The organism is Micromonospora sp. NPDC005305, assembly GCF_040607315.1.
Lineage (GTDB): Bacteria > Actinomycetota > Actinomycetes > Mycobacteriales > Micromonosporaceae > Micromonospora.
Window position 1 is genome coordinate 1 of sequence record NZ_JBEXGL010000013.1, and the last position, 114,123, is coordinate 114,123.

General features: G+C 74.1%; 97 protein-coding genes, 1 tRNA gene and 4 pseudogenes (1 of these 102 only partly in view). 38 read left to right on the top strand and 64 right to left on the bottom strand.

The window, feature by feature from the left end:
* Window positions 1-1,027: 1,027 nt before the first annotated feature.
* The 4 genes from uvrC to rsgA all read right to left on the bottom strand — a co-directional run bounded on the left by uvrC (window position 1,028) and on the right by rsgA (window position 7,956).
* A complete protein-coding gene (gene uvrC, locus ABZS80_RS21630) occupies window positions 1,028-2,968 on the bottom strand; it encodes an excinuclease ABC subunit UvrC (RefSeq protein WP_355058382.1) in 1,941 nt (646 codons plus the stop codon).
* Between the two features lie 88 nt (window positions 2,969-3,056).
* Window positions 3,057-3,569, bottom strand: a complete 513-nt coding sequence (locus ABZS80_RS21635; protein WP_355058384.1) for a Rieske (2Fe-2S) protein — start codon at window positions 3,567-3,569, stop codon at window positions 3,057-3,059.
* A gap of 152 nt (window positions 3,570-3,721) precedes the next feature.
* On the bottom strand, window positions 3,722-6,667 hold the full coding sequence (gene uvrA / locus ABZS80_RS21640; RefSeq protein ID WP_355058386.1) for an excinuclease ABC subunit UvrA: 2,946 nt from the start codon (window positions 6,665-6,667) through the stop codon (window positions 3,722-3,724).
* Window positions 6,668-6,876: 209 nt separating this feature from the next.
* Complete coding sequence (gene rsgA, locus ABZS80_RS21645; protein ID WP_355058388.1) at window positions 6,877-7,956, bottom strand: ribosome small subunit-dependent GTPase A; 1,080 nt, start codon at window positions 7,954-7,956, stop codon at window positions 6,877-6,879.
* A 257-nt stretch (window positions 7,957-8,213) separates the two neighbouring features.
* On the opposite strand from rsgA, the gene ABZS80_RS21650 reads away from it, so the two are divergent.
* Entirely contained in the window at window positions 8,214-8,930 is a 717-nt protein-coding gene (locus ABZS80_RS21650) for a maleylpyruvate isomerase family mycothiol-dependent enzyme (RefSeq protein WP_355058390.1), read from the top strand.
* Window positions 8,931-8,938: 8 nt separating this feature from the next.
* Entirely contained in the window at window positions 8,939-9,592 is a 654-nt protein-coding gene (locus ABZS80_RS21655; protein WP_355058392.1) for an MBL fold metallo-hydrolase, read from the top strand.
* A 57-nt stretch (window positions 9,593-9,649) separates the two neighbouring features.
* On the opposite strand, the pseudogene ABZS80_RS21660 reads toward ABZS80_RS21655, so the two are convergent.
* Window positions 9,650-10,240, bottom strand: a pseudogene (locus tag ABZS80_RS21660) (VTT domain-containing protein); the annotation flags it as partial.
* A gap of 91 nt (window positions 10,241-10,331) precedes the next feature.
* Window positions 10,332-11,018, bottom strand: a complete 687-nt coding sequence (locus tag ABZS80_RS21665) for a 50S ribosomal protein L11 methyltransferase (RefSeq protein ID WP_355058394.1) — start codon at window positions 11,016-11,018, stop codon at window positions 10,332-10,334.
* Between the two features lie 166 nt (window positions 11,019-11,184).
* Here ABZS80_RS21665 and ABZS80_RS21670 point away from each other — a divergent pair, with 166 nt between their 5' ends.
* A complete protein-coding gene (locus ABZS80_RS21670; protein ID WP_091059998.1) occupies window positions 11,185-11,388 on the top strand; it encodes a cold-shock protein in 204 nt (67 codons plus the stop codon).
* Between the two features lie 51 nt (window positions 11,389-11,439).
* On the opposite strand, the gene ABZS80_RS21675 is transcribed toward ABZS80_RS21670, so the two are convergent.
* From ABZS80_RS21675 to ABZS80_RS21695, 5 genes are all read right to left on the bottom strand, one after another.
* Window positions 11,440-12,720, bottom strand: coding sequence for an MFS transporter (locus ABZS80_RS21675; protein WP_355058397.1), 1,281 nt, complete (start codon window positions 12,718-12,720; stop codon window positions 11,440-11,442).
* Entirely contained in the window at window positions 12,717-13,292 is a 576-nt protein-coding gene (locus ABZS80_RS21680; protein WP_355058399.1) for a metalloregulator ArsR/SmtB family transcription factor, read from the bottom strand. The genes ABZS80_RS21675 and ABZS80_RS21680 overlap by 4 nt, the downstream gene beginning before the upstream one ends.
* Before the next feature lie 109 nt (window positions 13,293-13,401).
* A complete protein-coding gene (locus tag ABZS80_RS21685) occupies window positions 13,402-14,310 on the bottom strand; it encodes a hypothetical protein (RefSeq protein ID WP_355058401.1) in 909 nt (302 codons plus the stop codon).
* Between the two features lie 166 nt (window positions 14,311-14,476).
* Window positions 14,477-16,132 carry a CocE/NonD family hydrolase gene (locus tag ABZS80_RS21690; RefSeq protein ID WP_355058403.1) on the bottom strand — a complete coding sequence of 552 codons (1,656 nt, stop codon included), beginning with the start codon at window positions 16,130-16,132 and terminating at the stop codon, window positions 14,477-14,479.
* 2 nt (window positions 16,133-16,134) lie between these two features.
* Window positions 16,135-16,662, bottom strand: a complete 528-nt coding sequence (locus tag ABZS80_RS21695; protein WP_355058593.1) for a MarR family transcriptional regulator — start codon at window positions 16,660-16,662, stop codon at window positions 16,135-16,137.
* 139 nt (window positions 16,663-16,801) lie between these two features.
* On the opposite strand from ABZS80_RS21695, the gene ABZS80_RS21700 reads away from it, so the two are divergent.
* Window positions 16,802-18,928, top strand: a complete 2,127-nt coding sequence (locus tag ABZS80_RS21700) for an MMPL family transporter (protein ID WP_355058405.1) — start codon at window positions 16,802-16,804, stop codon at window positions 18,926-18,928.
* A 50-nt stretch (window positions 18,929-18,978) separates the two neighbouring features.
* Here the strand turns inward: ABZS80_RS21700 and ABZS80_RS21705 are convergent, their stop codons facing one another.
* Both ABZS80_RS21705 and ABZS80_RS21710 read right to left on the bottom strand, forming a co-directional pair.
* On the bottom strand, window positions 18,979-19,854 hold the full coding sequence (locus ABZS80_RS21705) for a lytic transglycosylase domain-containing protein (protein ID WP_355058407.1): 876 nt from the start codon (window positions 19,852-19,854) through the stop codon (window positions 18,979-18,981).
* A gap of 30 nt (window positions 19,855-19,884) precedes the next feature.
* Window positions 19,885-21,339: a DedA family protein gene (locus tag ABZS80_RS21710; protein WP_355058409.1), complete on the bottom strand. Its 1,455-nt coding sequence runs from the start codon at window positions 21,337-21,339 to the stop codon at window positions 19,885-19,887.
* Between the two features lie 129 nt (window positions 21,340-21,468).
* Here ABZS80_RS21710 and typA point away from each other — a divergent pair, with 129 nt between their 5' ends.
* The gene (gene typA / locus ABZS80_RS21715) at window positions 21,469-23,337 is read left to right on the top strand and encodes a translational GTPase TypA (RefSeq protein ID WP_355058411.1); all 1,869 of its coding nucleotides are present in this window, start codon (window positions 21,469-21,471) and stop codon (window positions 23,335-23,337) included.
* 62 nt (window positions 23,338-23,399) lie between these two features.
* Here the strand turns inward: typA and ABZS80_RS21720 are convergent, their stop codons facing one another.
* Entirely contained in the window at window positions 23,400-24,065 is a 666-nt protein-coding gene (locus tag ABZS80_RS21720; protein WP_355058413.1) for a methyltransferase domain-containing protein, read from the bottom strand.
* Window positions 24,066-24,131: 66 nt separating this feature from the next.
* Here ABZS80_RS21720 and ABZS80_RS21725 point away from each other — a divergent pair, with 66 nt between their 5' ends.
* Window positions 24,132-24,998, top strand: a complete 867-nt coding sequence (locus tag ABZS80_RS21725) for a serine hydrolase (protein ID WP_355058415.1) — start codon at window positions 24,132-24,134, stop codon at window positions 24,996-24,998.
* 3 nt (window positions 24,999-25,001) lie between these two features.
* On the opposite strand, the gene ABZS80_RS21730 is transcribed toward ABZS80_RS21725, so the two are convergent.
* On the bottom strand, window positions 25,002-25,799 hold the full coding sequence (locus ABZS80_RS21730; protein ID WP_355058417.1) for a tyrosine-protein phosphatase: 798 nt from the start codon (window positions 25,797-25,799) through the stop codon (window positions 25,002-25,004).
* Window positions 25,800-25,843: 44 nt separating this feature from the next.
* Here ABZS80_RS21730 and ABZS80_RS21735 point away from each other — a divergent pair, with 44 nt between their 5' ends.
* Entirely contained in the window at window positions 25,844-26,941 is a 1,098-nt protein-coding gene (locus ABZS80_RS21735) for a dipeptide epimerase (protein WP_355058419.1), read from the top strand.
* Between the two features lie 43 nt (window positions 26,942-26,984).
* Complete coding sequence (locus ABZS80_RS21740) at window positions 26,985-27,902, top strand: NlpC/P60 family protein (RefSeq protein WP_355058421.1); 918 nt, start codon at window positions 26,985-26,987, stop codon at window positions 27,900-27,902.
* A 57-nt stretch (window positions 27,903-27,959) separates the two neighbouring features.
* Here the strand turns inward: ABZS80_RS21740 and ABZS80_RS21745 are convergent, their stop codons facing one another.
* From ABZS80_RS21745 to pnuC, 3 genes are all read right to left on the bottom strand, one after another.
* Window positions 27,960-28,958 (bottom strand): TerC family protein, encoded by a 999-nt coding sequence (locus tag ABZS80_RS21745; RefSeq protein ID WP_355058423.1) that lies wholly within the window; start codon window positions 28,956-28,958, stop codon window positions 27,960-27,962.
* Window positions 28,959-29,322: 364 nt separating this feature from the next.
* Window positions 29,323-30,405, bottom strand: coding sequence for an AAA family ATPase (locus tag ABZS80_RS21750; RefSeq protein WP_355058425.1), 1,083 nt, complete (start codon window positions 30,403-30,405; stop codon window positions 29,323-29,325).
* Window positions 30,402-31,055: a nicotinamide riboside transporter PnuC gene (pnuC, locus tag ABZS80_RS21755; RefSeq protein ID WP_355058427.1), complete on the bottom strand. Its 654-nt coding sequence runs from the start codon at window positions 31,053-31,055 to the stop codon at window positions 30,402-30,404. Before pnuC ends, ABZS80_RS21750 begins: the two co-directional genes overlap by 4 nt.
* A gap of 106 nt (window positions 31,056-31,161) precedes the next feature.
* Between pnuC and ABZS80_RS21760 the strand changes: the two genes are divergently transcribed.
* Window positions 31,162-31,455, top strand: a complete 294-nt coding sequence (locus ABZS80_RS21760) for an antibiotic biosynthesis monooxygenase family protein (protein WP_151464525.1) — start codon at window positions 31,162-31,164, stop codon at window positions 31,453-31,455.
* A 119-nt stretch (window positions 31,456-31,574) separates the two neighbouring features.
* Here ABZS80_RS21760 and ABZS80_RS21765 read toward each other — a convergent pair whose 3' ends face one another.
* From ABZS80_RS21765 to uvrB, 4 genes are all read right to left on the bottom strand, one after another.
* The gene (locus ABZS80_RS21765; protein ID WP_355058429.1) at window positions 31,575-32,474 is read right to left on the bottom strand and encodes a DUF5753 domain-containing protein; all 900 of its coding nucleotides are present in this window, start codon (window positions 32,472-32,474) and stop codon (window positions 31,575-31,577) included.
* Window positions 32,475-32,554: 80 nt separating this feature from the next.
* Window positions 32,555-32,923, bottom strand: coding sequence for a VOC family protein (locus ABZS80_RS21770; RefSeq protein ID WP_355058431.1), 369 nt, complete (start codon window positions 32,921-32,923; stop codon window positions 32,555-32,557).
* 24 nt (window positions 32,924-32,947) lie between these two features.
* A complete protein-coding gene (locus tag ABZS80_RS21775) occupies window positions 32,948-33,811 on the bottom strand; it encodes a helix-turn-helix domain-containing protein (protein WP_355058433.1) in 864 nt (287 codons plus the stop codon).
* A 25-nt stretch (window positions 33,812-33,836) separates the two neighbouring features.
* Window positions 33,837-35,945: an excinuclease ABC subunit UvrB gene (uvrB, locus tag ABZS80_RS21780; protein WP_355058435.1), complete on the bottom strand. Its 2,109-nt coding sequence runs from the start codon at window positions 35,943-35,945 to the stop codon at window positions 33,837-33,839.
* Between the two features lie 425 nt (window positions 35,946-36,370).
* On the opposite strand from uvrB, the gene ABZS80_RS21785 reads away from it, so the two are divergent.
* The gene (locus tag ABZS80_RS21785; protein WP_355058437.1) at window positions 36,371-38,050 is read left to right on the top strand and encodes a hypothetical protein; all 1,680 of its coding nucleotides are present in this window, start codon (window positions 36,371-36,373) and stop codon (window positions 38,048-38,050) included.
* Between the two features lie 6 nt (window positions 38,051-38,056).
* Here the strand turns inward: ABZS80_RS21785 and coaE are convergent, their stop codons facing one another.
* Both coaE and rpsA read right to left on the bottom strand, forming a co-directional pair.
* A complete protein-coding gene (gene coaE / locus ABZS80_RS21790; RefSeq protein ID WP_355058439.1) occupies window positions 38,057-39,235 on the bottom strand; it encodes a dephospho-CoA kinase in 1,179 nt (392 codons plus the stop codon).
* Between the two features lie 155 nt (window positions 39,236-39,390).
* Window positions 39,391-40,875, bottom strand: coding sequence for a 30S ribosomal protein S1 (gene rpsA / locus ABZS80_RS21795; protein WP_151464714.1), 1,485 nt, complete (start codon window positions 40,873-40,875; stop codon window positions 39,391-39,393).
* A 371-nt stretch (window positions 40,876-41,246) separates the two neighbouring features.
* Here rpsA and ABZS80_RS21800 point away from each other — a divergent pair, with 371 nt between their 5' ends.
* The 5 genes from ABZS80_RS21800 (at window position 41,247) to ABZS80_RS21820 (ending at window position 44,082) form a co-directional block, all read left to right on the top strand.
* Complete coding sequence (locus tag ABZS80_RS21800) at window positions 41,247-42,053, top strand: class I SAM-dependent methyltransferase (RefSeq protein ID WP_355058442.1); 807 nt, start codon at window positions 41,247-41,249, stop codon at window positions 42,051-42,053.
* A 41-nt stretch (window positions 42,054-42,094) separates the two neighbouring features.
* The gene (locus ABZS80_RS21805) at window positions 42,095-42,313 is read left to right on the top strand and encodes a DUF2945 domain-containing protein (RefSeq protein ID WP_151464712.1); all 219 of its coding nucleotides are present in this window, start codon (window positions 42,095-42,097) and stop codon (window positions 42,311-42,313) included.
* Window positions 42,300-42,728, top strand: a complete 429-nt coding sequence (locus tag ABZS80_RS21810; protein ID WP_355058444.1) for a DUF3140 domain-containing protein — start codon at window positions 42,300-42,302, stop codon at window positions 42,726-42,728. Before ABZS80_RS21805 ends, ABZS80_RS21810 begins: the two co-directional genes overlap by 14 nt.
* Before the next feature lie 50 nt (window positions 42,729-42,778).
* Window positions 42,779-43,528 carry an SDR family oxidoreductase gene (locus ABZS80_RS21815; protein WP_355058446.1) on the top strand — a complete coding sequence of 250 codons (750 nt, stop codon included), beginning with the start codon at window positions 42,779-42,781 and terminating at the stop codon, window positions 43,526-43,528.
* Window positions 43,529-43,626: 98 nt separating this feature from the next.
* Window positions 43,627-44,082 carry a MerR family transcriptional regulator gene (locus ABZS80_RS21820; protein ID WP_355058448.1) on the top strand — a complete coding sequence of 152 codons (456 nt, stop codon included), beginning with the start codon at window positions 43,627-43,629 and terminating at the stop codon, window positions 44,080-44,082.
* A gap of 69 nt (window positions 44,083-44,151) precedes the next feature.
* Here the strand turns inward: ABZS80_RS21820 and polA are convergent, their stop codons facing one another.
* The 8 genes from polA to ABZS80_RS21860 form a co-directional block, all read right to left on the bottom strand.
* Window positions 44,152-46,851, bottom strand: coding sequence for a DNA polymerase I (gene polA / locus ABZS80_RS21825; RefSeq protein ID WP_355058449.1), 2,700 nt, complete (start codon window positions 46,849-46,851; stop codon window positions 44,152-44,154).
* Window positions 46,852-46,964: 113 nt separating this feature from the next.
* Complete coding sequence (locus ABZS80_RS21830; RefSeq protein WP_355058451.1) at window positions 46,965-47,675, bottom strand: ABC transporter ATP-binding protein; 711 nt, start codon at window positions 47,673-47,675, stop codon at window positions 46,965-46,967.
* Window positions 47,665-48,585 (bottom strand): ABC transporter ATP-binding protein, encoded by a 921-nt coding sequence (locus tag ABZS80_RS21835; protein WP_192579965.1) that lies wholly within the window; start codon window positions 48,583-48,585, stop codon window positions 47,665-47,667. The genes ABZS80_RS21830 and ABZS80_RS21835 overlap by 11 nt, the downstream gene beginning before the upstream one ends.
* Complete coding sequence (locus ABZS80_RS21840; protein ID WP_355058453.1) at window positions 48,578-49,732, bottom strand: branched-chain amino acid ABC transporter permease; 1,155 nt, start codon at window positions 49,730-49,732, stop codon at window positions 48,578-48,580. The genes ABZS80_RS21835 and ABZS80_RS21840 overlap by 8 nt, the downstream gene beginning before the upstream one ends.
* Window positions 49,729-50,679 carry a branched-chain amino acid ABC transporter permease gene (locus tag ABZS80_RS21845; RefSeq protein WP_355058455.1) on the bottom strand — a complete coding sequence of 317 codons (951 nt, stop codon included), beginning with the start codon at window positions 50,677-50,679 and terminating at the stop codon, window positions 49,729-49,731. Before ABZS80_RS21845 ends, ABZS80_RS21840 begins: the two co-directional genes overlap by 4 nt.
* A gap of 95 nt (window positions 50,680-50,774) precedes the next feature.
* On the bottom strand, window positions 50,775-51,938 hold the full coding sequence (locus ABZS80_RS21850) for a branched-chain amino acid ABC transporter substrate-binding protein (RefSeq protein ID WP_355058457.1): 1,164 nt from the start codon (window positions 51,936-51,938) through the stop codon (window positions 50,775-50,777).
* Window positions 51,939-52,197: 259 nt separating this feature from the next.
* Window positions 52,198-53,361, bottom strand: coding sequence for a hypothetical protein (locus tag ABZS80_RS21855; RefSeq protein ID WP_355058459.1), 1,164 nt, complete (start codon window positions 53,359-53,361; stop codon window positions 52,198-52,200).
* A 91-nt stretch (window positions 53,362-53,452) separates the two neighbouring features.
* A complete protein-coding gene (locus ABZS80_RS21860; RefSeq protein ID WP_151465483.1) occupies window positions 53,453-54,073 on the bottom strand; it encodes a response regulator in 621 nt (206 codons plus the stop codon).
* A gap of 94 nt (window positions 54,074-54,167) precedes the next feature.
* Here ABZS80_RS21860 and ABZS80_RS21865 point away from each other — a divergent pair.
* A tRNA-Leu gene (locus ABZS80_RS21865) sits at window positions 54,168-54,243 on the top strand.
* Window positions 54,244-54,611: 368 nt separating this feature from the next.
* Entirely contained in the window at window positions 54,612-55,025 is a 414-nt protein-coding gene (locus ABZS80_RS21870) for a hypothetical protein (protein ID WP_355058461.1), read from the top strand.
* A 5-nt stretch (window positions 55,026-55,030) separates the two neighbouring features.
* On the opposite strand, the gene ABZS80_RS21875 is transcribed toward ABZS80_RS21870, so the two are convergent.
* Window positions 55,031-56,206 (bottom strand): PLP-dependent aspartate aminotransferase family protein, encoded by a 1,176-nt coding sequence (locus ABZS80_RS21875; RefSeq protein ID WP_355058463.1) that lies wholly within the window; start codon window positions 56,204-56,206, stop codon window positions 55,031-55,033.
* An 83-nt stretch (window positions 56,207-56,289) separates the two neighbouring features.
* On the opposite strand from ABZS80_RS21875, the gene ABZS80_RS21880 reads away from it, so the two are divergent.
* A complete protein-coding gene (locus ABZS80_RS21880) occupies window positions 56,290-56,769 on the top strand; it encodes an Lrp/AsnC family transcriptional regulator (protein WP_355058465.1) in 480 nt (159 codons plus the stop codon).
* A 31-nt stretch (window positions 56,770-56,800) separates the two neighbouring features.
* Window positions 56,801-57,823 (top strand): LLM class flavin-dependent oxidoreductase, encoded by a 1,023-nt coding sequence (locus ABZS80_RS21885; protein WP_355058595.1) that lies wholly within the window; start codon window positions 56,801-56,803, stop codon window positions 57,821-57,823.
* A gap of 45 nt (window positions 57,824-57,868) precedes the next feature.
* Here the strand turns inward: ABZS80_RS21885 and ABZS80_RS21890 are convergent.
* The 6 genes and pseudogenes from ABZS80_RS21890 to ABZS80_RS21915 all read right to left on the bottom strand — a co-directional run bounded on the left by ABZS80_RS21890 (window position 57,869) and on the right by ABZS80_RS21915 (window position 63,659).
* Window positions 57,869-58,780 (bottom strand): annotated as a pseudogene (locus ABZS80_RS21890) (hypothetical protein).
* A 158-nt stretch (window positions 58,781-58,938) separates the two neighbouring features.
* Window positions 58,939-59,925, bottom strand: coding sequence for a sulfite exporter TauE/SafE family protein (locus ABZS80_RS21895; protein ID WP_355058467.1), 987 nt, complete (start codon window positions 59,923-59,925; stop codon window positions 58,939-58,941).
* 192 nt (window positions 59,926-60,117) lie between these two features.
* Window positions 60,118-60,588, bottom strand: coding sequence for an Rrf2 family transcriptional regulator (locus tag ABZS80_RS21900; RefSeq protein ID WP_151465487.1), 471 nt, complete (start codon window positions 60,586-60,588; stop codon window positions 60,118-60,120).
* Between the two features lie 72 nt (window positions 60,589-60,660).
* Window positions 60,661-61,545, bottom strand: coding sequence for an acyl-CoA thioesterase II (locus ABZS80_RS21905; RefSeq protein ID WP_355058469.1), 885 nt, complete (start codon window positions 61,543-61,545; stop codon window positions 60,661-60,663).
* Window positions 61,542-62,990 carry a pyruvate kinase gene (pyk, locus tag ABZS80_RS21910; protein WP_355058471.1) on the bottom strand — a complete coding sequence of 483 codons (1,449 nt, stop codon included), beginning with the start codon at window positions 62,988-62,990 and terminating at the stop codon, window positions 61,542-61,544. The genes ABZS80_RS21905 and pyk overlap by 4 nt, the downstream gene beginning before the upstream one ends.
* A gap of 303 nt (window positions 62,991-63,293) precedes the next feature.
* A complete protein-coding gene (locus ABZS80_RS21915) occupies window positions 63,294-63,659 on the bottom strand; it encodes a YciI family protein (protein ID WP_355058473.1) in 366 nt (121 codons plus the stop codon).
* A 182-nt stretch (window positions 63,660-63,841) separates the two neighbouring features.
* Between ABZS80_RS21915 and ABZS80_RS21920 the strand changes: the two genes are divergently transcribed.
* The gene (locus ABZS80_RS21920) at window positions 63,842-64,708 is read left to right on the top strand and encodes an aldo/keto reductase (protein WP_355058474.1); all 867 of its coding nucleotides are present in this window, start codon (window positions 63,842-63,844) and stop codon (window positions 64,706-64,708) included.
* A gap of 76 nt (window positions 64,709-64,784) precedes the next feature.
* A complete protein-coding gene (locus ABZS80_RS21925; RefSeq protein WP_355058476.1) occupies window positions 64,785-66,350 on the top strand; it encodes a GMC family oxidoreductase N-terminal domain-containing protein in 1,566 nt (521 codons plus the stop codon).
* 50 nt (window positions 66,351-66,400) lie between these two features.
* Here ABZS80_RS21925 and ABZS80_RS21930 read toward each other — a convergent pair whose 3' ends face one another.
* Window positions 66,401-67,228: an alpha/beta fold hydrolase gene (locus ABZS80_RS21930; RefSeq protein WP_355058478.1), complete on the bottom strand. Its 828-nt coding sequence runs from the start codon at window positions 67,226-67,228 to the stop codon at window positions 66,401-66,403.
* 211 nt (window positions 67,229-67,439) lie between these two features.
* Here ABZS80_RS21930 and ABZS80_RS21935 point away from each other — a divergent pair, with 211 nt between their 5' ends.
* A complete protein-coding gene (locus ABZS80_RS21935; protein WP_355058480.1) occupies window positions 67,440-68,789 on the top strand; it encodes a pentapeptide repeat-containing protein in 1,350 nt (449 codons plus the stop codon).
* A gap of 20 nt (window positions 68,790-68,809) precedes the next feature.
* Here ABZS80_RS21935 and ABZS80_RS21940 read toward each other — a convergent pair whose 3' ends face one another.
* Together ABZS80_RS21940 and ABZS80_RS21945 are read right to left on the bottom strand one after the other, a co-directional pair.
* Window positions 68,810-69,073, bottom strand: coding sequence for a DUF6244 family protein (locus tag ABZS80_RS21940; RefSeq protein WP_091267883.1), 264 nt, complete (start codon window positions 69,071-69,073; stop codon window positions 68,810-68,812).
* Between the two features lie 34 nt (window positions 69,074-69,107).
* Entirely contained in the window at window positions 69,108-69,353 is a 246-nt protein-coding gene (locus ABZS80_RS21945; RefSeq protein ID WP_189195191.1) for a winged helix-turn-helix domain-containing protein, read from the bottom strand.
* 230 nt (window positions 69,354-69,583) lie between these two features.
* Between ABZS80_RS21945 and ABZS80_RS21950 the strand changes: the two genes are divergently transcribed.
* Window positions 69,584-69,871, top strand: a complete 288-nt coding sequence (locus ABZS80_RS21950) for a hypothetical protein (protein WP_355058483.1) — start codon at window positions 69,584-69,586, stop codon at window positions 69,869-69,871.
* On the opposite strand, the gene ABZS80_RS21955 is transcribed toward ABZS80_RS21950, so the two are convergent.
* Window positions 69,872-70,816, bottom strand: coding sequence for a hypothetical protein (locus tag ABZS80_RS21955; protein ID WP_355058597.1), 945 nt, complete (start codon window positions 70,814-70,816; stop codon window positions 69,872-69,874).
* Window positions 70,793-73,458: pseudogene (locus tag ABZS80_RS21960) on the bottom strand (FtsK/SpoIIIE domain-containing protein); the annotation flags it as partial. The pseudogene ABZS80_RS21960 and the gene ABZS80_RS21955, both read right to left, overlap by 24 nt.
* A gap of 342 nt (window positions 73,459-73,800) precedes the next feature.
* Here ABZS80_RS21960 and ABZS80_RS21965 point away from each other — a divergent pair.
* The 4 genes from ABZS80_RS21965 to ABZS80_RS21980 all read left to right on the top strand — a co-directional run bounded on the left by ABZS80_RS21965 (window position 73,801) and on the right by ABZS80_RS21980 (window position 77,464).
* Window positions 73,801-75,072 (top strand): alkaline phosphatase PhoX, encoded by a 1,272-nt coding sequence (locus tag ABZS80_RS21965; protein ID WP_355058599.1) that lies wholly within the window; start codon window positions 73,801-73,803, stop codon window positions 75,070-75,072.
* 1,018 nt (window positions 75,073-76,090) lie between these two features.
* Window positions 76,091-76,387: a hypothetical protein gene (locus ABZS80_RS21970; protein ID WP_355058485.1), complete on the top strand. Its 297-nt coding sequence runs from the start codon at window positions 76,091-76,093 to the stop codon at window positions 76,385-76,387.
* A gap of 225 nt (window positions 76,388-76,612) precedes the next feature.
* The gene (locus ABZS80_RS21975) at window positions 76,613-77,008 is read left to right on the top strand and encodes a hypothetical protein (protein ID WP_355058487.1); all 396 of its coding nucleotides are present in this window, start codon (window positions 76,613-76,615) and stop codon (window positions 77,006-77,008) included.
* 189 nt (window positions 77,009-77,197) lie between these two features.
* Window positions 77,198-77,464 carry a hypothetical protein gene (locus ABZS80_RS21980; protein WP_355058489.1) on the top strand — a complete coding sequence of 89 codons (267 nt, stop codon included), beginning with the start codon at window positions 77,198-77,200 and terminating at the stop codon, window positions 77,462-77,464.
* A 422-nt stretch (window positions 77,465-77,886) separates the two neighbouring features.
* Here ABZS80_RS21980 and ABZS80_RS21985 read toward each other — a convergent pair whose 3' ends face one another.
* Window positions 77,887-78,468, bottom strand: coding sequence for a TetR/AcrR family transcriptional regulator (locus tag ABZS80_RS21985; protein ID WP_355058491.1), 582 nt, complete (start codon window positions 78,466-78,468; stop codon window positions 77,887-77,889).
* A gap of 280 nt (window positions 78,469-78,748) precedes the next feature.
* On the opposite strand from ABZS80_RS21985, the gene ABZS80_RS21990 reads away from it, so the two are divergent.
* Window positions 78,749-80,209 carry an MFS transporter gene (locus tag ABZS80_RS21990; RefSeq protein ID WP_355058493.1) on the top strand — a complete coding sequence of 487 codons (1,461 nt, stop codon included), beginning with the start codon at window positions 78,749-78,751 and terminating at the stop codon, window positions 80,207-80,209.
* Window positions 80,210-80,296: 87 nt separating this feature from the next.
* Here the strand turns inward: ABZS80_RS21990 and ABZS80_RS21995 are convergent, their stop codons facing one another.
* Window positions 80,297-81,082, bottom strand: a complete 786-nt coding sequence (locus tag ABZS80_RS21995; RefSeq protein WP_355058495.1) for an SGNH/GDSL hydrolase family protein — start codon at window positions 81,080-81,082, stop codon at window positions 80,297-80,299.
* A gap of 202 nt (window positions 81,083-81,284) precedes the next feature.
* On the opposite strand from ABZS80_RS21995, the gene ABZS80_RS22000 reads away from it, so the two are divergent.
* The gene (locus ABZS80_RS22000) at window positions 81,285-82,820 is read left to right on the top strand and encodes a M1 family metallopeptidase (RefSeq protein WP_355058497.1); all 1,536 of its coding nucleotides are present in this window, start codon (window positions 81,285-81,287) and stop codon (window positions 82,818-82,820) included.
* Window positions 82,821-82,870: 50 nt separating this feature from the next.
* Here ABZS80_RS22000 and ABZS80_RS22005 read toward each other — a convergent pair whose 3' ends face one another.
* From ABZS80_RS22005 to gltB, 4 genes are all read right to left on the bottom strand, one after another.
* Entirely contained in the window at window positions 82,871-83,011 is a 141-nt protein-coding gene (locus ABZS80_RS22005; protein WP_355058499.1) for a hypothetical protein, read from the bottom strand.
* 89 nt (window positions 83,012-83,100) lie between these two features.
* A complete protein-coding gene (locus ABZS80_RS22010) occupies window positions 83,101-84,660 on the bottom strand; it encodes an MFS transporter (RefSeq protein ID WP_355058501.1) in 1,560 nt (519 codons plus the stop codon).
* A 213-nt stretch (window positions 84,661-84,873) separates the two neighbouring features.
* The gene (locus ABZS80_RS22015) at window positions 84,874-86,382 is read right to left on the bottom strand and encodes a glutamate synthase subunit beta (protein ID WP_355058503.1); all 1,509 of its coding nucleotides are present in this window, start codon (window positions 86,380-86,382) and stop codon (window positions 84,874-84,876) included.
* The gene (gltB, locus tag ABZS80_RS22020; protein WP_355058505.1) at window positions 86,375-91,069 is read right to left on the bottom strand and encodes a glutamate synthase large subunit; all 4,695 of its coding nucleotides are present in this window, start codon (window positions 91,067-91,069) and stop codon (window positions 86,375-86,377) included. The genes ABZS80_RS22015 and gltB overlap by 8 nt, the downstream gene beginning before the upstream one ends.
* Window positions 91,070-91,215: 146 nt before the next feature.
* On the opposite strand from gltB, the gene ABZS80_RS22025 reads away from it, so the two are divergent.
* Complete coding sequence (locus ABZS80_RS22025; protein WP_355058507.1) at window positions 91,216-92,061, top strand: GNAT family N-acetyltransferase; 846 nt, start codon at window positions 91,216-91,218, stop codon at window positions 92,059-92,061.
* Between the two features lie 58 nt (window positions 92,062-92,119).
* Here ABZS80_RS22025 and ABZS80_RS22030 read toward each other — a convergent pair whose 3' ends face one another.
* A complete protein-coding gene (locus tag ABZS80_RS22030) occupies window positions 92,120-93,307 on the bottom strand; it encodes an NAD(P)/FAD-dependent oxidoreductase (RefSeq protein WP_151462406.1) in 1,188 nt (395 codons plus the stop codon).
* Window positions 93,308-93,318: 11 nt separating this feature from the next.
* Window positions 93,319-94,509 (bottom strand): prolipoprotein diacylglyceryl transferase, encoded by a 1,191-nt coding sequence (lgt, locus tag ABZS80_RS22035; protein WP_355058510.1) that lies wholly within the window; start codon window positions 94,507-94,509, stop codon window positions 93,319-93,321.
* A gap of 102 nt (window positions 94,510-94,611) precedes the next feature.
* Between lgt and ABZS80_RS22040 the strand changes: the two genes are divergently transcribed.
* Window positions 94,612-95,139: an NUDIX hydrolase gene (locus tag ABZS80_RS22040; protein ID WP_355058512.1), complete on the top strand. Its 528-nt coding sequence runs from the start codon at window positions 94,612-94,614 to the stop codon at window positions 95,137-95,139.
* A gap of 374 nt (window positions 95,140-95,513) precedes the next feature.
* Here ABZS80_RS22040 and trpA read toward each other — a convergent pair whose 3' ends face one another.
* Genes trpA through trpC form a run of 3 tightly spaced genes read right to left on the bottom strand, consistent with a single transcriptional unit; the run spans window position 95,514 to window position 98,397 of the window.
* A complete protein-coding gene (gene trpA, locus ABZS80_RS22045; protein ID WP_355058514.1) occupies window positions 95,514-96,317 on the bottom strand; it encodes a tryptophan synthase subunit alpha in 804 nt (267 codons plus the stop codon).
* A gap of 4 nt (window positions 96,318-96,321) precedes the next feature.
* Window positions 96,322-97,554: a tryptophan synthase subunit beta gene (trpB, locus tag ABZS80_RS22050; protein ID WP_355058516.1), complete on the bottom strand. Its 1,233-nt coding sequence runs from the start codon at window positions 97,552-97,554 to the stop codon at window positions 96,322-96,324.
* A gap of 39 nt (window positions 97,555-97,593) precedes the next feature.
* Window positions 97,594-98,397 carry an indole-3-glycerol phosphate synthase TrpC gene (gene trpC, locus ABZS80_RS22055; protein ID WP_192579804.1) on the bottom strand — a complete coding sequence of 268 codons (804 nt, stop codon included), beginning with the start codon at window positions 98,395-98,397 and terminating at the stop codon, window positions 97,594-97,596.
* A gap of 490 nt (window positions 98,398-98,887) precedes the next feature.
* Between trpC and ABZS80_RS22060 the strand changes: the two genes are divergently transcribed.
* Window positions 98,888-99,163, top strand: coding sequence for a hypothetical protein (locus ABZS80_RS22060; RefSeq protein ID WP_151462412.1), 276 nt, complete (start codon window positions 98,888-98,890; stop codon window positions 99,161-99,163).
* A 60-nt stretch (window positions 99,164-99,223) separates the two neighbouring features.
* On the opposite strand, the gene ABZS80_RS22065 is transcribed toward ABZS80_RS22060, so the two are convergent.
* From ABZS80_RS22065 to ABZS80_RS22090, 6 genes and pseudogenes are all read right to left on the bottom strand, one after another.
* Complete coding sequence (locus ABZS80_RS22065) at window positions 99,224-99,787, bottom strand: Trp biosynthesis-associated membrane protein (RefSeq protein WP_355058519.1); 564 nt, start codon at window positions 99,785-99,787, stop codon at window positions 99,224-99,226.
* Window positions 99,784-101,337, bottom strand: coding sequence for an anthranilate synthase component I (locus tag ABZS80_RS22070; protein ID WP_355058521.1), 1,554 nt, complete (start codon window positions 101,335-101,337; stop codon window positions 99,784-99,786). The genes ABZS80_RS22065 and ABZS80_RS22070 overlap by 4 nt, the downstream gene beginning before the upstream one ends.
* Window positions 101,334-101,768, bottom strand: a complete 435-nt coding sequence (gene hisI / locus ABZS80_RS22075) for a phosphoribosyl-AMP cyclohydrolase (RefSeq protein WP_355058601.1) — start codon at window positions 101,766-101,768, stop codon at window positions 101,334-101,336. Before hisI ends, ABZS80_RS22070 begins: the two co-directional genes overlap by 4 nt.
* A gap of 180 nt (window positions 101,769-101,948) precedes the next feature.
* Window positions 101,949-102,647, bottom strand: a pseudogene (locus ABZS80_RS22080) (phosphoribosyl-AMP cyclohydrolase); the annotation flags it as partial.
* A 160-nt stretch (window positions 102,648-102,807) separates the two neighbouring features.
* Window positions 102,808-103,812, bottom strand: a complete 1,005-nt coding sequence (locus tag ABZS80_RS22085; RefSeq protein ID WP_355058523.1) for an aldo/keto reductase — start codon at window positions 103,810-103,812, stop codon at window positions 102,808-102,810.
* Complete coding sequence (locus ABZS80_RS22090) at window positions 103,809-104,198, bottom strand: MerR family transcriptional regulator (RefSeq protein WP_355058525.1); 390 nt, start codon at window positions 104,196-104,198, stop codon at window positions 103,809-103,811. Before ABZS80_RS22090 ends, ABZS80_RS22085 begins: the two co-directional genes overlap by 4 nt.
* A gap of 104 nt (window positions 104,199-104,302) precedes the next feature.
* On the opposite strand from ABZS80_RS22090, the gene ABZS80_RS22095 reads away from it, so the two are divergent.
* Genes ABZS80_RS22095 through ABZS80_RS22105 form a run of 3 tightly spaced genes read left to right on the top strand, consistent with a single transcriptional unit; the run spans window position 104,303 to window position 106,373 of the window.
* Window positions 104,303-105,028: an ABC transporter ATP-binding protein gene (locus ABZS80_RS22095; protein ID WP_355058527.1), complete on the top strand. Its 726-nt coding sequence runs from the start codon at window positions 104,303-104,305 to the stop codon at window positions 105,026-105,028.
* A complete protein-coding gene (locus tag ABZS80_RS22100; RefSeq protein ID WP_091320462.1) occupies window positions 105,025-105,780 on the top strand; it encodes an ABC transporter permease in 756 nt (251 codons plus the stop codon). The genes ABZS80_RS22095 and ABZS80_RS22100 overlap by 4 nt, the downstream gene beginning before the upstream one ends.
* Window positions 105,780-106,373: a TetR family transcriptional regulator gene (locus ABZS80_RS22105; protein ID WP_151464411.1), complete on the top strand. Its 594-nt coding sequence runs from the start codon at window positions 105,780-105,782 to the stop codon at window positions 106,371-106,373. Before ABZS80_RS22100 ends, ABZS80_RS22105 begins: the two co-directional genes overlap by 1 nt.
* Before the next feature lie 4 nt (window positions 106,374-106,377).
* On the opposite strand, the gene ABZS80_RS22110 is transcribed toward ABZS80_RS22105, so the two are convergent.
* Together ABZS80_RS22110 and ABZS80_RS22115 are read right to left on the bottom strand one after the other, a co-directional pair.
* Window positions 106,378-108,153: an ABC transporter ATP-binding protein gene (locus ABZS80_RS22110; protein ID WP_355058530.1), complete on the bottom strand. Its 1,776-nt coding sequence runs from the start codon at window positions 108,151-108,153 to the stop codon at window positions 106,378-106,380.
* Between the two features lie 56 nt (window positions 108,154-108,209).
* The gene (locus ABZS80_RS22115; RefSeq protein WP_355058531.1) at window positions 108,210-110,084 is read right to left on the bottom strand and encodes an ABC transporter ATP-binding protein; all 1,875 of its coding nucleotides are present in this window, start codon (window positions 110,082-110,084) and stop codon (window positions 108,210-108,212) included.
* A 217-nt stretch (window positions 110,085-110,301) separates the two neighbouring features.
* Here ABZS80_RS22115 and ABZS80_RS22120 point away from each other — a divergent pair, with 217 nt between their 5' ends.
* From ABZS80_RS22120 to ABZS80_RS22130, 3 genes are all read left to right on the top strand, one after another.
* Complete coding sequence (locus ABZS80_RS22120) at window positions 110,302-110,931, top strand: TIGR03085 family metal-binding protein (RefSeq protein ID WP_355058533.1); 630 nt, start codon at window positions 110,302-110,304, stop codon at window positions 110,929-110,931.
* Window positions 110,932-111,059: 128 nt separating this feature from the next.
* Complete coding sequence (locus ABZS80_RS22125) at window positions 111,060-112,010, top strand: terpene synthase (protein ID WP_355058535.1); 951 nt, start codon at window positions 111,060-111,062, stop codon at window positions 112,008-112,010.
* 142 nt (window positions 112,011-112,152) lie between these two features.
* The gene (locus ABZS80_RS22130; protein WP_355058537.1) at window positions 112,153-113,979 is read left to right on the top strand and encodes a long-chain fatty acid--CoA ligase; all 1,827 of its coding nucleotides are present in this window, start codon (window positions 112,153-112,155) and stop codon (window positions 113,977-113,979) included.
* Between the two features lie 69 nt (window positions 113,980-114,048).
* Here the strand turns inward: ABZS80_RS22130 and ABZS80_RS22135 are convergent, their stop codons facing one another.
* A protein-coding gene (locus tag ABZS80_RS22135) for a low temperature requirement protein A (protein WP_355058539.1) crosses the window boundary here: on the bottom strand, window positions 114,049-114,123 show its 3' portion. 1,233 nt of this gene lie beyond the right edge of the window; the window shows 75 of its 1,308 coding nt (coding positions 1,234-1,308); the start codon falls outside the window, past its right edge; the stop codon is at window positions 114,049-114,051.

The window sequence follows — 114,123 nt, forward strand, 5'->3', positions numbered from 1 at the left end:
GGCGAAGCCGGCAGCGGTCAGAACGGTGTTCCGCAGCATGGTGTTGGTACGCATGATGAGTCACGCCTTTCTGTCGGGGGATCACAGCACACGCGAAATTGGGGGTGCGGTGCCGCGAAGGGAAAGTCTGGGTGCCCGGCGATCAGGGGGTGACCTGCTCGGGCGGTCCGGGGATGTAACCACCGGCGGCGGGGAGGCATTCCCTGACTGGCCGGCGCGGACCAGTGGTGCGCGGTCCGGGGTATGTAACGACCGGCGGGGGCCGGTCATTCCGACCGGGGCTGGCTCGCTCGGGCGCGGGCTGCTCCGCGGTCTGCCATGTACAACGACCCCACCCCCGCCATCATTCCGCCCCGACCGTGGCGCCGACCACCCGACACCAGGGCGAAACTGGGCATCGTGGCGGTGGCCCCAGCCACGCGACACCGGGGCCGCAACCGGACGTCCACCCCAGGCGACCCCGCCGCCCGAAACCCGACATCCACCCCAGCCCGCACAGCCGGCAACCAACCCCGGACTCCCGACATCAGCTCGACAGGCACCGACCAAGACACGCCGACCCTGCCGCTGCGGCGACCATGCCGCCGCGCTGATCCATTCACGTCATCAAGTTCGTAGCCGCCCACAACCCATCGGTCGGCCACCGCAGCCACGAACCGCGCAGCAGCCCACCCTGCTGGAGCCAACAGCACGGCGGCCGACGGCAAACAGTGCGGTGGTGAGTGGAACACCATGGGTGTCTCCACCGCCCGGAGACACCCATGACGTTCCACCGACGCGCCCGAGATGGGATGGGCAGCGGGCCGCTCCACCGACGCGCCCGGCCGGCGGCATGGGCAGTGGCAGTCCATCTCGACGAGGCGGCGCATCCCCACCGCGCACCCCACTCCCCCAGCCGGTCGCGCCCCCGCCCGCGTTGATCAAGGAGTTTGCGTCAGAGCGAGGCCCATCCCCGACGCAAACTCCTTGATCAACGCGGGTCGGCGTGGGAGGCCGCGGGTGGGAGGTGTGGAGACCCGCGAGAGGGTCAGGGGGTGGGGGTGCGTTCGGCGCCTTCGTCGAGGGCGGCCAGGATCGCCTCGGCGGTCCGCTTGCCCACCCCCGGCACCTCGGTGATCTCCTCGACCGTCGCCGCGCTGAGCCGCTTCAGTGAGCCGAAGTGCCGCAGCAGGGCCTTGCGGCGTACCTCGCCGAGACCGGGGACGTTGTCCAGCGCCGACTCGGTCATCCGCTTCGATCGCCGCTGGCGGTGGAAGGTGATGGCGAAGCGGTGCGCCTCGTCGCGGACCCGCTGGAGCAGGTAGAGCGCCTCGGAGGTGCGCGGCAGGATGACCGGGAACTCGTCGTCGGGCAGCCAGACCTCCTCCAGCCGCTTGGCCAGCCCGCAGAGCGCCACGTCGTCGATGCCCAGCTCGGCGAGGGCCTGCGCGGCGGCCGCGACCTGCGGCGGGCCGCCGTCGACGACGACCAGCTGCGGCGGGTACGCGAACCGGCGCGGTCGCCCGGTGGTCGGGTCGATGCCGGGCCGGTCCGGGTCGCCGGCGGTCTCCTCGCCGATCTCCCCGGTCTCGGCACGCGCGTCGAGGTAGCGGGCGAAGCGCCGGCGCAGCACCTCGGACATGGCGGAGAGGTCGTCGGTGGCGCCCCGCACGATGAACCGGCGGTACTCGCTCTTGCGGGGCAGCCCGTCCTCGAAGACGACCATGCTGGCCACCACGTCGGTGCCCTGGATCTGGGAGACGTCGAAGCACTCGATGCGCAGCGGGGAGGTGCGCATGCCGAGCGAATCGGCGATCTCGTCGAGGGCCTGGCTGCGGGTGGTCAGGTCACCGGCCCGCTTGAGCTTGTGCCGGGCGAGCGCGTCCTTGGCGTTGCGCTCGACGGTCTCCAGCAGCGACCGCTTGTCGCCGCGCTGCGGCACCCGCAGCGACACCCGGCTGCCGCGCCGGGTGGAGAGCCAGTCGGCGAGCGCGTCGACGTCGCCGGGCAGCTCGGGGACGAGCAGCTCGCGCGGAACGTCGGCCTCGCCCTGCTCGCCGCCGTAGACCTGGGTGCAGAAGTGGTGCACCAGGTCGCCGGTGGTCAGCTCCTCGGTCTTCTCCACCACCCAGCCGCGCTGGCCACGGACCCGGCCGTCGCGGACGTGGAACACCTGGACCGCGGCTTCGAGGGGGTCGTCGGCGAAGGCCACCACGTCGGCGTCGGTGCCGTCGCCGAGCACGACGGTCTGCTTCTCCATGGCCCGGCGCAGCGCCGCCACGTCGTCGCGGAGCCGGGCGGCCCGCTCGAACTCGAGCTGTTCGCTGGCCTCCAGCATCTCCTTCTCGAGCCGGCGCACCATGGTGTCGGTGCGGCCCGCCATGAAGTCGCAGAAGCCGTTGACGATCTCCCGGTGCCCCTCGGCGGTGACGCTGCCGACGCAGGGCGCGGAGCACTTGCCGATGTAGCCGAGCAGGCAGGGACGGCCGACCTGGCCGGCCCGCTTGAACACCCCGGAGGAGCAGGTCCGCGCCGGGAAGACGCGGAGCAGCAGGTCCAGCGTCTCGCGGATGGCCCAGGCGTGCGAGTACGGCCCGAAGTAGCGCACCCCCTTGCGCTTGGCGCCGCGCATCACCTGCAGCCGCGGGTATTCCTCGTCGAGGGTCACCGCCAGGTAGGGGTACGACTTGTCGTCGCGGTAGCGGACGTTGAACCTCGGGTCGTACTGCTTGATCCAGGTGTATTCCTGCTGGAGCGCCTCGACCTCGGTGGCGACCGTGATCCAGTCCACCGACTCGGCGGTGAAGACCATCTGCCGGGTGCGCTGGTGCAGGTTGACCGGGTCGGCGAAGTAGGAGTTGAGCCGGCTGCGCAGGTTGCGCGCCTTGCCGACATAGATCACCCGGCCGGTGCCGTCACGGAAGCGGTAGACCCCTGGCGACTCCGGGATGGTGCCAGGTGCGGGACGGTAGGTCGAGGGGTCAGCCACCCGCCAAGCGTAGTCCGCACCCCCGACAACCGGCCGTCGCCGCGCGTCCCCCGCCACCGGTCGGCGGGCGGGGGACGCGCGGCGATGGTCAGGCCAGGGTGATCTGCTCGCCGGTGACCTTGATGTTCTTCGGCGCGAGCGGCTTGGTCGCCGGGCCCTGCTTCACCGAGCCGTCCGTGATCGAGAACCGGCTGTTGTGGCAGGTGCAGTTGATGGTGCCGCCGTCGACGCTCGACACCGGGCAGCGCTGGTGGGTGCAGATCGGGTCGAAGGCCTTGAACACGCCGGCCTCGGGCTGCGTGATCACGACGCCCTGGCTCGCGAAGACCGCCCCGCCGCCGACGGGGATGTCGGTGGTCCGGGCGAGTGGACCCTTGCTGTCCCGGTCGCCGCCCTCGGGGTCGCCGGCGTTGGTGGCGCCGGGAGGGCCGCCGCTGGTGGGGGCCGGGCCGCCGCTGGTGGGGGCCGGGCCGCCGGCCGTGTCGCCCGCGTCGTCGCCGCAGGCGGTCAGCACCACGGCCGCCCCGACCGCGCCGGCGCCCGCCAGCAGGGTCCGGCGAGTCTGCCTCCCCGGCCCGGTCAGCACCTCGTCGTCACTCATGTCCGGCCTTTCTCTCGGCTGCCGCCACCCGTCGTGATCCGTGGCCTCACTTGAGGACACGAATCACTCTGGCGCACGGTTCATACTGACGCGTCACGAAATGGATATGCGAAACGGGCGGGCCATGGCGGCCCGCCCGTCGTACCCGTCGCTCAGCGCGCTCCCGCCGGCACCTTGCGTGCCCGCGGCTTCGTCGCGCCGCCGTTGGCCTTGGCCGCCCGGGTGGTGGCCGCCTTGGCGCCCTTGGCCGCGCCGTCGAGCCTGAGGATCGGCCGCAGGAACTGGCCGGTGTGGCTCTCCGGCACCTCGGCGACCTCCTCCGGCGTGCCGGTGGCGAGCACCGTGCCGCCCCGGTGCCCGCCCTCGGGGCCCATGTCGATGATCCAGTCGGCGGACTTGATCACGTCGAGGTTGTGCTCGATGGTGATCACGGTGTTGCCCTTCTCGACCAGGCCCTCGAGCACCATGAGCAGCTTGCGAATGTCCTCGAAGTGCAGGCCCGTCGTGGGCTCGTCGAGCACGTAGACGGTCCGGCCGGTGGAGCGCTTCTGCAGCTCGGAGGCGAGCTTGACGCGCTGCGCCTCGCCGCCGGACAGCGTCGGCGCGGGCTGGCCGAGACGCACGTAGCCGAGGCCGACGTCGACCAGGGTCTTGAGGTGCCGGTGGATGGCCGGGATGGCGGAGAAGAACTCGGCCGCCTCCTCGATCGGCATGTCCAGGACCTCGGCGACCGTCCGGCCCTTGTAGTGCACCTCCAGGGTCTCCCGGTTGTAGCGGGCGCCCTTGCAGACCTCGCAGGGGACGTAGACGTCCGGGAGGAAGTTCATCTCGATCTTGATGGTGCCGTCGCCGGAGCACGCCTCGCAGCGCCCGCCCTTGACGTTGAACGAGAACCGCCCCGGGCCGTAGCCCCGGACCTTGGCCTCGGTGGTCTCGGCGAACAGCTTGCGGATGTGGTCCCAGACGCCGGTGTAGGTGGCCGGGTTGGAGCGCGGGGTCCGGCCGATCGGCGACTGGTCGACGCCGACGACCTTGTCGACGTGCTCCAGCCCGGTGATGCGGGTGTGCCGGCCGGGGACCAGCCGGGCGCCGTTGATCTGGTTGGCCAGCACCGCGTGCAGGATGTCGTTGACCAGCGTCGACTTGCCGGAGCCGCTGACCCCGGTGACCGCGATGAGCTGGCCGAGCGGGAAGCCCACGGTGAGGTTGCGCAGGTTGTGCTCGCGCGCCCCGTGCACCACCAGCTCGCGGTCCGGGGTCTGCGGCCGGCGGACGGCCGGCGTCGGGATCGACCTGCGCCCCGACAGGTACGCCCCGGTGACCGACTCCTCGTTCTCCAGCAGGGCCGGCACCGACCCGCTGTGCACGATCTTGCCGCCGTGCTCGCCGGCGCCGGGGCCGATGTCGACGATCCAGTCGGCGACCCGGATGGTGTCCTCGTCGTGCTCGACCACGATGAGGGTGTTGCCCAGCCCGCGCAGCCGCAGCAGGGTCTCGATCAGCCGGTGGTTGTCCCGCTGGTGCAGGCCGATGGAGGGCTCGTCCAGCACGTAGAGCACGCCGACCAGGCCGGAGCCGATCTGGGTGGCGAGCCGGATGCGCTGCGCCTCGCCGCCGGAGAGGGTGCCGGCCGGGCGGTCCAGCGAGAGGTAGTCGAGGCCGACGTCGAGCAGGAACTTCAGCCGGGCGTTGATCTCCTTGAGCACGCGCTCGGCGATCATCTTCTGCCGGTCGGTCAGCTCGATGCCGGCGAGCAGGTCGGCGGCCTCGCCGACGGAGAGGTTGCAGACCTCGGCGATGCTCTTGCCGGCCAGGGTGACCGCGAGCACCTCGGGCTTGAGCCGGGTGCCGCCGCAGGCCGCGCACGGCACGTCGCGCATGTAGCCCTCGTACTTGTCCCGCGACCACTCCGACTCGGTGTCGGTGTGCCGGCGCTCGATCCACTGCATCACACCCTCGAAGCCGGTGTAGTAGGAGCGCTCGCGGCCGTACTTGTTGCGGTAGCGGACGTGCACCTGGTCGTCGGAGCCGTGCAGGATCGTCTTCTGCGCCCGGGACGGCAGCGCTCGCCACGGGGTGTCGACGTCGAAGTGCTGGGCCTCGCCGAGCGCCTCCAGCAGGCGCAGGAAGTATTCCAGGTTGTGCCCGGTCGCCCAGGGCTGGATGGCGCCCTCGCGCAGGGTGCGCTCCGGGTCCGGGATCACCAGCTCCGGGTCGACCTCCTTCTTGGTGCCCAGGCCGGTGCACTCCGGGCAGGCGCCGTAGGGCGCGTTGAAGGAGAAGACCCGGGGCTCCAGGTCCTCGATGGCCAGGGGGTGGTCGTTGGGGCAGGCCAGGTGCTCGGAGTAGCGGCGCTCCCGGGCCGGGTCGTCCTCGGCCAGGTCGACGAAGTCGAGCAGCACCAGGCCGCCGGAGAGGCCGAGCGCCGCCTCGACCGAGTCGGTCAGCCGCTGCTTGGCGCTGGTCTTGACGCTGAGCCGGTCGATGACCACCTCGATGGTGTGCTTCTCCTGCTTCTTGAGCTTGGGCGGCTCGGTCAGCGGGTGCACCACGCCGTCGACCCGGGCCCGGGCGTAGCCCTTGGCCTGGAGCTCGGCGAAGAGGTCGACGTATTCGCCCTTGCGGCCGCGCACGACCGGGGCGAGCACCATGAACCGGGTGCCCTCGGCCATGGCCAGCACCCGGTCGACGATCTGCTGCGGGCTCTGCTTGGAGATGCGCTCGCCACAGATCGGGCAGTGCGGCTCGCCGATGCGAGCGAAGAGCAGGCGGAGGTAGTCGTAGACCTCGGTGATGGTGCCGACGGTCGAGCGCGGGTTGCGCGAGGTGGACTTCTGGTCGATGGAGACCGCCGGGCTGAGGCCCTCGATGAAGTCGACGTCGGGCTTGTCCATCTGACCGAGGAACTGCCGGGCGTACGACGAGAGCGACTCGACGTAGCGGCGCTGGCCCTCGGCGAAGATGGTGTCGAACGCCAGGCTCGACTTGCCCGAACCGGAGAGCCCGGTGAAGACGATCAGGGCGTCCCGGGGCAGGTCGAGACTGACGTCACGCAGGTTGTGCTCGCGCGCGCCACGGATGATCAGTCGGTCGGCCACGGTGCGTGTGCTCCCGGAAGAAGATTGTGAGGCGGATCTGTCCGCCCGACGCGGGGTCTGAGCGGTTTTCGAGGGTTGTCGAGGCGCAGGGAAGACGCCTCGGCAACTCTAGCCCCGAGGTATGACAACTTCCGTCGCGCGGACATTCCCCCAGCTCAGAGCGGTCGGGCGGACACCGGCGCGGCCCGCCCGACCGACCCCGGCACGATCTAGAGTCCCCCGGGTCCGGGCGGGGTCGCCGGACGCCCGGTCCGACGCCGGCCGCCGCGCCAGCTGCCCCGCCGCTCGGCGGCCAGCCGGACCTCCCGGCGCCGGCTCTCGTACGCCACCTCGCGCTGCAGCCGCCGCCAGTTCTCCCAGCGCCGGACCGGCAGCTCGCCGGTCTCCAGCGCCGCCCGCACCGCGCAGGCCGGCTCGGCCTCGTGGGCGCAGTCGCCGTACCGGCAGTCGGCGGCCAGCTCGGCGATGTCGGCGAACGCCCGGTCCAGGCCGACCGAGCCGTCCAGCAGGCCGACGGCCCGCACGCCCGGGGTGTCCAGCACCGCACCCCCGCCGGGGATCGGCACCAGCGCCCGCCAGGTGGTGGTGTGCCGGCCCTTGCCGTCGGACCGCCGGATCGCCTGGGTGCGCATCACGTCGGCCCCGGCCAGGGCGTTGACCAGGCTCGACTTGCCCGCGCCGGAGGGCCCGAGCAGGCCGAGGGTGCGCCCCGGGGCGACGTACGGGCGCAGCGGGTCCAGCCCGGTGCCCCGCTCGGCGCTGACCGGCAGCACCGGCACCCCGGGCGCCAGGGCGGCGAGCTGCCGCGCCACGGCCGCCGGGTCGGGGGCCAGGTCGGCCTTGGTGAGCACGACGAGCGGCTCGGCGCCGGACTCGTGCGCCAGGGAGAGCAGCCGTTCGATGCGGGCGGCGTCCGGCGCGGGGTGCACCGGCTCGACCACCGCGGCGGCGTCGAGGTTGGCGGCCAGCACCTGCCCGCTGGCGTCCTTGCCGGCGGTGCGCCGGATCAGCGCGGTGCGGCGGGGCAGCACCGTCTCCACGGTGACCGGCCCGTCCGGCCACGAGGCCAGCAGGACCCAGTCGCCGGCGCAGGGCAGCGCGGTCAGGTCGCGGGCCGCGGCGGCCAGCAGGCCGCCGCCCAGGGTGGCCCGGACGGGCCCCTCCGGGCACAGCACGGTGCAGACGCCGCGGTCCACGCGGGCCACCCGGCCCGGCCGGCGGTCAGTGCGTCGATTCGGGTACGCCGCCCGGTCGGCGTCCCAGCCGAGGGCGGTCAGGTCGATGGTCATGTGTCCTCATCGGTGTCGAGGGGGTTCCTGGCGGATCACGGGTGCTACGACCGGCATGCTCACCACCACCTCCGCTCCGACTCCCGGTGCCACGCCCTACGACGGCGTCAGCTCGGCGCGGTCTGACGCCGCGCACCGACCTGAAGCCGTCGGCCCCGACCGTAGAGGGCCCGCCGACGCGCCGAAAGCGATTTCCCCGGCGACGCGACGGCGGCCTACCGCTAGGGTCGGTGCGTGAGCGCGAGTGAGGTGACGGCATGACGAGCGACCCGCTCCTGCTGACCGGCGAGCTGGACGGGGCGACCGCGCGGCTGCTGCGTACCGTGGCCGCCCTGGGCGCCCACGACGTGGCCGCGCCGTCGCTGCTGCCGGGCTGGACGCGCGGGCACGTCCTGACCCACCTGGCCCGCAACGCCGACGGTTTCGTCAACCTGCTGACCTCCGCGCGCACCGGCGAGGCGATCCCCATGTACGCCAGCCCCGAGGCCCGGTCGGCCGACATCGAGGCCGGCGCGGGCCGCGGGCCGGCCGACCTCATGGACGACCTGCGCCGCAGCTCGCAGCGGTTCACCGCGGCGGTCGCCGAGATGCCGGTGGAGGCGTGGGGCGCCACCGTGCAGACCCGGCGCGGGCCGTGGCCGGCGGCGATGCTGGTCTGGGGCCGGCTGCGTGAGGTCGAGGTGCACCACGTCGACCTGGGGGCCGGCTACCGGCCCGCCGACTGGCCGGACGCGTTCGCCCAGCGGCTGCTGCACGAGGTGGTGGCCGGCCTCGCGGGCAACCCGGAGGCGCCGGCCATGGTGCTGCGCTTCGACGGCGTCCGCCAGGAACTCGTCGTGGGTGACCCCGAGGGGGCGCCCACCGTCGCCGGCCCCGCGCCGGAACTCGCCGCCTGGCTGACCGGCCGCAGCGCGGGCCAGGTGCTCACCGTCACTCCCGACGGTCCCCTGCCGACTCCACCGGAATGGATCTGAACACCGTCATGACCTACAGCGGAGACGTCACGCCCGGCGGTGCGCCGGCCGTGCGCGAGCTCGACCGGCTCACCATCACGAAGGTGTCGGTGGGCCCCATGGACAACAACGCCTACCTGCTGCGCTGCCGGGAGACCGGCGAGCAGGTGCTGATCGACGCCGCGAACGAGGCACCCCGCCTGCTCGACCTGGTCGGTGCCGACGGGCTGGCCGCGGTGGTCACCACCCACCGGCACATGGACCACTGGGTCGCCCTGGAGGAGGTGGTCGCCAAGACCGGCGCCCGCCCGCTGGTGCACGCCGACGACGCCGAGGGGCTGCCGATCGACGCCGAGCCGCTGCGCGAGGGCGACACGGTCCCGGTCGGCGACTGCGCGCTGGAGGTGATCCACATCAAGGGGCACACCCCGGGTTCGGTCGCGCTGCTCTACCGCGACCCGTCCGGCGTGCCGCACCTGTTCACCGGGGACTCGCTCTTCCCCGGCGGGGTCGGCAACACCGACCAGGATCCGGAACGGTTCGGCCAGCTCATCGACGACGTGGAGCGGAAGCTGTTCGACCGGCTGCCGGACGAGACCTGGTTCTACCCGGGCCACGGCAAGGACAGCACGCTCGGCGCCGAGCGCCCCGCGCTGCCGCAGTGGCGGGCCCGCGGCTGGTGAGCGCGGCGGGCCGGCCCGGCCGGCCCGCTCAGCCGCGTCGGCGGCGGTCACCGCGCGGAGCCGGTGCCGGGTGCCGAGCAGCACCGGCCCGGCGAGCAGCAGGCCGACCGCCATGGTGAGCACGGTCGGGTTCGGCGCGCCGGGCAGCAGCCCGGTCAGCGTCCGCGCCGTGATGCCGAGGGCCACGTAGAGGCCGGCCCAGAGCGTCGCGCCGAGCGTGGCGCTGATCGCGAACCTCCGGTAGGACATCCGCAGGCCGCCGGCGGCCAGCGGTAGCAGCGCGTTGAACACCGGCAGGAACGGCGCCACCAGCACCATCCGCCCGCCGCCCCGGCGCAGCAGCGCCTCCGCGGCCGCCCAGCGCGGCTCGCCGATCCAGTCTCCGAGCCGGCTGCGGCGCAGCCGCTCGCCCCAGCGCCGCCCGGCCAGGAAGCTCAACGACCAGCCGGCGAGGCACCCCGCCACCACCGCCACGACGGTCGCCAGTCCGGTCGTGGGCCGGCCCGCGCCGACCGCGGCGAGGACCGCGGCGTCGCCGGGGACCAGCACCCCGAGCAGGGGTACGGCGTCGGCGAGCATCACCATGCCCAGCATCCCCATGAGCAGGGTGGTGGGCAGCTCCCCGACCTGGGCCAGCAGATCCGTCATGCTCCGTACGCTAGGGCCGCGGAGCGACCCGGCACATCGGGTTTGCTCCCCACCGGTCCCCCGAGTCCGGCTCGGGGATGATCCCTGAGGGTCAGCGGGGGCGGAGCACCTGGACCCGGCGGACCGGGGAGTCGACCGAGGGTTCGGTGACGGGCACCGGGTAGGCCGCCACCGTTTCCAGCCGGTCCGGCGGCAGGTGTCCGCGGTCGGGGTCGCCGACCAGCACCTGGACGCCGCGGTCGGCGGCCCGTTGCAGGTACGGCAGCATCCGCGCGGCCAGGGCGGCGTCGTAGAGGACGTCCCCGGCCAGCACGAGGTCGGCGCTGGCGGTGCCGTCGAGCAGGTCGTCCCCGGTGGCGGCCACGGTGACCCGGTTGGCCCGGGCGTTGACGGTCACGGCCGCCACCGCCCAGGGGTCGACGTCGTTGGCGACCACCCGGTCGGCGCCGGCCAGCGCCGCGGCGATGGCGACCAGCCCGGATCCGGCGGCCAGGTCGAGCACCCGCCGTCCGGCGGCCAGTTCGGGGTGGTCGAGCAGGTGCCGGGCGAGCGCCTGGCCGCCGGCCCAGACGGAGGCCCAGTACGGCGGCGGCAGCGAGCGGCCGGCCGCCGCCTCCATCCGGGCCCACCAGAGGATGGCGTCCTCGGCGAGGTGCAGGCGCACCTCCGGCACGAACGGCGCGTGGACCAGGCGGAGCCGGTCCAGGCCGTCGCCGGGCGCCTCGATCTCCCGTTCCAGGTCGGCCAGCGGCGTCTGTGTCCTCACCGGGGCAAGCATGCCCCCCGCCGCCCCGGGCCGGAGGGATTTCCGCGCTGGCAGCGTAATCGTGGGCCACGCCGACGCTTCCGGCAGCGGATCGCGGTTCGGGCAGTTAAGGTCGGGAAGGTACAGGGCGATCACCGGCGGCGACCGGTGCTCACCCGCATTGAACAGGGAGAGACGCATGGCAACCGGCACGGTCAAGTGGTTCAACTCGGAAAAGGGCTTCGGCTTCATCGAGCAGGACGGCGGAGGTCCGGACGTGTTCGTCCACTACTCGGCCATTCAATCCGGCGGCTACCGCGAGCTGAACGAGGGCCAGAAGGTCGAGTTCGAGGTGACCCAGGGGCAGAAGGGTCCGCAGGCGGACAACGTCCGTCCGATGTAGCGTCGTGCCGGTGGCGGCGGTCGGTTGTCCGACCGCCGCCGCAGGGCATCTTCAGGCCGGTGCCGCCGGCAGGTCACGGCGCCGCCGCAGCGGCCCGGCGAGCAGGATGAGCGGGGTCAGCGCGAGCCAGGCGGTCATCACCCGGATCGCCCCGGCCGGGCCCCACGCGGCGCCCAGCGCACCGGCCAGCAGGGCGGCGAGCGGGATGGTGCCGTAGTTCAGCAGCTGCATGCTCACGGTCACCCGCCCGAGCAGCCCGTGCGGCGTGTACGTCTGCCGGAAGCTGCCCTTCACCACGTTGCCCACCGCGACGCCCAGGCTGACCAGCGCGCCGCCGAGCACCAGCCAGCCCACCCGGCCGCCCGGGCCGGCCAGCGGGATGAGCAGCGCGGGCGGTCCGGTGAGCGCCCCCGCGACGAGCAGGGCGCGGGCCGAGCCGAGCCGCCGCGCGAGCCCGGTGGCCAGGGCGGCGCCGACGAGCCCGCCCACGCTGGCCAGTCCGATGAGGAGCCCGACCAGCCCGGCGGGCAGCCCGGCGGAGCGGACCAGAAAGACCACCAGCACCGCCTGGTAGCCGGTGAGCCCGATGTTGCTGGCCGCGCCGAAGACGGTCAGCACCCGCAGGTACGGGTCGCGGATGACGAAGCGCAGCCCTTCGGCGACCTCCCGGCGCAGCGAGGACGACCCGGCGGGGCGGCCCGGACGGGGCTCGACGGCCCGGATGCGGCTCAGGCACAGGGCGGAGACGAGGAAGCTGATCGCGTCGAGCAGGACCGCGGTCACCGCGCCGGCGAGTTGGGCGATCAGGCCGGCCAGTCCGGGGCCGACGAGGTAGCTCGCGGTCTGCGTGGCGTGCAGCCGGGCGTTGCCCTCCGGCACCTGCTCGGGGCGCAGCAGGGTGGGCAGGTAGACCTGGTCGGCGGTCTCGAAGAAGACCCGGGCCAGGCCGGCGCCGAGGGCGACGACCAGGAGCTGGCCGACGGTGAGCAGGTCGAGCAGGGCGGCCACCGGGACGCTGGCGAACAGCGCCGCCGAGACCAGGTCGGCGGCGATCATCACGGGCCGGCGGCGGACCCGGTCGACCCACGCGCCGGCGGGCAGGCCGGCCAGCAGCCAGGGCAGCCAGGCCGCCGCCGTGAGCACGGCCACCTGGAAGGTGGTCGCGTCGAGCACGGCGACAGCGACCAGGGGCAGGGCCACGGCGGTCACGTTGCTGCCGACGGCGCTGACCGTCTGCCCGGCCCAGAGCAGCCGGAAGTCGCGGTGCCGGAGAAGGCCGCCGCGCGGGCGGGGTGCGGTGTCCGGCGCGGGCGTGCGGACCGGGGCGGTCACGGCTGGCCCGGCACGCCGTGCGCGAACAGGAAGACCGGTTCGCGGGTCTGTCCGTCGTCCGGGTCGGGGCGGTCGGCCCAGCGGGCGAGGAGGGCGATGATCTCGTCGCTGAGCTGCGCCAACTCGGCTGGGGTCAAGCGCAGCCACTTGTCGGTGCTGAACGGGCCGTCACCCCAGGCGGCGTGGGCCTCGTCGGGGGCGGCGTGCCAGGCCCGGACCAGGGCGACGTGCCGGTCGAGGTTCAGTGAGCTGGCCGCGTCGGCCACGGCGCGGGCGGCGGGGTCGGCGTCGAAGTCGGTGTTGGACCAGCGGACCCCCCGGTCGCGGAGCCGCCACCAGCGTTCCCGGCGGTCCCGGGCCAGTTCGGGCGCCTCCAGCACCAGGTCGGCGGCGGCGAGCACCTTGAGGTGGTGGCTGACGTTGGCGGGCGCCTGGCCGGTGCGCTCGGCGAGCTGGCCGACGGTGCACGGGCCGTACACCTTGAGGACGTCCATGAGGCGGCGCCGCAGCGGATGGGCGAGCGCGGCGAGGACGCGGGAGTCGGTGACGTGCCGGACGGCGGGCTGTTCCATGCGGAGAGCGTGACATCCGCAAGAGGTGTTGCGCAATACTTGTTGCCGAACTTTCGGGTCTGCCTGGCCCGGGACCGCGGCGCGGCACTCGCCGCGGGGCCGGACCGGATCAGGCGGTCAGTCGCCGCGACAGCTCGTCGGCGACGTCGCGGGCGATCTGCGGCGGGATCGCCTCGGCGATCTTCTCCGGCGGCAGCCCGGCGAGCACGCCGGTGACAATCTGCTGCTCGTCGGTGAAGTCCTTGGTGGACAGGCCGGTCACCTGCGCGACGAGCGCCGGCCAGGCCCGGGCCATGGCCAACATCAACTGCAGCGGCGAGTTCGCCTGGGGCGGGGAGACCAGGCCCGTGGTGTTGACCGGGGAGATCAGCCAGTTGCGCAGGTTCTCCAGGTCGGCCAGGACGTCGCCGACCGTTCGGTCCGGGTATCCGGTGTTGTTGATGAGCTTGTCGGTCTGTTCCATGCCGGTCTCCGGTTTCACTGGGGCGATCATGCCGATCGCGGTCAGGTAGCGGCGGAACAGCGGGGTCAGGTCCCGGTCCGCCTTGGTGGAGTCGCGGAAGAAGCTGACGTGGGTGTGGAACAGGTGGCTGTTGTCCCCGGCGGTGCGCTTGCCCAGCCGGTCCCACCGCTTCACGGTCGTGCCGTCCGGGGAGTAGATGACCTCCCGGATGTCCCGGGCGTCCGCGGCGCCCGCGACGCACTGCGACACCAACCAGGTGGAGAAGGTACGCAGGTTGTGCGTGCCACCGCCCGACGTCACCGAGAACATCCCGACGTCCAGCGCGGACGCGTGCAGGGTCAGGCCGGAGGAGTCCCGGGGTGACTCCACCACCGAGTAGTCCCTGGCCACCACCCGGTCGGACCCGCAGTGGTAGCCACCCCTGTGGTTGGGGTCGCCGACGATACCGACCTCGGCCGGTTCCAGGTCCTGACTCCGTACGGCGTTCTTGTCGACGTTGAGATAGGTGAGCAGCAGGTTGCGGACGGCCAACAGGTTCGCCGGAGCCGACGTCATGGGATCTCCCCTCCGGATCGATGGCCGGCGGGGCACGACGATCACTACGCGTGAGTGCGCATGATCCGGGGACGCGCCCCGCCGGGTAACTGCACGGCACCGGGCACTTGCACCGAGGATATCCACACTGGGAGGTGAATGCCCAGCTCAGAGCACCATCTGGAACTTAGGGGACGACTGTGGAGGGCACCGGAACCATCGGCAGCAGCAAGGCCGAAGGATGCTCGGGATCGTGCAGGATCTCCCGCCAGCCAGCACGAAGAGTGACGGCGGTGCCGAGCGGCTCGCCGGTCCCCGGGTTCCGCGCGTAGCGCGGGTGGGCGCCGCCGGAGACCTGGACGCGGAGCCGGTGCCCCGGCGCGAACCGGTGCGCGGCCGGCCAGAGGGCGACCGGCACCCGGACCACACCGGACGCGTCGCGCGGGAAGCGTCCGGGCGCCACCCGGACCAGGCCGTCGCAGACGTTCCAGGACCGCCCCCGCCGGTCCACGTCGCAGAGCCGGACGAAGACGTCCAGGTAGGACAGCTCGCTGCGGACGTGGATCTCGGCGCGCACCGGGCCGACCACCTCGGCCGGCCCGTCCAGCGGCGCGCTGGTGTAGGTCAGCACGTCCGGCCGGGCCTCCACCGGCCGGTTGTCCACGGCACCGGCCCGCTGGGCGACCAGCAGCGGGCCGCCGAGCGACGGCGTGGGGTCGGCCGGGTCGTAGAAGACCCGGTCCGGTGCGGAGCCGGTGGGCGGCGCCGGGGCGAGCGCCCGGCCGGCGTGCAGGTGCCAGCGGGTCGACTCGGCCGGCGGGGGCCAGTCGGGCAGGTCACGCCAGCCGCCACCGGCACCGCCGACGTGCACCCGGACCGGCGCGCGGCCCGGCCCCGGGTGCCTGGCCAGGTGCTCGTCGAGCCAGTCGAGCCCCTCGCGCAGCGCCGCCACGAGAAGCCCGGGGCTGCCGTGGGTCCACGGGCCGATCGTCAGCCGGGGGCGGGCGCCGGCCGCCCGGAGCCGCGCGTAGTCGTCGAGCTGGGCGGGGAGGAAGATGTCCTGCCAGCCGCTCACCAGGGCCACCGGCGCGCGGACCTCGGCGATCCGGTCGCCGAAGATCCGGGTCCGCCAGTAGTCGGCGTCCGGCGTGTGGTGGCGCAGCCACTCCTGGAAGAACGGCACGGTCGCCCCGGTGGCGACCCGGTCCGCCTCGACCAGCGGCAGGTGGGCCAGCGCCCGGGTGAGCCGGGGCTGCCCGCGCTTGAGCTCCCACTGCCGGGCCAGCCAGGGCACGGTCTGCGCCTGGAGCAGCTCCGCCCAGGTGAGGACCGTGTCCAGCGCGAACGACTCCCCCGCGTACGTCGAGTCGCGGGTGGCCGAGGCGGTGACGACGGCGACCATGGCGCGCAGCTCGTCGGCCGCCTCGGCGGCCAGCGCCCACTGCACGAAGCCCTGGTAGCTGGCGCCGAACATGCCGAACGCGCCGGTCCACCAGGGCTGACGGCGCAGCCAGTCGAGGGTGTCCAGGCCGTCGTCGCGCTCGTGCACCAGCGGGGCGAACTCGCCGCCGGAGCCGTACGTGCCCCGGCAGGACTGGATCACCACGTGGTAGCCGCGTTCGGCCACGAGGCGGCCGAGCAGCCGGACGGGACCACCGCGCCCGTACGGGGTGCGGATCAGCACGCAGGCCGCCCCGGGCAGGTCGGGGGCGTAGTGGTCGGTGCGCAGCGTCACCCCGTCGCGGACCCGGACCGGGAGGTCCCGGGTGACCGTGATCCGCCGGGTCCGGGCGGCGGGCAGGCGCAGCGCCGCCGCGGCGAGCCGGGTGAGGACGCCCTGCACGCTCAGTCCGCGGCGGGTTCCGGCGCGCCCCGCCCGGGCTCGCCCCGGGCCGCGCGTACGGCGTCGCGGTGCTCGCGCATCGAGACCACCATGTCGGCCAGGAACCGGTGCACGACGGACAGCTCGTCGTCGCTGAATCGCGCCATCACCTCGTCGGTCCGCCGGCCGAGCGGCCCGAAGAAGCTGCGGGCCAGGGTGGCGCCCCGATCGGCGTAGTGCAGGAGGACCTTGCGCCGGTCGGCGGTGTCCCGGTCGCGGCGGATGTGCCCGCCCCGCTCGAGCCGGTCGACGAGCGCGGTCACCGAGCCGGAGGAGAGGTTGAGCGCCTCGCCCAACCGCCCGGGGGTGATCGGGTCGCCGAGCAGCTCGGCGTCCATCACCGCGATGAGGGCGTGCAGGTCGGTGGCGTTGAGACCGTGCAGGCCGGCGAAGGCGTGCCCGATGTGCTGCGCGTCCACCGAGTAGCGGCGCAGGTCGTTGGTGATGTCCGCGATCATCCGCTCGCGCGGGTCGTCCCGCCGCCGGTACATGCTCTCCGCTGCCACGTCTCGCCGCTACCCCCTGCCCGAACCGTCCGGTTGCAGCATAGGACCTCCGCCGATAATCTCGCTCATCAAGATACTTGGCAAACGAGAGTCGTCGCCGCAACGATCACGTGAGGGCACCCCGATGTCACTGTTCACCCGCGTCGCCCGGGGCCGGCTGGCCGCCTGGCTCACCCTGGCCGCCGCGCTCGTCGTCGGCGCCGCCGTCTTCGGCCTCCCCCGCCCCGACAACCCCGATCCCGTCTCGGCCACCGGCCTCTCCGTGCGGTGGGAGTCGACGCAGGTCGAGCGCCTCCAGGACCAGCTCCCGGACAGCGACGTGCAACCCGCCGTCGTGGTGGTCAGCCGGGCCGACCGGGCCCCGCTGGCCCCGGCCGACCGGGCCGCGCTCGACGGCGCGTACGCCGAGCTGGGCCGGCTGGCCGCCGGCGGGAAGGTCGCGCCGGCCCAGTTCTCCCCCGACGGCGCCGTGGCGCTGGTCGCCGTGCCGCTGGCCACCGGCGGCGGCCAGGAGGCCATGGTGGACGAGGTGGCCCAGCTCCGCGCGGCGCTGGCCGACCTGCCCGACGCCCTGACCGTCGAGGTGACCGGCGCCCCGGCCTTCACCGCCGATCTCACCAAGGTCTTCGACGGCGCCGACATCACCCTGCTGGCGGTCACGGCGGGCGTCGTGGCGCTGCTGCTGCTGATCACCTACCGCAGCCCGTTCCTGTGGATCGTGCCGCTGCTCGTGGTCGCCGCGACCGAGCAGCTCACCCTGCGCGCCGTCGACACGATCGTGCCCGCGCTCGGCATCCACCTCCAGGAGGGCCAGGTCACCGGCATCGCCAGCGTGCTCGTCTTCGGGGCGGCGACCGACTACGCGCTGCTGCTCATCGCCCGCTACCGGGAGGAGCTGCACCGCGAGCAGAACCGGTTCACCGCCATGCGCTCGGCGCTGCGCCGCACGGCCGAGCCGATTCTGGCCAGCGGCTCCACCGTGGTGCTCGGCGTGCTCACCCTGCTCCTCTCCGAGCAGGAGACCAACCGGGCGCTCGCGGTGGCCTGCGCCACCGGTGTGGTCTTCGCCATGCTCTCCGCGCTCTTCGTGCTCCCCGCCGCCCTGGTGCTCTTCGGACGGGGGCTGTTCTGGCCGTTCGTACCCCGGGTCGGCGACACGGCCCGGGAGGGCCGGCTCTGGGGCCGCCTCGGTGTCGCCGTCGCCCGCCGGCCGCTGCCGGTCGCGGCGCTGTCCACCCTGCTCCTCGCCGCCCTCGCCCTCGGCGGCCTGGGCATCCGCACCGGCCTGTCGGAGACCGAGCAGTTCCGGGTGAAGCCGGAGGCGGTGGGCGGCGCCGAGACCCTGGCCCGGGCGTTCCCGGCCGGCGCCACCCAGCCGGTCGCCGTGCTCACCAACCCGGGCGCGGCACCGGCCGTGCTGGCCGCCGCCGGCGCGGTCGACGGGGTCGCCTCCGCCCGGCCCGGCGCCGCCGGCGACCGGGTCGCCCAGGTCGACGTGGTGCTGGCGGCCGAACCGGGCACCACCGCCTCGGACCGGGCCGTCGAGGCGCTGCGCGACGCGGTCGCCGCCGTGCCGGGCTCCGCGCCGCCCGCGGTCGCCGGCGCCGACGCACCCGGCGGCGCGTTGGTCGGGGGTACGGTGGCCGCCACCTACGACTCGGACCGGGCGAACACGAAGGACCTGTGGCTGATCCTGCCGATCATCCTGCTGCTGGTCGGGGCGGTGCTGGTGCTGCTCCTGCGCGGGCTGCTCGCCCCGGTGCTGCTCGTCCTGACGGTCATCGCGTCGTTCTTCGCCAGCCTCGGCGCGGCCTGGCTGCTCTTCGACCGGGTGCTGGGCTTCCCGGCGCTGGACAGCGGGGTGCTGCTGCTCGCCTTCGTGTTCCTCGTGGCGCTCGGCGTGGACTACAACATCTTCCTGGTCACCCGGGCCCGCGAGGACGCCCGCCGGGCCGGCACCCGGGACGGGATGCGCTCCGCGCTGCGGGTCACCGGCGGGGTCATCACCAGCGCCGGTGTGCTGCTCGCGGCGGTGTTCGCCGTGCTCGGCGTGCTGCCGCTCATCACCCTCACCCAGATCGGGATCATCGTCTGCGTCGGCGTCCTGCTGGACACGCTGCTGGTCCGCACGGTCCTGGTGCCGGCACTCGCGTTCCTGCTCGGTGACCGGTTCTGGTGGCCGGGGCGGATCGCCCGGGAGCCCGACACCCCGGCGCAGGCATCCCCGGCGCCCGTCGGCGCGCGGGACTGAACAGGGGCGGGGCCCCGGCGATCCTCCGCCGGGGCCCCGCCCTCCTCAGCTCAGTAGTTCAGGCAGACGCACTCGGTCATCAGGGCCCGCACGTTGCGCACGTACTGCGGGTTGGGGATGGCCAGCGGCTGGCCCTCCCGGGCCACCGCGCCGTGCCCGTAGTTGTACGCCGCGATCACCGCGTTGAGCAGGCAGGAGTTCAGCTCCGACGTGCAGAGGGAGGCGTCCAGCCGGTAGTCCGACTCGAAGTACATGTCGCCGATGTACTTGGTGAGCCACGCCAGGTAGGTGCCGCCCAGGTAGGCGTTGTCGCGGTAGGCGTCGATGTCGTACGACTGGCCGAAGCGCTGGTTCATCCAGTCCGCGGTGGCCGGCATGACCTGCATCAACCCGATGCCGCCGTCGCAGGCCACGATGTTGGACTGCCAGCCGCTCTCCTGCCAGGCGGTCGCCTTCATCAGCGTCAGCGGGATCTTGATGTCCGGCGCCGAGGTGGGCCAGTAGGTGCGCGCCGCCGCGTCGGACAGCGCCGACTTCACCTGGCTGCGGGTCGCCTGGGCGCCCCGGTAGCTGGGCTCGCAACCGCTCGCCGGCGGCTTCGGCGGGGGCGGCGGCACCTGGGTCTCGGTGGGCGGCTTCGGCTTGGCGAGCGGGCCGGTGGACGTGCGCGCCGGCTTGGGCTTCGACTTCGCCGACGCGCTCGGGCTGGCCTTGGCGCTGGGCTTGGCGCCCATCGCCGCGACCGCGGGCGCCTCGTCGCTCGGCAGGTCGGCGGGAGCGTCCGCCGGAGCCTCGACGGGCACCTCGCTGGGCAACCCGACCGCCACCTCGCGGGGCGGCTCCTCGCTGCCGCAGCCGGTGACCGCACCCGCCGCCAGCACCGCGGCGACCGCCGCCGTGACCCAGCGGCCCACTCCTCGACGCATCAGACCTCCCCCGTGGTCGTCCGCCGCACCCTAGCAGGGATCGACGGGCCGGCGGGGTACCCGCGAGGCCGGCCGGGAGGCCCTCGGCCGGGGCGGTGCGTCCCCTGTGGCCGGTCCCTCCGGGCCGGGCGGCGGGTCGCCCCCGCCGACCGCGTGGTCCCGGGTCGTCCAGGCGACCACGAACACAGTGACCCAGGCCGCGCCGAGCAGCACCGACGTGGCCGTGCCGCTGGCCGTGCTCCACCCCAGGTAGAGCCGGGCGCCGGTGACGGCGACCACGCCCGCCAGCGCGCCCGTCCAGACCGCCACGGCCACCGGCCAGCGGGCGCCCCGGGACAGCAGCCACGCGAGGGTGCCGAAACTCGCCGTGACCACCGCGTTCTGGGTGGGCGGCAGGTCCGGCGCGCCGTCCGGGCCGCCCTGCCCGGTCAGGCCGGCGACCACCACCAGCACCACCAGCGGCACGAACGCCCCCACCGTGCCGAGCACGCTGAGCAGGTCGGCCCGCCAGGGCCGGCTCCGCCAGGCCACCACCGCCGCCACGAGGGCCACCGCGGCGATCAGCACCCAGCCGCGCAGCACCGAGACGGCGGCCAGCGCCGTGTCGGCCACCCCCGGGGTACGCCGGGCGGCGAACCAGTCCGCGACGAGCCCGTCGAGCACCCCGAGCCCGCTGTGCCGGACCACGGCCTCCAGCACCGCCGCGACGGCGAGCCCGGCCGCGAAGAGCAGCAGCAGGCCGGCCGCCAGGTTGATCAGCAGCGTCCCGGCCGGGCCGAACCGCATGGCGAGCAGGAAGAACAGCACCCCGTAGCGGGCGCGCAGCCAGCGCAGCGGCGGCAGGGCGGCGGGGCGGGCGGCCAGCGCCCGCGCCGGGTCCGGGTTGCGACCCAGCCAGCGGCCGGCCAGCACCACCCCGATGAGGCAGACCAGCAGCACGAGCACCGCGCCGGTGGCCCGGCCCAGGAACCGCGACACCCGCTCGTAGGACTCACCGGCGGCGTAGCCGACCAGCACGGACGCGCCCACCCAGCTCACCACCCCCGCCAGGTTCCACAGGGCGAAGCGCCGGTACGGCAGGCCCGCCGCGCCGGCCAGCCGAGGTGCCAGGGTGCGGGCGAAGGCCACCCAGCGGGCCGCCAGCACGCCCCGCCCGCCCAGGCGGTCGAGCAGCGAGTCGGCGCGCCGCCACCGCTGCGGTCCGATCCGGGCGCCGAGGCCGGAGGCACGCAGTTTCGGCCCATATCGCCGGCCGGCCCGGTAGGCGAGTGTGTCTCCGATCACGGCGGCAGCGGTCATGGCCAGCAGCGCCGGAATAATCCGCAGCGTCCCCGCGTAGGCTAAGAAGCCGACCAGCAGCAGGGTCGCCTCGCCCGGCACCAGCAGCCCGAAGATCACCGCGGTTTCGCCCGCGACGATTGTCGCGGCGACCAGGTAGATCAGCAGAGGCGGCAGCTCCTGCAGCCAGTTCAGCAGGTCAGGCATCCGGTCCCCGCACGGGAGCCAGCATGCCAGTCGCTGGAACGGTCGGGACAGCACTTTCGGCAGAGATCCGGGCGATCTCGGGGTGACCCCGAGGCGTGCCCGGCAACCGCAGACAGGAGTATGGAGGGTATGCAGCTACGCACCGACCTCCGCAACGTCGCCATCATCGCCCACGTCGACCACGGCAAGACGACCCTGGTCGACGCCATGTTGCGGCAGGCCGGCGCCTACGGCGCCCGTGGTGAGGACACCGAGCGGGTCATGGACTCGATGGACCTCGAGCGGGAAAAGGGCATCACCATCCTGGCCAAGAACACCGGCGTGCGGTACATGCCCGCGGACGGCTCCGACGCGGTCACCATCAACATCATCGACACCCCCGGCCACGCCGATTTTGGTGGTGAGGTCGAGCGCGGCCTGACCATGGTCGACGGGGTGGTACTGCTGGTCGACGCCAGCGAGGGCCCGCTGCCGCAGACCCGGTTCGTGCTGCGCAAGGCCCTCAAGGCCCGGATGCCGATCATCCTCGTGATCAACAAGGTGGACCGGCCGGACGCCCGGATCAAGGAGGTCGTGGACGACACCTACGAGCTCTTCCTCGACCTGGACGCCGACGAGGAGCAGATCGACTTCCCGATCGTCTACGCCTGCGCCCGCGACGGCATCGCCTCGCTGACCCAGCCGGCCGACGGCTCGGTGCCCGACGACAGCAACAGCCTGGAGCCGCTGTTCCGCACCCTGCTGGACACCATCCCGGCGCCCGCCTACGACGAGGATGCGCCCCTGCAGGCGCACGTGACCAACCTCGACGCCTCGCCGTTCCTCGGCCGCCTGGCGCTGTGCCGGGTCCGCCAGGGCACGATCAGCAAGGGCCAGACGGTCACCTGGTGCCGCACCGACGGCAGCAGCCAGCGGGTCCGCATCTCCGAGCTGCTCATGACCGAGGGCCTGGAGCGCAAGCCGGCCGACTCGGCCGGCCCCGGCGACATCATCGCGGTCGCCGGCATCCCGGAGATCATGATCGGTGAGACCCTCGCGGACGCGGAGAACCCGATCCCGCTGCCGCTGATCACCGTCGACGAGCCGGCCATCTCGATGACCATCGGCACCAACACCTCGCCGCTGGTCGGCCGGGTCAAGGGCGCCAAGGTCACCGCCCGCATGGTCAAGGACCGGCTCGACAAGGAGCTCGTCGGCAACGTGTCGCTGCGGGTGCTGCCCACCGAGCGGCCGGACGCCTGGGAGGTGCAGGGCCGCGGTGAGCTGGCGCTGGCCATCCTGGTCGAGCAGATGCGCCGCGAGTCCTACGAGCTGACCGTCGGCAAGCCGCAGGTGGTCACCAAGGAGATCGACGGCAAGACCTGCGAGCCGGTCGAGCGGCTGACCATCGACGCCCCGGAGGAGTACCTGGGCGCCATCACCCAGCTCCTCGCCACCCGCAAGGGCCGGATGGAGCAGCTGGTCAACCACGGCACCGGCTGGATCCGGATGGAGTGGCTGGTCCCGGCGCGCGGCCTGATCGGCTTCCGCACCGAGTTCCTCACCGACACCCGGGGCACCGGCATCCTGCACCACGTCTTCGAGTCGTACGAGCCGTGGTTCGGCGAGCTGCGGACCCGCCAGAACGGCTCCCTGGTCGCCGACCGGGCCGGCGCGGTGACCTCGTTCGCCATGATCAACCTGCAGGAGCGCGGCCAGCTCTTCGTCGAGCCGACCACCGAGGTGTACGAGGGCATGATCGTCGGCGAGAACTCCCGCTCCGACGACATGGACGTCAACATCACCAAGGAGAAGAAGCTCACCAACATGCGGGCCTCGACCTCCGACGAGACCGAGAAGCTGATCCCGCCGCGCAAGCTGTCGCTGGAGCAGGCCCTCGAGTTCTGCCGCGAGGACGAGTGCGTCGAGGTGACCCCGAGCGCGGTGCGGATCCGCAAGGTGGTGCTGGACCAGACCCAGCGCGGCCGGATGGCCGCCCGCCGCAAGCACGCCGGCTGACCACAGCGCCACCCCGGAGCCCGGCCCGCCACCCCGGCGGACCGGGCTCCGCCCTTCCCGGATCAGGCGGGTCTGGTGGCCTGGAGGGCCAGGATGTCGGGGACGGGGCCGGGGCCGGACTCGCGGACGGCGGTCAGGGTCAGGCCGGCGGCCGTGACGGCGTTGAGCAGGTCGGCCAGGGGCAGGTGCCAGGCGCCGACCCGGGCACGCACACCGGTGGAGTTCCAGGACCGGAAGGTGCGCTCCCGCTCGGCGTACCCGCCGTCGATCACGGCCCGGCCCGGCTCGGAGCGGTCGGCGAACGCCCCGACGAAGCAGGGGTGCACGCCGACGTGGACCAGCCGCCCGCCGGGCGCCAGCACCCGGGCCGCCTCGGCGATCGCCGCCGGGTAGTCGGGCATGTCGGTGTGGGCGAGCAGGCAGGTCACCGCCGGCAGGGCGCCGGCCGGCAGCGGCAGCGCGGTCGCGTCGGCCCGGGCCACCGGGAGCCGCCCCCGGGCGTGGCGCAACTGCCCACCCGACAGGTCCACCCCGACCGGCTGCCAACCCAGCCGGCGCAGCTCGGCGGCGTGCGCCCCGGTGCCGCAGCACAGGTCCAGGCAGGTCCCGGCGCCGGGACCGAGCAGCTCGGCCAGCACCGACCGGACCCGGTCGCTGTAGTCGGTGGCGGTGGTCGTGACGTAGTCGTCGTACCAGTCGGCGATGGCGTCGTACGCGGCGGTCGTCATCTCCGCACGTTAGACGCGGCACGGGCCGGACCGCAGCCCCCGTGACGATCCGCTACGGTCACCGGCATGACCTGGGAGGATCTCGACGCGCACCTGGACAAGGTGCCCGGCACCGTCTCGGCGTACGTCGGGCGGCTCGGCGCGGCGCCCACCTGGACCCGGCACGCCGACGCCACCCACTACGCGGCCAGCACCATGAAGGTCGCCGTGCTGGTGGCGCTGCACCGCGCCGCCGAGGCCGGCCGCCTCGACCTGGACGCGCCGATCCCGGTGCGCAACAGCTTCGACTCCGCCCTGCCCGGCGCGCCCCGGTTCACCAACGCCCAGCACTACGACAACGACGACGCGGTCTGGGCACGGGTGGGCGGCACCGCGCCGCTGCGCTGGCTCGCCGAACGGATGATCGTCCGCTCCAGCAACCTGGCCACCAACATCTGCATCGGTCAGGTCGGGCTGCCCGCCGTGGCCGAGGCGTGGACGCTGGCCGGGGCCCGGCACAGCGTCACCGGCCGGGGCATCGAGGACTTCGCCGCCCGCGACGCCGGCATCGACAACCTGGTCACCGCCGCCGACCTGGCGGCGCTGCTCGGTGGCCTGGCGCTCGGCGCCGGCCGACCCGGCCCGCTCGCCCCGCCAGCCGGCTGCGCGGCCATGCTGGACGTGCTGTTCGCCCAGGAGCACCGCGAGGACCTCGCCGCCGGCCTGCCCGAGGGGACCCGGATCGCGCACAAGAACGGCTGGGTACGCGGCATCCGGCACGGCGCCGGCGTGGTCTTCCCCGACGACGCACCCCCGTACGCCGTCGTGGTCTGCACCACCACCGACCTGGCCGACGGCGGGCCGAGCGGCGAGGAGGTCGAGGACGACGCGTGCCGCCTGATCGCGCACGTCTCCGCGCGGGTCTGGGCCGCCCGGCACGACCTGGCCGGCTGAGGGCTACTCCAGCAGGTTCGCGCGCAGCGCCGCCAGCGTCCGGTCGGTCAGCCCGAGGCCGTCGCGCAGGTACGCGTCGAAGGTGCCGTGCACCCGGCGCACCTCGTCGTAGGCGGCGTCCAGGTATTCCGGGCGCACCTCCAGCAGCGGCCGGGCGACCGCCGGATCGAGGTCCGGCCGGCGGCGGGTCATGGCGGCCAGCAGCACCTCCCGCAGGCTCTCGGTCAGCTCGTTGTGCCGCAGGTAGTCGGCGCGGATCACCGGCTCGTCCACGCCGAGCGCGGTGAGCAGCACCACCGACAGCCAACCGGTGCGGTCCTTGCCGGCCGAACAGTGGAACAGCAGCGGCAGGTTCGCCCCGTCGGCGGCCAGCCACACCGCCGTCCCGAAGCCCTCCCGGGCCGACTCCCCGGTGACGAACCAGCGGTAGATCCCCGCCATCGCCCCCGGCATGCCGTCCCGGGCCAACTCCTCGTACGCGTCGAGGTCGTGGCCGAGCAGCACCGCCGAGACGTAGGTGAACACCGGGTGGGCCGCGTCGTAGACCGGCAGGTGCACCACCCGCGGCTCGCCGGCCAGGCGGTCGGGCGGCGCGACCGCCTGTTCGGTGGCGTGCCGCAGGTCCACCACGCAGGCCGGGGCCAGCTTGGCCAGCACCGGCAGGTCCTCGTCGGTGAGCCGGCCGAGCGCCGCCGTGCGGATCAGCCGCCCGGGGCGTACCCGCCGCCCGTCCGCGGTGAGCAGCCCGCCCAGGTCACGGGCGTTCGGCGCGCCCACCAGCTCCCAGTCCCGCCCGATCATCGGCCCTCCCCTGTTCGCCGCCAGCTCCGTATAGGGTGCCGCACATGACGATCGCCGCGGTACGCACCCACCGGCTCTCGGCCCCCTTACACACCCCGTTCGTCACCGCGCTGCGCCGCACCACCACCGTGGACACCCTGGTCGTCGAGGTGGTGGACACCGACGGGCGGTCGGGTTTCGGCGAGGCGCCGCAGGTCTGGCAGGTCACCGGCGCGTCGATCGCCGGCGCCGAGGCGTGCGTGCAGCACCTGCTGGGGCCGCTGCTGACCGGGCGGGACGCCGACGACCTCCAGGCCCGCTGCGCCGAGGTGCGCCGCGCCGTGGTGGGCAACGAGTCGGCCCGCGCCGCCGTCGACGTGGCCCTGCACGACCTGGCCGCGCGGCGGCTCGGCGTACCCCTGGTGCGGTTGCTCGGGGGCACCACGCTGCGCGTCCCGACGGACGTCACGCTGGCCGCGGGCGACGCGGTGGACCTGGCCGCGGCGGCCACCCGGCGCCGGGCCGAGGGATTCACCGTGCTGAAGCTCAAGGTCGGCACCGACGCGCGGGGCGACCTGGACCGGGTGCGCGCGGTCCGCGCCGCGGTCGGGCCGGAGGTGCGGATCCGGCTGGACGCCAACCAGGGCTGGACCCCGCGCGAGGCGGTCCGGGTGATCCGCGGGATCGAGGACGCCGGGCTCGACGTCGAGCTGGTCGAGCAGCCGGTGCACCGGCGCGACCTGGACGGGCTGGCCTGGGTCAGCGACCGGGTGGAGCTGCCGATCCTCGCCGACGAGTCGGTCTTCGACCTGCGCGACCTGGTCGAGGTGATCCGCCGGCGGGCGGCCGACATGGTCAACGTGAAGCTGGCCAAGTGCGGCGGCCTGCACACCGCCCGGACGCTGCTCGACCTGGCCGCCGCGCACGGCATGGGCACCATGGTCGGCTCCATGATGGAAAGCCAGGTGGGCCTCGGCGCGGCGGCAAGCCTGGTCGCCGCCTACGGCACCACGGCCGTGTCGGACCTGGACGCCGCCTGGTGGCTCGCCTGGTCGCCGGTCGCAGGCGGGATCCGGTACGACGGCGCGACCGTCGTGCTGCCGGACGCGCCCGGGCTCGGCATCGCCAACGTGAATGAAGCAAAGGTTCAACCGCGTGGTTGAGTGCCGTTGGAATTTTTCATAGGGTCGTGAAGTGGGGGTGGGCATGGAGCTTCAACCGGGCCGCGAGGCCGTCGTCCGGGTCCCGGTGGCGACCCTCTGGGCCAGCCCTGAGGCGGTCCGTCCCGTCGACCGCCCCGCGCTGGGTGATCCGCCGGACGTCGCCGCCTGGATCGCCGGCATGGACCGTGACCAGCAGGTCGGCGATTGCGTCCTGACCCAGCTGCTGCTCGGCGAGCGGGTGCGGGTCACCGAGCTTCGCGCGGACGGCTGGGCCCACGTCGTCGCCCTGGCGCAGCCCGCCGCCAAGCTCGACGTCCGCGGCTACCCGGGGTGGCTGCCCGCCGCCCAGCTCGCTGCCCCGGCGAAGCCTGGCCCACCGGCCACCCCGCTGGTCGTGGACACCGTCCACACCGCGCTGCGCACCGCCCCCGACGGCCCGCCGGCCCTGGCCGGCGTGGTCCTCGGCACCCGCCTCACGCCGGCCGGGCGGCCCGTGGACGGCTGGCGGCCGGTGCTCGCGCCCGGAAGGTCCGAGCCGCTCTGGGCCCCGGAGGGCGACCTGGTCCCGCTGCCCGCCGAGCGGCCGGAGGCCAAGGAGGTGCTCGCCCTCGCCGAGCGGCTGCGCGACCTGATCTACATCTGGGGTGGGCTGTCCACCGACGGCATCGACTGCTCCGGCCTGGTGCACCTGGCCTGGCGCCGGCACGGCCTGACCCTGCCCCGGGACGCCGACGACCAGGCCGAGGCGACCACGCCCCTGGCGCTGGGCGAGGAACGCCCCGGCGACCTCTACTTCTTCGCCCGGCCCGGCCGGCGGATCCACCACGTCGGCATCGTCAGCACCGAGCCGCAGGGCGAGGTACGGCGGATGCTGCACGCCTGCTACGTGAAGCGCCTGGTCGTCGAGGAGCGGCTCCCCCCGGACCGGGAGGCCACCCTGGTCGGCGCCCACCGGATCTGACCCCGTACGCCGAAAGGGGCGCCCCGACCGGGGGCGCCCCTTTTTCGTGCGGTCCGGTCAGCGCCGGGCCTCGGCCAGCTCGCGGCGCCGGTCGCGCGACGACTTGACGAGGCTGGCCGCCGTGGCCGCGGCGAGGGTGCCCAGGATGACGGTGAGCGACAGCCAGATCGGGATGTGCGGGGCCCAGCCCACGTGCTCGCCGCCGTTGACGAACGGCAGGTTGTTGTCGGCGAGGGCCTCCAGGACCAGCTTGACCCCGATGAAGCCGAGCACCACGGCCAGGCCGTAGCTGAGGTAGATCAGCCGGTCCAGCAGGCCGCCGAGCAGGAAGTAGAGCTGCCGCAGCCCCATCAGCGCGAACACGTTCGCGGTGAAGACCAGGTACGGCTCCTGGGTGATGCCGAAGATCGCCGGGATCGAGTCGAGGGCGAAGATCAGGTCCGTGGTGCCGATCGCGATCATCACGACCAGCATCGGGGTGAACAGCCGCCGCCCGTTCTCGTGGGTGGTCATCCGCGCCCCGTCGAAGTCCCGGGACAGCGGCAGCGCCTTGCGGCTCCACCGGATCAGCAGGTTCTCGCTGAACTCGTCCTCGTCCGGCTCCCCCTGGCGGGCCAGGTTGACCGCCGTGTAGATCAGGAACGCGCCGAAGATGTAGAACACCCAGGAGAACTGGGAGATCAGCGCGGCGCCGGCGGCGATGAAACCGCCCCGCATGACCAGCGCCAGCAGGATGCCGACGAGCAGCACCTTCTGCTGGTACTGCCGGGGCACCCCGAAGCGCCCCATGATGATCACGAAGACGAAGAGGTTGTCAACCGAGAGGCTGTATTCGGTGAGCCACCCGGTGTAGAACTGGCCCGCGATGCTGGGGCCTGAGGCGAGCCACAGGCCCGCGCCGAAGAGCAGGGCCAGCCCCACGTACAAGCCGACCCACAGGCTCGACTCGCGGACGCTGGGCTCGTGCGGGCGGCGACCGATGATGAACAGGTCGACCAGCAGGACCGCGGTCATCGCGACCAGGGTTCCCGCCCACACCCATCCGGACACGTTCAAATCCATCCTCCGGCAGACACACAGCGTCGGGCACACCGTACGCCGGGTGAGGGGCCGGGGTGCGTCGACGCTGACTCTGGTGACTGTCGGAGGTCTCTTCCGCCACCGGCCCCACAGGACCGCTGACCGACGGAGCCGGGTCGCGCCACCGGGGGTCCGGCGCGCTTCCGTGCTGACGACTCCGTCGCGAGGGAATACTCCCCTCCTCGGCCGCCATTGTTCACCATCGTCCCGGGCCGCCGCATCTTCGGGGTCCCCTTTGCCGGGGTAAGGGTGTTCTGGTGTGGGGCAGGTCTCGCGGCGCAGGGCGTCCTAGGAGGCTAGGTGCCCGGGTGGGCCACGTCGGCGTGCGGGCCCGGGCGCTCTACGACGCGGGGATCAGCGGGTCGGCGAACGACCACCCGGCCGCCAGCAGGGCGTCGCAGGCGGCGACGGCCGCCGCCAGGCGTTCCTCGTGCGGCCCGCGCAGCTCGACCACCGGCACCCCGCAGCCGGCCAGCTCCTCGCGGAACCGCCCGGTCATCCAGGCCCGCAGGTGCTCCCCGTCGCGCAGGCCGTCGTCGGCGAAGGGCACCCCCTCGTGGTCGGTCAGCAGGCACAGCGCCGGCCGGCGGGCGGCCGCCCGGACCGCCTCCGACGAGGACCCGAGGTAGCGCTCCTCCCAGATCGCGGTGGCCCGCGCGTCGGTGTCGCAGAACAGCAGCGGGCCGCTGGTGCGGGCCGCCACATCCTCGGCGGCCTGCTGCTCCCGGACCACCTCGACGAAGTCGGCCCGGTCCCACGTGACGTCGAAGATCGTCGCCTCCGGCCGGACCTGCCGCAGCCCGGCCAGCTTGCGCTCGGTCAGCTCGCGGCCGTACTCGGGGACCCAGGGGGCGCCGTAGTGGGCGGCGAGCGCCGCCGCCATCGTCGTGGTGCCCGTGGACTCGGCACCCACCACCACGACCCGGCGGACCAGCCAGGCCCGCACCGGCGGGCTCAGGCGCCACCAGTGCGCCACCGGGTCCGCGCGCACCGCGGTGCCGGAGACCGGCACCACCCGCCGGTCCAGGTCCACGCAGACCGCGACCGCGTCGAACCGGCGGGCCAACTCCGCGCCGTACGCCTCGGAGGAGAAGACCGCGTCCACCGGCTCCCCGCCGAGCGCGTCGGCGAACACCGCGCAGTGCAGGTCCCAGACCGCCGGGTCGGCGTAGTCCACGGGATGGTCGTCGTACCGGCCGACGAACCGCACCCACGGTGTGGCCGCGTGCGCCTCGCGCAGCCAGGCCAGCCGCAGGTCGAGCGGGATCGACTCGCGCCGGGACGGTGCGACCACCACGGTGACGGCCGCGCAGCGGGCCGCGGCGGCCTCGACGAGCGCGTGGTGCCCGGCGTGCGGCGGGTAGAACTTGCCCACCACCAGGCCGTGCCGGAACTCCCGACCCGGCCCGCTCCCCGCGCTCACGCGGCGACGGGAGCCGGGCCGGGCGGCACCGGGGTCGCCGCCGACCGCCGGCGCAGGTCCGCCCGCCACTCCCGCAGCCCGACCACGCAGAGCGCCAGGAAGATCAGGTAGAGGCCACCGGTCAACCAGAGTCCCTTGTACGCGTAGAGCGGGATGTAGATCAGGTCGGCGGCGATCCACAGCCACCAGCTCTCCACCAGCTTGCGGGTCTGGCCGTAGGTGGCCAGCAGCGACAGGGCGGTGGTGACCGCGTCGGCCAGCGGCACCGTGGAGTCGGTGGCCCGGTCCAGCAGCGCCCACAACCCGGCGGTGAGCAGCACCCCGGCCACGCCGAACGCCCACCACTCCCGCCGGCCGGTGCGGGCCACGGTCAGCCGGCTGCGCCGCTCCCCGCCAACGAGCCAGTGCCACCAGCCGTAGAGGCCGAGGACGACGTAGACGATCTGGAGGCCGGCGTCGGCGTACAGGCCGGCGGTCCAGAACAGCAGCATGAGCAGCAGCACGTTGGCGATGCCGATCGGCCAGTTGGCGATGTGCTGCCGGGCAACCAGCCAGACGTTGACCACACCCGTGGCGAAGCCGAGCAGCTCGGCCCAGGTGGTGCCGGCGCCCAGGACGGTGAACGCCGTGGCGGTGAGCCAGTCGAGCATGTGTGTCCCTCCCCCGTTTCCCGAGCGCACACCCTAGAGGGGGTGTGGCGCGGGGAACAGCCCCCCGGGGCGTACCCGGCGGCGGCCGCCGTGCGAGGCTTCCGGCATGGTTCTTGAGGTCGCGCTGATCGACGTTTCGCCCGGACACGAGGACGACTTCGCCGCCGCGTACGCGCAGGCGCGTCCAATCCTCGCCGGCACCGAGGGCTGCCGCTCGGTGCGGATGACCCGCGGCGTCGAGTCGCCGTCCCGGTTCGTGCTGCTGGTCGAGTGGGACTCGGTCGAGGCGCACGACGTCAACTTCCGGCAGAGCGAGCGCTTCGCGCGGTGGCGGGAGCTGATCGGCCCGCACTTCGCCGGCCCGCCGCTCGTCGAGCACTTCCTCGACGTGCCGGCCTGAGGCTGTCGTACCCCGGGCATAGCGTGCGCTCGACGCGCCGGCCGCCGGTTCCGACGGGCATCGGGGGCGCCGGACCCGGCGGCCACGCGCCACACGCCGCGCCGGGCTGACCGGCCTGCTCAGTCGGGCTCGTGGGGTTCGCGGGGCCGGGGCACCGGCGCGGGGCTGAGCCGCCGGGTCAGCAGCGCCATTGTCTCCGCCTCCGGCAGCGCGGCCACGAGCAGCCAGTCGACCAGTTGCTCGTAGCGGGCGACGTCCGCCTCGGTCACCAGCCGCAGGTCGGTGGTGAGCGTCTCCACGAGCACCGTGCGCGGGTCGGCCGGGTCCGGATACGCGTAGTAGGAGAACGGCGCGAGCGGGTGCAGATCGCCGTAGGACGACGCCTCGCGGGGCAGCAGCCGGACGGTCACGTGCGGCCATTCGGCGAGGACGGCCAGATGCCGGAGCTGGTCCCGCCACACCTCGGCGGGAAGGCCGCCCGGATCGCAGACGCGCTCGTCGATCAGCGCGGTGTAGTGCGGCGGGTCGGGCCGGCGCAGCACCTCCTGGCGCACCACGCGGGCCCGGACGTCGGCCTCCACGTCGACGTCGTCGGCGAGCAGCGCTCCGGCCGACACCCGCAGCCGGGCGTACTCGGGGGTCTGGAGCAGCCCGGGCACCAGCGCCGGCTGATAGTCCACGATGCGGACGGCGCCCGCCTCCAGCTCCGCGTACGACCGCTGCCGCTCCCCCATCTCGCCCAGCGCCCTGGACCAGCCGCGGCCGGTGGCGGCGTCCCGCGCGATGACGATCAGCTCGTCCCGCTGGTGGGGTGGCACGCCGTAGACGTCGAGCAGGTCCAGCACGTCGGCCAGATCCGGCCGGCTCTGCCCCAGCTCGATGCGGGACAGCTTCGATGTGGACGCCCAGCCGAGCCGGCCGCACACCTGCTCCAGGGTGAGCGACTCCCGGCGGCGCAGCCGGCGCAACTCCGCGCCGAGCCGCACCCGCCGGACCACAGGACTTGCTGACAACGGCATGTGCGCCTCCCCACCGTGGGAGAGTACGCATGACCGTCACTCAGGGCAATACCTTGCTCGCACAGAGCTATGGGCGGCCGTCAAGGACGGTAGGTGCCGAAGGACCAGACCAGGCCGGACAGGTCGCGGGCCACGTAGTCGCGGGAGCCGTAGTCGGTGTCGAACGGCGGCCGGACGATCTCCGCGCCGGCCGCCCGGGCCCGCGCGTGGTGCGCGTCGACGTCGTCCACGGCCACGTAGACGCGGTAGTCGTCGTCGGCCGGCCGGGTCGCCGGGGCGGGCCCCGGCCCGAGCATGACGAGACCGTCGCCGTAGCCGAGCTCGGCGTGCCGCACCGCGCCGTCGGGCCCCTCGTGCACCTCGTGGACGGTGAGGCCGAACGCGGACCGGAGGAAGTCGACGGCGGCGCGGGCGTCGGGATACCGGAGGACCGGGTAGATGCTTCGCATGACTCCGAGTCTGCCGCCTGGGCGTCAGGCCGGATTGGACGAATGTGACCCGGCCAGCGCCGCGGGCGTCGCCCCGGCGAACTCGCGGAACTCCCGGATCAGGTGCGACTGGTCGTAGTAGCCGAACCGCACCGCCAGCTCGGCCCACCCGTCCCCGCCCCGATCCGCGTCACCCCGTCGGCCGCTCGGGGGTGGGGCCACCGTCGGCGCGGTGACCAGCGTGCGGCCCGCCACCGCGTACGCCCGCTGGAAGCGCAGCAGCCGGGCGACGGTCTTCGGCGGGAGGCCGAACTCCCGCCGGAACCGGACCGCCAGGTGGCGGCGGCTCCACCCGACCTCCTCGGCCAGCGCGCCGACGCCCAGGGCCCCGCCGCTGCCGTCGAGGAGCCGCCAGGCCCCCACCAGGCGCGGATCGACCGGCCCGGTCACCGCCAGCCGGCCGGCGAACGCGGCGTCGAGCCGGGCGAACCGACCCGCCCAGTCGGGCAGTTCGACCAGGTCGTCGCGGAGCCGGACCAGCCACCCGCCGAGCCGGTCGACCGGAACCGCGCGGTTGGCCAGCTCGCCCAGCGGCAGCCCGAGCAGCCGGCGCGCGGCCGGGGCGGCCAGCAGCACCTGCACCCCGGCGCCCTCGCCGGCCGTGCGCGTCGCGCACCAGCCGTCGAACGGCCCGGCCAGGAAGGCGCTCGTCCCGTGCGCACCCCGGTCGGCGGCCCGCGGGTCGGTGACATCGAGCGGGGCGCCCCACCCGAGGATCAGCACCACGAAGGCGCCGGCCGCCTCCCGGCGCACCAGCGGGCCGGCCGAGCGCTCGCGGTAGCCCAGGTAGCGATCGACGTAGGGCCGGAGGCGGGGGTCGGGGAGCCCGATCACGGCCTCGGTGAGCACGCCGGCCTCCCCCTGTCCCGGGCCGTCACTTCACCCCGGCGGCGTCCATCCCGCGGAGTTCCTTCTTCAGGTCGGCGACCTCGTCGCGGATCCGGGCGGCCAGCTCGAACTGCAGCTCCCGCGCGGCGGCGAGCATCTGGTCGTTGAGCTCCTGGATGAGGTTGGCCAGGTCGGCCCGGGCCATGCCCTCCCGGGACGGGGTCGCCGCGCCGCCGCGACTGCGGCTGCGGGTCTCCTTGACCGGCGCCTTGCCCCGCGACAGCTGCCGGACGGCCCCGCCGACCCGGCTGTTCTCGGTGTCCTCGGCCTCGCGGTAGATGTCGTCGAGGATGTCGTGGATCTTCTTCCGCAGCGGCTCGGGGCTGATCCCGTTGGCCTCGTTGTGGGCGATCTGCTTGGCCCGGCGCCGGTTCGTCTCCTCGATCGCCTGGGCCATCGACGGGGTGATCTTGTCGGCGTACATGTGGACCTGGCCCGAGACGTTACGGGCCGCGCGGCCGATGGTCTGGATGAGCGACCGGCCGCTGCGCAGGAAGCCCTCCTTGTCGGCGTCGAGGATCGCCACCAGGGAGACCTCGGGCAGGTCGAGGCCCTCGCGGAGCAGGTTGATGCCCACCAGCACGTCGTAGTCGCCCTTGCGCAGCTCGCGCAGCAGCTCGACCCGGCGCAGCGTGTCGACCTCGGAGTGCAGGTAGCGCACCCGGATGCCGTTCTCCAGCAGGTAGTCGGAGAGGTCCTCGGCCATCTTCTTGGTCAACGTGGTGACCAGGACCCGCTCGTCGCGCTCGGTCCGCAGCTTGATCTCGTGCATCAGGTCGTCGATCTGGCCCTTGGTGGGCTTCACGACGACCTCGGGGTCGATCAGGCCGGTGGGGCGGATCACCTGCTCGACGAACTCGCCCTGGGCCTGCTCCAGCTCCCACGGGCCCGGGGTCGCGGAGAGGAAGACCATCTGGCCGACCCGCTCCAGGAACTCGTCGAAGCGCAGCGGCCGGTTGTCGGCCGCGCTGGGCAGCCGGAAGCCGTGGTCGATCAGCATCCGCTTGCGGGAGGCGTCGCCCTCGTACATGCCGCCGATCTGCGGGATGGTCACGTGCGACTCGTCGACCACGGTCAGGAAGTCGTCGGGGAAGTAGTCGAGCAGGCAGTGCGGGGGGCTGCCCGGCAACCGCCCGTCCATGTGCATCGAGTAGTTCTCGATGCCGGAGCAGAACCCGACCTGGCGCATCATCTCGATGTCGTAGGTGGTGCGCATCCGCAGCCGCTGCGCCTCCAGCAGCTTGCCCTGCCGCTCCAGCTCGGCCAGCCGCTCGGCCAGCTCGGCCTCGATGTCGCGGATCGCCCGCTCCATCCGCTCCGGGCCCGCCGCGTAGTGGGTCGCCGGGAAGATGACAAGCCCGTCGACCTCCTTGACGACGTCACCGGTGAGCGGGTTGAGGTAGTAGAGCTTCTCGACCTCGTCGCCGAACAGCTCGATCCGGACGGCCAGCTCCTCGTAGGCCGGGATGATCTCCAGCGTGTCGCCGCGGACCCGGAAGGTGCCGCGCTGGAAGGCCATGTCGTTGCGCGTGTACTGGATGTCGACCAGCCGGCGCAGCAGCTGGTCGCGGTCGAGCTCCTGCCCGACGGCCACCCGCACGGCCCGGTCGAGGTATTCCTCCGGGGTGCCCAGGCCGTAGATCGCCGACACCGTCGCCACCACGATCACGTCGCGGCGGGTGAGCAGCGACATGGTCGCCGAGTGCCGCAGCCGCTCGACCTCCTCGTTGATCGAGGAGTCCTTCTCGATGTAGGTGTCGGTCTGCGGGATGTAGGCCTCGGGCTGGTAGTAGTCGTAGTAGGAGACGAAGTATTCGACCGCGTTCTGCGGCAGCAGCTCGCTGAACTCCTTGGCGAGCTGCGCGGCGAGGGTCTTGTTGGGCGCGAGCACCAGGGTGGGCCGCTGCAGCCGCTCGACCAGCCACGCCGTGGTGGCGCTCTTGCCGGTGCCGGTCGCACCGAGCAGCACCGTGTTGCGGTCGCCGCGTCGCACCCGACGCTCAAGGTCGTCGATGGCTGCCGGCTGGTCGCCGGCCGGCTGGAACTCGCTGACGACCTGGAAGCGGCCGTCGAGCCGGGGAATGTCGAGCGCCATGACCTCAACGGTACGCCGGACGTCCGACACTTCCGGGCCGAGCGCGCACCGTCCCTGATCGGCTTCGATATTCCCATTGTGTGGCTCATCTCACCGGACTACCCTCGTACCGTAGGCCGCTCGCGGCGGCCGACCGGGCAAGGTGGCCGCCCCTCCGGGGCCCGGCCGCCCCCGGCACCGGGGGTCGCAGCACCCGAGAAACCGGCGTGCGCACCCGAGGTGGTCGCGCTCGACGCGCTGACCGGCCGCCGCGAGCGCCCCTGCTCGTCACCGAAACCCGGCAGCGGCGTTGTGCACTCGTGGAGACCTCTCCCGGACGCCGGCCGCGACGCGCTCGCACCCGCGACACCGGCCCCCTCCCCACCGATGACACCGGCCCCGCCCCGCCCTCCGACGCTGCCGCACCCGGGCCGGCAGGCGACGCCGTGCCCGCTTCCCCCGCCGACGCGGCGCCCACCGGGCGGGACCCTGCGGATCGTGGCGACCCACCGGCCGGCACCAGCGGCAGGTCGACCGGCTCGCGGCGGCGTGGAGCAACGCCCGCCGGCCAGAGCATCCTCGACGCCCCCACCCTGCCCGGTGCGACGGCCGTCCCCCGCGAACCCGGCCGCGGTCACCGCCGTGCCGGCGCCGCGACCGGCCGACCCGCGAGCGCCGCCGGCCGCCGCCCGCGCGCCGACCCCGCCGCGGCGGAACGGCCGGCCGACCCGTTCGAGCCGACCGGCGTCCCCGAGCTGGACGGGACCGGCGACCCACCCGACCGACCCAACCGCCGCCGGGCCGCCCTGATCGCGCTCGCGGCCGCCGCCACGGCCTCGGCGGCCGCCCTGGTCGCCGGGCTGCTGAGCTGGTCGCCCGAGCCGGCCGGGCCCACCGGGACGGCCCGCCCGCTCACCGCGGCCGAGGCCGACCGGCTGGCCGCCCTGCGGGTCACCAACCAGCGGGACGTCCGCGCCGGGGTCCGGGTCATCGTGGGTGAGGGCGGTGGCCGTACCGAGCTGGTCGGCTGGGTCGACTGGGCCCGGCCCCTGGTCTACCTGGACGTCAGCGGCCCCGGGGCGGGCGCCGAACGGGGCCTGGTGCAGGCGACCGCGTCGACGCTGCTCGTGCGGCCCGATCTCACCGCGACGCCCGCCCCGGCGCCGCCCCCGCTGGTGCCCCCGGGCGACCGGTGGCGGCTGCGGGAGCTGCCGGCCGGGCGGGGCCTGCCGGCGGTGCGGGACCTGCTGCTCGGGCTCGGCGCCGCCCGGGTCGACGCGGCCGAACCTGAGGCCCGCTGGCTGCGCGGGGAGACCGTCCACGGGGTACCGGTGGACGTCTTCCAGGCCCCGCTCACCGCCCTCCGGCCGGCCGGCGGCCCGAGCACCCCGCGGGACCGGCAGCCCCGCCTCTGGGTCGACCGGGACGCCCGGCTGCACCGGCTGGCCGGGCGGCTGCCGGACGGGACCGCGGTGACCGTCGAGCTGGCCCGCACCGACCGTCCCACGCTGCGCCCGGTGGACGCGCTCGGCGGGCGTCCCGGGCTGCCCCGGGCAGTCACCGACGCCGAGGCCGACCGGCTGGCCCGGCTGCCCGCCCGGCTGCGAGCGGCCGGTGGAGCCGACCTGACCCTGTCCGCCCCCTCCGCCGACCTGCGCGGCACCGGGTGGGTGAGCTGGGCGGGCTCCGCCGCGTACCTCTCGGTGGAGGGCGACGACCCGGGACGCCGGACGCTGCTGCGGGCGCGGCCGGGAGACGTGGCCCGGCTCGTGCTGCCGGCGGACGGTCCGGCGGCCCCGCCGCTGCCCGCGCCGGCCGGCCTGGTCCGGGTGGCCGGGCGACCGCCCCGCGACGACGTGGAACGGCTGCTGGACACCGCGCTGCGAGGTGGCGGCACGGCCGCCGCGGCGGTCCGGATCCGCGACGACCGGGTGGCGGACCGGACGGTGGACGTCATCGAGGTACGCGACGGCCTGCGCTGGTGGCTCGACCGGGGCGGGCTGCCGCGCCGGCTGGAGCTGCGGACCGGGCAGGGCGTCTGGATCCGGCTGGACCTCGCGCCCGGGCGGGTGCCGGCGCTGCCCGGCGCCGAGCGGACGGTCAGCCGGCCGGCGAAACGCCCCTGAGCCGGCTCAGGGCCGCCAGCCGGTCCGCGCGGCCCACTCCTCGGCCCGCAGGTGCTCCTCGTCGAACCAGGGGTCCTTCAGCGTGCCGTAGGTGGCGCTGTCCGGCGCCGAGGCGGCCAGCTCCTGCTTGACCTGCAGGTACGCCGACCGCTGCTCCGGGTCGGCGCGCAGGTGGTCGCGCATCAGCAACGCGTACCGCCAGCCGGGCGAGTCGGCCACCCGCAGGTGCAGGTGCACCGGGCGGCCCGGGTCGGCGCTGCCGTGCAACCGCTTCGCCCCGCGGCGGCTGCCGGGCGGACGGGGGTTGTCCCACCACTCGCCGGGCAGCCGGGGGAAGCCGGCGTCGGCGAGCCGGTCGGCGAGCGGACCGTCCGCCTCCGCGAGCGACGGCACGGTGAGCTGGATGTCGATGACGTCCTTGGCGGCCAGCCCGGGCACGGCCGTGGAGCCGATGTGGTCGATCCGCAGGTCGGCGCCGGCGGCGTGCCGGATGCGGGCGGCCAGCCGGGCGTACTGCTGGGGCCAGGTCGGGTCGGGTTCGGTGAGCACCACCTGCTCGGGCCGCACGGCGAGGCGCTCCCGCACGTTGCGCTCGTAGGGCAGCAGTCGCCTGTGCCAGAGGGCGTCCACGGCGGCGTGCAGGTCGGCAAGCGTGCCGTCGTTGCCGAGCAGCACGTCGGCCACCGCCGCGCGGCGCGCGTCGTCGGCCTGCGCGGCGATCCGCCGCTCGGCCTCGGCGCGGTCCACGCCGCGGCCGCGGGCCAGCCGTTCCAGCCGGGTGGTCACGGCCGCCTGCACCACGAGCACCAGGTGGTACGTGGGCGCGAGCCCCACCTCGACCAGCAGCGGCACGTCGTTGACCACGACGGCGTCGGGGGGCGCCGCGGCGACCAGCGCGGCGGTGCGGGCGCGGACCCGGGGGTGGGTGATCGCCTCCAGCCGGCGGCGGGCGGCCTCGTCGCCGAAGACCACGGCGCCCAGGGCGGCCCGGTCCAGCGCCCCGTCGGCGTCGAGGACCGTGTCGGAGAAGGTCGCCACGATCTCGGCGAGGCCCTCGCTGCCCGGGGCGACCACCTCGCGGGCGATCCGGTCCGCGTCGACGACCACCGCGCCGAGCGCGGCCAGCCGGCTGGACACCGCGCTCTTGCCGGACCCGATCCCGCCGGTCAACCCCACCCTCAGCACCGGGACAGTCAACCCGATCGCCGTTTCCGGTGCCAACCTGCCCCGGACATGGCGAGGGCCCCGCCCCCGGCGACCCGGTGGAACCGGATCGCGGGGACGGGGCCCGTCAGCGACTGCGCCAGGCTCGGACGTGCCGAGCCGTGGTCGTCACCGGGTCACTTGCCGCCGGCGAGCTTCTCCCGCAGCGCGGCGAGCGCCTCGTCGGTGGCAAGCGTGCCGGCCGGCTCCTCGGCCTGACGGCTCGGGGCCGAGGTCGAGGTGGTGGTGCCGGTGACGGCCGGGGCCGGGTTGGCAGCGGCCTCGGCGTCGGCGGCCCGGGAGGTCTGCACCTGCTTGGTGTGGGCCTCCCAGCGCTGGCGCGCCTCGGCGTACTGCTGCTCCCAGGTCTCGCGCTGCTTGTCGTAGCCCTCGAGCCACTCGCCCGTCTCCGGGTCGAAGCCCTCCGGGTAGATGTAGTTGCCCTGGTCGTCGTAGGTCGCGGCCATGCCGTAGAGGGTCGGGTCGAAGTGCTCCTCGCCCTCGACGAAGCCCTCGTTGGCCTGCTTGAGCGACAGCGAGATCCGGCGGCGCTCCAGGTCGATGTCGATGACCTTGACCATGACCTCGGAGCCGACCTGCACGACCTGCTCCGGGATCTCCACGTGGCGCTCGGCCAGCTCGGAGATGTGGACCAGGCCCTCGATGCCGTCGTCCACCCGGACGAAGGCGCCGAACGGCACGAGCTTGGTGACCTTACCCGGCACGATCTGCTGGATCGCGTGGGTGCGGGCGAACTGACGCCACGGGTCCTCCTGGGTCGCCTTCAGCGACAGCGAGACCCGCTCGCGGTCCAGGTCGACGTCCAGGACCTCGACCTCGACCTCCTGGCCCACCTCGACGACCTCGGACGGGTGGTCGATGTGCTTCCAGGAGAGCTCGGAGACGTGCACCAGGCCGTCCACGCCGCCCAGGTCGACGAACGCGCCGAAGTTGACGATCGAGGACACGACGCCCTTGCGGACCTGGCCCTTCTGCAGCTTGTTGAGGAACTCGGTGCGCACCTCGGACTGCGTCTGCTCGAGCCAGGCCCGGCGGGACAGGACCACGTTGTTGCGGTTCTTGTCCAGCTCGATGATCTTGGCTTCGAGTTCGCGGCCGACGTACGGCTGCAGGTCACGGACCCGCCGCATCTCGACGAGCGAGGCGGGCAGGAAGCCGCGCAGGCCGATGTCGAGGATGAGACCACCCTTGACGACCTCGATGACCGAGCCGCGGACGACGCCGTCCTCGTCCTTGATCTTCTCGATCGTGCCCCAGGCCCGCTCGTACTGCGCCCGCTTCTTGGAGAGGATCAGACGCCCCTCCTTGTCCTCCTTCTGGAGAACAAGGGCCTCGATGTGGTCACCGACCGAGACGACCTCGGCGGGGTCCACGTCGTGCTTGATCGACAACTCCCGAGAGGGGATGACGCCCTCGGTCTTGTAGCCGATGTCGAGCAGGACCTCGTCCCGATCGACCTTGACGACGGTGCCTTCGACAATGTCGCCGTCGTTGAAGTACTTGATGGTCTCGTCGATCGCGGCGAGGAAAGCTTCCTCGGAACCGAGATCGTCGTGCGTGACCTTGTTGGCGCTCGAGGGGGCCTCGATGCTGCTCGTCATGTGGGCGGTTGCTCCGGTCGGATGGGTTGTCACAGCAGGCGTGGCGTCGCGGTGACCTGTCCGCGCCAGCGGATCCGTCGCCGGGCACACCGAACGATCGCCATGAGAAGATCATTAGTGGCTCCGGTGACCGCGCACCTGCTCCCTGCCGAGGCACACGATCCGCGAGCGCATCGTCTAGCCTACCCGCTGCATTACCACAGCGTGCAAGCCCTCCCAGGTCTCCTCGGGCTCGCCAGCTGCGAAAGCGGAGATTTCGCGCGGTAAGGTGCCACAGCTGTCTCGTCCGTCACATCTGTCCCACCCGCCACAGCGCCGTCGGGGAGCGGCCCGCCCGCCGCAGCCGGCGCCCCGGGGCCTAGCGTGGGCGGGTGGACGACGACAGGGTGACCCGGCGCCGGGTGGGCGCCGGCGAGGTGCGCCGCGCCAACCGGGGCTGGTGGGACGCCGACGCCGACGCCTACCAGGCCGAGCACGGCGCGTTCCTCGGCGAGGTGGACTTCGTCTGGTGCCCGGAGGGGCTGCGCGAGGCCGACGCCCGGCTGCTCGGCGAGGTGACCGGCCGCCGGATCCTGGAACTCGGCTGCGGCGCGGCCGCCGCCGCCCGCTGGCTCGCCACGCAGGGCGCCCGGCCGGTCGCCCTGGACCTGTCCGCGGGCATGTTGCGGCACGCCGCCGAGGCCGCCGCCCGCACCGGGGTACGCGTGCCGCTCGTGCAGGCCGACGCCCTCGCCCTGCCGTTCGCCGACGCCGCCTTCGACACGGTGTGCACGGCGTTCGGCGCGATCCCGTTCGTGGACGACTCGGCGGCGGCGATGCGCGAGGTGGCCCGGGTGCTGCGCCCGGGCGGCCGGTGGGTCTTCTCGGTCACCCACCCGATGCGCTGGATCTTCCTGGACGACCCGGGCGGGGGCGGGCTGACCGCCGTGCACTCCTACTTCGACCGCTCCCCCTACGTCGAGCAGGACGAGCACGGCGTGGCCACGTACGTCGAGCAGCACCGCACGCTCGGCGACCGGATCCGGGAACTGGTCGGCGCCGGCTTCCGCCTGCTGGACCTCGTGGAACCGGAGTGGCCGGCGGGACACGAGGGGATCTGGGGGCAGTGGAGCCCGCTGCGCGGCCGGCTATTCCCCGGCACCGCCATCTTCGTGGCGGAGAAGCCGGCCGCCGGCTGAGGGCGTCGTTTCCGCTCACCCGGCCCGGGTACGCCGAGTGCATGGCCGAGAAGGAGTTCCGCAGCGGTGACCACGTCTCCTGGGCCAGCCACAGCGGCCGGGCGTACGGCGTGGTCAAGGAGAAGCTCGTCGACCGCACGCACGTACGCGGGCACGCGGTGAACGCGTCGCCGGAGGAGCCGCAGTACCGGATCCGCAACGACGACTCGGGCCGGGACGTCGCCCACCGACCGGAGGTGCTGCGCCATGAGCCGAGGTGACGACCCGCAGCAGACGTACCGGGAGTTCACCGACGCGGTGAACATGAAGCCGGGCGAACTCCAGACGTGGCTGGAGACCGACGAGTCCAAGCACGTCGGCTGGCGCAAGGGCACCCGGGGCGGCGAATCGGTGGGCCACGAGTCCGGCCGGCGGATCATCGACCTGCTGCGCCGCAAGCGCGACCAGCTCACCGCAGCCGACTACAAGCACATGCGCAAGGTCGTCGGGTACGTCCGGCGGCACATGGCCCAGCGACCCAGCGGCGACGTGCGCCGGACGCGGTGGCGGTACTCCCTCATGAACTGGGGCCACGACCCGGTCAAGGGCCCGCTCCCGCCGCCCGGCGGCCCGTCCCGCAAGGCCCTCGAACGGCACGGCACCCCGCCGAAGGAGCGCCGGGGGCCGGGACGCTGAGGTCGCGCGCTTGACCCTGTCACTGACGGCAGGGTCGGACGATCGGCGGCATGAACGAGGAACAGCAGCGGGTCGTGGTGGTCACCGGCGCGGGCACCGGCATCGGCCGGGCCACGGCCCGAGCCTTCGGCGCCGCGGGCGCCCGCGTCCTCGCCGTGGGCCGGCGGCCCGGGCCACTGGCGGAGACCGCCGCCGACGATCCCCGGATCACCCCGGTCACCGCCGATGTGACCGACGCCGACGCGCCGACCCGGGTGGTCGGTGCCGCCCTCGACCGGTACGGCCGGCTGGACGTGCTGGTGAACAACGCCGGAATCGCCGGCGGGGGCCCGCTCGCCGGGCTGGACGAGCGGGCGGCCCGCCGCCAGCTCGACACGAACCTGGTGGCGCCGATCCGGCTGGCGCACGCCGCGGTCGAGCCGCTGGCCGCGACCCGCGGCATGATCGTCAACGTCACCACCACCGTCGGCCAGCGCGCCTGGCCGGGCAGCTCGGTGTACGCGGCGGGCAAGGCCGCCCTCGACTCGCTGACCCGCAGCTGGGCGGTGGAGCTGGCCCCGCGCGGCGTCCGGGTCGTGGCGGTGGCCCCGGGCGCCATCGACACACCCATCGGCGAACACCAGGGCCTCTCCCCGGACCAGCGCGCCGCGGTACGCCGCTGGCAGCTCGACCACACGCCCCTCGGGCGGCTCGGCCGGCCCGAGGACGTAGCGTGGGCGATCCTGCGGCTCTGCGACCCGGCGGCGGCGTTCGTCACCGGCGTGGTGCTGCCGGTGGACGGCGGGGCGCTGGTCGCGTGACGGGCCGGGCAGGCTCCGGTGACCGGCCGCGCCGGATCGGCGAGGTGGGGATGACCCGGCCGGGGTGAAGCCGCCACCCCGGCGCAGCGGAGTTGACCATGGGACGGAGGGCTCGGGTGCGGATCGGCGAGCTGGCGGCGGTGACCGGCTGCACCCCGCGCGCCCTGCGGCACTACGAGGAGCAGGGCCTGATCACCTCGGCGCGGGCGGCGAACGGCTACCGGGAGTACGACGCTGTGGCGGTCACCCGGGTCCGCAACATCCGGCACCTGCTCGGCGCCGGGCTGACCCTGGACGACGTCCGGGTCTTCCTGCCCTGCCTCGACGGGGACGTGGCCGCCGCGCCGCCCTCCCCCGCCGGGCTGCGGGTGGGGCGTGAGCGGCTGGCCGTGCTGGACGCCCGGATCGCCGCCCAGCTCGCGGTCCGGGACCGGCTCGCGGCCGCCCTGCGCGACGCGGCCGCGGCCCTCGCCGACGACGCCGACCCACCGCCGGCGTCGGGCCCCGCCCCACGCCCGCCACGGGTCTCGTCGACAACCGGTCCGGCGCTTTAACAATCTTGGACAGTCACCGTTCGCTCCGAACGGCAACTGTCCGAGATCCTGACTGTCGGCGCGTCGGTGTCAGTGGTCGGCGCTGTTCCAGTCGCGGCCCTCGCCCACGGAGACCTCCAGCGGCACGGAGAGCGGGTGCGCCTCCCCCATCTCCTTGCGCACCAGCGCCTCCAGGATCTCCCGCTCGCCCGGGGCGACCTCGAAGACCAGCTCGTCGTGCACCTGGAGCAGCATCCGGGAGCGCAGCCCGGCGTCGCGCAGCGCGGTGTCGACGTGCAGCATGGCGACCTTGATGATGTCGGCCGCGGAGCCCTGGATGGGGGCGTTCAGCGCCATCCGCTCGGCCATCTCCCGGCGCTGCCGGTTGTCGCTGACCAGGTCGGGCAGGTAGCGGCGGCGGCCCAGGATGGTGGAGGTGTAGCCGTCCTGCCGGGCCCGCGCCACCACCTCCTGGAGGTAGTCGCGCACCCCGCCGAAGCCGGCGAAGTAGTTCTCCATCAGCCCGCGCGCCTCCTCGGCGGTGATCCCGAGCTGCTGGGACAGGCCGAACGCGCTCAGCCCGTACGCCAGGCCGTAGTTCATGGCCTTGATCTTGCGGCGCTGGTCGGCGGTGACCTGGTCGACCTCGACGGTGAAGACCGAGGAGGCGGTGGCGGCGTGGAAGTCGTGCCCGGAGTTGAACGCCTCGATCAGCGCGTCGTCGGAGGACAGGTGCGCCATGATCCGCATCTCGATCTGGCTGTAGTCGGCGGTGAGCAGGCACTCGTAGCCCTCGCCGACCACGAAGGCGCGCCGGATCCGCCGCCCCTCCTCCGTGCGGATCGGGATGTTCTGCAGGTTGGGCTCGGTCGAGGAGAGCCGGCCCGTGGCGGCCACCGTCTGGTTGAAGGTGGTGTGGATCCGGCCGTCGTCGGAGACCGACTTGAGCAGCCCGTCGACGGTCATCTTGAGCTTGGCGACGTCGCGGTGGCGCAGCAGGTGCTCGAGCACCGGGTGCGGGTTCTGCGCGTAGAGCCACTGGAGGGCGTCGGCGTCGGTGGTGTAACCGGTCTTGATCTTCTTGGTCTTGGGCAGGCCCAGCTCGCCGAAGAGGATCTCCTGAAGCTGCTTGGGCGAGCCCAGGTTGAACTCCCGCCCGACCGCCGCGTAGGCGCCCTGGGCGGCGGCCTTCACCTCGGCGGCGAAGTGCGCCTCCAGCTCGGAGAGGTAGTGGGTGTCGGCCGCGATGCCGGTGCGCTCCATGGTGGCCAGCACCCGCATGAGCGGCAGCTCGACGCCGGCCATCAGCCGGGCGGACTGCTCGCCGTCGCGGGACAGCTCGGCGTCGATCGCGTCGGCCAGGTCGAGGGTCGCCCGGGCCTGGAGCATCAGGTTCTGCTCGGCGGCCCCGTCGTCGCCGAGCCCGTCGAGGGTGAGCTGGCCGCTCTCCGGCACGTCGACCCGCAGCTCCCGGTGCAGGTAGCGCAGCGCCAGGTCGGTGAGGTCGTAGGAGCGCTGGTCGGGGCGGGCCAGGTAGGCGGCGATCTGGGTGTCGCGGGAGATGCCCTGCAGGTCCCAGCCGTGCGCGGCGAAGGCCAGCACGGCCGGCTTGCTGTCGTGCAGCACCTTGGGGCGGGCCTCGTCGGCGAGCCAGCCGGCCAGCGCGGCCTCGTCGTCGGCCGCCAGCTGGGCCGGGTCGAACCAGGCGCCCGCGCCGCCGGCGGTGGCCAGGGCCATGCCGGTCACCGCGGCGGTGTGCCGCCGGTTGGGGCCGGTGTCGAGCTTGACCGCCACGCCGACGGGGCTGCCGGCCGGGGCGTGCGTGGCCAGCCAGCCGGCCAGCGCGCCGGGCTCGGTGAGCACCTGCCCGGCCAGGTCGAAGCCGGCCTCGGCCTCCGGCTCGACGGCCTCCAGGTACTGGTAGAGCCGGTCGCGCAGGATGCGGAACTGGAGGGTGTCGAAGACCTGGTGCACGGCCTCCCGGTCCCAGCCCTGCCAGCGGGCGTCCTCCGGGCGCACCGGCAGCTCCAGGTCGGTGACCAGGCAGTTGATCTCGTAGTTGCGGATCACGTCGGCGAGCCGCTCGCGCAGGCTGTCGCCGGCCTTGCCCTTGATCTCGTCGGCGCGGGCCACCACGCCCTCGACCCCGTCGTAGAGGTTGATCCACTTGGCGGCGGTCTTCGGGCCCACGCCGGGGACGCCGGGCAGGTTGTCGCTGGTCTCGCCGACCAGGGCGGCCAGGTCGCGGTAGCGCCCCGGGCCCACGCCGTACTTCGCCTCGACCGCGGCCGGGTCCATCCGGGCCAGGTCGGAGACGCCCTTGCGCGGGTAGAGCACGGTGACCTGGTCGCCGACGAGCTGGAACGCGTCCCGGTCGCCCGTGGTGATCAGCACGTCCATGCCCTGGTCGCGGGCCTGGCAGGCGAGGGTGGCGATGACGTCGTCGGCCTCGTAGCCCTCCTTCTCCACCACCGGGATGCGCAGCGCCGCGAGGACCTCCTTGACGAGGCTGACCTGGCCCTTGAAGTCGGTCGGGGTCTCGCTGCGGCCGGCCTTGTACTCCGCGTACTTCTCCGTGCGGAAGGAACGGCGGGAGACGTCGAAGGCGACCACGATGTGGCTGGGCTGCTCGTCGCGGAGCACGTTGATCAGCATCGAGGTGAAGCCGTAGACGGCGTTGGTCGGCTGCCCTGTGGTGGTGGAGAAGTTCTCCACCGGCAGGGCGAAGAACGCCCGGTATGCCAGGGAGTGTCCGTCGACGAGGAGCAGGCGCGGCGTCGTAGCTGTCACGGCAGCGACTCTAGTCCGTACCGCCGACAACCCGACGGACGGCGGGACCGCGAAAGCGGCGGCGGCCGGCCGCCCCGGAACAGGGGACGACCGGCCGCCGACGTCGTGCGACCTCAGGCGACGCCGAGGTACGCCTCCTTGACCGCCGGGTCGTGCAGCAGGTCCCGGCCGGTGCCCTCCTTGACGATCCGGCCGGTCTCCAGCACGTAGCCCCGGTGGGCCCGGGAGAGCGCCTGCTGGGCGTTCTGCTCCACCAGCAGGATGGTGGTGCCCTGCTCGTTGATCCGGGTGATGATCTCGAAGATCTGCTGGATCAGCATCGGCGCGAGCCCCATCGAGGGCTCGTCGAGCAGCAGCAGCTTCGGACGGGCCATCAGGGCCCGGCCCACCGCCAGCATCTGCTGCTCGCCGCCGGAGAGCGTGCCACCGGCCTGCTTGCGCCGCTCGTGCAGCCGGGGGAAGAGGTCCATGACCATCTTCATGTCCTCGGCGATGCCCGACCGGTCCCGGCGGGTGTACGCGCCCATCTCCAGGTTCTCGACGACCGTCATCCCGGGGAACACGCCCCGGCCCTCGGGCGCCTGCCCGATGCCCCGGACTACCCGCAGGTCGGCCCGCATCCGGGTGACGTCGGTGCCGTCGAAGACGACCGAGCCGGAGGCCACCGGGCGCAGCCCGGAGATCGCCCGCATGGTGGTGGTCTTGCCGGCGCCGTTCGCGCCGATCAGGGCCACCACCTCACCCTCGTCGACGTGCAGGCTGATCCCGTGCAGCGCCTGGATCCGCCCGTACAGCAGGGTCAGGTCGTTGATCTCAAGCAGCATCGGTCGGCACCCCCAGGTACGCGGCGATCACCTTCGGGTCGTCCCGGACCTCGGCCGGCAGGCCCTCGGCGATCTTCTTGCCGAACTCCAGCACCACGATCCGGTCGGTCACGCCCATGACGAGTCGCATGTCGTGCTCGATCAGCAGCACCGTCGTGCCATTGTCGCGGATCTTCCGGATCAGGCCGAGCAGTTCCTCCTTCTCCGCCGGGGTGAAGCCGGCGGCCGGCTCGTCCAGGCAGAGCAGTTTCGGCTCGGTGGCCAGGGCCCGGGCGATCTCCAGCCGGCGCTGTTCGCCGTACGAGAGGTTGCGGGCCAGGTCCCCGGCGCGGCGCTCGATGCCGACGAAGCGCAGCAGCTCGAGCGCCCGCTCGCGGCCCTGCCGCTCCTCCCGCCAGTGCCGCGGCAGCCGCAGCATCGCGGCGATCACGCTGGTCTTGTGGTGGGCGTCCGCGCCCACCATCACGTTCTCCAGCGCGGTCATCTCCGGGAAGAGCCGGATGTTCTGGAACGTCCGGGCGATGCCCGCCTTGGTGATCCAGCTCCGGCGCCTGCCGTTGACCCGCTGCCCGGCGAACCGGATCTCGCCCTCGGTGGGCCGGTAGACGCCGGTCATCGCGTTGAAGCAGGTCGTCTTGCCGGCGCCGTTCGGGCCGATCAGGCCGAGGATCTCCCCCTTGTACAGGGTGAAGGCGACGTCGTTGAGGGCGACCACACCGCCGAAGCGGAGGGTGACGTGGTCGACCTCCAGCAGCGGCTCCCGCCCGGCCGGGGCGGTGTCGCCCGGCGTGGGCTCGACCGGGGTGTCCGAGCCCTTCTCCGGCGGGGTGCCGACCGTGCTGCGACCGTCGTCGGCGATGTCCCGCTCGCTGGTCTCGTCGCGCTCGCTGTGCATCTGCGGCTCACTCATTGGGCACCGTCTCCTGGGGAACCGCTTCCTTGCGCCGGTCGGCGAACTCCGCCGCCCGCCGCCGGTTGGGCACCAGACCCTGCGGCCGGAAGATCATCATGACGATGACCACCAGGCCGAAGACCAGGATCCGGTACTCGGCGGCGTCGAACTCCACCCCGAGGAGGTCGCCGATGCCGCGCAGCCACTCCGGCAGGTACCAGGTGACCGCGCCGCCGACGATGGCGCCCTTGATGTTGCCGGCGCCACCGAGGATCACCGCGGCCAGCACCAGGATGGAGCTCTCCAGCACGAACTGGTCGGAGTTGATGAACGTCTGCTTGCCGGCGAAGACCGCGCCGGTCAGGCCGGCCACGGCCGCGCCGATGGCGAACGCCCACAGCTTGTATTTGAACGTGGGGACGCCCATGATCTCGGCGGCGTCCTCGTCCTCGCGGATGGCCACCCAGGCCCGGCCGACCCGGCTGTTGGCCAGGTTCCGGACCAGCAGCAGCACGATGAGGATCAGCGTCAGCATCAGCCAGTAGTACGGCCGGGCGTCCACCACCCCGAACAGCGGCTTGCCGTCTGTGCCGGAGCCCGGCGGGTGCGGGATCCCCGGGATGCCGCGCTGGCCCTGGAGGATGCCCTCGTTGCGGGCCGCGTACAGGCGGATCATCTCGGCGAAGCCGAGGGTCACGATGGCCAGGTAGTCACCGCGCAGGCGCAGCGTCGGGCCACCGAGGATCACGCCGGAGACCATCGTCACCATCACCGCCAGCGGCACCGCCGCCAGCCACGGCCAGTTCGTGCCGAACCGGCTCTCCGGCGAGGTGAGCAGCGCGACCGTGTACGCGCCGAGCGCGTAGAAGCCGAAGTAGCCCAGGTCGAGCAGGCCGGCGAAACCGACCACCACGTTGAGCCCGACGGCCAGCAGGACGAACACCGCGGTGTCGAAGAGCACGCCGGCGAAGTCCGAGCGGGTCGTGTAGAGGGCGAAGTAGTCGCTGCCGATGGGGAAGCCGAGGTACTCGTAGAACCACTTGTTGGGCAGGATGTAGAGCAGGACGACCAGCGCGGCGATCGCCGCCCAGCGCACCTGCTTGGGCATGGCCGCCCAGCGGCTCTTGAAGCCCACGGTCCGCTTGTTGTCCACGGTGGCGGTCATGCGCGCGCCCTCCCGAGAGATTCGCCGAGCAGACCGGTCGGCCGGAACATCAGCAGCACGATCAGCAGCACGAAGCCGGTGAAGTCCTTCCAGTCGCCGCCGAAGAGGCCGGCGGCGTAGTTCTCCGCCACGCCGAGCAGCAGGCCGCCGAGCAGCGCGCCGCGCAGGTTGCCGATGCCGCCGAGCACCGCGGCCGCGAAGGCCTTGAGCCCGATCAGGAAGCCGACGTTGAACTTGGTGTAGCTGAACCGGACGTCCCAGAGCAGGGCGCCCACGCCGGCCATCAGGCCGCCGAGCACGAACACCAGCAGGATGACCCGGTTCTTGTTGACACCCATGAGCGCGGCGGTGTCCGCGTCCTGGGCGACCGCGCGGATGCCGCGGCCCAGGCGGCTGCGGTTCACGAACTGGTCCAGCGCGATCATCATGACCAGCGTGACGCCGAGGATGAGCAGCTGCTTGTTCGTCACCTCGGCGCCGAAGAGGGTGAAGACCGTCTTCGACGGGATCAGTTCCGCCATGCCGAACGGGGCCCGGCGCGTGCCGATGCCGAACGACTCGGCGAGCACGAACGACGCGCCGATCGCGGTGATGAGGAAGGCCAGCGGCGGCGCGTTGCGGCGGCGCAGCGGCCGGTAGGCGACCAGCTCGACCGTGACGGCCGTGACCGCCGAGGCGGCCATCGCGACCACGAGACCGGCGACCAACGCCAGGATCAGCGGACCGATCGACGGGGCGGCCGCGTTCTGGTCGTACCCGAGGGCCTGCCAGGTCCACATGGCGGTGAAGGTACCGACCATGAAGACCTCGGAGTGAGCAAAGTTGATCAGGCGCAGAACGCCGTACACCAGGGTGTAGCCGAGGGCGATGAGCGCGTAGATCGCGCCCTGCTCCAGGCCGGTGATGGTCAGCGCCGGGAAGTTCCCGAACAGCTCATCGAAGTTCAAGTGGGGGCTCCAACTGTGCGGCCAAGCGGTGCGGCCGGGAGAAAGTCACTCCCGGCCGCACGCCTGGTGTCCCGGGCCGGGACCGGACGAACCGGTCAGGCCTTGGGGATCTCGATGTCGGGGACGACCTTGCCCGCGTTCACCTTGAACGCCCAGACCTTCACCTGAGCCGGGTCCAACTCGCCGGTGGACTCGAACTTGTAGGTGACGCCGGTCGCGCCGCCGGTGCCGTTGTAGGAGTTGATGAAGCTCAGCAGGTCGGCCCGGGTGCCCTTGCCGGCCTTGATGCCCTCCAGCATGATCTTGGTGATGTCGAACGACACGTCGGCGTAGGTGCCCGGCTCGGCGTTGTCGAAGGCCGCCTTGTAGTCGGTCACGAAGGTGCCCTTGGCCGCGGTGGCCGGGGCGCACGGGCAGGTCAGGATCGTGCCCTCGGCGACCTGCTCGCCGGCGACCTTGATGAAGTTGGCGTCGTTGACACCGTCACCGGCGACCATCGTGCCCTTCCAGCCCGCGCCCTTGAGCTGCTTGAGCAGCAGGCCGGCCTCGGTGTAGTAGCCACCGAAGAAGAGGACGTTCGAGCCGCTGCTCTGGATCTTGGTGACGACGGCGGAGAAGTTGGTCTGCTTGACCTGGATCTTGTCCTCGCCCGCGACCGCGCCGATGACCTTCTTCACCTCGTCCACCAGGCCGGCGCCGTACGCCGACTGGTCGTCCACGACGTAGACCTTGTCGGCCTTCAGGACGTTCTTGATGTACCGGCCGGCGGCCGGGCCCTGCGAGGTGTCGTTACCGACGCCCCGGTGGAAGATCTTCCAGTTCTTGGTGCTCAGGCTCGGGCGGGTCGCCGACGGGGTGATGGCCGGCAGGCCGGCCTCGTCGAAGATCGGGTTGCCCACCTCGGACTCACCCGAGAAGGCCGGGCCGATGATGCCGACGACCTTGGTGTCGCCGACCGCCTTCTGCGCCAGGGCCGGCGCCTTGGCCGGGTCGCCCTGCGAGTCGTACTCCTCGATCTGGACCTTGCAGTCCGCGTTGTCCTTGTTGTACTGGTCGATGGCCAGCTTCGTGCCGTTGCGCATGTGGATACCGAGACCCGCGGCGTCACCGGTCAGCGGGCCGAAGAAGCCGATCTTCAGGTCGCAGGCGGCCTTGCTGCCCCCCGCGTCGCTACCACTGTCAGCCTTGCAGGCCGCGCCACTGAAAACGAGCGCACCGATGGCCACGCCACCCAGCACCCGTGCGAGCTTCTGCCTCACGGCTCGTACCCTCCTCCGTCCGATGGTCCGGAAACCACCCGCCGCGAATTGGACCTTGCAGGGGTGGCCGGACCGACCGCGATCCCGGTCTGGGCCGGGACGTTATCCCACCAGCGGGTCGTGAAGGTAGACCTGAGGAGCCGGGTTGACCTAACCGTTACGTTGAGTGGCCGGATTCACAGATGTGCTGTAACACACGGGTCCGCGGGATGGGAAAATCGGACATCCGACACTGACCGGAAATCCGCTGGTGAGAGGCTCACGCGGGGCGCCACGAACCCCGCGCCGACCACACCTCCGGCCGCCCGCCGTCGTCCACCACCAGCAACGCCACGTCACCCGCCGCGGTCACCGCCACCGACCGGTCCCTGCCCGTCGGCAGCGCCACCGGCAGGCCCACCGGCGACCACCGCGCGCCGTCCGCGGAGAACCACCCCGCACCCCCCGCCGACCCGGCCACCACCGCCCACACACCGTCGCCGCGCGCCGCCAGCCCCCACACCCGGCCCGGCGAGTCCGTGCCCGCGCCGCCCAGCCCCCCGCCCGGCCGCCACCCGTCGCCCTCCCCCAGCCAGGCGCCCAGGCCGCCGCCGCGCCGGCCCACCGCCACGATCCGGTCCCCCGACCGGACCACCCGCTGCAGGTCCTCCTCCGCGCCCGGCAGCACCGCACGCCGCCAGGCCGACCCGTCCGCCGAGGTCCACACCACCGCCGACGATCCGGTACGCCCCGACGACAGCACCGAGCCCACCATGAGCCAACCCGACGCCGTCGCCGTGCCGTCCGCCACCCAGGGCCGGCCGCTCGCATCCGTCGCCAACCCCGGCACCGCGCTCACCAACCGGAAGTCCACCCCGTCCGGCGACACCCACGCCGCCGCGCCGGTCGCCCGGTTGCCGGAGATCAGCCAGCCGTGCGGGCCCCCCGCGATCCGGCCCGCGTTCACCGCGTCCGCGCCCCCGAACACCTCGAACTCGGCCGGCACCTCGACCAGCGAGCCGTCCGCCACCTGCCGCCAGGTGCTGATCCGCGGATTGCCGTGCACCCCGCCGCTCTTGCCGCCCACCGCCGCCAGCCGGCCGTCCCGGCAACCCGCCGCCGTCAGCACGTTCGCCTCGCCGTACGGGCTCCGGGGCACCGGACGCAGCGCCGTCCACGTCGCCGCGTCGGCGCTCGACCAGGCCGCCGGGTGCGTGGCCCCGGCCGCGTCCACCACCGCGCCCACCACGAACCAGCGGCCCGCACAGGCCGCCGCGTCGCGCAGCGCCAGCCGCCCGGAGAGGCCGGACGGGACCGGGAGGGTGACCGGCTGCCAGGCCGGGCGCAACGGCTCGGGCCCGGGCGCGGGCTCGGCCCGACCCGACGAACGGCAGGCAGCGAGCAGCACCACGAGCAGGCCGAGCACCGCCAGCGGACGCCGCATGGCGGCGATCGTATCGACCGGCCACGACGCGGGGAACCCGCCGAACCCGCCCCCTGCGGTCAGCGGGGCGCGCGGGGTCGTCGGGCGGATATCAGGAGGCGGGCTGCGCCACCTCGCCGCCGGCGGTCTCGGCGAGGATCCGCTCGGCGACCTCCTTCATGGTCATCCGGTGGTCCATGGCGGTGCGCTGGATCCACTTGAACGCCTGCGGCTCGGTCATCCCGTAGGTCGTCATGAGCGCGCCCTTGGCCCGCTCGACGGTCTTGCGGATCTCCAGCCGGTCGGTGAGGCCGGCGACCTCCGCCTCCAGCGCCGCGATCTCCGAGTAGCGCGACAGCGCGATCTCCACGGCCGGCACGAGGTCGCTCTTCTGGAACGGCTTGACCAGGTAGGCCATCGCGCCCGCCGCGCGCGCCCGCTCCACCAGGTCCCGCTGGCTGAACGCCGTCAGGATGATCACCGGGGCGATCCGCGCGCCGGCGATCCGCTCGGCGGCGGCCAGCCCGTCCATGATCGGCATCTTGATGTCGAGGATGACCAGGTCCGGCTTCAGCTCCTCGGCGAGCTTCACGGCGGTCTCGCCGTCACCGGCCTCGCCGACCACCTCGTAGCCCTCTTCCACCAGCATCTCGGCCAGGTCCAGCCGGATGAGCGCCTCGTCCTCGGCGATCAGAACGCGCTTGCGCTCGGCATCCGCCTGCATCTCGGCCACGAGCCACTCCCACCAGTCTGAGCCCGGCACCCGCCGTGCCGGGTGCCACCGCCCTTAGCGTAGTGGGTATCCTTGCACCGCCGAACTGCGCAATGCCCCTGTAGTCCAATGGCAGAGACAATGGCTTCAAACTCCATACAGTGTGGGTTCGAATCCCACCGGGGGCACCAAAATTGTCGTACGGGCGTTCGAAGATAGGCTCGTGCATCCACCCGAGATTCGCGCCCGAGCACGGCAGGTCTTCCTGTCCGGGGCCACCGTCGCCGAAGCGGCTCGCAGTGTCGGCCTCAGTTACCGCACGGTGTGGCACTGGTGCAGGGACCGCCCCACGCCTGCTGTTCAGGGCACCGCGCTGCGATGTTTCCGCTGTCGCACGGATGTCCAGGTTCCGACAGATCCCGCCGCTTACGCCTACCTGCTCGGCCTCTACCTGGGCGACGGGCACCTGGTGACCACCGCGCGGGTACCGGTGCTTCGGATCTCCTGCACCAGCAGTTGGCCGGGCCTGATCAGCGCTTGCGACGATGCCATGCGGGCCGTGCTGGCAGAGAAGGTGCAGCGCGTCCGGCAGCAGGGCTGCGTCAATGTCCAGAGCTACGGCAAGCACTGGCCCTGCCTGCTGCCGCAGCACGGGCCGGGCAAGAAGCACGAGCGCCCGATCGTCCTAGCGGAGTGGCAGCGGACCATTGTCGAGCGGCACCCGGGCGACTTCCTGCGCGGCCTGTTCCACTCCGACGGCTGCCGGTTCGCCAACCGGGTCGTGGTGCGCGGCAAGCAGTACGTCTATCCCCGCTACATGTTCACCAACGAGTCGGGCGACATCATGGGCCTCTGCCAGTGGGCCCTCGACCTGCTCGGCATCGCCTGGCGGATGAACCGCCGCAACTCGCTGTCGGTGGCGCGGCGCGACGCCGTGGCGGCGTTGGACCGCCACGTCGGCCCGAAGTCCTGACCTCGTCAGATCACGGACAGCGCCTGCGCCAGGTCGGCGCGCAGGTCCTCGGGGTCCTCCAGCCCGACCGAGAGGCGCAGCAGCCCGCCGCACGGCTTGGCGTCGTCCTCGACCGGCCGGTGGGTGAGCGAGGCCGGGTGCTGGATGAGGGTGTCCACACCGCCGAGCGACACGGCGTGGGTGATGAGCCGGCAGGCCCCGGCGACGGCGGCCGCGGCGGGGGCGCCGCCGCGTACCTCGAAGGCGAGCAGGCTGCCGGGGCCGGCCATCTGGCGGCCGACCAGGCCGGCCGGGTCCCCGACGCTGGGGTAATGCACCCGGGCGACGGCGGGGTGGTCGGAGAGCCAGGCGGCGAGCTTCTCGGCGCCGGCCTGCTGGGCGCGGACCCGCAGCGGCAGGGTCTGCAGGCCGCGGTGCAGGAGGTAGGCGCCGAGCGGGTGCAGGACGGCGCCGGTGACGGCGCGGACCTGGCGCAGCCGGGTGGCCCATTCGGGCGCGCAGGCGACGACCCCGGCGAGGACGTCGCCGTGACCGCCGATGCTCTTGGTGGCGCTGTGCAGCACGAGGGCGGCGCCGTGCCGGGCGGGTTGCTGGAGCACCGGGGTGGCGACGGTGTTGTCGACGAGCAGCGGGACGTCCCCGGCGGCGGTGGCGAGGGCGGCGATGTCGACCAGGTCGAGGGTGGGGTTGGCCGGGGTCTCGACGACGACCAGGGCGGTGTCGGGGCGGATCGCGGCGGTGACCTCGTGGGGCCGCGCCCAGGTGACCTCGGTGCCGAGCAGCCCGGTGGCGAGCACGTGGTCGGTGCCGCCGTAGAGGGGGCGGACGGCGACGACGTGCCGTTTCCCGTCCCGGGTGCCGGCGAGCAGGGTGGCGGTGAGGGCGGCCATGCCGCTGGCGAAGGCGACGGCCTCGGCGGTGCCTTCGAGCTGGGCGAGGGCGGTCTCGAAGCGGGCGACGGTGGGGTTCCAGAGCCGCTGGTAGACGGCGCTGCCGCCGGCGGGGAGGGTGCCGCCGGTGGCCAGGGTCTCGTAGGCGTCGCCGCCGCCGGTCACGGAGGGCAGCGGGTTGGTGGTGGAGAAGTCGATGGGCGGCACGTGGACGCCGAGACCGGCGAGGTCCTCGCGCCCGGCGTGCACGGCTGCGGTGTCCACGGCTGTCATGGCGGAAGCGTCGAACATGAGGCCGTGATCAGGCAAGAGGAGCGAAGGAGATTCTGTCCGCAGCCCTTCCGAGGGAGGGAAGTTCGGGGAAGGATGGTCACATGGCTGTCGCACCGAATGATGTACGGCCCTTCGGGGCGCTGGACGACACCGACCGCGCGATCCTGGCCGAGCTGGCGGCGGACGGGCGGTTGCCGAACAACGCGCTCGCCGAGCGGGTGGGGGTGGCCCCGTCGACGTGCCTGACGCGGACGCGGGCGTTGCGCGAGTGCGGGGCGATCCGGGGGTTCCACGCGGAGGTGGATCCGGCGGCGGTGGGGCTGCCGCTGCAGGCGCTGGTGTCGGTGCGCCTGGCGGCACACGAGCGGGCGGCGGTGGACGCGTTCCGGGCCCGGTCGGTGCGGCTGCCGGGGGTGGTGTCGGTGTTCCACGTGGCGGGCGCGGAGGACTACGTGCTGCACGTGCGGGCGGCGTCTGGGGACGCGCTGCGGGACTTCGTGCTGGACCATCTGGCGGTGGATCCGACGGTGCAGCACACCCAGACGAGCCTGATCTTCGAGCAGGCGCGGGGCATGGGTTAGCTCCAAGGGAACAATTCCGGCGCACGGCGTGTTGGTGTGGCGTGTGATCGACGTACCCATGTCTGTTCTTGATCTTGCTCCCGTGGCCGCCAGCGGAAGCGCCGGTGAGGCGCTGCGGCACACCACCGAGCTGGCCCGCCGCACCGAGGAGCTGGGCTACCGCCGGTTCTGGGTGGCCGAGCACCACAACATGCCGGCGATCGCCAGCTCCGCGCCGGCGGTACTCCTGGCGCACCTGGGGGCGCACACCTCGACGATCCGGCTGGGCTCCGGCGGGGTGATGCTGCCCAACCACGCGCCGCTGGTGGTGGCCGAGCAGTTCGGCACCCTGGAAGCCCTGCACCCGGGGCGGATCGACCTGGGCATCGGCCGCGCGCCGGGCACCGACCAGGTGACCGCGCTGGCGCTGCGCCGGACCATGGAGGGGCTGTCGGCCGAGCACTTCCCGCGCGAGCTGGCCGACCTCATGAACTACTTCAGCGGCGCGGAGCCGGGCCCGATCACCGCGACCCCGGGGCGCGGGCAGTCGCCGGAGGTGTGGCTGCTCGGGTCGAGCGGGTTCAGCGCCCAGCTCGCCGGGCTGCTCGGGTTGCCGTTCTCCTTCGCCCACCACTTCAGCGCGCAGAACACCATCCCCGCGCTCCAGCTCTACCGGCAGAGCTTCCGGCCGTCGCAGTGGCTGGAGCAGCCGTACGCGATGGTGGCGGTCAACGCGGTCTGCGCGGAGACCGACGAGCGGGCGGAGTGGCTGGCCGGTCCGGCCGGGTTGTCGTTCCTGAAGCTGCGGTCGGGGCGGCCGGAGCCGCTGGTCAGCCCGGAGGAGGCGGCCGCCTACCCGTACTCGGAGTTCGAGCGGGAGTTCGTGGTGCAGCGCCGGGAGGGCCAGGCGACCGGTTCGCCGGAGACGGTGGCCCGGCAGCTCGGCGCGCTGCTGGAGCGCACCGGCGCCGACGAGCTGATGTTGACCACGATGGTCTACGACGTGGCCGACCGGGTGCGCTCGTTCGAGCTGATCGCCGAGAAGGTGGCCGGTGGCCTGCGCCGGAAGGGCTGAAACACGCTCTTCATAGCCACGTCACCCCACCGTCGCGCAGGCCGCCTACCTTTGGTGTCGGTGGTGGTACGGCATTCCCGGTCGGGACGGGTCGGGAGTGCTGCGGTGTGGTGCACCGGGTCGCCGGCGGAGCGGATTCCGCGGCCGGCGGCCCGGTGCCTTCGCGTTCAGCGCAGGTAGATGTTCGGCGCGGGCGGGGGTGCTCATGCCGTCGCCGAGGTGGAAGCCCGGGTGCGGCGGCTGGTTGTAGGCGGTGTTCTGCCAGGCCACGGCCACCCGCTACTGCGGGTCGTGCATCAGGGTCGGCAGGCGCAGTCCGGTGGTGACGGGCGTGCTGTAGATCCGCAGCGCGGTGCTGTCGGCGGTCCGCCAGGCCACCTCCTCCCACCAGTCGCCGAGGATGTCGCCGGAGAGCGCCGGGGTGGACTTGGTGCCGTTGTTCGACGCGACGCCGCCGCCGGTGAGCAGCCGGGTGTCGCCGCCGGCGCCGTACTTGTCGATCCGGGTGCCGTCGAGGAGTTCGCGCACCGGGTCGCCGTCCCACCAGGCGAGGAAGTTCGCCGAGGACGGCTTGCGGGCGATGTTCTGCCCCTTCGTGTTGAGCAGCCCGTCGACGGCCGAGGACCAGGACTCGGCGCCGGGGCTGCCGGCCCAGACGTCGTCGGAGACGCCACGGCCGTTGTCGCCGTTCGGCGCGGTCTGCCAGAGCAAGTGGCCGGTGCGCGCGTCGGCCAGCCAGGAACTGGCCCGGCTGGCGTCCTCGTCGACCGCTTTCCCGCCGCACAACCACTGCCGTCGCCGCCTACGTCGACTCCGGTCGGACACGGCGACGAGGCCGCGCTGGTCGATCCGCGCGCCGGTCACTCCGGCACGACAGCCGGCGACGTGCCGACCGCGTGGCCTGGTCCGGCGCGGGGTGCGCTTCGCCGGTGCGGGCCGCGGCAGGGCATGATCCACTCCGGCTCGCCGAGCTGGCGGTATCCGCGGCTCGGGGATGCCACCACCTCGCCGAGCTGGAGTCGATCAAACGGCCGCTCCGGGGAGGGCCAGTTCGACCGGCTTGTCGGCGGGTCACCGCCGGCGGGGCAGCGTCGGTTGCGTAGCTCGTGGAGGGGTCAGCCCTCAACGGCGGCGGCGAGCGGGCGGGGCTCCTCCGACGCGGTGGCGGCGGCCTCGGTGGCGGCGACCGGCCGCACGGCCGGGTCGGGGGCCGGGCCGCTGGCCTGCGCGGCGGTGACCCGGGCCCGGCGGGTGCGGCGCAGCGCCCGCGTGGCCAGCACCAGGGCGACCAGCCAGCCGGCGCCGAGCACCGTGTAGGCCAGGGCCGGGACGGGGCCGCCCAGCTCGCCGGCCCGCAGCAGGGTACGGGTGTTGGTCAGCACGATCACCCCGCCGATGACGGCGCCGAGCAACTGGGCGGGGACGATGCGGACCAGCCAGGCGGCGATCGGCGCGGCGATCAGGCCGCCGATCAGCAGGGCGGCCACGGTGGGCAGCAGGAAGCCCTCGGAGCCGAGGCCGATGAGGAAGCCGATGCTGGCCGCGCCGGCCACCAGGAACTCGGAGGTGTCGACGGAGCCGATCACCTTGCGGGGTTCCATCCGGCCGGAGACCAGCAGCGCCGGGGTGGCCACCGGGCCCCAGCCGCCCCCGCCGGTGGCGTCGACGAAGCCGGCGACCAGGCCCAGCGGGGCCAGGAAGCGGCTGCGCAGCCGGCCGGCGGCGCGGTTGGCGCGCAGCGGCCGGGAGAAGCGGACCAGCAGGTAGGCGCCGAGGGTGAACAGGATGGCGGCCATCCAGGGGGCGGCGGACTCGGTGGAGATGGAGCTGAGGAACGTGGCGCCGGCGAACGCGCCGACCGCGCCGGGCAGCGCGATCCGGCCGACCACCCGCCAGTCGACGTTGCCGAACCGCCAGTGCGAGACGCCGGCGGCGAGGGTGGTGCCGATCTCGGCCAGGTGCACCGAGGCGGACGCGGCGGCCGGGGCCACCCCGGCGAAGAGCAGCAGGGTCGACGACGTCAGCCCGTACGCCATGCCGAGCGCGCCGTCGACCAGTTGCGCGGCGAGCCCGACGAGGGCGAGGACCAGCAGCTTGCGCACGAGCGCCCCCTGACTTTTCGGTATCTCCTATCGACTTGGTCGACAATGCGGCACGGGGGCGCTCGGGTCAAGTCCTCCATCCGGTTGGTGGGAACGCGCCGGACGGCGCGCCGGGGCACCCGGGACGGCCCGGCGGACGCGCGGGACGGCGGCGTCGAACCGTCGAGGGCGTCGAGGGCGTCGAGGGGAGCGTCAGCTCCAGGCGCTGGGGTCGGCGGCGAGGTCGTTGATCCGGCCGGGCAGGCTGCCGCTGGCCACGTCGGCGATGGTGACCAGTTCGAGGATCTCCCGCTCGCTGGCCCGCAGGGCGATCCACACGTCCTGCAGGGCGCGCGCCGCGCCCTGGTAGCCGAGCTGCTCCGGGCGCTGGCCGCGGACGTTCGCCAGCGGGCCGTCGATCACCCGGATCACCTCGGCGAGGGAGATCTCCGCCGCGGGCCGGGCCAGCCAGTAGCCGCCCTCGGGGCCGCGCTGGGCGTGCACGATGCCGCTGCGGCGCAGCTGGAGCAGGATGCTCTCCAGGAACTTCGGCGGGATCTCCTGGGCGCGGGCGATCTGCTCGGCGGTCACCGGCCGGGTCCGCCCGGCGGCCGCGCCGTCGGCGACGGAAGCCAGCTCGGCGGCCGCGCGGAGGGCGTAGTCGACCCGAGCGGAGAGGCGCATGCCGGCAAGGTTAGTCCCCTGCTCAGCCGCCCGGTTTCCCGACCCTCGGCCGATCGGTCACGGTTTTCCGGGTCAGGCGCCGACCCGGCGCAGCAGCCCCTCCTGCACGGCGCTGGCGATGTGCCGGCCGTCGGTGGTGAACATCCGGCCGGTGGCCAGGCCCCGGGCGCCGGACGCCGACGGGCTCCAGCAGTCGTAGAGGAACCACTCGTCGGCGCGGAACGACCGGTGGAACCACAGCGCGTGGTCGAGGCTCGCCCCCACCACTCCCCCGGGCCCCCACACCTCGCCGTGCACCGACAGCACCGAGTCGAGCAGGGTGAGGTCGGAGGCGTAGGTGAGGGCGCAGGCGTGCAGCAGCGGGTCGTCGGGGAGCTTGCCGTCGAGCCGCATCCAGACGCGCTGGTGGGGTTCGGCGGGGCGGTCGCCGGGGCGTACCCAGCCGGGCTCGCCGACATAGCGCACGTCGATGGGGCGGGGGATCTGGCCCCAGATGCCGAGCCGCTCCGGGTAGCGGGAGAGCCGGTCGGTCATGGTCGGGACGTCGTCCGGGGCGGGCACGTCGGGCGGGACCGGGGCGTAGTGGTCCAGCCCCTCCTCCTGCCGCTGGAACGAGGCCGACATGAAGAAGATCGGCTTGTCGTGCTGCAACGCCACCGAGCGGCGCACCGAGAAGGAGCGCCCGTCCCGGACGTTCTCCACCTGGTATTCGATCGGCTCGGCGGGATCGCCGGGGCGGACGAAGTAGCCGTGCAGGGAGTGCACGAAGCGCTCCGGATCGACGGTGCGTCCGGCGGCGACCAGGGCCTGGCCGGCGACCTGACCGCCGTAGACCCGCTGCGGGCCCACCGGCGGGCTGATCCCGCGGAAGGCCATCTCGCCGGTCTGGTCGAGGTCCAGCACCTCCAGGAGCTGGTCGACCGCGGCCTGACCGGTCGCCACCGGAGCCTCGCTCATTGAAGAGCCCGGGCGGAGGTGGCGTCGACCAGCGAGCCGAGCTGGTGCACCCGCAGGGTGTTGGTGGAGCCGGGGGTGCCGGGCGGGCTGCCCGCCACGATCACCACGTAGTCGCCGGGGTTGGCCCGGTTGAGCCCGAGCAGCGCCTGGTCGACCTGGCGGAACATGTCGTCGGTGTGCTCGACGAACGGCATGAGGAACGTCTCCACGCCCCAGGAGAGCGCGAGCTGGTTGCGCACCTCGGGCACCGGGGTGAAGGCCAGCAGCGGCAGGTCGCAGTGCAGCCGGGCGAGCCGCTTGACGGTGTCGCCGGTCTGCGAGAAGGCGACCATGGCCTTGGCGCCGATGGCCCGGGCGATCGAGGAGGCGGCCACGGTGAGCGCGCCGCCGTGCGTACGCGGGTCGTGCTGCAGCCGCGGGACGCCGATCGAGCCGGCCTCGGTGGTGGTGACGATCTTCGCCATGGTGCTGACGGTGAGCACCGGGTACTTGCCGACGCTGGTCTCGCCGGAGAGCATCACGGCGTCCGCGCCGTCGAGCACCGCATTGGCCACGTCGGAGGCCTCGGCGCGGGTCGGGCGCGAATTCTCGATCATGGAGTCGAGCATCTGGGTGGCCACGATGACCGGCTTGGCGTTCTCCCGGCAGAGCTGCACGGCGCGCTTCTGCACCAGCGGCACCTGGTCCAGCGGCAGCTCGACGCCGAGGTCGCCGCGGGCCACCATCACGCCGTCGAAGGCGAGCACGATCGCCTCCAGGTGGTCGACCGCCTCGGGCTTCTCGACCTTGGCCAGCACCGGGCGTTGGACGCCCTCCTCGGCCATGATCGAGTGGACGAGCTTGATGTCCTCGGGCGAGCGGACGAACGAGAGCGCGATCAGGTCGACGCCCAGGCCGAGGGCGAAGCGCAGGTCGTCGGCGTCCTTCTCCGACAGGGCCGGGACGCTGACCGCCACGTTCGGCAGGGAGACGCCCTTGTTGTTGGAGACCGGGCCGCCCTCGGTGACCAGGACGCGGATGTCGTTGCCGGTGACGTCGCTGACCTCAACCGCCACCCGGCCGTCGTCGATCAGCAGCCGGTCGCCCGGCTTCACCTCCTGCGGCAGCTTGCGGTAGGTGCAGGAGACCCGCTCCTTGGTGCCGGCGATGTCGTCACCGGTGATCACCACCGAGTCGCCGGTGCGCCACTCGTGCGGGCCGTCCGCGAACTTACCCAGGCGGATCTTGGGACCCTGGAGGTCGGCGAGCACGGCCACCGGCTGCCCGGAGGCCTCCGCAGCCTCCCGGACGAGCCGGTAGACCGTTTCGTGGTCCTCGTGACTGCCGTGGCTGAAGTTCAGCCTCGCCACGTTCATGCCCGCCTCGACCAGGCCCCGGATGCGCTCGGGGGACGAGGTGGCGGGGCCGAGTGTGCAGACGATTTTCGCGCGGCGTGTCACGCCCATCAGGCTAGTCTCTCCTCCGGGTCGACCTGCCGGCCGGCCCCTTTCGGACTGCGGAACAGTTGTCCAATCGACGCGCGATACCCGCGCCGGCGGGCGGTGTGGCACCGCACCGGGACGTCGTGTGTGGCGGGCATCGGCGACCGCGCGGCGGAAATCGTACCGCTCGCGTTCATGTCTCGACCGGGTGCTCCCGGAGATCGACGGGCGCCCCGGCATCCGCCGCACCGGCCCGGGGGGCGGGCGGCGCGGCCGGGGCAGGGTCGGCTCCTCGGGGGCCAGCAGGGGCGGTCGCCCGGACGACAGTCAGCTCTGCGTCTTGGCGAGCGGGAACTCCAGCGAGCCGGCCGGGCAGAGGAACGTGAGCACCTCGACGCGGTAGAGCCCGGCCTGCACCGCCGGGTCGGCCTCCATCACGCTGCGGACGTCGTCGACCGAGCCGGTGCGGGCCAGGCCGAAGCCGATCGGCGGTTCCGGCTCGCGGGCCGGGCCGTCGACCGAGCCGTCGACCAGGACGATGCCCCGCCGTTGCAGCGCCTGCATGTGCTGGATGTGCTCGGCCTGGAGGCGTTGCACGGTCTCCTCCGGCAGCGCCCGGCCCGACGGTCCCGGGTAGAGCACGATGCACTCGTACGTGTCGAGCGCGAAGTCGAGCCGTGGCGTCGCGGCCATGCGCACCTCCAGACCACCGTCCCGCCCAGCGTCGCACGGTGGTCGCCGCCCGGGGGTCGCTCACGGCAAACTGCCCGTCGGCGGAAACACCCAGCCCGGGGGCGTTGACGTCGGCGATTCGCGGGAAAGACTTCCGGTCGGAGCGGCGACCGCCGCCGACGACGACGCGCAGGAGGACCGCCATGGCGACCAGCACCGGGCCCGCGAAGGCCTCGGGCACCTACCGGATCGGCGGCGACCTCCAGGTCGACCGGCTCGGCTACGGGGCCATGCAGCTCACCGGCCCCGGGGTGTGGGGCGACCCGAAGGACCCGGCCGAGGCGGTGCGGGTGCTGCGCCGCGCGTACGAGCTGGGCGTCACCTTCATCGACACGGCCGACTCCTACGGCCCCTTCGTGAGCGAGCTGCTGATCCGGGAGGCGCTGCACCCGTACGCCGAGGACCTGGTCATCGCGACCAAGGCCGGGCTGACCCGTTCCGGCCCGGGCGACTGGCGGCCGGTGGGCCGCCCGGAATACCTGCGCCAGCAGTGCGAGCTGAGCCTGCGCCACCTGGGCCTGGACTGCATCCCGCTCTACCAGCTGCACCGGATCGACGCGAAGGTGCCGCTGGAGGACCAGCTCGGCGAGCTGGCGCTGCTCCAGCAGGAGGGGAAGGTGCGGCACATCGGGCTGTCCGAGGTGACCGTCGCGCAGATCGAGGCGGCCGGGAAGATCACCCCGGTGGTGTCGGTGCAGAACCTCTACAACCTGGCCGACCGCAGCGCCGAGGACGTGCTGAACCACTGCGAGCGCAACGACCTGGCGTTCATCCCCTGGTTCCCGATCGCCACCGGCAACCTGGCCCGGCCGGGCGGCCCGCTGGACGCGATCTCCACCGACCACGGCGCGACGCCCGCGCAGCTCGCTCTCGCCTGGCTGTTGCGCCGGTCGCCGGTCGTGCTACCCATTCCGGGTACGTCCTCGGTGGCGCACCTGGAGGAGAACGTCGCCGGGGCCGAGGTGCGGCTCAGCGACGAGGAGTTCGAGGCGCTCGCCAAGGCCGCCTGACCGGCCCCTTTCCGAAGCGTGATCGGGCCGCTACCGTCAGAAGGATTCTCACGCCCAGGACGAGCGGGGGTCCGGAGTGGACGGCTTCGACTACGTGATCGTCGGTGCCGGGGCGGCCGGGTGCGTGCTGGCCAACCGGCTCAGCGAGGACCCGGGCACCCGTGTGCTGCTCGTCGAGGCGGGAGGCTGGGACCGCAGCCCCTTGGTGCGCGTACCCAAGGCGTTCGCCCGGCTCATGGACGACCCGCGCACCGCCTGGCACTACCCGGCGACCGTCGCGCCGGGCCGGCGGGAGACCTGGCAGCGCGGGCGGATGGTCGGCGGCTCGACGGCGATCAACGGCATGATCTGGAGCCGCGGCGCGGCGGCGGACTGGGACGCGCTGGCGCCCCTCGGCTGGGGCTGGTCGACCATGCGGCCGATCTTCGCGCGGCTGGAGGACCGCACCGGCGGCCCGGTGCGCCTGTCCGTCGCCACCGGCACCGACCCGCTCTGCGAGGAGATGCTGGAGACCGGCGCGGAGCTGGGCTGGCGCCGGGTCGACGACCTCGACGCCGGTGACGGCGAGCGGATCGGCTACGTCACGGCCACCATCCACGGCGGTCGCCGGGTCACCGCGGCCGACGCCTTCCTGCACCCGGTGCGGCAGCGGCCGAACCTGACCGTCGCGGTCGACACCGTCGCGCTGCGGGTGCTGGTGGAGGGCGGCCGGGCGGTCGGCGTCCGGGTCGCGCACCGGGGCCGGGAGGTCGAGCACCGGGCCGCCGCCGAGGTGATCCTCGCCGCGGGCGCCCTCGCCACCCCGCAACTGCTGCAGGTCTCCGGCATCGGGCCGGCCGACACCCTGCGCGCCGCCGGCGTCCCGGTGCTGCTCGACCGGCCCCGGGTGGGGGCGGCGCTGCGGGAGCACCGGCCGATCCCTCTACAGTTCCGGCTCGCCGAGCCCGGCGGCTACAACGCCCGGCTGGGCAGCCCGATGGGCCAGGCCCGGGCCGCCCTGCGCTGGCTGATCACCCGGGGTGGCCCGCTCGCCCTGCCGGTGATGGACGTCGCGGCCCACGTCCGGTCCCGTCCGGAGCTGGACCGCCCGGACGTGCATCTGCTGATGGCGCCCTTCTCGGCGGCGCCACCGCGCCCCGGCCGGGCGCTGGAGCTGGAGCGGGAGCCGGGCCTGCTGTGCCTGGGCACGGTGACCCGCCCCGACAGCGAGGGCAGCCTCGCCATCACCGACCCCGACCCCCGCACGCCGCCCGCGATCGTGGCGAACTACTTCGCCACGGCGCACGACCGCCGGGTCGCCGTCGACGCGGTGCGCCTCGTGCGGGACCTGTTCGCCACCGGGCCGATCGCCAAGCGGATCGCGGCGGAGACCCTGCCCGGAGCGGCGACCCAGACCGACGAGGAGATCATCGAGGCGGGCCGGGTGCACGGCTACTGCGGCTACCACGCCATCGGCACCTGCGCGATGGGCACCGACGAGGACCACGTGGTCGATTCCCAGCTCCGGGTGCGCGGGGTGACCGGGCTGCGAGTGGTCGACGCGTCGGTGCTGCCCGTCATGGTGTCCGGCTGGACCAGCGCCCCGGTGACCGCGCTGGCCTGGCGGGCGGCCGACCTCATCCTCGGCCGGACCACCGGGTGATCGAGGCTCGACGGCCGCCGGCACGGCGACCGTCGAGCCCGGAACCGATCTCAGAGCGCGAAACAGTTGGGGCGGATGGCGGCCCCGGCGAGCACCTGCCGCACGACGCTGTACGTGGTGCCGTCGAGGATCAGGGTCAGGTGGCCGACGATCCGCAGCGGGCACCACGCCTGCACGAGAACGTTGGTGGCGCCGTCGGCGAGTGCGGCGTTGTCGACGGGGCGCACCAGCTCGTCCTGCCAGGTGCGGACCGTGGTCCAGCGGACCGCGCCCGGAGTGTCGTCACCGCCGTTGAGGTCGGCCAGGAAGCTGGACCCGATGGACATCTGCTGGCAGGCGACGATGCCCGCGCAGCTGCCCAGCCCCAGGAAGTTGATGATGTTGGCGACGTAGGTGCCCTGCTGCGGGCTGCCCAGGCTGACGTACTGGTCGACCTTGGCGGCGCCGCCGAGGAACTTGACGTACCAGCGGGAGACCAGGCCGCCCTCGGAGTGGGTGACCAGGTCCACCTTGGCCGCCCCGGTGGCCGCGCGGACCTGGTCGACGTAGGACGACAGGGCCCGGGCGGACTCGCGGATGTCACCGAAGCCGAGGTTCGGCAACTGGTAGATGGAGACCCGGTAGCCGTCGGCGCGCAGCCGGGCGGCGATCGGCTCGTAGGCGATGGAGATTCCGATCAGGCCGCCGACCACGACGACCGGGTCGGCGTTGGCGGCCGCGAGGGCCTGGGTGGCGTCGGCCGTGCCGGCTTCCGCGGCGCTGGTCGCGGTCGCGGTGGTCGTGGTGGGTTCGGCGTGGGCGGCGGTGGCGGGGACGAGCAGGGCGGTGGCGGCGGCGGTGGCGGCAGCGGTGGCGGCCAGGATCGTTCGGAGCAGCATGGGCTGCACCTCCGGTGGGGAGGCCCCGATGTTCCGGGAGGACGGGTGGGGGATCCGATCGATCGTGAAAACGATGATGCGTGTCCGATTTCACACACGTCAATGGAAAGTTACGCGCTGGTAACCCGTTGTTCCGCAGGGGGCACAAACCGGCCTATCCGGCGTCCGGTGGGCCCCCCGGCCCGCCGCCACGGATGGCATGCTGGGCGCCGTGTCCGTCCCGCCGACTCCGGAGAAGCCGCTCCGGGTGATGCCCTGGTGGTTGGCGCTGCTCGGGCTGCTGCTCGCCGTCGGACTCGGCTGGCTCGTGCTGGACCGGCTGCTCGCCGAGGCCGACCGGGCCGCCCAGCCCGACACCCGGGCCACGCTGCGCGTCGACGCCATCCGCACCGGCCTCACCGTGGTCGCCGGCACCGGCGGCGGGCTGGCGCTGCTGCTCGCCGCCCGTCGACAGTGGATCAGTGAACGCGGGCAGCGGCACCAGGAGGCCATGGCCGCCCGCGACCAGGCGCACCGCGACCGGGTGCAGGCGCACGCCGAGACGGTCGCCGACGCCGGGCAGCGGCACCAGGAACGGCAGGCCGCCGCCGTCGAGCACGACGCCGCCGAGCGGCGGCTCACCGAGCTGTACGTCCGGGCCATCGAGCTGGTCGGCAGCGACAACCCCGCGGTACGCCTCGGCGGCCTGCACGCCCTGGACCGGCTCGGTCAGGACAACCCGGTGCAGCGGCCGACGATCGTGGCGGTGCTCTGCGCGTACCTCCGGATGCCGGCGCCCGACGACCCGCGCGAGAGCGAGGTGCGCCGCACCGCGCAGCGGATGCTCACCCGGCACCTGCGCGCCGAGGGCGACGACTGGTGGCCCGGCATCGCGCTGGACCTGACCGGCGCCCGGCTGCACGATTTCGACGCCGCCGGCTGCACCCTGGTGGACCTCGACCTCACCGGCGCGGTCTGCACCGGCACCACCAGCTTCGCCGGTGCGGTCGTGCGCGGCCGGCTGCGGCTGACCGCCGAGTTCGACGACGCCGTGTTCGACGACCTCACCGGCGATGCGGAGCTGGTGCTGGACGACGCCCGCTTCACGGGCCGGGTGAGCTTCGACGGGGCCGACCTCGGCGGGGAGCTGTCCTGCCGGGCGACGCGCTTCGGCCCGGTCTCCTTCCGCGGCGCCACGTTGCGGCAGCCGAGCAGCTTCGACCGGGCCACGTTCGCCGGCAGCGTCACCTTGCGGGAGGCGGTGTTCCTGAGTGGACTGTCCATGGAACACGCCACCTTCGCGGCGTACGCGGGCTTCCGCCGGGCGCGGTTCGCCGACATGGCGCTGTTCCGCTGGACCGAGTTCGGCGCGGAGGCGTGGTTCGAGGGGGCTCGCTTCGACGGGGCCGCCAACTTCGGCCGGGCCGTCTTCCGCGGCCGGGCCCGCTTCGAGGGAGCCGTGTTCGCCCGCCAGCCGCTGGTCGATCAGGCCCGCGCGTCGGCGTCGGTGACCCACGTCTGGCCGCCGGACACCACCGTCGGCCCGCGCGACGACGAGTGGCTCGTCCTCACCGACCCGTGACGAACTTCCGCGAGCCGGGCTCAGCTCCCCAGCGCCTGGACCTTCGCGATCGTCTCCTGGACGTGCTGGCGGGCCGGCTCACCGCCCTGCGCCGCCTGGGTGAGCGCCTGCCGGTAGGCGTCGATCATGTTGAGCAACGGCCCGGCCGCCACGCCCTCCAGGGCCCCCGCCACCAGAGCCCTGGCCTCGGCCGCGTCCTGCGCCGCAGCGGCCGTCCTGGCCTTCGCCTCGTCGAGCTTCTGGGCCGCCGCCGCCAGCCTCGCGATGATGTCCGCCGCGCTCACGAGCCCTCCCCACATCGCCGGGACCGATTGACGGTCAGCGCTCCGCCACGAAAACGCCTACGCCGCCCACACCCTCTACCAGGCCCTCGATCTTGAGTGCGTTGATCGCCTGCCGTACGACGATTGCCGAGACACCGTGCTGGCGGCAGAGTTCGGATGTGGACGGCAACTTGTCGCCCGGCGCGAGGTCGCCGGACTCGATCTGCGCGCGGATGCCGTCGGCGATCTGCGCCCACTTGGCTTTGGCGGGCATTGGTGTCTCCCAGGTCTGCACCGCCATTCGATCACGCTCAACTTGTTATAGCAAGCAATGTGCGGAGGGTGCTTGCGCATACATGACCTGTTATATACGCTCCCCTTGACCGGCTCCCAGGTCTGCAAACCCGAGCTGGTCGTCCCACCGCGCAGAGCGCCCGGTCGGCCGGTCCCCCTGGACGGCCGGGCGTGCCGTTGGCGTCCCGGTAGGCACCCGCCGGCCTGCCCCCTCCCCGACCCGGCAAGGAGACCACCATGGACGACGTCCCCCACGCCGAAGATCCGCCGGTGCTCGGTGGAACGCCATGGAGGTCACACGACCCGAATGACCTCCATGGCGTTCCACCCGCCGGCCCGGCCAGCCGCGAAGGCCGGCAGTCCTTCGTGTCGCGGCAGGATCTGGAGGACGCCGACGACGTGCTCTTCGCGCATCCGCCCCGGAAGGTGACCCGCTGGCTCTGCGGCTGCGGCGAGGAGTACCCGTGCCCGGAGGTGCGCTTCGCCCAACTGGTCCGCCACGCGAGCGTCCGCGCCGCCTCCTGATCAGCTCAACAGCCGGAACACCACGAGGTAGAGGCAGAACAGCGACGGGGCGACCAGCGCGCAGATCACGAAGCCGACCGGCACGTACCGGCCCGGCGGGGTGTCGCCGCCGATCACCGGGCGGCCCCAGCGTCCGAGCACCAGGTGTCCGGCCAGGAAGGACAGCAGCGGGACGCCGGCGCACGAGACGGCGGCCACCAGGTCGAGCCCGGTGGCCGGCAGCGGCGAGCCGATCAGCGCCACCAGCATGAGCAGGGAGCCGGCCAGCGCGCAGGCCGCGTAGACGGCGACCGCCCGGGCCGGCGCCGACCAGGTGGGCAGCAGCACGGGCCGCCGCGCCAGGGCCTCGGCCTGCTGCCCGTGCCGGTCGGCCTCGTCGGCCAGCTGCGCGGCCGCGGCCAGCTCCGTCGCCGGGTCGCCCGCGCGCGGACCGGGCAGCGTTCCCTCGGGATACGCCCCGACCCCCGGCGGCCCCGGCGCGGCGGCTGCGCCGCCGGTCACCCCGTCCCCGGTCCCGGGCGCCTCCGCGCCGGCCGCCGAGGGCGCCGGCGGCCCGACCGCGGGCGCGACCGATCCGGCAGCAGGCCCCGCCGGCCCCGACCCAGGGACGACCGATCCCGCCGGAGGCCCAGCCGGTCCCGAGCCAGCTGCGGGTTCTCCCCCAGCAGGCCCGGCAGGTCCCGCGGATCCCGCCCTTCGCGGGGCCCCGGCCGGGACCGGCGCCGCCTCCGGGGCTTCGGCCGGGACCGACCGCATCGGCAGGTTGATGGCCTGGCCGAGCTGGTCGAGGCGCTGGCCCTGGGCGGCGAGCCGGCGGCCGAGCTGGTCGACGGTGGACTGGAGGGCGCGCCGGCGTTCGGCCTCGGCGGCGACCGCCCGCTCGCCGCCCCGCTGGCGGGTGGAGAGTTCGCGGAGCAGGGCCGCGTACTCGTCGAACCCGTTCACGACTCGTCCCCGTCGGCGACGAAGGGCACGACCAGGGCGGTGCGGTGCTCGTGCCGGTCGACGAGCAGGGCCCGGCCGTCGCGCGGGGCGTAGCCGAGGTCGTGCACGCCCAGGTGCAGCCCGAGGTCGGCGGCGGGCACGTTCAGCGCGACGAGGCAGGCGACGTCGTCCCGGTTCTGGCTGCCGCCGAGGTCCTCCGCGAGCCGGCGCAGGCCGCGCCACCAGCCGAGCAGGTGCACCCCGTGTGCGGGCCCCTGGCGCAGCACCGCCCGCAGGTCGTCGTGGCCGGAGCGGAACGTCTCCGGGTCGGCCGCGGCGAGCGCACCGGCGGCGGCGTCCATCCCGAACACCACCAGGTAGGTCCGGGCGACGTTCGCCGGCCCGGACGCTGGCTGCCCGGCCGGTCCAGTCCCCGGGGCGGCGCCTCCCGGACCGGCAGGCACAGCCGGCACGGCGGGCGCGGCCGGCACGGCAGGCACGGCAGGCACGGCGGGCGCGGCAGGCACGACGGGCGGGCCGGCCAGCTCGGCGAGGTGAGTGCGCAACTGGGCGGCGTCGAGGCGGCGGACCGGGTGGCGGGCGGCGGCCAGGGTCATGGCCAGGTCGTCGGCGGCGCCGGTCGTCCCGGGGGCCAAGGGGACGAACAGGAAGCGGGCCGTGCCGGGGGCGTGCTGGCGGGCGAGGCTGAGGGCGGCCGACCGGAGCACGTCCGTGCCGGTCGTGGCCGTGCCCACCACGGCCAGGTGCCGGCCGGGGCTGGCGTCGAGACGGAACCCGGCCGAGCTGCCGGCCACGTCGACGGTGCGGCCGACGAGGGCGAGCGGCGGCTCGGCACCGGGGGCCAGGCCGGCCCAGGTGCGGTCGTCGGCGAGCCGGGGGGTCTCGTAGCCGCGGAAGACGGCAGGTGGGCGGGCGCCGGCGGGCCGGGCCGCGAACAGCTCGTGGCGCAGGGCGCTGAGGTCGGCCGCGGCGGCGTGCGCGTCGGGGAAGTGGACGTCGGTGTCCGCGCCGGCCGTGCCGCCGGCGGTGTTGACCACGGCCGTGCCCAGGGTGAGCGTCTTCGCGGCGTCGTTGAGCGGGTCGAGCACGCCGCCCCCGCCGGGCAGCGCCACCCGCAGCGGGAACTGGCCGAAGATGGCCTCGGCCCGACCGTAGAGGGCCTCGATGCCGGTGGTGCTCTGGCTGGCCAGCACCAGGTGCAGGCCGTACGAGCGGCCCTTGCGGGCCAGTTCCTCGATGAGGTCGACGACCTGCCGGGCGAGCGGGTCGTTGCCGGCGAACAGCACCTGGAACTCGTCGACCACGGTGACGATCCGGGGCGGCCGGGCGTTCGGCGGAAGGTCGGCGAGCTTGCTGACGCCGTGCCGCTTGAGCAGGTCGGCCCGGCGGGTCAGCTCGGCGCGCAGCTCGCGCAGCACGGCCACGCCGTACTCGCGGTCGGACTCGATGCCGACCGCGCGGGCGTGCGGCAGCCAGGACGGGTCCCGCTCGGTGGGCACGAACTCGGTGAAGCTGACGCCCTCCTTGAAGTCGAGCAGGAAGAGCTGGAGTTCGGCCGGGGAGTAGCGGGCGGCCAGCCCGTAGAGCACGTCGAGCAGGAACACGGTCTTGCCGGCGCCGGTGCGCCCGCCCACCAGCCAGTGCGGGGTGGCGTCGTCGAAGGCCACGGTGACCGGCTCGCGGGCGCGGCCGAGCACGGTGCGCAGCCCGGTGGCGGACGACTCGGCCCAGCGCCGGGCCGGCAGCAGGTCGGCGAAGGTGACCGTGGTGGCCCGCCGGACGGCCTCGCCGAGCCGCCGGGCCAGCGCGGTCACGGTCGCGTGGGACGGGTCCCCGTCGAGCAGGACCGGGGCGGCCAGGCCGCTGCCGTCGGCGCTGAACGGCCGGCCGGGCGGGTCGCCGACCAGGGCGTACCGCTCGTTGAGCCGGAGGTGGGTGGTGGCGCCGAGCGGCGGGGTCTCGCCCGGCCCGGCCGCCGGGTGGCCGGCCAGCAGCACGCAGACCGCCGCGGCGGGCCCGGCGTGGGTGAGCGCGGCGAGCCGGGCCAGCTCGCGCGGCGGCGGGGCGGACGCGGCGACGACCAGCAGCAGGTCCCGGTCCTCGGGCGCGGCCCGCTGGGCGGTCCGGGCGTGCCGTTCCGCCGCGTCCAGCAGGGCGGTCGTCTCCGCCGCGGTGGTGGCGGCCGGGCCGAGCGCGCCGGCGTCGAGCAGCGGGCGCAGCGGCAGGAAGGCGGCGCCGAACGCGGCCGGGTCGATGCCGGCCACCCGGACCGTGCCGGCGGGCGCGGCGGTGAGCAGCCGCACCACCAGGGCCCGCAGCAGCTCGCCCACCCGGGGGTCGCGGGCGTCGGTGTCGACCGCGAGGTGGGCGCCCGCGCCCAGCGGCACGAGCACGGGGAAGCCGCCGTCCACGGTGGTCGCCTCGCCGAGGCGTACCGGAACGGGGTGGGTGGCGGCGCGGGCGGTGCCGGGCACGGGGCCGGCCAGCTCACCGCCGAGCCGGGCCAGCCGGGCGACCAGCTCGGGGCTGCCGACGGGCGCCGGGCCGGCGGCGGCCAACGCCCGCCGGGCGGCTTCCCAGCGGCGCAGGGCCTGCCGGTGCAGGGCGACCGCCTGCCGGTACGCCGTCGCGAGCCTGCCCACCGTCCGCCCTCCGACGCCGCCGTACCAACCGAAGGGAACCCTAACGGACGCGCGGCGGCCGGGCACAGTACGCGGCGCGCACCCGACGTTGGGCCACTGTTCACCCCCCGGTGGCGCTTCCCGCCGGACGCCGTTCCACCGGCCCGACTTGCCTCTGTCCCGAAGCAACGCTGTGAACAGGAAGGCGACGACGTGACCTCCTCCCCCATCTCCCGCCGGGCCGTGCTGCACGGTGGCGCGGCCGCCGGTCTCGGCATCGTGGTGGCCGGCAGCCTGGACGCCATCGCCGGCCCGGCGGCGGCCCGGGCCGCGTGCCGCCCGGCGACCGGCTACGGCGACCTCGTGCCGGACCCGGCCGGCCTGCTGGCCCTGCCCCCGGGCTTCTCGTACACCATCGTCGCCCAGGCGGGCGCGACCCTGCTGGAGTCCGGGCAGGCCACCCCGAGCGACGCGGACGGCACCGGCTGCTTCCGCGGCCCGAAGGGCTCGGTGCTGGTGAACAACCACGAGATCGGCGGCGACGAGCCCTACCCGGTGCCGGCGCTGGCCGGGCTGACCTACGACCCGGGCGCCCGCGGCGGCACCACCACCATCGAGGTGGACAAGCACGGCCGGCGGCTGCGTGAGTACGTCAGCGTCGCCGGCACCCACAACAACTGCGCCGGCGGCATCACCCCGTGGGGCACCTGGCTGACCTGCGAGGAGACCGAGCAGCGGGCCGGCGGGCAGTACCTGAAGGACCACGGGTACGTGTTCGAGGTCGACCCGCACGACCGGGCCGCCAACCAGAACCCGGTGGCGTTGAAGTTCCTCGGCCGCTACTCGCACGAGGCCGTGGCGGTGGACCCCTACACCCACGCCATCTACCTGACCGAGGACGCGGGCGGGCCCAACGGCCTCTACTTCCGCTGGACCCCGCCGGCCGGCTTCCGGGCCGGCAAGGGCGCGCTGCGGGCGCTCGCCCAGCGCCCGGACGGGGACACCGCCGGCCGCCTTGCGGCGATGAGCTGCTCGCGGGGCAGCCAGCACGTGGCCGACCTGTCGGAGGCCACCACGCCGGGCACCCGCTACAAGGTGCGGTGGGTGGACGTGCCGGACCGGGACGCCCGGACCGTCTCGGTGCGCAAGCAGTTCACCGACGCCGAGGTGACCCGCAGCCGCAAGCTGGAGGGCGCCTGGTGGGCCGACGGCGGCGCGTACTTCGTGGCCAGCTTCGCCCGGCACGACGACGGCAGCGTCAACGAGCACGACGGCCAGGTCTGGTTCTACGACCCGCGCTCCGAGACGGTGACGCTGAAGACCATCTTCGGGGTGAACACCGACCCGGAGGCCGACCACGGCAACTTCGACGGGCCGGACAACATCACCGTCTCCCCGTACGGCGGGGTGATCCTGGCCGAGGACGGCGAGGGCGTGTCGCACCTGGTCGGGGTGACCGAGCAGGGCAAGGCGTACCCGCTGGCGCGCAACGAGCTCAACGACAGCGAGTTCACCGGCCCGACGTTCAGCCCGGACGGGAAGATCCTGTTCGCCAACATCCAGTCCCCCGGCTACGTCTTCGCCATCACCGGCCCGTGGGGCCGGCCGAGCAACGCGGACCACGCCGGGCACTGACTCCGACGGTGACGGCCGGCGGCGCTCCTCGACGGGGCCGCCGGCCGTCGCGGCGTCAGGCGGGGCGGCAGCCCGGGTCGGGGCCGCCGTCGGCCACCCCGCAGGCGAACACCTCGACCGGCGGGGCGGCCACGTCGGGCACCCGGGCCACGGTGAGCAGCGCCAGTTGGCGACCGGCTCGCCGGAGTCCGGGGCGTACCGGATGAGGCCGCCCACCCCCGGGTAGCCGCCGGCGGCGTTCTGCCGCAGCACCTCGGCGTGCACCCCCACCGGGTTGACCGCCCGGGGGTCCCAGCGCCGGCCGGTGTCGGCGTGCCGCAGCCGGGCCGCGAGGCTCTCCAGCGCGCGCACCACCATCATGGAGGCGTCGTAGGCGAGGCTGACCCGCTCGCCGACGGGCGCGTTGGCGCCGTCGCGGCAGCGCGGCGGGTCGAGCAGGTCCTCCGCGCCGATCCAGGTGAGGAAGCTGCCCCGGGCGTCGTCGCGCCGGGCCTGCGCGGCCCGCAGCGCGGCACAGGTGGCCAGGGCGGCCTTCGACACGTACGTGACCGGCAGGTTGCCCGGGGCGCTGGCCCGCAGCCCCGGGTTGGCCATGTAGCGGTTCACCGAGTCGTCGGCGACCAGGTGGCGGGGCGGGTCGCCGCCACACTCCTTGAGCGCCCGCAGGAACCCGTCGAACTCCGACCAGCGCCCGGCGAAGAAGAGCATCCCCTGGTAGCCGCACTCCTCGGTCATCCGCCGCCCGCTGCGCCACTCGTCCAGCCGGGTGAGTCGGGTGCCGAACCGCTCCCGCAGCCCGTCGACGAGGGTGGCGACGTAGAGGTCCTCGTCCAGCGAGCTGCCCTCGCCGGTGGTCCAGTAGACGTGCGCCTCACCGACCCGCAGCACCTGCCGGGCGTACGTCTCGATCATCCGGGCCTGCTCCCGGTTGGGCGCCGACATGGCCAGGTAGAGGCTGGAGTTGGCGTCCATCTTGTCGGCCGACAGGGTGGGCGCGAGCACCGGCAGGCCGACCCGGTTGAGTTCCCGCAGGGCCGACGCCGTGCTGGTGCGGCTGTCCACCAGCCCGACCACGCCGAGGACCGTGGGGTCGTCGCGGGCCAGCCCCTCCAGCAGCCGGACCGCGTCCCCGGCGTGCCGCATCTGCCGGCCGGCGTTGGCCACCACGATGTGCAGCAGCGCGGCGTCGTCCGCCGCCGCCGACTCCTTGAGCAGCGCGTACTGGGCGGTCGCCATGCCCTCCAGCTCCTCGCGCTCGGAGACGTACGACTCCTCGTCGGCCCGGGTCCGGTTGCCGGTGAGGCTGCCCAGGTAGACCAGGGTCAGGTAGGGCCGGCGGTGGTCGCTGCGCCGCCACACCTCCTCGGCGGCCCGGTTCTGCGCGAAGATCCGCCGCTGCACCGCGCGGAGCCGGTCCTGCCCGGGCTCGCTGTTGAAGACCTGGCCGGCGGTGTCGCTGTAGCCGACGCACTCGCCGCCGACGAGCCGCACGCTCACCCGGTCGGTCGGCCAGGGGCGGCAGTCCGGCGCCCACCGACCGTTGGCCCACACGGCCACCCCGGCCAGCAGCACGAGGACCACGGCGGCCGGCAGGAACCGCCGCGACCACCAGGGCGGTTCCGGCGCGACCAGCCCGGGCGGGGCCACGCCCGCCGGGCCGCCGACGTCCTCGCCGTCGATCCGCAGCACCACGAGCCAGGCGCCGGCGCGGCGCAGCCGCCGGATCTCCGGCAGCGCCTCGGCCCACTCCTCGTACGCCTCCTCGGCCTGGACCACCGGCCGGGTCGCGGCCCGCTCCGGGGGCGGGCCGGCGGCGGCCGCCACCACCAGCAACGGGTCGTTGCGGCCGGTCTCGTTGCGCACCTCGTCGAGCAGCCGGACCAGGGTGTGCCCGACATTGTCCGGGCTCACCCCGTCGAGCAACAGGACCGGGTAGGCCGTCCGCCGCCAGTCCCCCGGCCGCCAGAACCGCCTCCGGTACGCCTGCCGCAGGTCCTCCAGGAAGGCGTGCAGCAGCAGCTTCTCCACCTGGGCCGGCTGTTCGCCGTCGCGCCAGCCGGCGGTGAGCCGCTCGGCGAAGCCGAGGAACGTCACGGACTGCCGGGGCGCCAGATACTGCTGCCGCATGAACCAGCGGTACTGCCGCCCGAACACCGGCACCCGGCCGGAGACGGCGATCCGGAAGAGCACGCTGGGCATCGCCCGGCGCAGCAGCCAGAGCAGCACCTGGAGCGCGGTGCCGACGGCCGAACCGCCGCCCACCTGCGGGTCGTCGCCGCCCCGCCGGCCCCGCCAGTCGCGCAGCCGGTGGACCAGCGCGGCCCGGCCGCTGTCCGCGGCGTCCACGCCGACGGCCAGGGTCTGGTGCATGAGCCAGTCGGCCAGCGGGTAGTGCCGGAACCGCAGCCGGGCCGCCCCGAACGCCTCCACGGAGAGCTGCCGGTGCAGCTCGCGCAGCACTCCCGCGACGTCGTCGGGCCCCGGTCCGGCGGCCAGGTCCAGCACGGCGTGCGGCACGCGGCGCCGGTTGCCCTGGCCGACGAAGCGGCGCAGCAGGGCGCCCACGACGCCGTCCTCCGCGGGTCGGACCAGCCAGAGCAGGGGCAGCCGGCGGTCACCGCGGCGGGGTCGCCGGAGCAGCCGCGCCAGCAGGGAGAGCAGTTCGAGGCCGCCCGCGGGGAGCTTCTCCCGGGCGGGCCGGGGCCGGGTCGCCGGTTCGCGCATCGTCACCTCCGGGCCACGACGGGTGTCGCACCATTGTCGACACCCGGCGCAACGCGGGGGAACCCGTGCGTCCCTCGTGGATCGTCCGGGTCAGCGAGGGGCGGCGGGGTGGCGCAGGCCGTCCAGGGCGATGGCGAGCACGCGGTCGCGCTGGGCCGGCTCGGGGAACTGGTACGCCATGATCCCGCTGACCAGCCGCACCACGTCGTCGAAGGTGGCGTCCGGTCGGGCCACCCCGGCCTCCTGGGCGCGGCGCAGCAACGGCTCACCGGCGGCGTAGATCTCCGTGCGGCAGCTGCGGAAGACCGCGGAGTCGTGCACCAGCTCCTCGGCGAGGGCCCGCTTGGTGCCGACGTAGGCGACGAACCGGTGCAGCCAGGCGACCAGGGCGTCCCACGGGGGGCGGTCCGCCAGGTCGGCGGCGGACGCGCTGAGGGCGCGCACCTCCTCGACGTAGACGGCCTCGAACAGGTCGAGTCGCTTCGGGAAGTTCCGGTAGAGCGTGCCGATGCCGACCCCGGCCCGCCGGGCGATCTCCTCCAGGGACGCGCCGGCGCCGGACTCCCCGAACACCTCCTGGGCGGCGGCGATCAGCGCGTCGTAGTTGCGACGGGCGTCGGCCCGCTTCGGGCGCCGGGCGAAGACCTCGCCCAGCTGGTCAGCGCTGGCCATGACGGGCGTCACCCCTCTCCCCTTGCAAACGGAGGCACCCCTCCGCTACGTTAGTGGAGGCACCCCTCCGGAACTGACCGGAGCCTTGCCTCCGGATAGCGTACTCCGGCTTTCCCCGCCGATCCCACCCACCACGGTCGGCGAACCAGACATCGGACCCGGGAGGTCCCACCATGCCCGCAATCCGCTGAGAAACCTCGTGGGCCCGCCACCGTCGCCACCTCGCGCGAGCCGCCCTCGGAACACCTTTCCCACGTCCTGCGAACGGGAGCCCTTTTCCGTGATCGACACCGTCCGGCGCGACTCGCGCCGGTTGACCTTCCTCGTCCTCGCCGCCGGCGCCGGCTTCTTCGCGATGCTCCAGTCGCTGATCACCCCGGTGCTGCCCACCATCCAGCACGACCTGCACACCTCGCAGAACACCGTGACCTGGGTGCTGACCGCCTACCTGCTGTCCGCGTCGATCTTCACCCCGGTCCTCGGCCGGGTCGGCGACATGGTCGGCAAGGAGCGGACCCTGGTCGTCTCCCTCGCCGCGCTCGCCCTGGGCTGCCTGCTGGCGGCCGTCGCCCCCAACATCGGCATGCTCATCCTCGCCCGGGTTGTCCAGGGCATCGGTGGCGCGGTCTTCCCGCTCTCCTTCGGGATCATCCGCGACGAGTTCCCCACCGCCCGGGTCAGCTCGGCCGTCGCGGCGATCTCGGCGATCGTCGCCGCCGGCGGCGGCCTCGGCGTCGTGCTGGCCGGGCCCATCGTCGCCACCCTGGGCTACCGCTGGCTGTTCTGGATCCCCATGGTGGTCGTCGGCCTCACCGCGCTCGCGGCGCACCGGTTCGTGCCCGAGTCGCCGGTGCGCACCCCCGGCCGGGTCAGCTGGCCGGGCACCCTGCTCCTCTCCGGCTGGCTCGTCGCGCTGCTGCTCCCCGTGAGCAAGGGCGCCGCCTGGGGCTGGACGTCCGGCCGGGTGATCGGCCTGCTGGCGCTCGCCGGTGTGCTCCTGGTCGGCTGGCTGGCGGTCGAGACCCGCTCGGCGAACCCGCTCATCGACATGCGGATGATGCGCCTGCCCGCGGTCTGGACGACCAACCTGGTCGCCCTGCTCTACGGCGCCTCGATGTTCGCCGTCTACGCCTTCCTGCCGCAGTTCGTGCAGATCCCCCGCAGCGCCGGGTACGGCTTCGGCGCGAGCATCACCCAGGCCGGGCTGCTCATGCTGCCCATGCTGGTCGGCATGTTCGTGGCCGGGCTCGTCGCCGGCCGGCTGGCGGCCCGGTTCACCGCCAAGGCGCAGCTGACCACGGGCGCCGTGTTCAACGTGCTCGCCGCGGCGATGCTGACCGTCGCGCACGACACCCGCTGGGAGATCGGCGTGGCCGGCGGCCTGGTGGGGCTCGGCATCGGCCTGGCCTTCGCCTCGATGGCCAACCTCATCGTGGCCAGCGTGCCGGCCCGCCAGACCGGCGTGGCGACCGGCATGAACGCCAACATCCGCACCATCGGCGGCGCGATCGGCGCCGCGGTGGCCAGCAGCGTCATCACCGCCCACCCGCAGGCGAGCGGGCTGCCGCGGGAGGCCGGCTTCACCATGGGCTTCCTACTGCTGACCGGCATCTCCCTCGCCGCCGCGCTGGCCGCCCTGGCGGTCCCCTCCGGCGGCCGGGCGGCGCGGGCACGGCACGGCCGGCCGCCGGCGCGGAGCACCGAGCCGGAGCTGACCGGCGACCTGGTGCCGGCGCGCTGATCGGGCCGGAGCCCGCGACCACCGCGTCCGGGTTCCGGCAGGCGGCCGGCGGTCCGGGTACGGGCCGCCGGCCGCCGTCGCGTCGGATCAGCCGATGGCGGCGGTCAGTGCGGCCAGGTAGCCGTACCGGTAGCCGTCGGCGTCCGGGTGGTACGCCTCGATGAGCCCGCTCACATCGTTGATCCACGGGTCGGCCGCGCAGACGCCGTGGCCGGCGAAGAACGGCCGGGCGTCAACGAAGGTGGCCCCGGCCGCCCGGGCCCGGTCGGCGATCACCGTGGCGAGCAGGTCGGCGGCGTTGTTGAGGATCGTCCGCTTGTAGGTGCTCATGGCCAGCAGGCCGCAGTAGCCGGTCTCGAACAGCCGCGGGTAGCCGAGCACCACGAGCCGGGCGTTGGGCGCCCGGTTCCGGATGGCGGCGTAGGTGTTGTCGAGCCGGCCGGGCAGCGTGGTGGTGGCGAAGGCGCGGCTGTCGTTGACGGCGTTCTCGCAGCTCGACGTGCTGCCGAAGCGGCAGCTCGTGATGACGTCGGCGAAGCCGGCGTCGTTGCCCCCGATGGTCACGGTGACCAGGGTGGTGCCGGTGCTCAGCGAGTTCACCTGGCTGCCGATGACGTCGGCCGTGACCGCGCCGCCGCAGGCCGGGAACCGGAAGCTGGTGACCCCGTGCGCGGCGGCCCAGAGCGGGGCGTACGACTTCTGGCTGCGCAGGCAGGTCGAGAGGTCGTACGGGCCGGCCCCGACGCCGGAGGAGTAGGAGTCGCCGAGGGCGACGTAGTTGACGGTGGCCGCCCGGGCGACGCCGGGGACGAGCACGGCGCCGAGGACGGTCGCGAGAAGTGCGGCCAGGGCGGTGCGGACGCGACGGGACATGACAGGACCTCCACGGGACAGGGGTGGTGGAGCCCGTTGACCGCGCGCGTGGCCAGGGGAGTCGGTGCTTGTTACTAGTCGGTAATGGTATCGAAACATTGCCATAAATTGAATAGCGCTCGCCCGCCTTCCGGGGCAGACGCGTTCATCGCCGTCGATTAGGTTTGGGGGTGCGTACACCCCGATGGAGGGAGCCCACCTCGTGCGACGCGCTCTCACGGCGGCCATCGCCGCCCTGACCGTCACCACCGCCGGCACCGTCGTGACCGGCACCCCCGGCCAGGCCGCCCTACCGGGCTGGGGCCGGCCGAAGCCCGCGACGGCCGTCCCGACCCCGGGCAGCCCCGGGCTGGGCGACAGCTACTTCCCCGACTACGGCAACGGCGGCTACGACGTCGGCCACTACGACATCCGACTGCGCTACGAACCGGCCACCGACCGGCTCAGCGGCACCACGACGATCCTGGCCACCGCCACCCAGAACCTGTCCCGCTTCAACCTCGACTTCCTCCTCGGCGTCGAGTCGGTCCGGGTCAACGGCTGGTCGGCAGCCTTCGCCCGGGAGGGCGTCCACGAGCTGGCGGTCACCGCGCCCCGGTCGATCCTCAAGGGACAGCAGCTCACCGTCGTGGTGAAATACGCCGGCATCCCGTCCGAGACGCTGGTCCAGGGCTACACGGGCTGGACCCGGGTCGCCGACGGCGCCCTCGCCGTCAACGAGCCCGAGTCGGCCTGGTGGTGGTTCCCGAGCAACGACCACCCGAAGGACAAGGCCACCTGGGACATCTCCGTCTCGGTGCCCACCGGCCTCGAGGTGGTCAGCAACGGGGTGCAGCCGCGCGCCCCGCTGCCCGAGGCCGGCAACCGCACCCGGTGGAGCTGGCGCAGCGTGAAGCCGGGCGCCACCTACCAGGCGTTCCTCGCCATCGGGCAGTACGACATCGTCACGGACACCGCGCCGAACGGGCAGCCGGTGTCCAACGCGTACAGCACCACGCTGGGCGACCTCGGGCCGGCCGCCCGGGCCAGCATCGAACGCACCGCCGAGATCGTCGACTGGGAGAGCGGCGTGTTCGGGCCGTACCCGTTCGAGGCGCAGGGCGGCGTGGCCGGCCCGATCGACGGCATCGGCTTCGCCCTGGAGACCCAGAGCCGCCCCGTCTACGGCCCCAGCTTCTGGCGGCGCGGCGCCAACACGTCCGTGGTGGTGCACGAGAACGCCCACCAGTGGTTCGGCGACTCGGTCTCGGTCGCCGACTGGCGCAACATCTGGCTGAACGAGGGCTTCGCCTCGTACGCCGAGTGGCTCTGGTCGGAGGAGCAGGGCGAGGGCACCGCCCAGGAGCTGTTCGACTTCACCTACGCCAGCTACCCGGCCGACTCGGAGTTCTGGCAGGTGCTCCCCGGTGACCCGGGGGCCGGCGACATCTTCGACGACGCCGTCTACGACCGGGGCGCCATGGCGCTGCACCAGCTCCGCCTGGCCGTCGGCGACGAGGCGTTCTTCCGGATCCTGCCGGCCTGGACCGCCGCCCACCGCTACCGCAACGGCACGATCGCCCAGTTCCAGGCGCTCGCCGAGCGGATCTCCGGCCGGGACCTCGACGCGGTCTTCACGACCTGGCTGTTCACCGCCGGGCGCCCCGAGCTCGCCACCGCCGCGCGCCGGGCGCTCGCCCCGGCCCAGCCGAAGTCTTGGACGAAGATCCAGGAGGCCCACCGGCTGCTCAAGCACTGACCGGCACCGGCTGGGGCCCGCTCCACCTCCAGGAGCGGGCCCCGGCCGGGTCAGGCCGGCACGGGACTGACCGTGGTCGGTGCCGCCGCCTCCACGGCCCGGATGTGCCGGTACGCGAACCAGAGCGGCGGGAACGCGCCGATCGCGAAGGAGAGGTCGACAAGCGTCCAGAACCAGGGGATGTCCCGCACCGGCCCGCAGATCAGTGCGAGCGGGATCTTCGCGCCGCCGGGTCCCGTGCGAGATGACCTCGCTCACGGGACCCGGGCCCCGGCCGGGGTCAGGCGGCGGGGCAGCCGTCGCGGTGCGCGAGCGGCGAGCGCAGCTCGGTCCAGCGGGAGCGGCGCCGGCCCCGGTGGGGCGCGCAGGCCGCGCAGTCCTGCGCCGGGCGGGCGGCCCGGCTGGACCGGAGCCGGCCGGTGCCCGGACGCGCGCCGGCCGCGGCGCCGGGAAGCGCCACCGGGGCCACGCCGGCCAGCACCGTCGGCCGCGGCAGCGCCACGGCGGAGACGGCGTCCAGGCCCGCACCGGCCGGGCGGACGACCCGGGCGGCGGTGGCGGCGACCCGGCGGACCGGGCGGGCGGCGGGCGCGGCCAGCACCCGGGTGAGCCGGTGCGCCAGCCGGCGCTCGCGCAGCCGGTCCAGGGCCACCCCGGCGACCGCGGTGGCGGCCGCCGTGACCGTGCCGGCCAGCACCAGGGTCTGGCGGGGGCCGGCGTGCTCGGCGAGCCAGCCGAGCAGTGGGGCGCCCACGGCCGCGGAGACCGAGCCGGTGACGGCCAGGGCGGCCAGCACCCGGCCGCGCATGGCGTAGTCGGTGTCGAGCTGGGCGCGGGCGCCGACCGTGGTGTCGATGACCACCGCCGCGGCGGCCACCGGCAGGATCACCGCGGCGAAGCTCAGCGTGCCCGGGGCCAGCCCGGCGACGATCTGCAACCCGCTGGCGAGCAGGCCGGCACCGACCAGCACCGCGTAGCCGAGGTCCGCGCGGCGCGCCGCGAACAGGGCGCCCAGCACCGTGCCGACGGCGAAGACGGTGGAGAGCAGGCCGTAGCCCGACACGCCGCCGTGCAGCGGCCCGTCGCTCATGGCGGCCATCGTGACCTGGTAGTTGCGGCCCAGGCTGCCGAGCACGAAGGAGAGCGCGAGGGCCACCAGCACCACCGGCTGCCGGCTCAGGTAGCGGAAACCGGCCCGGATGCCGCCGTCGGCCGGGGCCGGGTCGGCCGCCGCCGGCCCGCCGGCATGCCGCTCCCCCTCGCGTACGGCGAACAGCGCCACGACGACCGCGACGAAGCTGACCGAGTTCGCGGCGAAGAGCAGCGCGGGGCCGACCACGGCGACCACGACGGCGCCGAGGCTCATACCGAGGATCCGCCCGGCGGAGTTGGTGAGCGAGCCGAGCGCCAGGGCGTTGCCGAGGCTCTCCCGGTCCACCAGCGTGGAGGCCCAGCGGCCCATCACCGGCCCCTCGATCGCCGACACCGCGCCGGTGGCCAGCGAGATCGCGAAGATCGCCGGGAGACCGCCGGTGCCGGTGAGGGCCACCACGGCGAGCCCGGCGGCGAGCAGCGCGTGGGCTGCCTGGGCGCCGATCAGCAGCGGCTTGGCGGGCAGCCGGTCGGCCAACGCGCCACCCCAGACGCTCAGCACCAGGGTGGGCAGCGCCTGGAGCAGGACGGTGAACCCCATCGAGGTGGCCGACCCGGTTTCGGCCAGCACGTACCAGTTGACGCCCAGCACCTGCATCCAGGTCCCGATGACCGACACGAATCCGGCGGCGGCCCAGATCCGGTAGTTGCGGTGGCGCAGCGCGGCGAACGTGGCGCCGAGGGCCATGAGTGTTTCCCCGTCCAGACGGTGACACGACGAAGCCGGACCCCCGCGGGTCCGGCCAGCGCACAAGTCTGGCCGTGGTCAAACCCGCCGACCACAGTTGGTGAGAGGGTTCACGAACCGGGTCGGGCGGCCGGGGCACCCCGGGCACGAACCGGACCCGGACGCCACGACACCCCGGTCCGGGAGGGACCGGGGTGCCGGTGACGCGCCGGGTCAGCGGGCGGCGAGCGGCTGCCGGGCCGGGTCGACCGGCGCGGGCAGCGTTCCGGCCCCACCCAGGTACGCGTGGATGGCCGCGGCGGCGGCCCGGCCCTCGGCGATGGCCCAGACGATCAGCGACGCGCCCCGGTGCATGTCCCCGGCGACGAACACGCCGTCGCCGCTGGTCTGCCAGTCGGGGCGGGCGTCGACCGCGCCCCGGCCGTTGCGGGTCACCCCGAGCTGGCCCAGCAGGGGCTGCTCCTCGGTGCCCTCGAACCCGATGGCGAGCAGCACCAGGTCGGCCGGGATCTCCCGCTCCGAGCCGGGCAGCGCCGTGACGATCCGCCGGCCGTTCACCTTCTCGACGGTCACCTCGGCGATCCGGACGGCGCGGACCTGGCCGGTGCCGTCGTCGACGAACTCCTGCACCGCCACGGCGAAGACCCGCTCGCCGCCCTCCTCGTGCGCCGGGTAGCTGCGCAGCACCCACGGCCAGGTGGGCCACGGGTCGCGCTCGGCGTCCCGGTCGGCCGGGGGCTCCGGGTAGAGGTCGAGCTGGTGCACGCCGGCCGCGCCCTGGCGGTGGGCCACGCCCAGGCAGTCGGCGGCGGTGTCGCCACCACCGATGATCACCACGTGCCTGCCGGCCGCGTCGATCGGCGTGCCGTCCGGAAGCGTGGCCGGGGCCGGCCGCCCCTCACCCGCCGCCGCGACGACGCGGTTCGCGGCCACCAGGTGCGCCATGGCCTGGTGTACGCCGCGCAGCGCCCGCCCCGGCGTCTCGGGGGTGTCCCGGCCCTGGAGCGCGCCGCAGGCGAGCAGCACGGCGTCGTGCTCGGCGCGGAGCTGCTCGGCGGTGACGTCCACGCCGACGTCCACCCCGCTGCGGAAGCGCACCCCCTCGGCGGCGAGCTGGGCCAGTCGCTGGTCGATGTGCCGCTTCTCCAGCTTGAAGTCGGGGATGCCGTAGCGGAGCAGGCCGCCGAGGGCGTCGTCCCGCTCGTACACGGTGACGGCGTGACCGGCGCGGGCGAGTTGCTGCGCGGCGGCGAGCCCGGCGGGGCCGGAGCCGACCACGGCGACCGACCTCCCGGTCGGGGCCGGCACCGGCTGCGGGCGCAGGCCGCCCCGGGCCACCGCCGCGTCGGCGATCTCCACCTCGACCTGCTTGATGGTGACCGGCTGCTGGCCGCCCAGGCCGAGCACGCAGGCCGCCTCGCAGGGCGCCGGGCAGAGCCGGCCGGTGAACTCGGGGAAGTTGTTGGTGGCGTGCAGCGACTCCACGGCGGCGTCCCAGCCGCCGGTGCGGACCAGGTCGTTCCAGTCCGGGATGCGGTTGCCGAGCGGGCAGCCGTCGTGGCAGAACGGGATGCCGCAGTCCATGCAGCGGGTGGCCTGCTCGCGGATCAGCTCCTCGCCGGCCGGCGGGTAGACCTCCCGCCAGTCCGTGATCCGCACCGGGACCGGGCGGCGGGCGGGCAGCCGCCGGTCATAGCGCAGGAAACCGTTCGGGTCAGGCACGAGCCACCTCCTGGGCGACCGCCCGCGGGGCGGGCGGCACGGACGCGGCGGAGGCCGCCGGCGGAGCCCCGGCGGCGGCTGTCGCCGCCAATGCGCTCATCACCGCGTCGTCGACGTCGTGGCCGGCGGCTTCGGCGGCCCGCATGATCTCCAGCACCCGGCGGTAGTCCCGGGGCACCACGGCGGTGAACTCCTCCACCGCCTCCGGCCAGCGCTTGAGCAGCTCCTCGGCGACCGCCGAGTCGGTCTCGGCGAAGTGCCGCTGGACCAGCTCGTGCAGCCGCTCGCGCTCCTGTTCGCCCAGCGGCGACAGGTCGACCAGCTCGGCGTTGACCAGCCGGCGGTCCAGCCGGTGCACGAACGCCGTGCCGCCGGACATGCCGGCCGCGAAGTTGCGCCCGGTCGGCCCGAGCACCACCACGGTGCCGCCGGTCATGTACTCGCAGCCGTGGTCGCCGACGCCCTCGACGACGGCCACCGCGCCGGAGTTGCGCACGGCGAACCGCTCGCCGACCCGGCCGCGCAGGAAGACCTCGCCGCCGGTGGCGCCGTACAGGATGGTGTTGCCCGCGATGATCTGGTCCTCGGCGCGCCCGCCGGGGTCGGCGTCCGCGCCGGCGAACGGCGCGGCGGCGTCCGGCCGGACGACGAGCCGCCCGCCGGAGAGGCCCTTGCCCACGTAGTCGTTGGCGTCGCCGTGCAGGCGCAGGGTGACCCCGCGCGGCAGGAACGCGCCGAACGACTGGCCGGCGGTGCCCCGCAGCAGGAACTCGACGGTGTCGTCGGGCAGCCCGGCGCCGCCGAACCGGCGGGTCACCTCGCCGCCGAGCATCGCGCCCACGCTGCGGTGCTCGTTGCGCACCGCCACCTCGACCCGGACCGGGGTGCCGTCGCGCAGCGCCGGCTCGGCCAGGGCGATGAGCTGGTTGTCCAGCGCCAGCTCCAGGCCGTGGTCCTGGGCCCGGATGCCGCGCCGGGCCGCGCCCTCGGGCAGCTCGGGCAGGTGCAGCACCCGGCTGAGGTCGAGCCCGTGGCCCTTCCAGTGGTCGATGGCGCCGGCGACGTCGAGCAGCTCGGTGTGCCCGATGGCCTCAGCGATGCTGCGGAAGCCCAGCTCGGCCAGGTAGCCGCGGATCTCCTCGGCCAGGAAGAGGAAGAAGTTCTCCACGAACTCCGGCTTGCCGGTGAAACGCTCGCGCAGCACCGGGTTCTGGGTGGCGATGCCCACCGGGCAGGTGTCGAGGTGGCAGACCCGCATCATCACGCAGCCCTCGACGATCAGCGGGGCGGTGGCGAAGCCGAACTCCTCGGCGCCCAGCAGCGCCGCGACCAGCACGTCCCGGCCGGTCTTGAGCTGGCCGTCGACCTGCACGGTGACCCGGTCGCGGAGCTTGTTGAGCAGCAGCGTCTGCTGCGCCTCGGCCAGGCCCAGCTCCCAGGGGGTGCCGGCGTGCTTGAGCGAGTTGAGCGGGGAGGCGCCGGTGCCGCCGTCGTGCCCCGAGATCAGGATGACGTCGGCCTTGAGCTTCGCCACGCCGGCCGCCACGGTGCCCACCCCGACCTCGCTGACCAGCTTCACGTGCACCCGGGCCGCCGGGTTGACGCACTTCAGGTCGTGGACGAGCTGGGCCAGGTCCTCGATGGAGTAGATGTCGTGGTGCGGCGGCGGGGAGATCAGGCCGACGCCCGGGGTGGCGTGCCGGGTGCGCGCGATCCACGGCCAGACCTTGTTGCCGGGCAGCTGGCCACCCTCGCCGGGCTTCGCGCCCTGGGCCATCTTGATCTGGAGGTCGTCGGCGTTGACGAGGTATTCGCTCGTGACGCCGAACCGGCCGCTGGCGATCTGCTTGACCGCCGAGCGGCGCCGCGGGTCGTGCAGCCGCTCGACGTCCTCGCCGCCCTCGCCCGTGTTGGACTTGCCGCCGAGGCGGTTCATGGCGACGGCCAGGGTCTCGTGCGCCTCCGCCGAGATCGACCCGTACGACATGGCGCCGGTGGCGAACCGCTTGACGATCTCGCTGGCCGGCTCCACCTCGTCCAGCGGGACGGGCGGGCGCAGCCCGGTGCGCAGGGTGAACAGCCCGCGCAGTGAGCCCGCCTGGGCGGCCAGCTCGTCCACCTTGGCGGTGTACTGCCGGAAGACGTCGTACTGGCGGCTGCGGGTGGCGTGCTGGAGCAGGAAGACCGTCTCCGGGTTGAACAGGTGCAGCTCACCCTCGCGGCGCCACTGGTACTCGCCGCCGACGTCCAGCCGGTCGCTCGCCCGAGCGCCCGCGGGCGGCCAGGCCAGCGCGTGCCGGGCGGCCACCTCGGCGTGAATCTCGGCGAGCCCGATGCCGCTGATCGTGCTCGGGGTGCCCCGGAAGTAGCGCTGGACCAGCCGGGTGTCCAGGCCGACCGCCTCGAAGACCTGCGCACCGCAGTACGACGAGACCGTCGAGATGCCCATCTTCGACATGATCTTCAGGACGCCCTTGCCGAGCGCCTTGACGTAGTTGCGGATGGCCGTGCCCGGCTCCATGCTGACCAGCGCGCCCGTGGAGATCATGTCCTCGACCGACTCGAAGGCCAGGTACGGGTTGACCGCCGCCGCGCCGTACCCGATCAGCACGGCCGCGTGGTGCACCTCGCGGCAGTCGCCCGACTCGACGATCAGCGCCACCTGGGTGCGCGTCTGCTCCCGCACCAGGTGCTGGTGCACCGCGGCGGTGAGCAGCAGCGACGGGATCGGGGCCAGGTCGGCGTTGGAGTCCCGGTCGGAGAGCACCAGGATGCGTACCCCGTCCTCGATCGCCTCGGAGACGTGCCGGCAGATCTCGGTGAGCCGGGCCTTGATGCCGGCGCCGCCGTCACGGACCCGGTAGAGCCCGGAGACCCGGACCGCCTTGAAGCCGGGCAGGTCGCCGTCCTCGTCGACGGAGAGGATCTTGGCCAGCTCGTCGTTGTCGATCACCGGGTACGGCAGCACGATCTGCCGGCAGCTCGCCGGCCCCGGGTCGAGCAGGTTGCCCTCCGGGCCGATGGTGGACGCCAGGCTGGTCACCAGCTCCTCCCGGATGGCGTCCAGCGGCGGGTTGGTGACCTGGGCGAAGAGCTGGTGGAAGTAGTCGTAGAGCAGCCGCGGCCGGGTGGACAGCGGCGCGATCGGGGTGTCCGTGCCCATCGAGCCGATCGGCTCCGCGCCGTTGCGGGCCATCGGGGCGAGCAGGATCTTCAGCTCCTCCTCGGTGTAGCCGAAGGTCTGCTGCCGGCGGCGTACCGAGTCGTGCGTGTAGACGATGTGCTCGCGCGGCGGCAGCTCGTCCAGCTCGATGATGCCGGCGTGCAACCACTCCCCGTACGGGCGGGCGGCGGCCAGCTCGGTCTTGATCTCGTCGTCCTGCACGATCCGGCCGTTGACCGTGTCGACCAGGAACATCCGGCCCGGCTGGAGCCGGCCCTTCGCGACCACGGTGGCCGGGTCGAGGTCGAGCACGCCCGCCTCGCTGCCCAGCACCACCAGGCCGTCGGCGGTCCGCCACCAGCGGCCCGGGCGCAGCCCGTTGCGGTCCAGCACCGCGCCCACGATCTCGCCGTCGGTGAAGGCGACCGAGGCCGGGCCGTCCCACGGCTCCATGAGGCTGGCGTGGAACCGGTAGAAGGCGCGCTTGTCGGCGCGCATGTCCGGGTCGTTCTCCCACGCCTCCGGGATCATCATGAGCACCGCGTGCGGCAGGCTCCGCCCGGCCAGGTGCAGCAGTTCCAGGACCTCGTCGAAGTTGGCCGAGTCGGAGGCCGCCGGGGTGCAGACGGGGAAGACCCGGCGGATGTTGCCGGGCAGGTGCGGGCTGCGCAGCAGCGCCTCCCGGGCCTGCATCCAGTTCCGGTTGCCGCGGATCGTGTTGATCTCGCCGTTGTGCGCGATGAACCGGTACGGGTGGGCCAGCGGCCAGGACGGGAACGTGTTGGTGGAGAACCGCGAGTGCACCAGCGCGATCGCGCTGACCACGCGCTCGTCGGTCAGCTCCGGGTAGAACGCCGGGAGCTGGTCCGGGGTGAGCATCCCCTTCCACACCATGGTCCGGCCGGACAGCGACGGGAAGTAGGCCGGCACGCCCCGCTCGGCGGTCTCCCGCTCGACCTGCTTGCGCAGGCAGAACGCCACCCGGTCCAGATCCAGCCCGGTCAGCGGGGAGCCGGCCGCACCGGCGGGCGCGTCGGTGAGCCGGTGCGCGGCCAGGAACAGCTGCCGGACCCGGGGCATCGCCGCGAGGGCGGTCTCGCCGAGGCCGGCCGGGTCGATCGGCACCTCCCGCCAGCCGAGGATGTCCGCGCCCTCGACCAGCGCGTACTTCTCCACCACCTGGCGGGCCCGGGCCTCGGACGCGTCGTCGTCGGGCAGGAAGACCAGGCCGGTGGCGTACTGACCGGCGGGCGGCAACGGGAAGTCGACGACCGCGCGCAGGAACGCGTCCGGCACCTGGATCATGATGCCCGCGCCGTCACCGGTGTTGTGCTCCGCGCCCCGGGCGCCCCGGTGGTCCAGCCGGCAGAGCGCCCCGAGACCGTTCGCGACGACCTCGTGCGAGCGCCGCCCGTGCAGGTCAGCCACGAAGGCCACACCGCAGGCGTCGTGCTCGTGGGCGGGGTCGTAGAGCCCCGTGGTCCGCGGGGCCGGCTGGGGGCTGAGAGGGTACGGAAAGGCCACCGGGCCTCCTGTCGTCACTCAGGTTGGAACATGGTGGGGACGACGTCGGCCCTCGGGGGTTTTATTGAGTCTACGTTAGGGCGTCCGGCGCAAGGCCAGTTCAGATTGATCACACTTCCAGCATCTGGGACATGTAGTCTCGCGCGGTGGATGTCGTACGCACTGACGTGCTCGACCGGTTGGAGCGTTTCTACGACGCGGTGCCCCGCGACGGGGCGCGGACGGAGGAACACGGCCCCCTCGTGCTGTTCGTCCGCGAGGGCGCCGGTTGGCCGTTCTACGCCCGCCCCCGGCTGGACGCCACCGAGGCACCCGCACTCGCCGACGTGACCGCCGTCCGGGCCCGGCAGCGGGAGCTGGGCCTGCCGGAGGCGTTCGAGTGGGTGCATGAGGTCACCCCGGACCTGCTGCCGGTGGCCCGCTCGGCGGGGCTGCACGTGCTGGAGGCGCCGCTCATGGTGCTGGAGCCCGACCGCCTGCCCGACCCGGCGACGTTCAGCGACGTACCGGTGCGAGTGCTCGACCCCCGCAACCCGAGCTTCGCGGCGGACGTGGCGCTGCGCCGGGCCGTCGCCGCGGTGGGGTTCTCGCACGGCGGCACCGCCCGCGGCGAGGCCGGCCCGGCCGAGCGGGACGCCGCGGTCTCCCGCCTGGACGTGGCCGCCCTGGACGAGGAGGCGGTCCGCATCGTCGACGGCCGGCGCGTCTCGGTGCTCGCCGGCACGGCGGACGAGGGGGCGCTGGCCAGCGGCATGGCCATGCGGGTCGGCGACGTCGCGGAGATCGCCGGGGTGGCCACCCTGCCGGCGGCCCGCCGGCGCGGCCTGGGCGCGGCCGTGACCGCCACCCTGGCCCACCGGCTGCGCGCCGCCGGCGCCGACCTGGTCTTCCTCTCCGCCGGCAGCGAGGAGATCGCCCGGGTCTACCTGCGGGTCGGCTTCCGCCGCGTGGGCACCGCCTGCATCGCCGAGCCGACCGCCGTGATCGGCTGACGGCCGCCCGTCGCACCGCCGGTCGGGGACGGCGCCGTGCCGCACCCGCGCGGCACGGTCAGGCCGGCGGCTGCCAGGAGGCGGCGGCCGTGGCCGCCGTGTTGCGCAGCCGCGGGCTGATCGTGCCCAGCGCGGCGTCCCGGGCGCGCAACGCCAGCCGGCCCCGGGTCTGGAGTACCGCCGACATCCGGCGGGTCTGCCGCACCATGGTGGCCGCGCGGGGCCGGCGCAGCCGGTCGTAGCCGGCCACCGCGTCCGGGAGCCGGGACTCGCGCAGCAGCGCCGACAGGGTGGCCGCGTCCTCGAAGGCGAGGCAGGCGCCCTGCCCGAGGTGCGGCGGCATGGCGTGCGCCGCGTCGCCGAGCAGCACCACGCCGCCCGGCCCGGCCGGGAACCCGTACGCCCGGGGCAGCGGGCGCAGCTCCCGGATCTCCTGCTGCACCAGGTCCGCCGGGTCGGTCGCGTCGAGCAGCGTGGCGATCGGCGCGGGCCAGCCCGCGTACCAGCGCTTGAGCAGGGCCAGCTGTGTCTCCGGCGGCTCGGGTCGGGGCGCGCCGGCGGCGGTGGCCACCCAGTAGATGCCGCCCCGGCGGGAGGCGCCCGCGGTGCCCCGGTCGCCGAGGGAGGCGGCCACGAAGCGGTAGCCCGCACCCAGCGTCTCGCCGTGCACCGGCTGGTCGTCGGGGAGCTGCGGGGCCCGGTACCAGGGGATCACGGCCCGCCACGCGGCGCAGCCGGAGCTGACCACCGCCGTCTCCGGGGCGAGCTGCCGGCGGATCTCGCTGTCGGTGCCGTCGGCCGCGACCACCAGGTCCGCCTCGACGGTGTGCCGGCCGTCGCCGACGGCGGGACGCTCGCCGGGCGCCGCCCGCACCGTCCGCACGCTCACCCCGGTGCGCAGCTCCACCTGGTCGCCCAGCCCGGCGATGAGCGCGTCGTGCAGGTCCTCCCGGTGCACCACGACCGGCATCCGCTCCGCCGGTGTGGGGCGGGGTTGCACCAGCCAGTGCCCGTCGGGGCGGCGCACGCCGCCGTCGGGCAGCGGGGTGGCGATCGCGTCCAGGCCGGCGCCGAGGCCGAGGGCGCGCAGCGCGCGTACCCCGTTGGGCCAGAGCACCACGGCGGTCGTCTCCGGACGGACCCGGTCGGCCCGTTCGAGGAGGGTGACCCGCCAACCGGACCGGGCCAGCGCTCCGGCCGTCGCCAACCCGCCAAGGCCGGCGCCGACCACCACCGCGCTCCGCATGACTCCCCCGCTCAGCTGTCCCGGTCGGCGGGGCGGACGCCGCCGGCGCCGGCCCGGTCCGTCTCGTCCGTCGCGTCGCGGTCGGTCGCATCGGTCGCGTCGCTGTCGGCCTCGTCGGTTGCGTCGCGGTCGGCCTCGTCGGTTGCGTCGCGGTCGGCCTCGTCGGTCGCCGGCGGCTCCTCGGCCGGGACCTCGCCGGTCTCCCGGTACGTGCGGAACTGCTCCTCGGACACCACCCGGTAGCCCTCCGGCGCGACCGGCTGCGCCCCCGCCTCCCGGGCGGAGAGGTCGACCTGGGACACATCGCCACCCGCGGGCGGGGCCGGGGTGGCCGGCGCGCCGACCGGGATCAGGTATTCGCGCGGGCCGCGCACCCGCAGGAAGTACACCAGCGCGCCGAGGAAGACCAGCGCCGCGGTCCACACGTTGAGCCGCAGGCCGAGGATGTGGTTGGCCTCGTCGGTGCGCATCAGCTCGATCCAGAACCGGCCCGCCGTGTAGCCCATCACGTAGAGGGCGAAGGCACGGCCGCGGCCCAGCCGCAGCTTGCGGTCGAGGGCCACGACCAGCGCGGCGACGCCGATGTTCCACAGCGCCTCGTAGAGGAAGGCCGGGTGGTAGAGCCCCGGCTGGAGGACCGGGTTGCCGGCGTCGTCGCGCAGCGCGTGCCCCGGATTGTCCGGGTCCATGACGTGGACCTCGAGGCCCCAGGGCACGCTGGTGCGCCCGCCGTAGAGCTCGTTGTTGAACCAGTTGCCGAACCGGCCGATCGCCTGAGCCAGCGGCAGCCCCGGCGCCAGCGCGTCGGCCACCACGGCGAACGGGATGCCCAGCTGCCGGGCGGCGAACCACGCGCCGACTGCGCCACCGGCCACCGCGCCCCAGATGCCGAGGCCGCCCTCCCAGATGGCGAACGCCTTGAGCGGCTGGCCGTCGGCGCCGAAGTATTTCTCCGGCGAGGTGATCACGTGGTAGATCCGGGCGCCGATGATGCCCGCGGGCACCGCCCAGACGGCGATGTCGAGCACCGCGCCCGGAGCGACGCCGCGGCGGCGCAGCCGGTACTCGGTGACCACGCAGGCCACCACGATGCCGACGATGATGCAGAGCGCATACGCCCGGATCGGAACCGGACCGAGCTGCCAGACGGCGGTGCTGGGGCTGGGCAGGGCCGCCAGGGGGGTCATCGGGGCGAGGGTCACGGGTGCACACGGTACCGGTGCGGACGGTGCTCGCGGCACCCCGGTCGCCCGGGTTCGCGGGTCGGATGACTTCTGGTTTGCGCGGCCGTAGGCTCTTTGTCCATGAGCGCGCTCACCTGGGCGGTCGCCGCGGTCGTCACCGACCCCTCCGGCCGGGTGCTGCTCTGCCGGCAGTCCGGCGGCGGCCGTCGCTGGGCGCTGCCCGGCGGGCGGCTGCGCCGCGACGAGAGCCCGCCCGCCGCCGCGCGACGCGAGATCCGCGCCGAGACCGGCTGGGAGGTCGACCTGGTCGACCTGGTCGGCCTCTACCGGCTCGGCGACCCCGCCGCTCCCCCGCCCGCCGCCGGCCACTGCGGCGCCCTGCCCGACGTGCTGGTGCACGTGTTCCGGGCCCGGACACTCGCCGCGACGCCGGCCGGCACCCCGGCGGGCGGCTGCCACCTCGACTGGCATGCGCCGGACGCGCTGCCCGAGGCGCTCACCCCGACCACCCGCGCCGCCGTCGCCGACGCCCTGGCCGGTCGCTCCGGCGTCCTCCGCGACCCGACGCAGGACACCGGGTCGGCCGGCGCGGCGGCGCCCCCGCCCGAACAGCGGTCCGGCGGCGAGCTGGGCACCACCCGGCGCTGACGCTCCCCGTGAGCGGAGGCGAGGAGCCGCCGTGCAGGACAACGACGCGCGCCGGGGGCCAGCCGCCGAGACCACCGCGCCGCACGAATCGCGGACGTCCCGGGCAGGCCGACCCCCGGGTAGGTCCGCGAGCGCCTGTCGAGCTGATGACGCAAACGACTCAAGCCCCGCGTTGCCCGGCGGCCGGGCGGCGGAGGTGAGGTGCGATGTCGCCAACGACTCAACTCGACAGGCAGTCCCACACAATCACCGAGGCACGGCGCCCGCACGGGCCGGACCGATGGCTCCGCACAAGAACGGCGGGATGGCGGCATCGGCGAGCGCCGGACGTCACCAAGTCGGCGAGCTGGCGTGGAGTGAGGGAACAGCGGCCGTCAGCGGGCCGGGTTGCGGACGCCTTCGGCGAGTTCGGCGCTCAGGGCGCGCAGGGCGGTCAGGCCGGCCGCCTGGTCGGGGGCGTCGAGCACGCAGCGGACCAGCGCGCTGCCGACGATCACGGCGTCGGCGTACCCGGCCACGGTGGCGGCCTGGGCGCCCGTGCCCACGCCCAGCCCGACGCCGACGGGCAGGTCGGTGACCTCGCGCAGCCGGGAGACGAGGACCGGGGCCGCCTCGGAGGTCTGCGACCGAGCGCCGGTCACGCCCATGATGGCGGTGGCGTAGACGAAGCCGCGGCAGTGCCCGGCGGTCATCTTCAGCCGGGCGTCGGTGGAGGACGGGGAGACCAGGAACGTCCGGTCCAGGCCGTGCGCCTCGGAGGCGGCCAGCCACTCGCCGGCCTCGTCGGGGATCAGGTCCGGCGTGATCAGGCCGGTGCCCCCGGCGGCGGCCAGGTCGCGGGCGAACGGGTCGACGCCGTACTGCTCGATCGGGTTCCAGTAGGTCATGGTGACCACCGGCGCGCCGGTCGCGGCCACCGCCTCGACGATGCGCAGCGTGTCCGCGGTGCGGACGCCTCCGGCCAGCGCGATGTCGCTGGCCTTCTGGATGACCGGGCCGTCCATCACCGGGTCGGAGTAGGGGATCTCCACCTCGATGACGTCGACGCCGGCCTCGACCATGGCGGTCATCGCGGCGATGCTGCCCTCGACGGTCGGGAAGCCCGCCGGCATGCAGCCGACCAGCACGGCCCGGCCGTCGGCCCGGGCCTTGTCGAAGGCGACCCCGATCCGGCTCACGCTCTCACTCCTTGTCGAGGATGCCGAAGTATGCGCCGGCGGTGTGCACGTCCTTGTCGCCCCGGCCGGACAGGTTGACCACGATGACCGGCTCCCGGCCCAGCTCGGCGGCGAGCTGCGGGGCGATCCTGCGGGCGCCGGCGAGCGCGTGCGAGCTCTCGATCGCCGGGATGATGCCCTCGGTGCGGCAGAGCAGCTCGAAGGCGGCCATCGCCTCGTCGTCGTCGACGGGCAGGTAGGTGGCCCGCCCGCTGTCGTGCAGCCAGGCGTGCTCCGGCCCGACGCCCGGGTAGTCCAGGCCGGCCGAGATCGAGTGCGACTCGATCGTCTGGCCGTCGGAGTTCTGCAGCACGTACGTCCGGGTGCCGTGCAGCACGCCCGCCGAGCCGCCGGTGATGCTGGCCGCGTGCCGGCCGGTCGCCACGCCCTCGCCGCCGGCCTCGAACCCGTAGAGGCGCACGCCGGTGTCGGGCACGAAGGCGTGGAAGATGCCGAGCGCGTTGGAGCCGCCACCCACGCAGGCCGCGACGGCGTCCGGCAGCGCGCCGGTGAGGTCGAGGCACTGCTGGCGGGCCTCGACGCCGATGCCGCGGACGAAGTCCCGGACCATCTCGGGGAACGGGTGCGGGCCCGCGGCGGTGCCGATCAGGTAGTGGGTGCTGTCGACGTTGGCGACCCAGTCCCGCATCGCCTCGTTCATCGCGTCCTTGAGCGTGCGCGAGCCGGCGGTGACCGGGACGACGGTGGCGCCGAGCATCCGCATCCGGGCGACGTTGAGCGCCTGCCGCTCGGTGTCCACCTCGCCCATGTAGACCACGCATTCGAGGTCGAACAGGGCGGCGGCGGTGGCGGTGGCGACGCCATGCTGGCCGGCGCCGGTCTCCGCGATCACCCGCCGCTTGCCCATCCGCTTCGTGAGCAGCGCCTGGCCGAGCACGTTGCGGACCTTGTGCGCGCCGGTGTGGTTGAGGTCCTCCCGCTTGAGCAGGACCCGGGCGCCGATCTGGGCGGAGAGCCGCCGGGCCTCGTAGAGCAGCGAGGGGGTGCCGGCGTAGTCGCGCAGCAGGGCGTCGAACTCGGCGAGGAAGCTCTCGTCGGTCATCGCCTTCCGGTACGCCGCGTCCAGCTCGTCGAGCGCCGCGACCAGCGCCTCGGGGACGAAGCGGCCACCGAACCGGCCGAAGTGACCGGCGGCGTCGGGAAGCTGGCCGGCCGGGGCCGCGGCGTCAGTGCTCATCGCGGGAGTCCTCTCGCTGCGTCTCGGGGCCCGGTGGGGTCAGCGCACCGGGCGGGGCGTGGCCGGGTGGTTGCCGGCGTTGACCAGCTCGGCGACCGCCTCGCGAGGGCTCTTCTGGGTGACCAGGCCCTCGCCGACCAGGACCGCGTCGGCGCCCGCCGAGGCGTACCGGATGAGGTCGTGCGGGCCGCGCACGCCGGACTCGGCGATCTTGACGACGCTGCTCGGCAGGCCGGGCGCGATCCGCTCGAACACCGAGCGGTCGACCTCCAGGGTACGCAGGTCACGGGCGTTGACGCCGATCACCTGCGCGCCGGCCTCCATGGCGCGGTCGGCCTCCTCCTCGTTGTGCACCTCGACGAGCGCGCACATGCCCAGCGACTCGATCCGCTCCAGCAGACCGACCAGGACGTTCTGCTCCAGCGCGGCGACGATCAGCAGCACCAGGTCGGCGCCGTGCGCGCGGGCCTCGTGCACCTGGTAGCTGGAGACCACGAAGTCCTTGCGCAGCACCGGCACGTTCACCGCGGCACGCACCGCGGCCAGGTCGTCCAGCGACCCGCCGAACCAGCGGCCCTCGGTGAGCACGCTGATCGCGCGGGCGCCACCGGCGGCGTAGTCGCCGGCCAGGTCGGCGGGGTCGGCGATCTCGGCCAGCCGCCCCTTGGACGGCGACGAGCGCTTCACCTCGGCGATCACGGCCACGCCGGGCCGGCGCAGCGCCGCGTACGCGTCCAGCGGCGGCGGCGCGGCGGCGGCCAGCTCGCGGATCCGCTCCAGCGGAACCTGTTCCTGTCGCCGGGCCACGTCCTCGCGCACGCCGGCCAGGATCTCGTCGAGCACGCTTACGGACGCCGCCGGACCGGCCTCGTCCCCCTCCGCGTGCGCATGCTCAGCAGTCACCAACGGACTCCCCTCTCCGGGTGTCATGGGCCGATGCTAGGGGGCGCCACCTGGACGCAAGTGCCCGGGGGTATGGCGCTCCTCACGAAATGGGCTGTGGCATGATGGCCGACTTCGGGTGAACGGGGTGTCACGCAGCGCCATCGCGCCCATCGACCGGCGTCACCCGGGCGCGTCCCGCGTCCCCGGCCGCTATATCGACCGCCACCCATGACCTATCTCACCACGACGCCCCGCTCCGCGCAGGAGAGTGAGAGTCGTCGATGTTGTGAGCAAGCTCAAGGCCGAACGGCCCTGCCCAGGTCGGGCCGGTTGCCGCAGAGTTGACAGGCGTTTCACGGCGGCGAAACGTGAGCCCGGCAGCATCTTCCTCGGGCAGACTCGATGAGGCGGCTGCCGACCGTCGCCAACGATCTCGTGCGGGGTGACCATGAGCGCCAACGGGCCGAACCAGAGCCTCGATTTCACCACCATCTCCCGGAGCGTCGCGTCGCTCGCCGTCGGCGTGGTGCACACGCTGGAACGCGCCATGGCCGGCGACGGCCGGATGCGCACCGCCCGGGGCAACGCCTGGGAGGCGGTCTGCGCCGACCGGGCGCGCGCGGCGCAGCGCCGCGAACTGGACCGCCTGGTGGCCGAGTTGGCCGCCGCCCGCGCCGCGGCCCGCGAGCGCCGGGACGCGCGCGACGCCCAGCCGGTGAGCTGACCCGGCGGGCGCCGCGACGCCCAGCCGGTGAGCGGCGGCGCCCGGACGGGCGCCGGGCGGTCAGCGGACCGTCGGGTCCTCGCCCCGGTCCAGCGCCTCCCAGGCGTCCCGGGTGCCACGCTCGACCGCCGGCCGGTCCTCACCCGCGGGTTCCGCCAGCCGCCCCGGCCGCCGCTCGTAGCGGGCGCCCATCGCGGGCCAGCCGCCGCCGCGCAGCGCCGTGAGCAGCCCGCCGGCCAGCAGGACCAGCCCGCCCACCAGCACCAGCGCCGGCCACTGCCGGCTCACCCCGGACTCGGTCAGCCCGTAGCCGCCACCGGCCGCCACACCCAGCCCCAGCAGGGCCAGCAGGCCGCCCAGCAGCCGCCGGACCCGCCCCCGGGTGGCCAGCACCGCGCCGCCGCCGGCCAGCCCGACCAGGGCCAGCGCCGACACCCAGGGCAGCAGCTCCGCGCCGGTGCGGGCGTGCCGGCTGGGCGGCAGCGAGCCGCGCGCGGTCAGCTCGACCGACCAGGTCCGGGTCACCGCCCAGAACGCCAGGCCCGCGCCGGCCAGGCAGAGCAGCACGGCGTACGTCAGCTCGCGCCGGCCCCGCACGGCGGGCGCGCCGGTCGACCCGCTCATCGCGCCGGCCGCAGCGTCTCGGCGGCGGCGATCGCGGCGAGCACGGCCGCGGCCTTGCTGCGGGTCTCCCGGTCCTCGGCGGCGGGATCCGAATCCGCCACGACACCCGCGCCGGCCTGCACGTAGGCCCGGCCCTCGCGGATCAGCGCGGTGCGGATGGCGATGGCCATGTCCAGGTCGCCGCCGAAGCCGAAGTAGCCGACCGTGCCGCCGTAGAGGCCGCGCCGGACCGGCTCCAGCTCCTCGATGATCTCCATGGCCCGGACCTTGGGCGCGCCGGAGAGGGTGCCGGCCGGGAAGGTCGCGGCGAGCGCGTCGAAGGCGGTGCGGTCGTCGCGCAGCTCGCCGACGACCGTGGAGACGATGTGCATGACGTGGCTGTACCGCTCGATGGTGGCGAACTCCGGCACCTCGACCGTGCCCGGCCGGCAGACCCGGCCCAGGTCGTTGCGGCCCAGGTCGACGAGCATGACGTGCTCGGCGCGCTCCTTCGGGTCGGCGAGCAGCTCGGCAGCGAGCCGGGCGTCCGCCTCGGGTGAGCCGCCGCGCGGCCGGGTGCCGGCGATCGGGTGCAGCAGCGCCCGGCGCTCCCCGTGCGCGCCGGTGCTCACCTTGAGGTGCGCCTCCGGCGAGGAGCCGACGATGTCGAAGCCGTCGAAGCGCAGCAGGTACATGTACGGGCTGGGGTTCGTGGTGCGCAGCACCCGGTAGACGTCGAGGGGGTCGGCGTGGGTGGGGCGCTCGAAGCGCTGGCTGAGCACGATCTGGAAGCACTCGCCGGCCCGGATCGCCTCCTTGGCCGCCTCCACCGCCTTCGGGTAGCCGCCCCCCGGGGTGCGGCTGACCACCTCGCCGACACCGGGCCGGGCGACCGTCGAGATCATGGGCGGGATCGGTCGGGACAGCGCGGTGGTCATGGCGTCCAGCCGACCCACCGCGTGGTGGTACGCGGCGGCGACCAGCGACTCGCGGTCCGGCGCGTCGAGCGGGGGCAGCACCGCGTTGGCGACCAGGATCGCCGAGCCGTCGTAGTGGTCGAGCACCACGAGGTCGGTGGCGAGCATCATGCCCAGCTCGGGCACGTCGAGTTCGTCCTCGGTCAGCTCGGGCAGCCGCTCGAAGCGGCGGACCAGGTCGTACCCGAGATAGCCGACCATGCCGCCGGTGAGCGGCGGCATGCCGCTGGACGGGTCCCAGGCCGGGCCGGCCAGCGCGGCGACGGTCTCCCGGAGCGCGGTCACCGGGTCGCCGGTGGCCGGCACCCCGGCGGGTGGCTCGCCGGCCCAGACCGCCGCGCCGTCCCGCTCGGTCAGCGTGGCGCTGCTGCGCACCCCGATGAAGGAGTAGCGCGACCAGGCCATGCCGGCCGAGCCGACCCCCTGCTCGGCGGATTCCAGCAGGAACGTGCCGGGGCCGCCGGCCAGCTTGCGGTAGACGCCGACCGGGGTCTCCGCGTCGGCGAGCAGCCGCCGGGTGACCGGCACGACCCGCCAGCGGGCCGCCAGGCCCGCGAAGGCGGCCTGGTCCGGGCTCACCGTGCCGTCGGTCATGAGGTGGCCTCCGGGGCGCTGACCGGGAGCTCGGTGAAGAAGCAGGTGCGGTGCCCGGTGTGGCAGGCCGCGCCGACCTGCTCGACGCTGACCAGCAGCGCGTCGCCGTCGCAGTCCAGGGCGACCGAGCGGACGTACTGGTGGTGGCCGGAGGTGGCGCCCTTGACCCAGTACTCCTGGCGGCTGCGCGACCAGTAGGTGGCGCGGCCGGTGGTCAGGGTGCGGTGCAGCGCCTCGTCGTCCATCCAGGCGACCATCAGCACCTCACCCGAGTCGTGCGCGCGGACCACCGCGGCCACCAGGCCGTCCGGGGTGCGGCGCAGCCGGGCCGCGATGGCCGGGTCGAGCCGGGAGGGGCGGGCCGGGCCGGGGGCCGCGGCGCCGCCGGAGCTGGCGGGGGCGCCGGTCACGGGCGCGTCAGAGTCGGGCACGGTTGACCATTCTCCCGCACGGGGCACCGGCACCGCCGACGTGTCCCGGGAGACGGGCGCGGGGCGGTCCAGCGCCCGGGTGAGCTGGCCGAGGTAGCGGTCCAGCCGGCCGTCGACCAGGGCCGCGGCCAGGTCGGCGCCGCCGACCGCGGCGATCTCCCCGGCGTACGGGCGGACCAGCGGGACGGTCCCGGTGACCAGCCGGCCGGCGGCGGCGCCCACCTCGGCGGTGCCGCCGGGGCGCAGCCCGAGGCAGAGCAGCATGTCGTCGCGGTAGCCGGGTGGCGCGACCGGCAGGTCCAGCGCGGCGGCCAGGGCGGCCCGGCGGGACACCACCCGGACCGACGGGTTGGCCAGGCGCAGCACCGAGGGGCAGAGCCGGGCCAGGTCGGCGGCGGCGAGCCGGACCCCCACCGGGTCGCCGGCCCAGCGGGCGCCGGCCACCTTGCCCAGGGTGGCGATCAGCTCTTCGAGGCGGGGCTCGTCGGCGGGCTGGCAGAGCACCGGCAGGTCGATCCGGCGCCGCCACTCCGGCGCCGCCCAGAGCAGCCGGGCCGGCGCGGTGACGGGCAGCCCGAACGCCCAGTCGGCGGGCTGGCCCAGCCGGTTCACCCAGGAGCGGACGTCCCGCGCGGCCACGGAGACGTGCACGAGGCGGCCCTCGAACTCGGCCAGGTAGGCGCGGCGGGCGGCGTAGGGGGTGCCGTTGCGGGCCGGCCCCGCCGCCCTCGTGTCCGGGTCGAGGGGGTGGGCCGGTCCCGCCGCCCCGGTTTCCGGGGCGGCGGGTTCCGTCCGCTCGTCGTCGGCGGCGACCAGCACGTCGACGTCGACGTCGCTGTGCTCGGTGGCGGCCCGCCGCGCGTGGCTGCCACGCAGCATGATCCCGACGACGGGACGGTCGGCGGCCTGCCGGAGGCGGGCGGCCCAGTCGTCGAGGAATCCAATCTCGGGCAACGGAGCGGGACCCACGGCGTCATGGTGCCGGACGCCCGATCTTGGCGCAATGACCGATGGCGGACTGGGTGTCCGCTGCTGGGGCCTAGTGCCCGACCGTTCGCATTCCTGCCGGCGTGTACCTTTCCCCGGCGACGGCACCGGCGGGCACCGCCCCGCCCAGCCGGTCCCGCTGCTCCGGGGTGAGCCGCACGTCGGCCGCGGCGGCGTTCTCCTCCAGGTAGCGGACGCGCTTCGTGCCGGGGATCGGCAGGACGTCCTCGCCCTGGGCGAGCAACCAGGCCAGCGCCGCCTGGGCGGGGGTGCAGCCCAGCTCGGCGGCCACCGCGCGGACCGCCTCGGCCAGCCTCAGGTTGGCGTCGAGGTTGCCGTCGGCGAACCGGGGCACGGTGCGCCGCCAGTCGTCCTCGGAGAGCTGTTCGCGGCTGGTGATGGCGCCGGTGAGCAGCCCCCGCCCGACCGGCGAGTACGCCACCAGGGACACGCCCAGCTCCCGGCAGGTGGTGAGCATCTCCCCCTCGACGTCCCGGGTGAACAGCGAGTACTCCATCTGGACCGCCGAGATCGGGTGGACCGCTTGCGCCGCCCGCAGGGTCGCCGGGCTGACCTCGGAGAGGCCGATCAGCCGCACCTTGCCCGCCTGGACCAGCTCGGCCAGCGCGCCGACGGTCTCCTCGATCGGGGTGTCCGGGTTGCGGCGGTGCAGGTAGTAGAGATCGATGGTGCCGATGCCGAGCCGGGCCAGCGAGGCGTCGCAGGCCTCCTTCGCCCAGGCGGCGCTGCTGTCCACGTAGGCGCCCGGGCTGCCGGTGCCGCCGAAGCTGTCGCCGCTGGTGCGGTTGCCGAACTTGGTGGCCAGGAAGACCTCGTCCCGCCGCGCCCGGACCACCGGGCCGAGCAGCCGCTCGTTCGCCCCGAAGCCGTACATGTCGGCGGTGTCGAGGTGGTTGACCCCGAGGTCGAGGGCCCGGTGCAGGGTCCGGGTCGACTCGGCGTCGTCGGCGCCGCCGTAGGCGAAGCTCATGCCCATGCAGCCCAGCCCGATGGCCGAGACCTCCGGGCCGGTGGCGCCCACCCGTCGCGTGATCATGACTGTTCCTCCTCCGCCCGGCGGTACGCGTCGATCTTGTGGTCGAGGACCTTGAGGTCCTCCTCCAGCTCGGCCATCCGGGCCAGCACCCGGCTCCGGTGCGCCTCGAACAGGGCCCGCCGGGCGCCGAGCGTGCGGTCACCCTGCCGGGCCAGTTCGGCGTAGCGCCGCATGTCCCGGACCGGCATGCCGGTGCGCCGCAGCCGGGTGAGCAGGAACAGCCAGTTGACGTCGGACTCGGTGTAGCGCCGGCGGCCGGCGGAGTCCCGGCCGACCGGGGCGACCAGGCCCTCCTGCTCGTACCAGCGCAGCGTGTAGGTGGTCAGGCCGACCCGTTCCGCCGCCTCACCGACGGTGAGGCTCATCTCCCGCGTGCTGATGTCCACGCACCCAGGCTTCCAGTTCGAGGGCACTCGAAGTCAACCTTGCGCCCGACCGGACAACTCATCTAGCGTTGAGTTCAACGGTTGATGAGTTTTTGGAGGCGGGCATGGACGACGCGGTGTCGGTCCGTGACCTGGTGGTCGAGCGGGGCCGGCGGCGGGTGCTCCAGGGCATCTCCTGCACGGTGCCCCGCGGCGCGGTCACCGGGCTGCTGGGGCCGAGCGGCAGTGGCAAGACCACCCTGATGCGCGCGGTCGTCGGGGTGCAGACGGTCGGCTCGGGCACGGTCACCGTGCTGGGCCGGCCCGCCGGGGCGGCCGAGCTGCGCCGCCGCGTCGGCTACCTGACCCAGGCGCCCAGCGTCTACGCCGACCTGACCGTCCGGGAGAACGCGCGCTACTTCGCGGCCCTCCACGGGCGGGACCACGCCCACGCCGACCAGACGGTCGCCGACGTGGGGCTGGCCGGCGCGGCCACCCAGCTGGTCGGCAACCTCTCCGGCGGCCAGCGCAGCCGGGCCTCGCTCGCCTGCGCCCTGGTCGGCGACCCCGAGCTGGTCATCCTCGACGAGCCCACCGTGGGCCAGGACCCGGTGCTCCGGGCCGACCTGTGGGCCCGGTTCCACGCCATGGCGGCCGCCGGCACCACGCTGCTGGTGTCCAGCCACGTGATGGACGAGGCGGGCCGGTGCGACCGCCTGCTGCTCATCCGGGACGGCCGGCTGGTCGCCGACGACACCCCGGCCGCGGTCCGCGCCGCCACCGGCGTGGACGACCTGGAAGAGGCGTTCCTCCGGTTGATCAAGGCGAGCGAGCAGGAGGGCTCGGCATGAACCCGCACATCCTGGCCGCCACCACCGGACGGATCCTGCGCCAGCTCCGGCACGACCGGCGGACCGTGGCGCTGCTCGTCGTGGTCCCCACGGTGCTGCTCACGCTGGTCTATTTCATGTACGTCGACCAGCCCACCCCGCCGGGCCAGCCCACGGTCTTCGACCGGGTGGCGCTGATCATGTTGGGCTTCTTCCCGTTCATCATCATGTTCCTGGTGACCAGCATCGCCATGCTGCGGGAGCGCACCACGGGCACCCTGGAGCGGCTGCTCACCACCCCGCTGGCCAAGCTCGACCTGCTGTTCGGTTACGGCATCGCGTTCGGCCTGGCCGGCGTGGTCCAGGCCACCGTCGCCTCGGCCGTGGCGTACTGGGTGTTCGACCTGACCACCGCCGGCAGCATCGGGCTCGTGATCATGATTGCCGCGGTCAACGCCGTGCTCGCCGTCGCGCTCGGGCTGTTCTGCAGCGCCTTCGCCCGCACGGAGTTCCAGGCCGTGCAGTTCATGCCGGTGGTGGTCGCCCCCCAGCTGCTGCTCTGCGGGCTCTTCGTGCCGCGCGGCGAGATGGCCGGCTGGCTCCAGGCGATCAGCGACGTGCTGCCCCTGTCGTACGCCGTCGAGGCGCTCCAGGAGGTCGGCGCGCACGCCGACCCGACCGGGACGATGTGGCGGGACGTGGCGATCGTCGCCGGGGCGGCCGTGGCGGCGCTGGTGCTGGCCGCCGCGACGCTGCGGCGGCGCAGCGGGTGATGGCCCGGCGCACCGGCCGGCGGCCGGGCAATCCGGACACCCGGGAGGGCATCCTCGCGGCGGCCCGGGCGGCCTTCGCCGAGCGCGGCTTCGACGCCGCCTCGATCCGGTCGATCGCCGCCGCCGCGGGGGTGGACCCGGCGCTGGTGCACCACTACTTCGGCACCAAGGAGGAGCTGTTCCGGGCCACCGTGGCGATCCCGGTCGACCCGGCGCAGCTCGTGCCCGCCGTGCTGGCCGGTGACCCGGACGGGGTGGGCGAACGCCTGGTCCGCACGTTCCTGACCGTCTGGGACTCGCCCGTCGGCGGGGCGGCCGTGGCCCTGCTCCGCTCGGCGGTCAGCAGCGAGTGGACCGCCCGGCTGCTGCGCGAGTTCCTGGTCACCCAGGTGCTGCGGCGGGTCCTCGTCCAGCTCGACGTCGACCCGGCGCAGCTGCCGCTGCGGGGCGCGCTGGTGGCGACGCAGGTCGCCGGCCTGGCCATGATGCGGTACGTGATCCGCCTGGAACCGGTCGCCTCCGCCGACCCGGAGACCCTGGTGGCCACCATCGGTCCGACCGTCCAGCGCTACCTCACCGGCGACCTGGACTGACTCGTCAGCGGGTCTGTTCCAGCCAGGAGGCGTACAGCAGGGCGTAGACCGAGTCCGGATCCCGCAGCAGCTCGTTGTGCGGGCCGCGCTGCACGACCCGCCCCCGGTCCACCACGATCACCTCGTCGGCGGCCTGGGCGGTGGAGAGCCGGTGGGCGATGGCCAGCGTCGTCCGGCCCCGGGTGACCGCGTCCAGCGTGCGCTGGAGGCGTACCTCGGTGGCCGGGTCGACGGCGCTGGTCGCCTCGTCCAGCACCAGCAGGTCAGGATCGGCCACGTACGCCCGGGCCAGCGCGACGAGCTGCCGCTCGCCGACGCTCAGCGCCTCGCCGCGCTCGCCCACCGGGGTGTCCAGCCCGGCCGGCAGCCCGTCCAGCCAGTCGGCCAGCCCCAGCTCGGAGAAGGCGGCGGTGAGCTGCCCGTCGGTCAGCTCCGGGCGCGCGAAGCGGACGTTCTCCCCGACGGTGGCGTCGAAGAGGAAGCCGTCCTGCGGCACCATCACCACCCGGGAGCGCAGCGACTCGAAGCGCACCTCGCGCAGCGAGACCCCGGAGAGCAGCACCTCGCCCTCGGTGGGGTCCATCAGCCGGGTGAGCAGCTTGGCGAAGGTCGTCTTGCCGCTGCCCGTCTCGCCGACCACGGCCACCCGGCTCTTCGCCGGGATCTCCAGCGTCACGTCGTGCAGCACGGGCGGCCCACCCGGGTAGGCGAACGTCACCCCGGCGAAGCGGATGTCCAGCGGGCCGGCCGGCAGCTCCCGGCCCTGCTCCCCCGGGTCGGCCACGTCCGGCGCGACGTCCAGCACGTCGAGCACCCGGCGCCAGCCCGCGATCGCGTTCTGCGCCTCGTTGAGCACCTCGGTGGCGATCTGCACCGGCTGGATGAAGAGCGTCACCAGGAACAGGAACGCGGTGAGCTGGCCGATGGACAGGGTGCGGTCGACGCCGAGGTTGACGCCGACCACCACGACGCCCGCGAGGGCCAGGCCGGCCGCCAGCTCACCGACGGAGCTGCCCACGATGCTGATCCGGATGGCCCGCTGCTGGGCCCGGCGCTGCCCCTCGATGGCCGCGTCCAGCCGGCGGGCGGTGCGCCCGGAGATCCCGTACGCCCGGATCACCGGCGCGCCCACCACGCTCTCGCCGATGGTGCCGAGCAGGGTGCCCATCCGCTGCCGGACCAGCCCGTAGGCGCCCGCGAGCCGGCGCTGGAGCAGCCGGATCACCAGCACCGCCGGCGCGAAGGCGACGAGCACCACCAGGGTCAGCTGCCAGGAGTAGGCCAGCATCACGGCCGTGGTCACCACGAGCTGGCCCAGGTTGACGATCAGGATCACGCCGCCCCACTGGAGGAACTGGGTGATCTGGTCGACGTCGCTGGTGACCCGGGAGACCAGCGAGCCGCGCCGCTCGGACTGCTGGTGCAGCATGGACAGGTCGTGCACGTGCCGGAACGCCCGGGTGCGCACCCCGGCCAGCGCGGTCTCGCTGACCGTGAACAGCCGGCGCATCATCAGGTAGCCGCAGGTGGTGGTGACCACCAGCACGGCGGCGGTGATCACCACCGTCACCGTGACCACGTCCAGGTCGAGGCCGCCCACGATGCCGTGGTCGATGCCGCGCTGCACGGCCACCGGCACGGCGACCCGGCCGATCATGTAGATCAGGGCCAGCGCCAGGGTGCCGGCCAGCCCGGTCTTCAGCTCCGGGGAGAGCGCGAGCCCGCGCCGCAGCGTCCGCCAGGTCGACTCGGTCCGCTGTTCGGCAGCCACACTGGTCACCGCGCCGCTCTTCGTTCGCGACTGCGGGGCTCGCAGACCCGGCTCACTCCTCGCGCTCACCGGTCAACCTCGACTTCCAGGCCGGAGGTCAGCGGGGTGACCTCGTCGTACGTGCGGGTCTGCTCGCGTTCGTGCTCGGCCTGCTCGTAGGCGGTGACCAGGTCGGCGTAGCCGGGGACGGTGGCGAGCAGGTCGGTGTGCGTGCCCCGGGCCACCACCCGGCCGTGCTCGACGTAGATCACCTCGTCGGCGAGCGCGATGGTGGCCCGCCGGTAGGCGACCACCAGGATCGAGGCGGGCGCGCCCCCGTCGGCCGGGGCGCGCAGCCCGGCCAGGATGGCGGCCTCCACCCGCGGGTCGACGGCGCTCGTGGCGTCGTCGAGCACCAGCAGCCGGGGCCGGCCGGCGATCGCCCGGGCCAGGGTGAGCCGCTGCCGCTGCCCGCCGGAGAGCGAGGTGCCCCGCTCGCCGACCATGGTGTCCAGCCCCTCGGGCAGCGCGGCCACGAAGCCGTCCGCCTCGGCCAGCCGCAGTGCCGCCCAGACCTCGTCGTCGCCGATGCCGGCGCGGTCCAGGGTGATGTTGGCCCGCACGGTGTCGTCGAAGACGAACGGCACCTGGGCGACCAGGGCCACCGTCGAGGCCAGCGAGGCGGCGGTCAGCTCGCGCACGTCGACGCCGTCCAGGGTGACCGTGCCGGTGCGCGGGTCGACCAGCCGCACGGCCAGCGAGGTGATGGTGGACTTGCCGGCGCCGGTCGGCCCGACCAGGGCCACCGTCTTCCCGGCAGGGACGGTGAAGGTGACCTCGCCGAGCACCTCGGTGCCGGGCAGGTGCGCCTCGGCCGGCTCGTACCCGAAGTGCACGTCGTGGAAGGCGAGGGTGGCCGGCGCCGGCGTGGCCGGGTCGAGCGTCACGTCGCCGTACGGCATCTCGCCGGTGGCGTCGAGGACCCGGCGGACCCGGTCCCAGCCGGCGACGCTGCGTGGCAGCTCGGCCAGCACCCAGCCGATGGCCCGGACGGGGAAGGCCAGCACGGTGAAGAGGAAGGCCACGCTGACCAGCTCGGTCACGGTGATCGCGCCCTGCCGGAACCGGACCGCGCCGACCACCAGCACGGCGAGCGTGCCGAGGCTGGGCAGCGTCTCCAGCATCGGGTCGAAGACGCCGCGCAGCCTGCCGACGGAGATGAGCGCGTCCCGCAGGTCCCCGGCCCGGTCGGCGAACCGGGCGGTCTCCTGGGCCTCCCGGCCCATCGTCTTGACGACCAGGGCGCCGTCGAAGCTCTCGTGGGCGATGCCGCTGACCTCGGCGCGCAGCCGCTGCGCGCGGGCCTGGCGGGGCGCCATCCGGCGGGAGTAGACCACGTTGAGCGCGAACAGCGCCGGGAAGACCGCGAGGCCGACGAGCGCGAGGGCCCAGTCGGTGAGGAAGAGCGAGACCACCGCGCCGACGAGCATCACCAGGGTGCCGACGGCGAACGGCAACGGCGCGATCGGGTACCAGGCGGCCTCGACGTCGGAGTTGGCGTTGGAGAGCAGGGTGCCGGTGGCGTTGCGGTGGTGCCAGGCCAGCGGCAGGTCGAGGTAGCGGCGGGTGACCCGGCGGCGGTAGGCGGCCTGGAGCCGGTACTGCATGTAGCCGGCGCCGAGCCGGCGGCCGAAGATGCCGACGACCCGCAGCACGCTGATCCCGAACAGCGCGGCGGCGGCGAGCGCCAGGGCGCCGCCGGTGACCGAACCGCGCTCGACCGCCGGCACCACCACGTTGCCGACGACCGCGCCGACCACGTACGCGCTGGCGATCACCATGAGGCCGAAGAGCACGCTGCCGGCCACCGCGACCGCGAAGATGCGCGGCTGCTCCCGGATGGCCCGGCCGAGCACCCGTAGCCCTCTGCCGAGCACGTCCCGACTTGTCCCGCTCGCCACGCTCTCCCCCGCCGTAAGCCGCAGATTTCCCCCTTCATCCTTACCGGTCGGGGCCGGCTCCGCCGACCCGGCCCCGATATGTCCACCGTCACTCCTTCCCGCCGGACCGCGCCCAGCAGGGCGGACACCCGCGCCTCGCGCCGCCTGGCGGACGGGGGGCGCCGGGGCCGGGCCGCGCCGGACGCGCGGACCGGCCCGGCGGGCCTACGATCGGGCCATGCCGCGGTACGCCCGAACGGAGCGCGAGGCGCTCGCCGACCTGATGCTGGAGCTGGGACCGGACGCGCCGACGGTCAACGAGGGGTGGACCACCCGGGATCTGGCGGCGCACCTGCTGGTGCGGGAGCGCCGGCCGGACGCGGCGGGCGGCATGCTGCTGCCGCCGCTGCGCGGCTACGGCGAGGCGGTCCGCCGGCGGCTGGCCGCCGGCCCCTACGCGGAGCTGGTCGAGCGGGTCCGCCGCCCGCCGCGGTGGAGCCCGCTGAGCAACCCGCTCACCGACGAGCTGGCCAACAGCCTGGAGTTCTTCATCCACCACGAGGACGTGCGCCGGGCCCGGCCGGGCTGGCTCCCCCGGGACCTGCCGGCCCGGCAGCACGCCGCGCTGTGGAAGCGGGCCTCCGTGCTGGCCCGGGTGGCGTTGCGGCGCTTCCCGGCGGACCTGCTGATCCAGGCGCCCGGCTACGGCGAGCGTGCCGTGGGCCGCGGTGGCGAGCGGCTGCGGGTGGTGGGCGCGCCGGGCGAGCTGGTGCTGTTCCTCTCCGGCCGGCAACGGGTGGCCCGGGTCCAGGTGGACGGCCCGGCCGCGCCGGCGGAGCGGTTGCGGGCGGCCAGCCTGGGCTTCTGACGGAGCGTGCCGGCCCGTTCACCGGGCACCGTGGGTCCAGCTTCGGCCCAGCGACAGGGGCCGATCCGTGCTGCCGTACGCTCCTGTCCCGCCGCCCAACCCCGGGGTGGCGGGACAAGGGGAGACGGATGCGAGGCTTCGCGCTCTCGGCACTGCACGAGCCCCCCTTCCCGGCGCGCCGACACGCCGCCGTCGAGCTGGTCGCCGGGGAGAGCGCCGGGTGGATCGTGGACCTCGGGCTGATCGACACCCCGGCCGGGTTGCGCCGGCTGGCCGGCGCCCACCCGGTCGAGCTGGCCGGGCGGGCCTGCCCGGACGCGCCGGTCGCCGACCTGCGGCTGCTCGCCGACCTGATCAGCTGGCTGTTCGTGATGGACGACGCGTGCGACGAGGACGGCCTGGGCGCCAGCCCGACCCGGCTCGCGCCCACCGTGGCAGCCCTGCTGGAGGTGCTCGACCGGCACGGCGACCCCGTCGCGCCGGCGCCGACCGGGGCCGGCCCGCTGGCCGTGGCGCTGGACGACCTGTGCCGGCGGGCCCGCGACCGGCGGCGGCCGGCGCTGCTGCTGCGTCTCGTCAGCCAGTTGCGCGAGTACCTGCTGGCCCTGCTCTGGGAGGCGGCCAACCGGGAGCACCGCCGGGTGCCCGGGGTGGCGGAGTACGTGCAGATGCGCCGGCACACCGGGGGTGCCCGGCCCAGCTTCACGCTGACCGACCTGGCGCAGCCGCACGTGCCGGGTCCGGACCGGCGGGCGGAGCCGGCGCTGGCCGCCCTGGACGCCCTCGCCGCCGACCTGGTCTGCTGGTGCAACGACCTCTTCTCCTACGACAAGGAGCGGGCCACCGGCCCGGACGCGCACAACCTGGTCACCACGATCGCCGGCGAGGCCGGGCGCGGCGAGGAGGCGGCGCTGCGGGCGGCGGCCACCCGGTTCAACGAGAGCCTGGCGGCGTACGCGGAGCGGGACGCGGCGCTGGCCGCGACGGGCGACGAGGGGGTGCGGGCCTTCCTCACCACCCGGCGGAACTGGATCCGGGCCACCTACGACTGGTCGCGCGCCGCCACCCGGTACGCCTGATCCCGCGTTCCACCTCCCGGGACGCCGGTCGTCGCAGGCCACGGGGGCTAGCCGCTGCCCGGGTCCAGGCAATACTCTTCGGTAACCGCAGAACGGCGTGACCCCCGTCACGCCCCTCCACCCTCTGAAGGCGGCTACAGCGATGGCTCTCGATGTACCGTACCGTTCCGTACCCGACATGTTCCTCAAGCGCGTGGCGGACTCCCCCGACCGCCATGCGTTCGCCCATCCCGCCCCCGACGACTCGGGCCCGGTCTGGCTGACGTGGGAGCAGGTCGGGCAGCGCGCCAAGGCGATCGCCGCCGGGTTGCACGGGCTCGGCGTCGGCCTGGAGGACCCAGTGGCGATCCTCGCCAACACGCGCCTGGACTGGGTGCTCGCCGACTTCGGGATCATGTGTGCCGGCGGGGCCACCACGACCGTCTACCCGACCACCGAGCCGGAGGACGCCACGTACATCGTCGCCGACTCCGGGTCGAAGGTGCTCTTCGCCGAGAACCCCGCCCAGGCGGCGAAGATCGCCGGCACGGCGGTGCCGGCGCTCACCCACGTGGTGCTCTTCGACGGCGCGCCCGACCCGGCCGCCACCGTCCCGCAGCTCACCCTGGCCGAGCTGGAGGAGCGGGGGGCCCGGGCGCTGGCCAACGAGCCCGACCTGATCGACATGCTGGTCGCCGGCATCGGCCCGGACCACGTGGCCACCCTGATCTACACCTCCGGCACCACCGGCCGACCCAAGGGCGTCGAGCTGCTGCACGGCGGCTGGTGCTGGGAGGGCGTGGCGCAGGCCGAGCTGGGCCTGCTGCGCATCGACGACCTGCAGTACCTGTGGCTGCCGCTGTCCCACTCGTTCGGCAAGACGCTGCTCTGCGGCGCCACCCACGTCGGCCTGCCCACCTACGTGGACGGCCGGGTGGACAAGCTCGTCGAGCTGCTCGGGGTGATCCGGCCGACGCTCATGTGCGGCGCGCCCCGCGTCTTCGAGAAGGTCTACAACAAGGCGGTCACCACCGCCCAGGGCGCCGGCGGCGCGAAGGCGAAGATCTTCGCCTGGGGCGTCGCGGTGGGCAAGGAGAAGGTCGCGCTGGAGCAGGCCGGCAAGCCGGTTCCGGCCGGGCTGAAGCTCAAGTACACGCTGGCCGAGAAACTGGTGTTCAGCAAGCTCCAGGCCCGGCTCGGCGGCCGGATGCGGGTGCTGGTCTCCGGCGCGGCGCCGCTCAGCAAGGAGATCGCCACCTTCTTCGCCGCGGCCAACCTGCCCATCTCCGAGGGGTACGGGCTCACCGAGACCAGCGCCGGCGCGTTCGTGAACCCGCCCGACGGGCTGAAGATCGGCAGCGTGGGCCGGGCCATGGGCGACCTGGAGTGCCGGATCGACGCCGACGGCGAGATCCTGGTGCGGGGCAAGCCCGTCATGCGCGGTTACCACAACCTCCCCGAGGAGACCGCGGCCGCGTTCACCGAGGACGGCTTCTTCCGCACCGGCGACATCGGCACCCTCGACGACGACGGCTACCTGCGCATCACCGACCGCAAGAAGGACCTGGTCAAGACCTCCGGCGGCAAGTACGTCGCGCCGTCGCACATCGAGGGCATGTTCAAGGCCGTCTGCCCGTACACCTCGCAGGCCGTGGTGATCGGGCAGGCGCGCAACTACTGCACGATGCTGGTCACGCTCGACCCGGACGCGATCCAGGGCTGGGCGGCCGGCACGCCGCTGGAGGGCCGTGACTACACCGCGATCGTCACCTCGCCCGAGGCGCAGGCCATGGTCGAGGGCTACGTGGCCGAGCTGAACGGCAAGCTGAACCGCTGGGAGACGATCAAGAAGGTGACCATCCTCCCCCGGGACCTCACCATCGAGGACGGCGAGGTCACCCCGTCGCTGAAGATCAAGCGCCGCAGCGTGGAGACCAACTTCGCCGACGAGATCGACAAGATGTACGCGGGCAGCCTCGCCGAGCTGTAGCGACCGACCCCGCAGCGACCGGCGGCCGTGCCCCTCCGTCCCGGGGCACGGCCGCCGCCGCGACACCGGTCAGAGGTGGTCCTGACGCCAGTGGCTCTGGTCCGCCTCCGCGGCGAGCTGCTCCTCCAGCGCGAGCTGCCGCAC

Excerpts from the sequence above, each read along its gene's own strand:
- ABZS80_RS21635 (WP_355058384.1), bottom strand. The coding sequence starts at position 3,569 with ATGAGTGACGACGAGGTGCTGACCGGGCCGGGGAGGCAGACTCGCCGG.
- rsgA (WP_355058388.1), bottom strand. The coding sequence starts at position 7,956 with ATGACCATCGACCTGACCGCCCTCGGCTGGGACGCCGACCGGGCGGCG.
- ABZS80_RS21650 (WP_355058390.1), top strand. The coding sequence starts at position 8,214 with ATGACGAGCGACCCGCTCCTGCTGACCGGCGAGCTGGACGGGGCGACC.
- ABZS80_RS21655 (WP_355058392.1), top strand. The coding sequence starts at position 8,939 with ATGACCTACAGCGGAGACGTCACGCCCGGCGGTGCGCCGGCCGTGCGC.
- ABZS80_RS21665 (WP_355058394.1), bottom strand. The coding sequence starts at position 11,018 with ATGCTTGCCCCGGTGAGGACACAGACGCCGCTGGCCGACCTGGAACGG.
- ABZS80_RS21670 (WP_091059998.1), top strand. The coding sequence starts at position 11,185 with ATGGCAACCGGCACGGTCAAGTGGTTCAACTCGGAAAAGGGCTTCGGC.
- ABZS80_RS21680 (WP_355058399.1), bottom strand. The coding sequence starts at position 13,292 with ATGGAACAGCCCGCCGTCCGGCACGTCACCGACTCCCGCGTCCTCGCC.
- ABZS80_RS21685 (WP_355058401.1), bottom strand. The coding sequence starts at position 14,310 with ATGACGTCGGCTCCGGCGAACCTGTTGGCCGTCCGCAACCTGCTGCTC.
- ABZS80_RS21695 (WP_355058593.1), bottom strand. The coding sequence starts at position 16,662 with ATGTACCGGCGGCGGGACGACCCGCGCGAGCGGATGATCGCGGACATC.
- ABZS80_RS21700 (WP_355058405.1), top strand. The coding sequence starts at position 16,802 with ATGTCACTGTTCACCCGCGTCGCCCGGGGCCGGCTGGCCGCCTGGCTC.
- ABZS80_RS21705 (WP_355058407.1), bottom strand. The coding sequence starts at position 19,854 with ATGCGTCGAGGAGTGGGCCGCTGGGTCACGGCGGCGGTCGCCGCGGTG.
- ABZS80_RS21710 (WP_355058409.1), bottom strand. The coding sequence starts at position 21,339 with ATGCCTGACCTGCTGAACTGGCTGCAGGAGCTGCCGCCTCTGCTGATC.
- typA (WP_355058411.1), top strand. The coding sequence starts at position 21,469 with ATGCAGCTACGCACCGACCTCCGCAACGTCGCCATCATCGCCCACGTC.
- ABZS80_RS21720 (WP_355058413.1), bottom strand. The coding sequence starts at position 24,065 with ATGACGACCGCCGCGTACGACGCCATCGCCGACTGGTACGACGACTAC.
- ABZS80_RS21725 (WP_355058415.1), top strand. The coding sequence starts at position 24,132 with ATGACCTGGGAGGATCTCGACGCGCACCTGGACAAGGTGCCCGGCACC.
- ABZS80_RS21730 (WP_355058417.1), bottom strand. The coding sequence starts at position 25,799 with ATGATCGGGCGGGACTGGGAGCTGGTGGGCGCGCCGAACGCCCGTGAC.
- ABZS80_RS21735 (WP_355058419.1), top strand. The coding sequence starts at position 25,844 with ATGACGATCGCCGCGGTACGCACCCACCGGCTCTCGGCCCCCTTACAC.
- ABZS80_RS21740 (WP_355058421.1), top strand. The coding sequence starts at position 26,985 with ATGGAGCTTCAACCGGGCCGCGAGGCCGTCGTCCGGGTCCCGGTGGCG.
- pnuC (WP_355058427.1), bottom strand. The coding sequence starts at position 31,055 with ATGCTCGACTGGCTCACCGCCACGGCGTTCACCGTCCTGGGCGCCGGC.
- ABZS80_RS21760 (WP_151464525.1), top strand. The coding sequence starts at position 31,162 with ATGGTTCTTGAGGTCGCGCTGATCGACGTTTCGCCCGGACACGAGGAC.
- ABZS80_RS21765 (WP_355058429.1), bottom strand. The coding sequence starts at position 32,474 with ATGCCGTTGTCAGCAAGTCCTGTGGTCCGGCGGGTGCGGCTCGGCGCG.
- ABZS80_RS21770 (WP_355058431.1), bottom strand. The coding sequence starts at position 32,923 with ATGCGAAGCATCTACCCGGTCCTCCGGTATCCCGACGCCCGCGCCGCC.
- uvrB (WP_355058435.1), bottom strand. The coding sequence starts at position 35,945 with ATGGCGCTCGACATTCCCCGGCTCGACGGCCGCTTCCAGGTCGTCAGC.
- rpsA (WP_151464714.1), bottom strand. The coding sequence starts at position 40,875 with ATGACGAGCAGCATCGAGGCCCCCTCGAGCGCCAACAAGGTCACGCAC.
- ABZS80_RS21805 (WP_151464712.1), top strand. The coding sequence starts at position 42,095 with ATGGCCGAGAAGGAGTTCCGCAGCGGTGACCACGTCTCCTGGGCCAGC.
- ABZS80_RS21810 (WP_355058444.1), top strand. The coding sequence starts at position 42,300 with ATGAGCCGAGGTGACGACCCGCAGCAGACGTACCGGGAGTTCACCGAC.
- ABZS80_RS21815 (WP_355058446.1), top strand. The coding sequence starts at position 42,779 with ATGAACGAGGAACAGCAGCGGGTCGTGGTGGTCACCGGCGCGGGCACC.
- ABZS80_RS21820 (WP_355058448.1), top strand. The coding sequence starts at position 43,627 with ATGGGACGGAGGGCTCGGGTGCGGATCGGCGAGCTGGCGGCGGTGACC.
- ABZS80_RS21830 (WP_355058451.1), bottom strand. The coding sequence starts at position 47,675 with ATGCTGCTTGAGATCAACGACCTGACCCTGCTGTACGGGCGGATCCAG.
- ABZS80_RS21835 (WP_192579965.1), bottom strand. The coding sequence starts at position 48,585 with ATGAGTGAGCCGCAGATGCACAGCGAGCGCGACGAGACCAGCGAGCGG.
- ABZS80_RS21840 (WP_355058453.1), bottom strand. The coding sequence starts at position 49,732 with ATGACCGCCACCGTGGACAACAAGCGGACCGTGGGCTTCAAGAGCCGC.
- ABZS80_RS21855 (WP_355058459.1), bottom strand. The coding sequence starts at position 53,361 with ATGCGGCGTCCGCTGGCGGTGCTCGGCCTGCTCGTGGTGCTGCTCGCT.
- ABZS80_RS21875 (WP_355058463.1), bottom strand. The coding sequence starts at position 56,206 with ATGTTCGACGCTTCCGCCATGACAGCCGTGGACACCGCAGCCGTGCAC.
- ABZS80_RS21880 (WP_355058465.1), top strand. The coding sequence starts at position 56,290 with ATGGCTGTCGCACCGAATGATGTACGGCCCTTCGGGGCGCTGGACGAC.
- ABZS80_RS21900 (WP_151465487.1), bottom strand. The coding sequence starts at position 60,588 with ATGCGCCTCTCCGCTCGGGTCGACTACGCCCTCCGCGCGGCCGCCGAG.
- ABZS80_RS21905 (WP_355058469.1), bottom strand. The coding sequence starts at position 61,545 with ATGAGCGAGGCTCCGGTGGCGACCGGTCAGGCCGCGGTCGACCAGCTC.
- pyk (WP_355058471.1), bottom strand. The coding sequence starts at position 62,990 with ATGGGCGTGACACGCCGCGCGAAAATCGTCTGCACACTCGGCCCCGCC.
- ABZS80_RS21915 (WP_355058473.1), bottom strand. The coding sequence starts at position 63,659 with ATGGCCGCGACGCCACGGCTCGACTTCGCGCTCGACACGTACGAGTGC.
- ABZS80_RS21920 (WP_355058474.1), top strand. The coding sequence starts at position 63,842 with ATGGCGACCAGCACCGGGCCCGCGAAGGCCTCGGGCACCTACCGGATC.
- ABZS80_RS21930 (WP_355058478.1), bottom strand. The coding sequence starts at position 67,228 with ATGCTGCTCCGAACGATCCTGGCCGCCACCGCTGCCGCCACCGCCGCC.
- ABZS80_RS21945 (WP_189195191.1), bottom strand. The coding sequence starts at position 69,353 with ATGGCGGTGCAGACCTGGGAGACACCAATGCCCGCCAAAGCCAAGTGG.
- ABZS80_RS21950 (WP_355058483.1), top strand. The coding sequence starts at position 69,584 with ATGGACGACGTCCCCCACGCCGAAGATCCGCCGGTGCTCGGTGGAACG.
- ABZS80_RS21980 (WP_355058489.1), top strand. The coding sequence starts at position 77,198 with ATGAACCAGCGGTACTGCCGCCCGAACACCGGCACCCGGCCGGAGACG.
- ABZS80_RS21985 (WP_355058491.1), bottom strand. The coding sequence starts at position 78,468 with ATGGCCAGCGCTGACCAGCTGGGCGAGGTCTTCGCCCGGCGCCCGAAG.
- ABZS80_RS21995 (WP_355058495.1), bottom strand. The coding sequence starts at position 81,082 with ATGTCCCGTCGCGTCCGCACCGCCCTGGCCGCACTTCTCGCGACCGTC.
- ABZS80_RS22010 (WP_355058501.1), bottom strand. The coding sequence starts at position 84,660 with ATGGCCCTCGGCGCCACGTTCGCCGCGCTGCGCCACCGCAACTACCGG.
- ABZS80_RS22030 (WP_151462406.1), bottom strand. The coding sequence starts at position 93,307 with ATGCGGAGCGCGGTGGTGGTCGGCGCCGGCCTTGGCGGGTTGGCGACG.
- ABZS80_RS22040 (WP_355058512.1), top strand. The coding sequence starts at position 94,612 with ATGAGCGCGCTCACCTGGGCGGTCGCCGCGGTCGTCACCGACCCCTCC.
- trpB (WP_355058516.1), bottom strand. The coding sequence starts at position 97,554 with ATGAGCACTGACGCCGCGGCCCCGGCCGGCCAGCTTCCCGACGCCGCC.
- ABZS80_RS22060 (WP_151462412.1), top strand. The coding sequence starts at position 98,888 with ATGAGCGCCAACGGGCCGAACCAGAGCCTCGATTTCACCACCATCTCC.
- ABZS80_RS22065 (WP_355058519.1), bottom strand. The coding sequence starts at position 99,787 with ATGAGCGGGTCGACCGGCGCGCCCGCCGTGCGGGGCCGGCGCGAGCTG.
- ABZS80_RS22070 (WP_355058521.1), bottom strand. The coding sequence starts at position 101,337 with ATGACCGACGGCACGGTGAGCCCGGACCAGGCCGCCTTCGCGGGCCTG.
- ABZS80_RS22085 (WP_355058523.1), bottom strand. The coding sequence starts at position 103,812 with ATGATCACGCGACGGGTGGGCGCCACCGGCCCGGAGGTCTCGGCCATC.
- ABZS80_RS22095 (WP_355058527.1), top strand. The coding sequence starts at position 104,303 with ATGGACGACGCGGTGTCGGTCCGTGACCTGGTGGTCGAGCGGGGCCGG.
- ABZS80_RS22100 (WP_091320462.1), top strand. The coding sequence starts at position 105,025 with ATGAACCCGCACATCCTGGCCGCCACCACCGGACGGATCCTGCGCCAG.
- ABZS80_RS22105 (WP_151464411.1), top strand. The coding sequence starts at position 105,780 with ATGGCCCGGCGCACCGGCCGGCGGCCGGGCAATCCGGACACCCGGGAG.
- ABZS80_RS22120 (WP_355058533.1), top strand. The coding sequence starts at position 110,302 with ATGCCGCGGTACGCCCGAACGGAGCGCGAGGCGCTCGCCGACCTGATG.
- ABZS80_RS22125 (WP_355058535.1), top strand. The coding sequence starts at position 111,060 with ATGCGAGGCTTCGCGCTCTCGGCACTGCACGAGCCCCCCTTCCCGGCG.
- ABZS80_RS22130 (WP_355058537.1), top strand. The coding sequence starts at position 112,153 with ATGGCTCTCGATGTACCGTACCGTTCCGTACCCGACATGTTCCTCAAG.